Origin of the sequence: Aliarcobacter trophiarum LMG 25534, assembly GCF_003355515.1 — a bacterium.
In the GTDB taxonomy this organism is placed as follows: Bacteria; Campylobacterota; Campylobacteria; order Campylobacterales; family Arcobacteraceae; genus Aliarcobacter; species Aliarcobacter trophiarum.
In genome coordinates this window covers 1,095,756-1,211,098 of record NZ_CP031367.1, presented here as the reverse complement: position 1 = coordinate 1,211,098, position 115,343 = coordinate 1,095,756, and the positions used below count along the sequence as shown (strand labels likewise).

127 protein-coding genes and 1 tRNA gene (2 of these 128 cut by a window edge) are annotated in these 115,343 nt (G+C 26.8%); 78 read left to right on the top strand and 50 right to left on the bottom strand.

What is annotated here, in order from left to right:
- Window positions 1–1,020 (bottom strand): IS3 family transposase gene (locus ATR_RS06260; protein ID WP_115427962.1). Its coding sequence is split into 2 segments (ribosomal slippage): window positions 1–768 and window positions 768–1,020, totalling 1,170 coding nucleotides (it extends 149 nt beyond the left edge of the window); the frame shifts between segments, so codons are not numbered across the junction.
- A 395-nt stretch (window positions 1,021–1,415) separates the two neighbouring features.
- On the opposite strand from ATR_RS06260, the gene ATR_RS09975 reads away from it, so the two are divergent.
- The 4 genes from ATR_RS09975 (at window position 1,416) to ATR_RS06240 (ending at window position 5,116) form a co-directional block, all read left to right on the top strand.
- The gene (locus ATR_RS09975) at window positions 1,416–1,736 is read left to right on the top strand and encodes a hypothetical protein (RefSeq protein WP_228254204.1); all 321 of its coding nucleotides are present in this window, start codon (window positions 1,416–1,418) and stop codon (window positions 1,734–1,736) included.
- Between the two features lie 153 nt (window positions 1,737–1,889).
- Complete coding sequence (locus ATR_RS06250) at window positions 1,890–3,137, top strand: ferritin-like domain-containing protein (protein WP_115428618.1); 1,248 nt, start codon at window positions 1,890–1,892, stop codon at window positions 3,135–3,137.
- A gap of 10 nt (window positions 3,138–3,147) precedes the next feature.
- Window positions 3,148–4,275, top strand: coding sequence for an acyl-CoA dehydrogenase family protein (locus ATR_RS06245; RefSeq protein WP_115428617.1), 1,128 nt, complete (start codon window positions 3,148–3,150; stop codon window positions 4,273–4,275).
- Between the two features lie 10 nt (window positions 4,276–4,285).
- Entirely contained in the window at window positions 4,286–5,116 is an 831-nt protein-coding gene (locus ATR_RS06240; RefSeq protein WP_115428616.1) for a phosphate/phosphite/phosphonate ABC transporter substrate-binding protein, read from the top strand.
- 24 nt (window positions 5,117–5,140) lie between these two features.
- Here ATR_RS06240 and ATR_RS06235 read toward each other — a convergent pair whose 3' ends face one another.
- Complete coding sequence (locus ATR_RS06235) at window positions 5,141–6,166, bottom strand: YeiH family protein (RefSeq protein ID WP_115428615.1); 1,026 nt, start codon at window positions 6,164–6,166, stop codon at window positions 5,141–5,143.
- A gap of 99 nt (window positions 6,167–6,265) precedes the next feature.
- On the opposite strand from ATR_RS06235, the gene ATR_RS06230 reads away from it, so the two are divergent.
- Window positions 6,266–7,150: a LysR substrate-binding domain-containing protein gene (locus ATR_RS06230; RefSeq protein WP_115428614.1), complete on the top strand. Its 885-nt coding sequence runs from the start codon at window positions 6,266–6,268 to the stop codon at window positions 7,148–7,150.
- Here the strand turns inward: ATR_RS06230 and ATR_RS06225 are convergent.
- Together ATR_RS06225 and ATR_RS06220 are read right to left on the bottom strand one after the other, a co-directional pair.
- Window positions 7,138–7,665 carry a YbhB/YbcL family Raf kinase inhibitor-like protein gene (locus ATR_RS06225; protein ID WP_306457778.1) on the bottom strand — a complete coding sequence of 176 codons (528 nt, stop codon included), beginning with the start codon at window positions 7,663–7,665 and terminating at the stop codon, window positions 7,138–7,140. The genes ATR_RS06230 and ATR_RS06225 overlap by 13 nt on opposite strands.
- Before the next feature lie 112 nt (window positions 7,666–7,777).
- Window positions 7,778–8,659, bottom strand: coding sequence for a DMT family transporter (locus ATR_RS06220; RefSeq protein ID WP_115428613.1), 882 nt, complete (start codon window positions 8,657–8,659; stop codon window positions 7,778–7,780).
- 129 nt (window positions 8,660–8,788) lie between these two features.
- Here ATR_RS06220 and sugE point away from each other — a divergent pair, with 129 nt between their 5' ends.
- Entirely contained in the window at window positions 8,789–9,106 is a 318-nt protein-coding gene (gene sugE / locus ATR_RS06215) for a quaternary ammonium compound efflux SMR transporter SugE (RefSeq protein ID WP_115428612.1), read from the top strand.
- Here the strand turns inward: sugE and ATR_RS06210 are convergent.
- From ATR_RS06210 to ATR_RS06190, 5 genes are all read right to left on the bottom strand, one after another.
- Window positions 9,096–10,238 (bottom strand): sensor histidine kinase, encoded by a 1,143-nt coding sequence (locus tag ATR_RS06210; RefSeq protein ID WP_115428611.1) that lies wholly within the window; start codon window positions 10,236–10,238, stop codon window positions 9,096–9,098. The two genes, sugE and ATR_RS06210, sit on opposite strands and share 11 nt — an antisense overlap.
- Entirely contained in the window at window positions 10,228–10,887 is a 660-nt protein-coding gene (locus ATR_RS06205) for a response regulator transcription factor (RefSeq protein ID WP_115428610.1), read from the bottom strand. Before ATR_RS06205 ends, ATR_RS06210 begins: the two co-directional genes overlap by 11 nt.
- On the bottom strand, window positions 10,884–11,771 hold the full coding sequence (locus ATR_RS06200) for a cache domain-containing protein (RefSeq protein WP_228254203.1): 888 nt from the start codon (window positions 11,769–11,771) through the stop codon (window positions 10,884–10,886). Before ATR_RS06200 ends, ATR_RS06205 begins: the two co-directional genes overlap by 4 nt.
- Window positions 11,772–11,843: 72 nt before the next feature.
- On the bottom strand, window positions 11,844–12,842 hold the full coding sequence (locus ATR_RS06195; protein ID WP_115428608.1) for a c-type cytochrome: 999 nt from the start codon (window positions 12,840–12,842) through the stop codon (window positions 11,844–11,846).
- Between the two features lie 89 nt (window positions 12,843–12,931).
- Window positions 12,932–13,696 carry a M48 family metallopeptidase gene (locus ATR_RS06190; RefSeq protein WP_115428607.1) on the bottom strand — a complete coding sequence of 255 codons (765 nt, stop codon included), beginning with the start codon at window positions 13,694–13,696 and terminating at the stop codon, window positions 12,932–12,934.
- 247 nt (window positions 13,697–13,943) lie between these two features.
- Between ATR_RS06190 and ATR_RS06185 the strand changes: the two genes are divergently transcribed.
- The 11 genes from ATR_RS06185 to ATR_RS06140 all read left to right on the top strand — a co-directional run bounded on the left by ATR_RS06185 (window position 13,944) and on the right by ATR_RS06140 (window position 22,873).
- Complete coding sequence (locus ATR_RS06185; protein ID WP_115428606.1) at window positions 13,944–16,520, top strand: bifunctional aconitate hydratase 2/2-methylisocitrate dehydratase; 2,577 nt, start codon at window positions 13,944–13,946, stop codon at window positions 16,518–16,520.
- Between the two features lie 140 nt (window positions 16,521–16,660).
- Entirely contained in the window at window positions 16,661–17,110 is a 450-nt protein-coding gene (locus ATR_RS06180; RefSeq protein WP_164966695.1) for a phosphoribosyltransferase, read from the top strand.
- Window positions 17,107–17,499 carry a DUF423 domain-containing protein gene (locus ATR_RS06175; protein WP_115428604.1) on the top strand — a complete coding sequence of 131 codons (393 nt, stop codon included), beginning with the start codon at window positions 17,107–17,109 and terminating at the stop codon, window positions 17,497–17,499. Before ATR_RS06180 ends, ATR_RS06175 begins: the two co-directional genes overlap by 4 nt.
- Window positions 17,500–17,531: 32 nt before the next feature.
- Complete coding sequence (locus tag ATR_RS06170) at window positions 17,532–18,032, top strand: YajQ family cyclic di-GMP-binding protein (protein ID WP_115428603.1); 501 nt, start codon at window positions 17,532–17,534, stop codon at window positions 18,030–18,032.
- 16 nt (window positions 18,033–18,048) lie between these two features.
- Window positions 18,049–18,633: an NUDIX domain-containing protein gene (locus tag ATR_RS06165; RefSeq protein ID WP_115429435.1), complete on the top strand. Its 585-nt coding sequence runs from the start codon at window positions 18,049–18,051 to the stop codon at window positions 18,631–18,633.
- Window positions 18,630–19,055 (top strand): c-type cytochrome, encoded by a 426-nt coding sequence (locus tag ATR_RS06160; protein WP_115428602.1) that lies wholly within the window; start codon window positions 18,630–18,632, stop codon window positions 19,053–19,055. Before ATR_RS06165 ends, ATR_RS06160 begins: the two co-directional genes overlap by 4 nt.
- Window positions 19,056–19,127: 72 nt before the next feature.
- A complete protein-coding gene (locus ATR_RS06155; protein ID WP_115428601.1) occupies window positions 19,128–19,658 on the top strand; it encodes an LPP20 family lipoprotein in 531 nt (176 codons plus the stop codon).
- Window positions 19,659–19,666: 8 nt separating this feature from the next.
- Window positions 19,667–19,795 (top strand): hypothetical protein, encoded by a 129-nt coding sequence (locus tag ATR_RS09945; RefSeq protein ID WP_257110073.1) that lies wholly within the window; start codon window positions 19,667–19,669, stop codon window positions 19,793–19,795.
- On the top strand, window positions 19,792–20,796 hold the full coding sequence (locus ATR_RS06150) for a CsgG/HfaB family protein (protein ID WP_115428600.1): 1,005 nt from the start codon (window positions 19,792–19,794) through the stop codon (window positions 20,794–20,796). The genes ATR_RS09945 and ATR_RS06150 overlap by 4 nt, the downstream gene beginning before the upstream one ends.
- Entirely contained in the window at window positions 20,793–21,779 is a 987-nt protein-coding gene (locus ATR_RS06145) for an LPP20 family lipoprotein (protein WP_115428599.1), read from the top strand. The genes ATR_RS06150 and ATR_RS06145 overlap by 4 nt, the downstream gene beginning before the upstream one ends.
- A 62-nt stretch (window positions 21,780–21,841) precedes the next feature.
- Window positions 21,842–22,873 carry a bifunctional 3,4-dihydroxy-2-butanone 4-phosphate synthase/GTP cyclohydrolase II gene (locus tag ATR_RS06140; RefSeq protein ID WP_115428598.1) on the top strand — a complete coding sequence of 344 codons (1,032 nt, stop codon included), beginning with the start codon at window positions 21,842–21,844 and terminating at the stop codon, window positions 22,871–22,873.
- Between the two features lie 88 nt (window positions 22,874–22,961).
- Here the strand turns inward: ATR_RS06140 and ATR_RS06135 are convergent, their stop codons facing one another.
- Window positions 22,962–23,753 (bottom strand): shikimate dehydrogenase, encoded by a 792-nt coding sequence (locus tag ATR_RS06135; protein WP_115428597.1) that lies wholly within the window; start codon window positions 23,751–23,753, stop codon window positions 22,962–22,964.
- 2 nt (window positions 23,754–23,755) lie between these two features.
- Complete coding sequence (locus ATR_RS06130) at window positions 23,756–24,367, bottom strand: class I SAM-dependent DNA methyltransferase (RefSeq protein ID WP_115428596.1); 612 nt, start codon at window positions 24,365–24,367, stop codon at window positions 23,756–23,758.
- A 58-nt stretch (window positions 24,368–24,425) separates the two neighbouring features.
- On the opposite strand from ATR_RS06130, the gene pgeF reads away from it, so the two are divergent.
- From pgeF to brnQ, 5 genes are all read left to right on the top strand, one after another.
- Window positions 24,426–25,094 carry a peptidoglycan editing factor PgeF gene (gene pgeF / locus ATR_RS06125; protein WP_115428595.1) on the top strand — a complete coding sequence of 223 codons (669 nt, stop codon included), beginning with the start codon at window positions 24,426–24,428 and terminating at the stop codon, window positions 25,092–25,094.
- A gap of 68 nt (window positions 25,095–25,162) precedes the next feature.
- Complete coding sequence (locus ATR_RS06120; RefSeq protein WP_115428594.1) at window positions 25,163–26,422, top strand: malic enzyme-like NAD(P)-binding protein; 1,260 nt, start codon at window positions 25,163–25,165, stop codon at window positions 26,420–26,422.
- A gap of 42 nt (window positions 26,423–26,464) precedes the next feature.
- Window positions 26,465–27,298, top strand: a complete 834-nt coding sequence (gene purU / locus ATR_RS06115; protein WP_115428593.1) for a formyltetrahydrofolate deformylase — start codon at window positions 26,465–26,467, stop codon at window positions 27,296–27,298.
- Window positions 27,298–27,762: a tRNA (cytidine(34)-2'-O)-methyltransferase gene (locus tag ATR_RS06110; protein ID WP_115428592.1), complete on the top strand. Its 465-nt coding sequence runs from the start codon at window positions 27,298–27,300 to the stop codon at window positions 27,760–27,762. Before purU ends, ATR_RS06110 begins: the two co-directional genes overlap by 1 nt.
- Before the next feature lie 8 nt (window positions 27,763–27,770).
- A complete protein-coding gene (brnQ, locus tag ATR_RS06105; RefSeq protein WP_115428591.1) occupies window positions 27,771–29,066 on the top strand; it encodes a branched-chain amino acid transport system II carrier protein in 1,296 nt (431 codons plus the stop codon).
- On the opposite strand, the gene ATR_RS06100 is transcribed toward brnQ, so the two are convergent.
- Window positions 29,056–29,289 carry a hypothetical protein gene (locus ATR_RS06100; protein WP_115428590.1) on the bottom strand — a complete coding sequence of 78 codons (234 nt, stop codon included), beginning with the start codon at window positions 29,287–29,289 and terminating at the stop codon, window positions 29,056–29,058. The genes brnQ and ATR_RS06100 overlap by 11 nt on opposite strands.
- Entirely contained in the window at window positions 29,276–31,036 is a 1,761-nt protein-coding gene (locus tag ATR_RS06095; RefSeq protein ID WP_170126885.1) for a Na/Pi cotransporter family protein, read from the bottom strand. The genes ATR_RS06100 and ATR_RS06095 overlap by 14 nt, the downstream gene beginning before the upstream one ends.
- 116 nt (window positions 31,037–31,152) lie before the next feature.
- On the opposite strand from ATR_RS06095, the gene ATR_RS06090 reads away from it, so the two are divergent.
- From ATR_RS06090 to ATR_RS06065, 6 genes are read left to right on the top strand one after another with little or no spacing between them, the layout of a single operon-like run.
- Window positions 31,153–31,518, top strand: a complete 366-nt coding sequence (locus tag ATR_RS06090; protein ID WP_115428589.1) for a hypothetical protein — start codon at window positions 31,153–31,155, stop codon at window positions 31,516–31,518.
- An 11-nt stretch (window positions 31,519–31,529) separates the two neighbouring features.
- Entirely contained in the window at window positions 31,530–31,895 is a 366-nt protein-coding gene (locus tag ATR_RS06085; protein WP_115428588.1) for a hypothetical protein, read from the top strand.
- Window positions 31,888–32,553: a response regulator transcription factor gene (locus ATR_RS06080; protein ID WP_115428587.1), complete on the top strand. Its 666-nt coding sequence runs from the start codon at window positions 31,888–31,890 to the stop codon at window positions 32,551–32,553. Before ATR_RS06085 ends, ATR_RS06080 begins: the two co-directional genes overlap by 8 nt.
- Window positions 32,543–33,394 (top strand): sensor histidine kinase, encoded by an 852-nt coding sequence (locus tag ATR_RS06075; protein WP_115428586.1) that lies wholly within the window; start codon window positions 32,543–32,545, stop codon window positions 33,392–33,394. The genes ATR_RS06080 and ATR_RS06075 overlap by 11 nt, the downstream gene beginning before the upstream one ends.
- A 15-nt stretch (window positions 33,395–33,409) precedes the next feature.
- Window positions 33,410–34,339 carry an SPFH domain-containing protein gene (locus tag ATR_RS06070; RefSeq protein WP_115428585.1) on the top strand — a complete coding sequence of 310 codons (930 nt, stop codon included), beginning with the start codon at window positions 33,410–33,412 and terminating at the stop codon, window positions 34,337–34,339.
- Window positions 34,332–34,757 (top strand): NfeD family protein, encoded by a 426-nt coding sequence (locus tag ATR_RS06065; RefSeq protein WP_115428584.1) that lies wholly within the window; start codon window positions 34,332–34,334, stop codon window positions 34,755–34,757. The genes ATR_RS06070 and ATR_RS06065 overlap by 8 nt, the downstream gene beginning before the upstream one ends.
- A 10-nt stretch (window positions 34,758–34,767) precedes the next feature.
- On the opposite strand, the gene ATR_RS06060 is transcribed toward ATR_RS06065, so the two are convergent.
- A complete protein-coding gene (locus ATR_RS06060) occupies window positions 34,768–35,271 on the bottom strand; it encodes a ribonuclease HI (protein ID WP_115428583.1) in 504 nt (167 codons plus the stop codon).
- Between the two features lie 133 nt (window positions 35,272–35,404).
- Between ATR_RS06060 and ATR_RS06055 the strand changes: the two genes are divergently transcribed.
- Window positions 35,405–35,794: a hypothetical protein gene (locus ATR_RS06055; RefSeq protein ID WP_115428582.1), complete on the top strand. Its 390-nt coding sequence runs from the start codon at window positions 35,405–35,407 to the stop codon at window positions 35,792–35,794.
- Here ATR_RS06055 and ATR_RS06050 read toward each other — a convergent pair.
- The 14 genes from ATR_RS06050 to ATR_RS05985 are packed head-to-tail and all read right to left on the bottom strand — an operon-like array spanning window position 35,784 to window position 48,318.
- Window positions 35,784–36,611, bottom strand: a complete 828-nt coding sequence (locus ATR_RS06050) for a hypothetical protein (RefSeq protein WP_115428581.1) — start codon at window positions 36,609–36,611, stop codon at window positions 35,784–35,786. The genes ATR_RS06055 and ATR_RS06050 overlap by 11 nt on opposite strands.
- Entirely contained in the window at window positions 36,602–37,747 is a 1,146-nt protein-coding gene (locus ATR_RS06045; RefSeq protein ID WP_115428580.1) for a beta-ketoacyl synthase N-terminal-like domain-containing protein, read from the bottom strand. Before ATR_RS06045 ends, ATR_RS06050 begins: the two co-directional genes overlap by 10 nt.
- Window positions 37,740–37,994, bottom strand: a complete 255-nt coding sequence (locus tag ATR_RS06040; RefSeq protein WP_228254202.1) for an acyl carrier protein — start codon at window positions 37,992–37,994, stop codon at window positions 37,740–37,742. Before ATR_RS06040 ends, ATR_RS06045 begins: the two co-directional genes overlap by 8 nt.
- On the bottom strand, window positions 37,994–39,154 hold the full coding sequence (locus tag ATR_RS06035) for an ABC transporter permease (RefSeq protein WP_115428578.1): 1,161 nt from the start codon (window positions 39,152–39,154) through the stop codon (window positions 37,994–37,996). Before ATR_RS06035 ends, ATR_RS06040 begins: the two co-directional genes overlap by 1 nt.
- The gene (locus ATR_RS06030; RefSeq protein WP_115428577.1) at window positions 39,154–39,885 is read right to left on the bottom strand and encodes an ABC transporter ATP-binding protein; all 732 of its coding nucleotides are present in this window, start codon (window positions 39,883–39,885) and stop codon (window positions 39,154–39,156) included. Before ATR_RS06030 ends, ATR_RS06035 begins: the two co-directional genes overlap by 1 nt.
- A 1-nt stretch (window position 39,886) precedes the next feature.
- Entirely contained in the window at window positions 39,887–41,101 is a 1,215-nt protein-coding gene (locus ATR_RS06025) for an AMP-binding protein (RefSeq protein WP_115428576.1), read from the bottom strand.
- Window positions 41,082–43,214: an MMPL family transporter gene (locus ATR_RS06020; protein ID WP_115428575.1), complete on the bottom strand. Its 2,133-nt coding sequence runs from the start codon at window positions 43,212–43,214 to the stop codon at window positions 41,082–41,084. Before ATR_RS06020 ends, ATR_RS06025 begins: the two co-directional genes overlap by 20 nt.
- Complete coding sequence (locus ATR_RS06015) at window positions 43,201–43,677, bottom strand: hypothetical protein (RefSeq protein WP_115428574.1); 477 nt, start codon at window positions 43,675–43,677, stop codon at window positions 43,201–43,203. The genes ATR_RS06020 and ATR_RS06015 overlap by 14 nt, the downstream gene beginning before the upstream one ends.
- Window positions 43,670–44,206: a hypothetical protein gene (locus ATR_RS06010; protein ID WP_115428573.1), complete on the bottom strand. Its 537-nt coding sequence runs from the start codon at window positions 44,204–44,206 to the stop codon at window positions 43,670–43,672. Before ATR_RS06010 ends, ATR_RS06015 begins: the two co-directional genes overlap by 8 nt.
- Window positions 44,207–44,209: 3 nt before the next feature.
- The gene (locus ATR_RS06005; RefSeq protein ID WP_115428572.1) at window positions 44,210–44,908 is read right to left on the bottom strand and encodes an SDR family NAD(P)-dependent oxidoreductase; all 699 of its coding nucleotides are present in this window, start codon (window positions 44,906–44,908) and stop codon (window positions 44,210–44,212) included.
- Window positions 44,909–46,423 (bottom strand): HAL/PAL/TAL family ammonia-lyase, encoded by a 1,515-nt coding sequence (locus tag ATR_RS06000; RefSeq protein WP_115428571.1) that lies wholly within the window; start codon window positions 46,421–46,423, stop codon window positions 44,909–44,911.
- Window positions 46,420–47,286 (bottom strand): lysophospholipid acyltransferase family protein, encoded by an 867-nt coding sequence (locus tag ATR_RS05995; RefSeq protein ID WP_115428570.1) that lies wholly within the window; start codon window positions 47,284–47,286, stop codon window positions 46,420–46,422. Before ATR_RS05995 ends, ATR_RS06000 begins: the two co-directional genes overlap by 4 nt.
- A complete protein-coding gene (locus ATR_RS05990) occupies window positions 47,286–48,005 on the bottom strand; it encodes a glycosyltransferase family 2 protein (protein ID WP_115428569.1) in 720 nt (239 codons plus the stop codon). Before ATR_RS05990 ends, ATR_RS05995 begins: the two co-directional genes overlap by 1 nt.
- Window positions 47,995–48,318, bottom strand: coding sequence for a hypothetical protein (locus ATR_RS05985; RefSeq protein WP_115428568.1), 324 nt, complete (start codon window positions 48,316–48,318; stop codon window positions 47,995–47,997). Before ATR_RS05985 ends, ATR_RS05990 begins: the two co-directional genes overlap by 11 nt.
- A 128-nt stretch (window positions 48,319–48,446) precedes the next feature.
- Between ATR_RS05985 and ATR_RS05980 the strand changes: the two genes are divergently transcribed.
- The 16 genes from ATR_RS05980 (at window position 48,447) to ATR_RS05905 (ending at window position 64,191) form a co-directional block, all read left to right on the top strand.
- Window positions 48,447–48,704 carry a phosphopantetheine-binding protein gene (locus ATR_RS05980; RefSeq protein ID WP_115428567.1) on the top strand — a complete coding sequence of 86 codons (258 nt, stop codon included), beginning with the start codon at window positions 48,447–48,449 and terminating at the stop codon, window positions 48,702–48,704.
- Window positions 48,701–49,924 carry an NAD(P)/FAD-dependent oxidoreductase gene (locus tag ATR_RS05975; RefSeq protein WP_228254201.1) on the top strand — a complete coding sequence of 408 codons (1,224 nt, stop codon included), beginning with the start codon at window positions 48,701–48,703 and terminating at the stop codon, window positions 49,922–49,924. Before ATR_RS05980 ends, ATR_RS05975 begins: the two co-directional genes overlap by 4 nt.
- Window positions 49,925–49,926: 2 nt before the next feature.
- Window positions 49,927–51,039, top strand: a complete 1,113-nt coding sequence (locus ATR_RS05970; RefSeq protein ID WP_115428566.1) for a beta-ketoacyl-[acyl-carrier-protein] synthase family protein — start codon at window positions 49,927–49,929, stop codon at window positions 51,037–51,039.
- A complete protein-coding gene (locus tag ATR_RS05965) occupies window positions 51,029–51,670 on the top strand; it encodes a beta-ketoacyl synthase chain length factor (protein WP_115428565.1) in 642 nt (213 codons plus the stop codon). The genes ATR_RS05970 and ATR_RS05965 overlap by 11 nt, the downstream gene beginning before the upstream one ends.
- Window positions 51,667–52,017, top strand: coding sequence for a hypothetical protein (locus tag ATR_RS05960; protein WP_115428564.1), 351 nt, complete (start codon window positions 51,667–51,669; stop codon window positions 52,015–52,017). The genes ATR_RS05965 and ATR_RS05960 overlap by 4 nt, the downstream gene beginning before the upstream one ends.
- A complete protein-coding gene (locus ATR_RS05955; RefSeq protein ID WP_164966907.1) occupies window positions 51,998–53,332 on the top strand; it encodes an alpha/beta fold hydrolase in 1,335 nt (444 codons plus the stop codon). The genes ATR_RS05960 and ATR_RS05955 overlap by 20 nt, the downstream gene beginning before the upstream one ends.
- An 8-nt stretch (window positions 53,333–53,340) precedes the next feature.
- The gene (locus ATR_RS05950; protein ID WP_115428562.1) at window positions 53,341–54,405 is read left to right on the top strand and encodes a class I SAM-dependent methyltransferase; all 1,065 of its coding nucleotides are present in this window, start codon (window positions 53,341–53,343) and stop codon (window positions 54,403–54,405) included.
- 69 nt (window positions 54,406–54,474) lie between these two features.
- Window positions 54,475–54,876 (top strand): hypothetical protein, encoded by a 402-nt coding sequence (locus tag ATR_RS05945; RefSeq protein WP_115428561.1) that lies wholly within the window; start codon window positions 54,475–54,477, stop codon window positions 54,874–54,876.
- 61 nt (window positions 54,877–54,937) lie between these two features.
- Window positions 54,938–55,879: a hypothetical protein gene (locus ATR_RS05940; RefSeq protein WP_115428560.1), complete on the top strand. Its 942-nt coding sequence runs from the start codon at window positions 54,938–54,940 to the stop codon at window positions 55,877–55,879.
- Complete coding sequence (locus ATR_RS05935) at window positions 55,879–57,021, top strand: beta-ketoacyl-ACP synthase III (protein ID WP_206731632.1); 1,143 nt, start codon at window positions 55,879–55,881, stop codon at window positions 57,019–57,021. The genes ATR_RS05940 and ATR_RS05935 overlap by 1 nt, the downstream gene beginning before the upstream one ends.
- Window positions 57,021–57,416, top strand: a complete 396-nt coding sequence (locus tag ATR_RS05930) for a hypothetical protein (RefSeq protein ID WP_115428558.1) — start codon at window positions 57,021–57,023, stop codon at window positions 57,414–57,416. Before ATR_RS05935 ends, ATR_RS05930 begins: the two co-directional genes overlap by 1 nt.
- The gene (locus tag ATR_RS05925) at window positions 57,409–58,395 is read left to right on the top strand and encodes a BtrH N-terminal domain-containing protein (protein ID WP_115428557.1); all 987 of its coding nucleotides are present in this window, start codon (window positions 57,409–57,411) and stop codon (window positions 58,393–58,395) included. The genes ATR_RS05930 and ATR_RS05925 overlap by 8 nt, the downstream gene beginning before the upstream one ends.
- 201 nt (window positions 58,396–58,596) lie before the next feature.
- Window positions 58,597–59,790 (top strand): exonuclease SbcCD subunit D C-terminal domain-containing protein, encoded by a 1,194-nt coding sequence (locus tag ATR_RS05920; protein WP_115428556.1) that lies wholly within the window; start codon window positions 58,597–58,599, stop codon window positions 59,788–59,790.
- Entirely contained in the window at window positions 59,787–62,930 is a 3,144-nt protein-coding gene (locus ATR_RS05915) for an AAA family ATPase (RefSeq protein WP_115428555.1), read from the top strand. The genes ATR_RS05920 and ATR_RS05915 overlap by 4 nt, the downstream gene beginning before the upstream one ends.
- Before the next feature lie 16 nt (window positions 62,931–62,946).
- A complete protein-coding gene (locus tag ATR_RS05910) occupies window positions 62,947–63,150 on the top strand; it encodes a KTSC domain-containing protein (protein ID WP_115428554.1) in 204 nt (67 codons plus the stop codon).
- Between the two features lie 18 nt (window positions 63,151–63,168).
- On the top strand, window positions 63,169–64,191 hold the full coding sequence (locus tag ATR_RS05905; protein WP_115428553.1) for a hypothetical protein: 1,023 nt from the start codon (window positions 63,169–63,171) through the stop codon (window positions 64,189–64,191).
- A gap of 11 nt (window positions 64,192–64,202) precedes the next feature.
- Here ATR_RS05905 and ATR_RS05900 read toward each other — a convergent pair.
- Window positions 64,203–65,371 (bottom strand): IS3 family transposase gene (locus tag ATR_RS05900; protein WP_115427962.1). Its coding sequence is split into 2 segments (ribosomal slippage): window positions 64,203–65,119 and window positions 65,119–65,371, totalling 1,170 coding nucleotides; the frame shifts between segments, so codons are not numbered across the junction.
- 76 nt (window positions 65,372–65,447) lie between these two features.
- Here ATR_RS05900 and ATR_RS05895 point away from each other — a divergent pair.
- The 3 genes from ATR_RS05895 to ATR_RS05885 are packed head-to-tail and all read left to right on the top strand — an operon-like array spanning window position 65,448 to window position 67,526.
- Window positions 65,448–65,789, top strand: coding sequence for a hypothetical protein (locus ATR_RS05895; protein WP_115428552.1), 342 nt, complete (start codon window positions 65,448–65,450; stop codon window positions 65,787–65,789).
- Window position 65,790: 1 nt separating this feature from the next.
- Window positions 65,791–67,206 (top strand): lipase family protein, encoded by a 1,416-nt coding sequence (locus ATR_RS05890; RefSeq protein WP_115428551.1) that lies wholly within the window; start codon window positions 65,791–65,793, stop codon window positions 67,204–67,206.
- Entirely contained in the window at window positions 67,203–67,526 is a 324-nt protein-coding gene (locus ATR_RS05885) for a hypothetical protein (protein ID WP_115428550.1), read from the top strand. Before ATR_RS05890 ends, ATR_RS05885 begins: the two co-directional genes overlap by 4 nt.
- A 113-nt stretch (window positions 67,527–67,639) precedes the next feature.
- On the opposite strand, the gene ATR_RS05880 is transcribed toward ATR_RS05885, so the two are convergent.
- Both ATR_RS05880 and ATR_RS05875 read right to left on the bottom strand, forming a co-directional pair.
- Window positions 67,640–67,724, bottom strand: a tRNA-Leu gene (locus ATR_RS05880).
- A 44-nt stretch (window positions 67,725–67,768) separates the two neighbouring features.
- Window positions 67,769–68,269: a gamma carbonic anhydrase family protein gene (locus ATR_RS05875; RefSeq protein ID WP_115428549.1), complete on the bottom strand. Its 501-nt coding sequence runs from the start codon at window positions 68,267–68,269 to the stop codon at window positions 67,769–67,771.
- Window positions 68,270–68,410: 141 nt separating this feature from the next.
- On the opposite strand from ATR_RS05875, the gene ATR_RS05870 reads away from it, so the two are divergent.
- The 5 genes from ATR_RS05870 to ATR_RS05855 are packed head-to-tail and all read left to right on the top strand — an operon-like array spanning window position 68,411 to window position 72,487.
- Window positions 68,411–68,644, top strand: a complete 234-nt coding sequence (locus ATR_RS05870) for an acyl carrier protein (protein ID WP_115428548.1) — start codon at window positions 68,411–68,413, stop codon at window positions 68,642–68,644.
- On the top strand, window positions 68,637–69,764 hold the full coding sequence (locus ATR_RS05865; RefSeq protein WP_115428547.1) for a D-alanyl-lipoteichoic acid biosynthesis protein DltD: 1,128 nt from the start codon (window positions 68,637–68,639) through the stop codon (window positions 69,762–69,764). The genes ATR_RS05870 and ATR_RS05865 overlap by 8 nt, the downstream gene beginning before the upstream one ends.
- A gap of 9 nt (window positions 69,765–69,773) precedes the next feature.
- Window positions 69,774–69,914 (top strand): hypothetical protein, encoded by a 141-nt coding sequence (locus tag ATR_RS09860; RefSeq protein ID WP_164966909.1) that lies wholly within the window; start codon window positions 69,774–69,776, stop codon window positions 69,912–69,914.
- Window positions 69,915–71,054, top strand: a complete 1,140-nt coding sequence (locus ATR_RS05860; RefSeq protein WP_115428546.1) for an MBOAT family O-acyltransferase — start codon at window positions 69,915–69,917, stop codon at window positions 71,052–71,054.
- On the top strand, window positions 71,051–72,487 hold the full coding sequence (locus ATR_RS05855; protein ID WP_115428545.1) for an AMP-binding protein: 1,437 nt from the start codon (window positions 71,051–71,053) through the stop codon (window positions 72,485–72,487). The genes ATR_RS05860 and ATR_RS05855 overlap by 4 nt, the downstream gene beginning before the upstream one ends.
- 24 nt (window positions 72,488–72,511) lie before the next feature.
- On the opposite strand, the gene ATR_RS05850 is transcribed toward ATR_RS05855, so the two are convergent.
- The 4 genes from ATR_RS05850 to ATR_RS05835 all read right to left on the bottom strand — a co-directional run bounded on the left by ATR_RS05850 (window position 72,512) and on the right by ATR_RS05835 (window position 74,845).
- Complete coding sequence (locus tag ATR_RS05850; protein WP_115428544.1) at window positions 72,512–72,844, bottom strand: DUF2325 domain-containing protein; 333 nt, start codon at window positions 72,842–72,844, stop codon at window positions 72,512–72,514.
- A gap of 153 nt (window positions 72,845–72,997) precedes the next feature.
- Window positions 72,998–73,495, bottom strand: coding sequence for a transglycosylase SLT domain-containing protein (locus ATR_RS05845; protein ID WP_115428543.1), 498 nt, complete (start codon window positions 73,493–73,495; stop codon window positions 72,998–73,000).
- 115 nt (window positions 73,496–73,610) lie between these two features.
- Window positions 73,611–74,333 (bottom strand): carbon-nitrogen hydrolase family protein, encoded by a 723-nt coding sequence (locus ATR_RS05840; RefSeq protein ID WP_115428542.1) that lies wholly within the window; start codon window positions 74,331–74,333, stop codon window positions 73,611–73,613.
- A complete protein-coding gene (locus ATR_RS05835) occupies window positions 74,330–74,845 on the bottom strand; it encodes a methylated-DNA--[protein]-cysteine S-methyltransferase (RefSeq protein WP_115428541.1) in 516 nt (171 codons plus the stop codon). Before ATR_RS05835 ends, ATR_RS05840 begins: the two co-directional genes overlap by 4 nt.
- 115 nt (window positions 74,846–74,960) lie before the next feature.
- Between ATR_RS05835 and ATR_RS05830 the strand changes: the two genes are divergently transcribed.
- A complete protein-coding gene (locus tag ATR_RS05830; RefSeq protein WP_115428540.1) occupies window positions 74,961–75,578 on the top strand; it encodes a hypothetical protein in 618 nt (205 codons plus the stop codon).
- Between the two features lie 32 nt (window positions 75,579–75,610).
- Here the strand turns inward: ATR_RS05830 and ATR_RS05825 are convergent, their stop codons facing one another.
- Both ATR_RS05825 and ATR_RS05820 read right to left on the bottom strand, forming a co-directional pair.
- Complete coding sequence (locus ATR_RS05825) at window positions 75,611–77,494, bottom strand: glycoside hydrolase family 17 protein (protein ID WP_115428539.1); 1,884 nt, start codon at window positions 77,492–77,494, stop codon at window positions 75,611–75,613.
- Entirely contained in the window at window positions 77,494–78,729 is a 1,236-nt protein-coding gene (locus tag ATR_RS05820) for a glutamate-5-semialdehyde dehydrogenase (RefSeq protein ID WP_115428538.1), read from the bottom strand. The genes ATR_RS05825 and ATR_RS05820 overlap by 1 nt, the downstream gene beginning before the upstream one ends.
- Window positions 78,730–78,819: 90 nt before the next feature.
- On the opposite strand from ATR_RS05820, the gene ATR_RS05815 reads away from it, so the two are divergent.
- The 3 genes from ATR_RS05815 to ATR_RS05805 all read left to right on the top strand — a co-directional run bounded on the left by ATR_RS05815 (window position 78,820) and on the right by ATR_RS05805 (window position 80,244).
- Entirely contained in the window at window positions 78,820–79,134 is a 315-nt protein-coding gene (locus tag ATR_RS05815; protein ID WP_115428537.1) for a hypothetical protein, read from the top strand.
- Window positions 79,135–79,143: 9 nt separating this feature from the next.
- On the top strand, window positions 79,144–79,536 hold the full coding sequence (locus tag ATR_RS05810) for a hypothetical protein (RefSeq protein ID WP_115428536.1): 393 nt from the start codon (window positions 79,144–79,146) through the stop codon (window positions 79,534–79,536).
- A 123-nt stretch (window positions 79,537–79,659) separates the two neighbouring features.
- Window positions 79,660–80,244 (top strand): NUDIX domain-containing protein, encoded by a 585-nt coding sequence (locus tag ATR_RS05805; RefSeq protein ID WP_115428535.1) that lies wholly within the window; start codon window positions 79,660–79,662, stop codon window positions 80,242–80,244.
- Between the two features lie 4 nt (window positions 80,245–80,248).
- Here the strand turns inward: ATR_RS05805 and ATR_RS05800 are convergent, their stop codons facing one another.
- From ATR_RS05800 to ATR_RS05780, 5 genes are all read right to left on the bottom strand, one after another.
- Window positions 80,249–80,887: an HAD family hydrolase gene (locus ATR_RS05800; protein ID WP_115428534.1), complete on the bottom strand. Its 639-nt coding sequence runs from the start codon at window positions 80,885–80,887 to the stop codon at window positions 80,249–80,251.
- A 172-nt stretch (window positions 80,888–81,059) separates the two neighbouring features.
- The gene (locus ATR_RS05795; RefSeq protein WP_115428533.1) at window positions 81,060–81,623 is read right to left on the bottom strand and encodes an LOG family protein; all 564 of its coding nucleotides are present in this window, start codon (window positions 81,621–81,623) and stop codon (window positions 81,060–81,062) included.
- The gene (locus ATR_RS05790) at window positions 81,620–84,064 is read right to left on the bottom strand and encodes an efflux RND transporter permease subunit (protein WP_228254200.1); all 2,445 of its coding nucleotides are present in this window, start codon (window positions 84,062–84,064) and stop codon (window positions 81,620–81,622) included. Before ATR_RS05790 ends, ATR_RS05795 begins: the two co-directional genes overlap by 4 nt.
- A gap of 48 nt (window positions 84,065–84,112) precedes the next feature.
- Window positions 84,113–84,691 carry a Tgt2/MlaC family protein gene (locus tag ATR_RS05785; protein ID WP_115428531.1) on the bottom strand — a complete coding sequence of 193 codons (579 nt, stop codon included), beginning with the start codon at window positions 84,689–84,691 and terminating at the stop codon, window positions 84,113–84,115.
- A 1-nt stretch (window position 84,692) separates the two neighbouring features.
- Window positions 84,693–85,427, bottom strand: a complete 735-nt coding sequence (locus ATR_RS05780; protein ID WP_115428530.1) for an MlaA family lipoprotein — start codon at window positions 85,425–85,427, stop codon at window positions 84,693–84,695.
- Between the two features lie 149 nt (window positions 85,428–85,576).
- Here ATR_RS05780 and ATR_RS05775 point away from each other — a divergent pair, with 149 nt between their 5' ends.
- From ATR_RS05775 to ATR_RS05745, 7 genes are all read left to right on the top strand, one after another.
- Window positions 85,577–86,287 carry a YebC/PmpR family DNA-binding transcriptional regulator gene (locus ATR_RS05775; protein WP_115428529.1) on the top strand — a complete coding sequence of 237 codons (711 nt, stop codon included), beginning with the start codon at window positions 85,577–85,579 and terminating at the stop codon, window positions 86,285–86,287.
- 35 nt (window positions 86,288–86,322) lie between these two features.
- Window positions 86,323–88,572 carry an Eco57I restriction-modification methylase domain-containing protein gene (locus ATR_RS05770; protein WP_128997262.1) on the top strand — a complete coding sequence of 750 codons (2,250 nt, stop codon included), beginning with the start codon at window positions 86,323–86,325 and terminating at the stop codon, window positions 88,570–88,572.
- Window positions 88,573–88,596: 24 nt separating this feature from the next.
- Window positions 88,597–89,169, top strand: a complete 573-nt coding sequence (locus ATR_RS05765) for a TaqI-like C-terminal specificity domain-containing protein (RefSeq protein ID WP_115428527.1) — start codon at window positions 88,597–88,599, stop codon at window positions 89,167–89,169.
- 94 nt (window positions 89,170–89,263) lie between these two features.
- On the top strand, window positions 89,264–90,085 hold the full coding sequence (locus tag ATR_RS05760; protein ID WP_115428526.1) for an AbiTii domain-containing protein: 822 nt from the start codon (window positions 89,264–89,266) through the stop codon (window positions 90,083–90,085).
- A 21-nt stretch (window positions 90,086–90,106) separates the two neighbouring features.
- The gene (locus tag ATR_RS05755; RefSeq protein WP_115428525.1) at window positions 90,107–90,754 is read left to right on the top strand and encodes a hypothetical protein; all 648 of its coding nucleotides are present in this window, start codon (window positions 90,107–90,109) and stop codon (window positions 90,752–90,754) included.
- 195 nt (window positions 90,755–90,949) lie between these two features.
- Window positions 90,950–91,183, top strand: a complete 234-nt coding sequence (locus tag ATR_RS05750; RefSeq protein ID WP_066165006.1) for an addiction module protein — start codon at window positions 90,950–90,952, stop codon at window positions 91,181–91,183.
- Window positions 91,180–91,470, top strand: coding sequence for a type II toxin-antitoxin system RelE/ParE family toxin (locus ATR_RS05745; protein ID WP_115428524.1), 291 nt, complete (start codon window positions 91,180–91,182; stop codon window positions 91,468–91,470). The genes ATR_RS05750 and ATR_RS05745 overlap by 4 nt, the downstream gene beginning before the upstream one ends.
- A 168-nt stretch (window positions 91,471–91,638) precedes the next feature.
- Here ATR_RS05745 and ATR_RS05740 read toward each other — a convergent pair whose 3' ends face one another.
- Entirely contained in the window at window positions 91,639–92,385 is a 747-nt protein-coding gene (locus ATR_RS05740) for a polysaccharide deacetylase family protein (RefSeq protein ID WP_115428523.1), read from the bottom strand.
- A 72-nt stretch (window positions 92,386–92,457) separates the two neighbouring features.
- On the opposite strand from ATR_RS05740, the gene ATR_RS05735 reads away from it, so the two are divergent.
- The 8 genes from ATR_RS05735 (at window position 92,458) to ATR_RS05700 (ending at window position 98,477) form a co-directional block, all read left to right on the top strand.
- The gene (locus ATR_RS05735) at window positions 92,458–93,693 is read left to right on the top strand and encodes a BaiN/RdsA family NAD(P)/FAD-dependent oxidoreductase (RefSeq protein ID WP_115428522.1); all 1,236 of its coding nucleotides are present in this window, start codon (window positions 92,458–92,460) and stop codon (window positions 93,691–93,693) included.
- A gap of 14 nt (window positions 93,694–93,707) precedes the next feature.
- Window positions 93,708–94,550 (top strand): YitT family protein, encoded by an 843-nt coding sequence (locus tag ATR_RS05730; protein ID WP_115428521.1) that lies wholly within the window; start codon window positions 93,708–93,710, stop codon window positions 94,548–94,550.
- 83 nt (window positions 94,551–94,633) lie between these two features.
- Window positions 94,634–95,056 carry a TerB family tellurite resistance protein gene (locus ATR_RS05725; RefSeq protein WP_115428520.1) on the top strand — a complete coding sequence of 141 codons (423 nt, stop codon included), beginning with the start codon at window positions 94,634–94,636 and terminating at the stop codon, window positions 95,054–95,056.
- Window positions 95,057–95,070: 14 nt separating this feature from the next.
- A complete protein-coding gene (locus tag ATR_RS05720; protein ID WP_115428519.1) occupies window positions 95,071–95,268 on the top strand; it encodes a hypothetical protein in 198 nt (65 codons plus the stop codon).
- On the top strand, window positions 95,265–95,474 hold the full coding sequence (locus tag ATR_RS05715) for a hypothetical protein (protein WP_115428518.1): 210 nt from the start codon (window positions 95,265–95,267) through the stop codon (window positions 95,472–95,474). The genes ATR_RS05720 and ATR_RS05715 overlap by 4 nt, the downstream gene beginning before the upstream one ends.
- The gene (locus ATR_RS05710; RefSeq protein ID WP_115428517.1) at window positions 95,449–95,904 is read left to right on the top strand and encodes a hypothetical protein; all 456 of its coding nucleotides are present in this window, start codon (window positions 95,449–95,451) and stop codon (window positions 95,902–95,904) included. Before ATR_RS05715 ends, ATR_RS05710 begins: the two co-directional genes overlap by 26 nt.
- Window positions 95,901–97,748 (top strand): primosomal protein N', encoded by a 1,848-nt coding sequence (locus ATR_RS05705; protein WP_115428516.1) that lies wholly within the window; start codon window positions 95,901–95,903, stop codon window positions 97,746–97,748. The genes ATR_RS05710 and ATR_RS05705 overlap by 4 nt, the downstream gene beginning before the upstream one ends.
- A 36-nt stretch (window positions 97,749–97,784) precedes the next feature.
- On the top strand, window positions 97,785–98,477 hold the full coding sequence (locus ATR_RS05700; protein WP_115428515.1) for a tetrahydrodipicolinate N-succinyltransferase N-terminal domain-containing protein: 693 nt from the start codon (window positions 97,785–97,787) through the stop codon (window positions 98,475–98,477).
- Between the two features lie 17 nt (window positions 98,478–98,494).
- Here the strand turns inward: ATR_RS05700 and ATR_RS05695 are convergent, their stop codons facing one another.
- The 3 genes from ATR_RS05695 to ATR_RS05685 form a co-directional block, all read right to left on the bottom strand.
- A complete protein-coding gene (locus ATR_RS05695; RefSeq protein WP_115428514.1) occupies window positions 98,495–100,093 on the bottom strand; it encodes a YcaO-like family protein in 1,599 nt (532 codons plus the stop codon).
- Window positions 100,094–100,203: 110 nt separating this feature from the next.
- Window positions 100,204–102,183: a methyl-accepting chemotaxis protein gene (locus tag ATR_RS05690; protein ID WP_115428513.1), complete on the bottom strand. Its 1,980-nt coding sequence runs from the start codon at window positions 102,181–102,183 to the stop codon at window positions 100,204–100,206.
- The gene (locus ATR_RS05685) at window positions 102,167–102,376 is read right to left on the bottom strand and encodes a hypothetical protein (RefSeq protein ID WP_115428512.1); all 210 of its coding nucleotides are present in this window, start codon (window positions 102,374–102,376) and stop codon (window positions 102,167–102,169) included. Before ATR_RS05685 ends, ATR_RS05690 begins: the two co-directional genes overlap by 17 nt.
- Window positions 102,377–102,496: 120 nt before the next feature.
- On the opposite strand from ATR_RS05685, the gene ATR_RS05680 reads away from it, so the two are divergent.
- Window positions 102,497–103,576, top strand: a complete 1,080-nt coding sequence (locus ATR_RS05680) for a GIY-YIG nuclease family protein (RefSeq protein WP_115428511.1) — start codon at window positions 102,497–102,499, stop codon at window positions 103,574–103,576.
- A 61-nt stretch (window positions 103,577–103,637) separates the two neighbouring features.
- Here ATR_RS05680 and ATR_RS05675 read toward each other — a convergent pair whose 3' ends face one another.
- Window positions 103,638–106,055 carry a methyl-accepting chemotaxis protein gene (locus ATR_RS05675; protein ID WP_115428510.1) on the bottom strand — a complete coding sequence of 806 codons (2,418 nt, stop codon included), beginning with the start codon at window positions 106,053–106,055 and terminating at the stop codon, window positions 103,638–103,640.
- Between the two features lie 118 nt (window positions 106,056–106,173).
- Here ATR_RS05675 and uvrC point away from each other — a divergent pair, with 118 nt between their 5' ends.
- The 4 genes from uvrC to ATR_RS05655 all read left to right on the top strand — a co-directional run bounded on the left by uvrC (window position 106,174) and on the right by ATR_RS05655 (window position 112,445).
- On the top strand, window positions 106,174–108,015 hold the full coding sequence (gene uvrC / locus ATR_RS05670) for an excinuclease ABC subunit UvrC (protein ID WP_115428509.1): 1,842 nt from the start codon (window positions 106,174–106,176) through the stop codon (window positions 108,013–108,015).
- Window positions 108,008–109,039, top strand: a complete 1,032-nt coding sequence (locus ATR_RS05665) for an alanine racemase (protein ID WP_115428508.1) — start codon at window positions 108,008–108,010, stop codon at window positions 109,037–109,039. Before uvrC ends, ATR_RS05665 begins: the two co-directional genes overlap by 8 nt.
- A gap of 87 nt (window positions 109,040–109,126) precedes the next feature.
- Window positions 109,127–111,244 (top strand): methyl-accepting chemotaxis protein, encoded by a 2,118-nt coding sequence (locus ATR_RS05660; RefSeq protein WP_115428507.1) that lies wholly within the window; start codon window positions 109,127–109,129, stop codon window positions 111,242–111,244.
- A 40-nt stretch (window positions 111,245–111,284) separates the two neighbouring features.
- The gene (locus ATR_RS05655) at window positions 111,285–112,445 is read left to right on the top strand and encodes a MalY/PatB family protein (RefSeq protein ID WP_115428506.1); all 1,161 of its coding nucleotides are present in this window, start codon (window positions 111,285–111,287) and stop codon (window positions 112,443–112,445) included.
- 5 nt (window positions 112,446–112,450) lie between these two features.
- On the opposite strand, the gene ATR_RS05650 is transcribed toward ATR_RS05655, so the two are convergent.
- Window positions 112,451–112,894: a hypothetical protein gene (locus tag ATR_RS05650; protein WP_115428505.1), complete on the bottom strand. Its 444-nt coding sequence runs from the start codon at window positions 112,892–112,894 to the stop codon at window positions 112,451–112,453.
- Between the two features lie 18 nt (window positions 112,895–112,912).
- Entirely contained in the window at window positions 112,913–113,911 is a 999-nt protein-coding gene (locus tag ATR_RS05645) for an HD domain-containing phosphohydrolase (protein WP_115428504.1), read from the bottom strand.
- An 87-nt stretch (window positions 113,912–113,998) separates the two neighbouring features.
- On the opposite strand from ATR_RS05645, the gene ATR_RS05640 reads away from it, so the two are divergent.
- Window positions 113,999–114,916: an MBL fold metallo-hydrolase gene (locus ATR_RS05640; RefSeq protein WP_115428503.1), complete on the top strand. Its 918-nt coding sequence runs from the start codon at window positions 113,999–114,001 to the stop codon at window positions 114,914–114,916.
- 7 nt (window positions 114,917–114,923) lie between these two features.
- On the opposite strand, the gene ATR_RS05635 is transcribed toward ATR_RS05640, so the two are convergent.
- Window positions 114,924–115,343, bottom strand: the 3' portion of a protein-coding gene (locus ATR_RS05635; RefSeq protein ID WP_115428502.1) for an alpha/beta hydrolase. 357 nt of this gene lie beyond the right edge of the window; 420 of the gene's 777 nt are visible here — the last part of the coding sequence; its start codon lies off the right edge, out of view; its stop codon occupies window positions 114,924–114,926.

Sequence of the window (115,343 nt, the reverse complement as noted above, 5' to 3'; positions counted from 1 at the left end):
TTGTATGAAATATAGTTTTTCTAACTAATTCTTTTTTTAATGTCTTAAAAAAACTCTCTGCTACTGCATTATCATAACAATTACCTCTACGGCTCATACTTGGGATAATATTATGATGCTTTAAAAATGTTTGGTATTCATAAGAACTATATTGGCTACCTTGATCTGAATGAAGAATTACTTTATGATTTTTAATTCTGTGAGTTGTTTTTTTCAAAGCTTTAATAATTAAAGATGTTGATTGTCTATGTCCTGTTGCCCAACCAATTATTTTTCTTGAATAAAGATCTATAACTGTAGCTAAATATAACCATCCTTCATAAGTTCTGATATATGTGATATCACTAACCCAAGATTCATTTGGTTTATATGTTAAAAAACATTGTTTTAAATGATTTGGATGTGCTTTATGAATTGAACCAGCCTTATGCTTTGGTTTTCTTTTATAATTTCCTATTCCACAAAGTTTTGCTTCTTTCATTAATCTTGCAACTCTTTTCTTATTTACATGTATATTTGAAGCCTTTAAATCTTTATGAATATTTCTATATCCATATATCCCATTTGACTCTCTATATGCTTTTTTTATCTCTTGTAAAATTTGTTGATTTTCAATCTCTAAATTTGAAATAGGTTGTTTTAACCATTTATAATACCCACTAGGATGAACTTTCAATACAGTACACATTCTTCTGATTGTGTACTGTATTTGATACTCCTTTATAAATGCGTACTTTAATTTGGGTTGTTTGCAAAGTACGCTGCGGCCTTTTTTAAAATATCCCTCTCTTCTGTAACTCTCTTTAATTCTTTTTGCAATCTTTTTATTTCAGCTGTTGTATCTTGAGTTTTTTTTATTTCTACTTCAGCTTCTGGTGATTTGTATTTTTTTATCCAGTTTCTCAAAGAATCATAATGGACACCTAACCTCTCAGCTGTTTCAACAACCCCATATCCATTTTCTATAACTTGTTTTACAGCATCTCTTCTAAACTCTTCACTATATTCTCTTCTTGCCATTTTTAATTCCTTCAATTGTTTACAATTTTCTCTAAATTGTTATTTTAATTAACTGAATAAATTTCTGTCTACTTTTTTGGGGTCATTCCATTGTAAAGTATATAACAAAACCACAAAATAATAGTTTTATGTAATTTTATTATATACAAATTAATTACACATATAGGGCTTTTGTTCTTTTTTGTATGGGAGTTTATCTTTTAAGAAGCAATATAAAGCTTATATCATATATTACTTTGTTATATACCTTTTTAATTGTTATCTCTTTTTTTCCACAATATATTTTTAATATTGGTTTTTGGTTCTCTATAATTGCTGTTTTTTATATATATTTGTTTATTCAATATTTTAAAAGTTCAAATAAGATTTTACTCTATATCTTTTTTAATATATGGATGTTTTTAATCTTTAATCCAATAGTTCACTATTTCTTTGGTCAAACAGCATTAGAACAGTTTTACTCTATTCCTATTACAATACTCTTTACAATTTTTTATCCGCTTGAGATAGTTGCACATAGTTTTTATATTTCACACTATTTTGATACTTATTTGAAAATCTTTTTAGAAAATAAAATATATGTTTATGAAGTATTTACCCCAATATATTTTTTTATTTTATATATTTTATTCTCATTTTTATCTATTTGGAGTAAAAAAGCTTTTTTTGTATTAAATATTTTGATGATAGGATTTAATCTTTATCTCTATATTTAGTCTTCAAGTTATATTATTTGAAAACTAAATTTAAATTTTTATTTAATTCTTATTTTTATATGTTAAAATCTCATTCTTAGGTCTCAGGTTGAGATTTTCATCACTAAATTTAAAATTTATTGAATGATTCAAAATTAAATTATAATTTGGAATATTCATTTGAACCACTCTATCTCTATATTTACAGGTAATTTACCACCGTCAAAAGCACTGTTTTTAAGACTTGAAAATGCTTTTTTGCTCTGCAATACTTATGAAATAATTGAAGTTATTTCACAAAAAGAAAATATTGAAACTGAACTTCGTGGCTGGGCAAAATTAAGGGGGCATATCTATTTAGGAAGGGAAAGACTAAAACAACAATACTCGTATAAAATACAAAAGATAAAAAAAGATAGCTTTTTACAAAAAGCCTCTTGGGGCAAAAAAATGCAAGGCATAGACATAGGAAATCCAAAATTAAAAGATTTGAATTTAAGTGATGAAATATTATCTATTGCACCACAAAATAATGGACTTCTCACAAGAGGAATTGTAGTTGAAGAAAATAGCCCTATATATGACTTTGAACTATCACATAAAGAGCAAGTTTGGTCAAATCCAGTATCTATTCTTTATGAAGAGGGGAAAAGTCTTCAATGGAATGCAACAACTGATATAGCTTGGAATGAGATTCCTGATTTAAATCCTGTTTTAGAAAGAGCCATTTGTCAAATAATGACATATTTAGTTGAAAATGAGTTTTCAGCTTTGTATATTCCAGCAAAATTTATAAGTAAAATAAATCCATATTATATGGAGGTTCCTCTATTTTTATCCTCTTTAATGAATGATGAAGCAAGACATATAGAAGTGTTTACAAAAAGAGCAAATGCAAATGGAGGTGGTTTTCAATATTCAAGTGGAGTTACTCAAAGATCGCTTTTTTCACTATTTAAAGAGGATGATTATATTAAAAGTTCTTTTTTGCTTCATGTTATGGGAGAGGGAACTTTTGTTGATTTATTAAGCTTTTTAGAAAAATATATGCCTGATGAAGCAACAAAAAAGATTATAAGACTTGCAAAAAGAGATGAAATGCGACATGTTGCTTATGGAATAGAGCATGTAAAATCAGCAATTGAACAAAATCCAAATAGAATAAATGCTTTAAAAAATACTGCATTTAAAAGAAAAGAGTTTATGGATGAGATAAATGGAGAATCATCTATATTACTTGAAGCTTTGGCTATTTTAGCAGCAGGTAGTGATGAACCAAATGCTTATAAAAGAGGTTTTGATTTATTAGAAGAGTTAAAAGAGAAAATGAATGAAAATAGAGTAAAGAGGTTGGTAAATATAGGTATAGATGAAGATTTGGCAAATGATATTTCAAAAGCTCACACCCCAAATTTTATGTAAAAGGAAGAAAATGTCAGAATTATATAATGAAATGATAGAGTTTGCGAAAGAGAGTATTGCACCATATACACAAGATGTAGATTGTGAAGCAAAATTCCCAATTGAAAGTTTTAAATTTATAAAAGATAAAAAAATCACAGGTTTACTTGTACCAAAAGAGTATGGTGGAATGGGGCTTGGTTTTTATGAGCATACACAAACTATATTAGCTTTTGCAAACTATTGTGCAACAACAGCTCTATGTTACATGATGCATAATGTTGCTACAAATTGTTTAGTAACTTATGGTAGTGAAGAGTTAAAAAAAGAGTTTTTACCAAAAATTGCCAATGGTGAATTGATGTTGGCTCTTGCATATAGTGAAAGTGGTACGGGAACACATTTTTATATACCAGAGATAAAAGTTACAAAAGATGGACAAAATTTAAATATGAGTGGTAAAAAAAGTTTTGTAACATCTGCACAATATGCTGATTATTATTTAATAGATGCAAACTCATTTGATAGTGAAGGACTAGATAATTGGTTAGTTTCAAAAGATTTAGAAGGAATTACTTTTGAACATAGCGCTTGGAATGGTCTTGGGATGAGAGGAAATGCTTCTTGTCCAATGATTTTAGAGAATGTAAAAATTGATGAAAAATTTAGAATTGGAGCTTCTGGAAGTGGATTAGAACAAATTATGAATATAGTTGGACCATTTTTTATTATTGGATTAGCTGCAGTTTATAGTGGAGTTGCTTTAAATGCTTGTAATACTATTATTGAATACTCAATGAATAGAACATATAGCGATAATTCGACTCTTTGCAATATTCCAACAGTTCAAAATCATTTAGCAGATATTTATACAAAAGCTATAAGTGCAAAATTTTTAACTCTTAGTGCAGCAAAAAGTGTAGTTGATGCTGATCTAGCAGCTTTAGCAAATGTAATTGCTGCTAGATTAAATGCTTCAAATATGGCAGTTGATGTTTGTACAAAAGCTATGAAGATTGGTGGAGGTACTGCTTATGCAAAAAGATTACCAATAGAACGGCTTTTAAGAGATTCATTAGCTGCACAAGTTATGGCACCAAGTAGTGATGTACTTACAACTTGGCTTGGAAAAGCTTTAACAAATCAAGAAATATTATAAGGATGAAAGAATGACTAAACCAATTATTGTAGGATCTGTTGCTTATGATCCAAAAATAGTAACTATTTGGGATATTATAAGAGATTATTTTAATGAGAAAGGTGTAAGACTTGATTATATACTTTTTTCAAATTATGAAGCACAAATTGAGTATTTATTAAGCGGTAAAATTGATATTGCTTGGAACACAAATGTTGCGTGGGTTAGAACTTATGAACTAAGTAATCATAAGGCACAAGCACTTGTTATGAGAGATACAGATATTGATTTTAAGTCAGTATTTATATCAAAAACAAAAAGTGGTATAAAATCAATTCAAGATTTAAAAGGTAAAAAATTTGGACTTGGAAGTGCTGATTCAGCGCAAGCTGCAATTTTACCTCTAAAATATTTACAAAATGAGCTAGGAGAGAGTATTAAAGATGTTGAAATTATTAGATATAACTCTGATTTAGGTAAACATGGAGATACAGGAAGAAGTGAGTTTGATGTTTTAGAAGATATTAAAAACGATAAACTTGATGCTGGAGCTATTGGTATTAGTACATGGGTTAGAATTCTTGAAGAGAGTCTTTTTTCAGATGGAGAAATAGAGTCTTTTTATACAAGTGAGGGATATTGTCACTGTAATTTTACAGCTCTTGATAGCTTAGATAAGAGTATCAAAAAAAGATTTGTTGAGGTGCTTTTAAGTCAAGATCCAAATGACCCAATCATAAAAAAAATGATGCAAATGGAAGGACTTAATAGATGGGTTCTTACAACAAAAGAGGAGCTTAAAGGTTATGATGTTTTAACAGAAGCTATGAAAGAGCAAGATTTAATCAAAAATAATTGGTAAAATAGTGGGTATTTATCCCCACTATTAAACAAAAATCAAAACTAAAAAATATCCTATTATAGATAAATATAAAAATAATAAAAGAGTTAAATAAAAAGGCTTTAAGCCAACTTCTTTGAACTTTTTAATATTTGTATTTAATCCCAAAGCAAACATTGCCATTGTTAAAAATATCATATCTATATAATTTATTGTTGATAATATTTCTATATTTAAAAATTTAAAAGAGTTAAAAGCAACAACAAATATAAATATAACTGCAAACCAAGGAATTATAATTTTACTTTTAGTTTTACTATTTTGTGAACTTGGAAATTTAATTAAGAAATATGATAAAAGCAATAAAAATGGAACTAAAAACATAACTCTAATCATCTTTACAATTATTGCGCTATTTGTAGCTTCTTCACTTACCATATTACCAGCTGCAACTACATTTGCAACTTCGTGTAAAACTGCTCCAAAATAGACCCCAATTTGATTGTTATCTAGTGGTATTAAGCCAATTTTGTATAAAAAAGGCAATAAAAACATACCAATAGAACCAAAAATAACGACAAATGATACAGCAATTGCACTTTTATACGATTCATTTTTTACAACACTTGATGTAGCCATAACAGCAGCTGCTCCACAAATAGCCGCTCCTGAACTACATAAAATAGATATTTCACGATCAAGTTTTAAAATTTTAACTCCTATAAAATATCCTAAAATAAAAGTAGAAAAAATAATGAATAAAGCCACAAAAACTCCACCAAATCCTACTTCTGCAATATCTTGAAAACTAAGTCTAAATCCATATAAGATAATACCTATTCGTAAAAGTCTTTTTGCACTAAACTTTATAGCTTGATTATATTTTTCAAACAAGCTCTCTTTTACTGTATTTGCAAATAGTATTCCTAAAATAATACCAACAATTAGTGGGCTTATAGCCAAACTTGAAACTATAGTTAAATTTGAAATCAAAATTGATATTATTGAGAAAATAAATATGGCAAATACTCCTATTATTAGTAATTTTGTATCTTGATTATTTGTTTTCATAATAATACTCCTTTAATTTCTGAACTATATTCTTATTTAATTAATTTGTAAAATATATTATTTTTAATATAATAATAGATATTTCTAATAAGGAAAAATATGACACTAAAAGAGCTGAATTTTTTTTATAAACTTTGTGAAAATTCACAAGTTACACAAGTTGCAAATGAATTAGGTATTAGTCAATCTGCAATCTCTTTAGCTATAAAATCTTTAGAAAATAGTCTAAATGAACAGCTTTTTGATAGGGTTGGTAAAAAACTAATCTTAAACGAAAAAGGAAGATTATTTAAAGAAAAAACACTTTTTCATTACTTGTCTTTGATTGATGCTTCACATATCTTTGAGGAGAATAAACTAGCTGGTAATATAAAAATAGCTGCTAGTAAAACAATCTCAAACTATATTATGCCAAATATATATTTTGATTTTTTATCAAGATATAAAGATGTGAAACTAGATATTTCCACAATAAATTCTACAAATATTGTAGAAAAGATTTTAAAATCAGAGCTTGATATTGGACTTATTGAAGTTGATGTAGAAAATAGTAATTTAATAAAAGAGAAACTTGCAAATGATGAACTAATAGTTGTAACAAGTGATTTTAATTATTTTAAAAAAGCATTTATTGATAGCATAGATAAAAGATGGATTTTAAGAGAAAAAGGTAGTGGAACAAGAGAGATTTTTATAAATTATATTGGTGAAATTTCAAAAGAGTTAGATATATTTATGGAGTTACAAGAGTTTGAAGAGATAAAAACTATTGTTTTAGGAAATAAAAACTGTGTAACAGCTCTATCAAAAGTTGCAGTAAAAAAAGAGCTGGAAGAGAAAAAACTTTTCCAAATAGAGCTTAAAAATATAAAATTAAGTAGAGAGTTTTATCTAATTTATCATAAAGATAAGACAAAAAACCTACTTTTTAATACTTTTAAAGAGTTTATAAAAAGTAGGTTTAATGAAAATCATCTTTTATAATAAGAGATGATTGAAGCTTTTGAAATTGTATGAGAATTTATATAATATCCAACTGTTGCAGCATTTGTATTTTTATCTAAATCCAAAGATTCAACATCAAGTGCATGAATAGTAAAAATATATCTATGAGCTCTATTTCCAACAGGAGGACAAGCTCCACCAAAACCAGATTTACCATAGTCAGTTATACTTTGTATCGCATCTTTTGAGTCACTATTTCCAAATCCAGCTGGAATTGAAGCTCTATCTTTTGAAATATTAAAAATAATCCAATGCCACCAACCTGAACCTGTTGGTGCATCTGGATCATAAACTGTAATTGCAAATGATTTTGTACCATTTGGTGCATTTTCCCAAGATAATTGTGGTGAAATATTCTCTCCACTACAACCAAAACCATTAAACTCTTGCTTCTTTGTTAATTGCCCTTTTAAATCACTACTTTTTAAAGTAAAATTATCTGCAAATAGAAAACTTGCACAAAATACTAAGCTTAATAAAATTTTATTTATCATTTATTCTCCTTTTATTATAGATAAAAATATAGTTCTATTGTAAAATATTTAGTTTTGAAGTTTGCTTTTTTAAATCTCTTTCATATATTAATATCTATTTTTCTAATATTTATCACTTTTGTCTTAAAATAATAACTGTAGCAAAAGTAGATAATAAAATTCCACCTAAAACTCCTAAAGATATAGTCTCATTTTCAAATAAAAACATTATGATAGCGACCATTGCAGGGCTTAAATAAATATATGCCATAACTTTTTTTGCTCCTAAAACTAAAGTTGCTTTTTGATACAAAAATAGAGTTATTATAGTAGTTCCTATTACTAAATAGAGTAGATAATAGAAGTGATTTAAATTTAGTTTATTCCATTCATAAGGAATATTTAGTATTTGCATAGTTAAAGCCATCCAAACAATTCCGCCAATTAGTGTAGCAAAAACCAAAATAATCAACTCATCTTTTTTACTATATAGAAGTTTGATAAAAATTGGATACAAAGCCATAGAGAGAGAAGCTAGTAAAAATACAATATCACCTTTATTTAAAGATAGAGTTAAAAAGAGTTTTAAATCAGCATTAAATACAACTATACAAGTTGAAATTATTCCTAAAAGATATATAGATAGCTGTTTTAAAGGTATTTTTTCTTTAAAGAAAAATATACATAAAATAGCTGTCATTAAAGGAACTAAAGTATAAATTGCTCCTGTATTTAAAACAGTCGTATCTTCTAAAGCTTTTAGCATTCCTATAAAATATAAAGTATATACAAGGCTAACAATCATAGCTTTTGGAATAACTTTGAAAACTTTTTTTAGTTTATTTTTACTGAAAATAATTATAGGAGATAACAAAGTAAGAGCCAAAATAAATCTTAAAAGTGTTAAAGATATTGGGTCTATTACACTTGATAGTTTTTGTGAAGCTAAGAAAGAACCAGCTATTAAAATAGTTGCAATTAATATCATAATATGTGCTTTTACTACTTCATTCAAAGATAAATCCTTTTTAAAATTTATTTTTATTTTATCTAAAATATTATAAAATGGACTTCTTAAAAGCTAGGACGACCTAGCCTCTTTACTCATTAGAGGACGGCCTCAAATTTATAAAAAAGGACTTTTATGAGTTGGGGAATACTATTTTTAGCTGGATTATTTGAGATAGCTTGGGCTATTGGATTAAAATACAGTGAAGGTTTTACAAAATTAACTCCTAGTGTTTTTACTATTGTTACTATGATTATAAGTTTCTATCTTCTTAGTCTTGCATTAAAATCTCTTCCTTTGGGAACAGCTTATGCTGTTTGGGTAGGAATTGGAACTATTGGTACAGTTATTGCTGGAATATTTATGTTTGGCGAATCTATGAATTTAATTAGGATAGTAAGTATATTGTTTATTATTTTGGGAATTATTGGCTTAAAACTAACTACAAATTAAAAGTATAAATAAAAGTTGTTCCAAAATTTTCTTTGGAAACAACTTCTATTGATATATTATTCTTTTTGCATATATTTTTTACAATACTAAGTCCTATTCCAAAACCACCCGTTATATTATCTCCTCTAAAATATCTTTCAAAAATCGTACTTGTATCACTTATTCCAACTCCTTCATCCTTAAAAGTTAGTTTTATACTATTTTCATATTTTTGTAAACTTACATAGATATTTGAGTTGTTTTTTGAATATTTTATCGCATTTGAAAGATTATTATCAATAATTCTGTAAGCTTCAATTTCATTAAAAAGAATTTCAATATTTGGTTCTATATTTTTATAAAATTTTATATCTCTAGCAACGGCTAAGTCATTAAAAAACTCAACTCTTTTTTCTAAAAAGCTTGAAAAGTTTATATTTGTTTTTAGCTCTTTTACCTCATTTTGTTGCATATAATACTCTAAATCTTCATAGATAATAGTCATATTTTTAAGTGCGGATTTAACTCTTAAGATATTTTTATCATTTTTTAGCCTCATAGAAAGCATATCTGTATTTATTCTTGCCACTCCAATAGGAGTTTTTAGTTCATGCATAGCATCTTTTAAGAACTCATCAAGATAGATATTTAATTTTTTATATGGTTCTATACTCTGTTTTATAACAAAAAATGAGAGTAAAAATATAAAAAATGTTACCATTAAAAGAAGAATTAAAGCATTGTAGATAACTTCACTGTAATCGATATTTTTGCAAACAATCAAATATGAAGCATTCAAAATATTTGAAGATAGATATTTTTTATAGCAAAATTTATTGCTAAAACTTTTAAACTCTTCATCAAAAAAATCTAAACTAATATTTGAACTAAAAAGCTCTTTTTTGTTTTCATCAAAGATAGTTGAAAAAAATATATTTGATCTTGGGTAATAAAATATATTGCTATTTTGCTTCTCAAAATTCTCTATTTGTAAAACTATTTGATTAGAATAGTTTTGTAAATCAAGTCTATCTTTTATATCTTGATTTTTTATAGTTGCATCTATATAAAAATATATAGGAATAAAAGCAATTAAAAGTCCGATTATTACTTGAATTACAATATATTTTAGTTCGGATTTACTATTTATCAATTTTATATCCCAAAAATCTTTTTGTTTTTATAAAGTCTTTATCTGTTTTTTCTCTAACTCTTTTTATACACATTCTAATATCTGCATAGCTTATATCTTTATTTTCCCAAACATTTTCATGCAAAGATTCAATAGATACAAAAAAACCTCTATTTTGTACTAAAAAAGAGACTAATTCAAGCTCTTTTGAAGATAAATCTACTAAATTATTATCTTTATAAAGTAAAAATTCTTTTATATTATATTTAAAGTCAAGCTCAAGTTCTATACAATCATCATTTGCATTAAAGTGATTTTTTATAAGTGCTTCTATTCTAAATTTAAGCTCAATCATATCAAAAGGTTTTCTAATATAATCATTACAACCCAAAGTGTATCCACGGCTCAAATCTTTTATATCTGTTAGAGAAGTTAAGATAATTATAGGGGTATCAATATTTGCCTCTCTTACATATTTTACAAGTTCAAATCCATCCATTTTTGGGACTCTAATATCAAGTAAAAGTAGATCATATTTTTTATCAAAAATTGCATTTAGAGCATCTTCTCCATTATCAAAATCATCAACTGCAAAATCGAGCTCTTCTAAAAACTCTTTTATTGAAATTTTATATAAATAATCATCTTCAAGTAATAGTATTTTTATCATCTAATTATTATCTCTTTTTTTTGAACTTCTTTTAAATTCTTTCTATCCTCTTTTATATCTATATCTCCAAAATAGTCATACTTTGGTAAATATCGAAAGCTATTTAGATTTTTGTCAAAACTTATTATCAAAATTCCAACACTCTTATTTCCAAACTCTCCTAGAGGAATTTGAGTAAAAACTTTTTCATTTGTTTCATAATAGAAACTATTTTTTTTAAGATAATCTGGATTTTTTATTAAAGTATCAAGTAAACTCTTACTAAAACTACTTTGCAAAATTACATAATTTTCTAGTTTAGTATTATCAACATGATAAGTTGCAATATTTAAATAATCTTTTTCAAGTAAAATCATCGAATCAATACCTAAGCCTTTTAGCCTATTTATAAGTGGATTAAAATCAACTATTACTTCAATTGAGCCAACAAATAAATTTTTATTATTGTAAATAGGTGCTATAGCTTTAATATTAAATCTTTTACCTAATTCACTTGAGACATAAGGTTCATTTGAATTTTTTACCTTTACAAGACCTTCTCTAAAACTCTCTAGTTTTAGTCCAAAATCAATATCTTCCCAACTTCTAGTAAAAACTTCTAAATCTTTTGTGTGAATTTGTATATCAATACTATTTTTTGTATATGTTTTTATTATATTAAGTAGCTTTAGAAGCTCTTTTTTTAGTTCTACATTATTGTTGTTTTCTAAATTATTTATAATATCTTGATTTTTAGAAAACATTAAAGCTAAAGATAAAGCTTGATTTTTCTGATTTTCTAGTTCATTTTGTACAATTTGCACTTGATTTTGTACAAAAATATCTAAAGTTTTTTGATTTAAAATATTGTTATATTTAAATAAGAAATATAGTAAAGTAGCCATAAATATGCTAAATAAAATAAAAGTTTTTTTATAGCTTCTGATAAAAGGCAGTATCATAAAGATACTCCTTTTTTATTTATTAGTTTTGATAAATTGTCCAAATGGGCCATGTTGTCTTTCAATTGGGTCTTTTCCTTCAATATAAGTATCTGGAGCTTTTACATTTGCATCTGGGAAATCTTTCTCTCTATTTGCTTTTTCTGGTCTTTTATGATTGTTTGAATTCATATAAACAGCTACATTGTATGCCTCTTCATCTGTTAAAATAGGGTTCTCTTTTGTAGCACCAATAGGCATATTTGATTTTATAAAATCAGCTGCTTTTAGAGTTCTATACATTCCAGCACCTTTGTTATATGTATCATTACCCCAAAGTGGTGGGAAAGTATAACCATTTGCAAGACCTTCATTTTTAACACCTTCTCCATTTACTCCATGGCAAGAGGCACAGTGTACAGAATAAACCTCTTTTCCTTTAGCTTCATCTGCTTTTGTTGTTAGTATCATTTTTCTATTAATTTCAGATAAACTATTTCCTTCAACCTTAGCACCAACAGGTACTCCTTGACTTAACCAATAGATATATGCTTCAAAAGCTCTCATCTCTTTACTCTCAACAGGAAGAGGTTTACCATTCATACTTCTTTGCATACAACCATTTATTCTATCAGCCAATGTTCCTATTGTATTCTCTCTTGGTCTATATTGTGGAAATTGTCCATAAAGTCCAACAAATGGTGCTGCATAAGGTTTTGTTGCAGCTTCTAAGTGACAACTTTGACATGAAAGGTTATTACCTGAATATCTCATCTTTTTATCTTTAACCTCAGGACCTATATATTTATAAGTATGAACAGTAAGCTCTTTTCCATATTTAATTAAATCTCCAAATTGGTTATTTGGGATTGTACTTTCATCTGGAATTTTATACTCTAGCTTTTCACCATTATATTTATATCCAATATTGTTTCTTTCACCAATAAGTTTTTTATCAAACTTAACAACTTCACTAGCTAATAAAAAACCAGTAGATAATGCACCAAAAAGTGCAACAGTTATAATCTTTTTCATAAATAACTCCTCCTAATATTTATAATATGTAGAACTATATCTTTTAAACATAACTTGAATATAACAAATATTAGATTTACTAAAAATACCTATTTTGTTTCACTATTTATTTTGTTTATTGTTGTTTGTATATCTTTTACTCTATTTTGTGAGCTAGGGTGTGTAGAGAAAAAGTCACTTTCACTACTTTTACCTTCACTCATATTTCCCCAAAATTTAGTAGCTTCATTTATATTATATCCAGCTTTGTGCATTAGATAAATTCCTATTTCATCTGCTTCACTCTCTTGCATTCTTCCATAAGGAAGCATCACTCCTAAATTTGAACCTAAACCATAAGCTTGATTAAAAGCATTTTGGTATTGTGGTGCAGTTGCAGCAACAGCAACACTTCCAATTAGTCCAACACCTTGTTGTATCATTCCTTGAGTAACTCTTTCTGCTCCGTGCCTTGCAAGGGCATGTGCTATTTCATGAGAGATTACAGTTGCTAGTTGATCATCATTTTTGGCATATTTTAAGATACCTGTATAAACAACAACTTTTCCTCCTGGAAGACAAAAAGCATTTGCTTGATTATCATCAACTAAGTTAAATTCCCATTTGTAACTTGGTTGATTTGCAACCACTGCAATTCTTTGTCCAATAGTTTGAACTCTTTTTGCATCTGTTGTACCTGTTATTACCTTTACCTCACTTAATGACTCTTTATATGATTTTTCACCCAATGCCAACTCCTCTTGAGCTGACATAAGAATTAGTTGAGACCTATTTGTGTATGGAGTTTTATGTGTACAAGCAGAAAATAAAATAGCTATCAAAGTTGCAGATGAAATGATTTTTAAGTAACCCATTTTTCCTCTTTAAATTAAAATTTTGCTATTTTTACAAAAAAAAGTATAAAAATAGTTTAATCTAATATTGTACAGTTTTTGTACAGTATTACTATCATATAATTAACATTTACTAGAATATTAGCCGTAAGTGTAACTTTTATTTACATAATATAAATTTGTACAACTGTAAACAAAAATTGTACAAAGATATTTAGAACTTTGTGATATAATTTTCCCAAATTCTTAAAATTTAATAGGAGAAAAAATGAGTTTATTACAAGAGTATAAAGCACACGAAGCACAAAGACAAAGCGAAGGTGGATTACCAGGTCTTGCTCTTACAGCTGCTCAAACTGCTGATTTAGTGGAGCTTTTAAAAGTAAGTAAAGTGGAAGATGCAGAGTTTGCATTAAACCTATTTAAAAATAAAATCAATCCAGGTGTTGATGATGCTGCTTATGTAAAAGCTGCTTTTTTGAACGATGTTGTTCAAGGTAAGGTTTCATGTTCAGTTATTTCAAGAGTTGAAGCTATTGAGATTTTAGGAACAATGATGGGTGGATATAATGTACCACCATTAGTAGAAGCTCTAAAAATTGCAGATGTAGCTGATGCTGCTGCAAAAGAGTTAAAAAATACAATCTTAGTTTATAACTCATTTAATGATGTAAAATCTTTAATGGATGCAGGAAATGCAAAAGCAAAAGAAGTTATCGAATCTTGGGCAAATGCTGAGTGGTTTACAAATAAACCAGCATTAGAAGAAGAGATTACTTTAACAGTTTACAAAATCCCTGGTGAAACAAATACAGATGATTTATCTCCTGCAACTGTTGCATTTACAAGAGCAGATATTCCACTACATGCAACTGCAATGTTACAATCAAGAATGGAAAAACCTTTAGAAAAAATGGAAGAGTTAAAGAAAAAAGGTTATCCATTAGCTTATGTTGGAGATGTTGTAGGAACTGGAAGTTCAAGAAAATCAGGAATTAACTCTGTTCAATGGCATATGGGAAGAGATATCGCTGGTGTTCCAAATAAAAGAACAGGTGGAGTTGTAATTGGATCGATTATTGCACCAATTTTCTTTAATACAGCAGAAGATTCAGGATGTTTACCAATTGAAGCAAATGTTGATAGTATTGATACTGGTGATGTAATTACTTTAAAACCATATGCTGGTGAAATATTAAAAGATGGAAAAGTAGTATCTACTTTTAAATTAAGCCCAAATACATTAACAGATGAGATGAGAGCAGGTGGAAGAATTCCATTAATTATTGGAAAAGGCTTAACTGCAAAAGCTAGAGAAGCTTTAAAATTAGCTTCTAGTGATAAATTTATTGCTCCTGAGCAACCAGCAAATAATGGAAAAGGTTATACTCAAGCACAAAAAATGGTAGGAAGAGCTTGTGGTGTTGATGGTGTTAAACCAGGAATGTATGTTGAGCCAATCGCTACAACTGTAGGAAGCCAAGATACAACAGGACCAATGACAAGAGATGAGATTAAAGAGCTTGCAGCATTAAGTTTTGGTGCTGATATGGTTATGCAATCATTCTGTCACACAGCTGCTTATCCAAAACCAGCTGATATTAAATTAAGACACACTTTACCAGATTTCATTAATTCAAGAGGTGGAGTTACACTTAAGCCAGGTGATGGTGTTATTCACTCATGGTTAAATAGACTTTGTTTACCAGATACTGTAGGAACAGGTGGAGATTCACATACAAGATTCCCAATTGGTATCTCTTTCCCAGCAGGTTCAGGACTTATTGCATTTGCAGGAGTTACTGGAATGATGCCTCTAACAATGCCAGAGTCTGTTTTAGTTAAGTTTACAGGAAAAATGCAAGAGGGAATTACTCTTAGAGATCTTGTAAATGCTATTCCATATTATGCTATTAAACAAGGACTTTTAACTGTTCCTAAGAAAAACAAAAAGAATATTTTTGCTGGAACAATTGTTGAAATTCAAGGATTACCAGACTTAAAAGTTGAACAAGCTTTTGAATTATCAGATGCTTCAGCTGAGAGATCTGCTGCTGCTTGTAGTGTTCAATTAAACAAAGAGCCAATTATTGAATACCTATCTTCAAATATTGCTTTAATCGAAAAAATGATTGAAGAGGGATATGAAGATGCAAAAACTCTTCAAAGAAGAGCTGATAAGATGAAAGAGTGGATTAAAAATCCTCAATTATTAGAGCCAGATGCAGATGCTGAATATTTAGCAACAATTGAGATTAATCTTGATGATATTAAAGAGCCAATTTTAGCTTGTCCAAATGATCCAGATGATGTTGCAACTCTAAGTGAAATCTTAGCAGATGACTCAAGACCAAAAAATATTGATGAAGTATTTGTTGGATCTTGTATGACAAATATTGGACTATTTAGAGCTTTAGGAGAAGTTCTTAAAGGTGAGGGTGTAGCAAAAGCTAAACTATGGGTTGCACCACCAACAAAAATGGATGAAGCTCAATTAACAGAAGAGGGATACTATGCTGCATTTGCTGCTGCTGGTGCTAGAATAGAGATTCCTGGATGTTCATTATGTATGGGTAACCAAGCACAAGTTGGAGAAGGTTCAACTGTATTTAGTACAAGTACAAGAAACTTTGATAATAGACTTGGTAAAAACTCAAAAGTTTATTTAGGTTCAGCAGAAGTTGCAGCTGTTGCTGCTCTTTTAGGAAGACTTCCAACTGTAAAAGAGTATTTAGAAATAGTTGCTAAGAAAATAAATGAGAGCAATAAAGATGGAGTTTACAAATACCTAAACTTCCACCAAGTAAGTGCAGACCACTTAACTACACTTTTAACTTCAAGATAAGAAACTATAAAACTGTATAAAGAGATTTTCTCTTTATACAAACTAAACTTATAAAACCACAAAATAAGCAACAAATTGTTAGAATATATCTTTTAAAGACAGAGGATATTTTTTTGAATAAACTATATTATAGTTACGAAATGTGTAAAAATGATACTTTAAAACTTCTATATTTAGTAAAAGATTTTAAAGCAGATGCACTTTTAAGTATTGCAAGAGGTGGATTAACTCTATCCCATCTTATGGCTCAAGCTCTAAATAAAAGAGAGCTTTTTACAATAAATTCAATATCTTATGATAGAAAAAATCAAAAAGAGAGTGTTGAAATTTTTAATATTCCAGATTTAAGTTCTTATAAAAGAGTCTTGATAATTGATGATATAGTTGATAGTGGAAAAACTATGAAAACTATTTTGGAAATATTAAATAATAAATTCCCAAATACAAAGTTCAAATTAGCAACACTTTTTTATAAGCCAACTGCTTTAGTAAAACCTGATTTCTATGTGAAAGAGACAGATATCTGGATTGAATTTTTTTGGGAAGTTGATGTACAAATAGATGAAGAAAATAAAGAGGTAAAGATATGATTTATGATAGACGAGCTAGATTTTTTTTGGCAATAACTGCTCTTCTTATGGCAAGTGCAATAGCTTTTGGAGCTTTTGGAGCTCATGGATTGAAGAAAATTTTAACTCCTGAAATGTTAAAAGTATTTCATACAGGTGTTGAATATCAGTTTTATAATACTTTTGGACTTTTTTTTGCAACAGTTTTAACAATGTTAAGACCATACAATAATAAGTTAAAAGTTGTTCAATTACTAATTTTAGTTGGAACTTTAATTTTTAGTATATCTTTATATCTGCTCACAATTTTAAATATTCCAATTCTAGGAGCAATTACACCAATAGGTGGAACTTTACAGATTATTGCATATTTACTTTTGGCTTATGCAATTTTAAAAGATAACAAATAGTCTATGAATTATTAAAAAAGGAGAAAATAAAAATGGCAGCAAAAGAACACTCACTAGATATTTCAGCAAAACTTGATATGCAAGAGATGAAAAATGCAGTTATTCAAGCACAAAAAGAGATAGATAATCGTTATGATTTCAAAGGTATAAGTAAAGAGATAGATTTAAATATTGGAGCAAAAACTTTAACTCTTATCTCTTCAAGTGACAATAAAGTAGATGCTATGCTTGATATTATGATTTCAAAAATGAATAAAAGAGATATAAGTATAAACTCACTTGAAGAGTTAAAAAAAGAGGATAGTAGTGGTGGAAATAGAAAATATATTTATAAAATAATAGATAGTATAGAAAAAGATGAAGCAAAAAGAATACAAACAGAGATAAAAAACTTAAAATTAAAAGTAAGTGCTGTAAATCAAGGTGATAGTATAAGAGTTACTGGAAAAAATATAGATGATTTACAGATCATTATGAAGCATTTAAGAAGTTTGGATTTAAAAGCTCCATTGGTTTTTGATAACTTTAAATAAAAGAATAGTTGATTTAATGAATAATATTATTGAAGATTTAGAAATATCTCCACTAAAAGAGACAAATTATATAAAACCTATAAAAGTAAACTTTACTTTAAATGGATATAAGAAGAGTTGGGAAGCTGTAAGAAGCCACGATAGTGTATCTGTTTTGTTGTATCACAAAGAAAAAGATGCTTTTTTACTTGTAAAACAGTTTAGAGTTCCTGTTTATTTAAATGATAATAGTATTAAATATACCTATGAACTTTGTGCTGGTTTGGTTGATAAAGAGATGACTCTTGAAGAGATAGTTTGCGAAGAGATAGATGAAGAGTGTGGTTATAAAGTTTCAAAAAAAGATATAAAAAAAATCACCTCTTTTTTTACAAATGTTGGAATAAGTGGAGCTAGACAATATCTCTATTTTGCAACAATTTGTGAAAATCAGAAAATCCATAGTGGTGGTGGAATAAATGATGAGCAAATTGAACTCTTTTTTCTATCAAAAAATAGAATAGATGATTTTATTTTTGATGAGAGTAAGGCAAAAACACCAGGACTAATCTTTAGTCTATATTGGTTTTTACAAAATGAAAAAGATTTGGAATTAAAATGAGAGTTTTAGTTTTATCTATATTTATATTTTTAAACTCTTTTGCGGAAGAAAGTTTAAATAGTTCTGATATTAATAACTCTTTTATTACAAAATATGAGTATGGAAAAATGTTATATAATAATCCAAGGGGAATAGGGTGTAACAACTGTCATGGAGATGATGCAAGAGGCAAAAAACTTGTTGAGTTTAAACATACTCAAAATCAAGAGGAGTATTTTTGCTCTTTAATTGCTCCTGATATAAAATATATTGAGTATGATGTTTTTTCAAAAAAAGTTAATTTGAAAAAAAATGACAATCTTAAATTTGGGAAAGAGCAGGTTTGTGATAAATTAATCTACAAAGCAAATGTTATGCCTACATATTTTATGGTTGAAGAAGAGATTGAAGCAATTTATCACTATATTCAAAATATGAAGTAAAAATAGTAATAATTAACTATTTTTGCACAAATATGTATTAATATTTTAAAATTAAAAATTCTAAGGAAAAATATGTCTATTTTAAAAAAAACATCAACTATCTTTTTGATCTCTTTAGCTTCAATTTTTTTTGTATCTTGTAGCTCTAAAAATGAAAATATAAATGAAATAGCAGTTACAGAGTGTACAATTGCTGGAGCAAAAGCTCCTCTTTGGGCTTGTGGAAACTATAGTGAAGAGAGTAGATTTGTAGCAGTTGGGTCTGCACCTATGTCAAAACTGGGACATGATTTTACTAGAAGGGAAGCTTTAGCAAATGCTAGAACAAATTTAGTAAATGATATAGAACTTGAGGTTAAAAACAAAGTAGAAAGTTATATGAACTCAACAGGATTAAAAGAGAGTGAGAGCATAGAAAGAGTTGTAACTATGGTTTCAAGACAGACATCATCTAAGGTTTTAAAAGAGTCTAAACAGATAAGTTTTTGGGAAAATCCAAAGGATAATTTTTTATATATTCTTGTAGCAATTCCTAAAGTAAATATAGAAAAAGCAATAAATAGTGAAGTTGAAAAAGCTCTTAATTCGCTAGATAAAATATAGGAAAATTTATGAAAAAAATATCAATAGTTTTACTTATTTTTTCACTATTTTTTGTAGCCTGTTCTTCAAAAGATAGTACATTAATAGATACAAAAACTCAACAGCAAAATGCAAAAGAGGCTTTAAGAGGCTTATGAAAACAACTACACTTTTTATTTTGTTTGTCGCTTTTTTTATATCTGGTTGTAGTACAAAAGTACTTATAAATAGTACTAAACCAGCTATTATTGATAGAGCAGCAAATACAAAAAAAGTTGCAGTTTTAAAGTTTGAAAATGATAGTGTAGGTTTATCTTCAAAAATAGAGTCAGCTTTATATAGTGTAAAAGTTGATGATAAATCATATTTTACAGTTATTAGCAAAAATAGTAGAGAGGTTATACTAAATGAGCAAAAATTCCAATATTCAGGCTTATCAGATAGAAAAAATAGTGTAGAAATAGGTGAACTTTTAGGAGCTGAAGCACTAATTAGTGGAAAAATAGATAGCTCAAATATGCAAAAAGATAACTATTATGAGACAAGATATAGATGTGTTGATAAAAAGTGTATATATACAAAAGAGTATAGGGTATATTGTACAAATGCGAAGTATTCACTAATAGCGAATATTTCAATGATAGATGTCCAAAAAGGTGATGTAATCTATACAAATAACTATATCAAAAATAGAAGTTATAAAAAGTGCTCAGATGAGGGCGGAGGTTTACCTCAATCAAATGTTGTTTATGACCTCTTTGCAAAGAGTATTGTAGATGAGTTTTTACCATATATTGCTCCTACAAAGCAAAGTTATTATCTAGAGCTTTTTGATGACCCTGATATATCTTATACAAAAGAGCAAGAGATATTTTTAGAGAATGGCTTGGAGTATTTAAAGCTTGGGGAATTAGATAGAAGTATGGAGATTTTTAGTAAACTTTTAAATTCAACAAATGATAAATGCTATGTTGCCTCTTATAATTTAGGAGTTATAAAAGAGAGTTTAGGAGAGTATGAAAATGCAAAAGAGCTCTATACTTTGTCAGATAGATTAACACTAAAACCAAATAAAACAGTAATTGAAGCAATTAGTAGGATAAAACAGAGAATTGATGAGAAAGATAGGCTAAATTCTCAAATGGAAGGTGAAAAATGAGATATTTAGTTCCTCTTTTTATCTCAATATTTTTTTTAGGTTGTTTTGGAGCTTCAAAAGATGCAGTTATACAAAACAACTCTTTGAAATATCCAACTTGGTATTTAAATCCACCTTTAAATGATGAAAATCTACTCTATGGAGTAGGAGTTTCAAATACAAAACAAGAAGCTATTTTAAATGCTTTAGATGATCTCTCTTCAAGATTAATGTTAACATTAGAGTCAAATCAAGAGATAACTTCAAAATCTTTTAGGGATTATAGAGAGTATATTAGTAAAACTACAACTCTTAATATAAAAACAAAGAGTGAAAAATTAACATTTAAAGAATATAATATAGATGATTTTTATAGTTCTCAAAAAGAGATATACTATTTAATTAGCATAAAAAAGAGTGATTTAATAAGTAGTTTAGATAAGGAAATATCAACTCTTTATAATGAATATGAAGTTATAAAAAGAAGCTCTGATGATATTTTGAGTAAAAATATAAAACAAAAAAAGCTTTTAGAGAAATTTTATATAAACCTAAATAAAGCAGAGCTTTTGGAGAGTTTACAGAATAAAAAGAGAAGTGAAAATAGTTATATAAAAATAGTTCAAAAAATAGAAGAAGAGATAAAAAATAGTATTTCAAAGATTAGTTTTTCCATAAAAACTGATAATAATTCAGAAATTTTCAAAGAGTTTTTTAAAGAGAATTTAAACAAAAAATCATATAAAGTTATAGAGAAAAGAGATAATGTAAATAGTTATGAATTAGAGTTAAATTCAAATCAAAGTAAGGCTGTGCCATCAGGTTTTTTTATTATTGAAAATATATTAAATATTAAAATCAAAGATGAAAAAAACAGGCAAATATCAAGCAAAACTATTGAATTAAAAGGTGCATCATCAAATAGTTTTGAAGATGCAAAGATAAATTTAATTCAAAAATTAAAGAGATATGAAGAGCAAAATACTATTTTGCCATTTGATTAGTTAGCATACTCTCAAGGGCTTTTTTGATATAATCCATAAAAAATATAATTTAAAGAGAAAATATGAGTGCAATAAGAAGAGTAAAAGAGGCAATAGAAGAGATAAAAAAAGGTAATATGGTAATAATGTTGGATGATGAAGATAGAGAAAATGAAGGTGATTTAGTCTATTCAGCAGCTTTAAGTACTCCAGAACTTGTAAACTTTATGGTAACACATGCAAAAGGTTTAGTTTGTGTTAGTGTACCAAATGAAACTGCAAAAAGATTAGAACTTTTTCCAATGGTTTCAAATAATACTTCATCGTATGAAACAGCTTTTACAGTTTCAGTTGATGATGTAAATGCAGCAACTGGAATTAGTGCAATAGAAAGAGATAATACTATAAAAATTTTAGCAAATCCAATAGCAAAAGCAGTTGAGTTAGTACGTCCAGGACATATTTTTCCATTAATAGCAAAAGATGGAGGAGTTCTTGTAAGAACTGGTCATACAGAAGGTAGTGTTGATTTATGTAAACTTGCTGGTTTAAAAGGTGAAGCAGTTATTTGTGAAATCTTAAAAGAAGATGGGACAATGGCAAGACGGGATGATTTGGATATTTTTGCAGAGAAACACAATTTAAAGCAAATTTATATATCTGATCTAGTTGAGTACAGATTGTCAAATGAGACACTTGTAAGTGAAGTATCAAGTGAAAACTCTATCTTTTTTGGGAAAGAGGTTATAAAAAAAGAGTTTAAAGACCATTTAGAAAATATTCATACAGTAATGCTTTTTGGGAAAGAAGAAGATATAAATCATGTAAAATTTCATACTATAAGACCAGATATAAAACTATTTTTAAATGATCATAAACTAAGCTCTATGTTAAAAACTATCAACTTTTTACAAGCCAAAGGTGGAGTTTTAATATTTTTAAATAACTCAAACAAAAATCAGGAGCTAGAGAAAAATTACGGAATAGGGGCTCAAATACTAAACTCTTTGAAAATTAAAAAAATAAAACTAATGACTAGCGGTGGAAAACACTCATTTGTAGGACTTCAAGGTTTTGGTTTAGAGATTTTAGAAGAGATACAAATTGAAGATTAATACTCTTTTTTAGATACTTTATTATGAAAGTAAACAAAGCCTTCATTTTATAAAATAGGATTAGATATAAAGAGAGAATAGTATAAATCTATTTCTCTTTCAATCCTTCTCTCATAGCTTCAACTAAGCTATTATCGGCTTTCGTTGAAGTGAAAAGTTCAAAGGCAAGTACCCCTTGATATAAAAGCATATCCTCTCCATCTTTTATCTTATTTTCTAAACTTTTTGCTAAAGTTAAAAATGGTGTCTTTTTTCCATAAATACAATCAAATGCAAAAGAGCTATATTTTAAAATATTTTCTAATGTCTCTTTTGGAGCAGGAAGTTCTTCATCTTTTAATCCAGCACTTGTAGAGTTTACAACTAAGTCAAATTTTTCTATTTTGAAATTGTTAAAAGTAGATGCTTTTATCCCAAACTCTCTAAAAAATTCCAATCTATTTTCACTTCTATTTAAAATAGTCACATCAATATTTTGCTCTTTTAAAGCTAAGGCTATTGCTTTTGCTGTTCCACCAGCTCCTAGAACTAATACTTTATCTATTTTCCCAAAACTTTCTATAGCTTTTAAAAATCCAGGAGCATCTGTATTATATGCAACAACTTTTTCATCTTCTAAAATATATGTATTAACTGCTTCTATTTTTTGTGCAATTCCTTTTACAATATCTGCATTTTTAAATGCAAACTCTTTGTGTGGGACTGTAATATTTGCTCCACAAAAACTATTTTTAAGGAATTCTTTTTTTATTTTATCTCCATCTTCTAATAAGAATTTCTCATATGCTCCATCAAAATTTATATGTTTAAATCCAGCATTTTGCATTTGAGGAGATTTTGAGTGAACTACTGGGTTTCCAAATATTGCAAATTTTTTCATAATCAAACCTTTGTAGCATAGAAATTAAAAAGAGGAAAGCTCCCATAATCTCTTTCGTAAATAAAAACTCTCTCATATAAAAAGTTACTAAATCCTAAAGGTTTTGTCTTATTTATTAGCTCCTCTTTGCTAAAACCAAAGTGATAAACTCCAGCATTATTATGTTTTTTGTGAAAAGTTCCATCTTCTGTCTCTAAATCATTGATACATAAAATTCCACCAATTTTTAAGGCTTCATAACTTTTCTTAAAGAAAATATCAAGATTTTCTATATGGTGAAGTGACATTGAAATTACTATTAAATCAAAGCTATTTTCCTTAATCTCATCATTTATAATATCATGTTTAAAGGCTTTGATATTCTCTAAGTTTCTATCTTTTGCTTTTTTATTGAACTCTTCTATCATCCCACTAGAGCTATCAAGTCCTAAAACTTCATTTCTATTATTTATAAGATTAAAGGCGATAAGACCAGTTCCACAACCATAATCTAAAATATTTTTAAAGCTATCAAGATTTAAGTTTTTTCTCATGTTTTCTAAACAAGCTTCAGTTTTATCAAGACTTAGCTGTTTTTTATCCCAATCCTTCGCTCTCTCATCAAATCTACTCAAAATTTATCCTTAAAGACTTTTTGGCTAAATTATACCAAAAGCATATTAAGAAGAGAAAATGGGTATAAAATATTTTTTTAGCAATAGTTTTGATGGAAACTTAGCATTTCATGTAGAAGATGATAAAAATATAGTTATAAAAAATAGAAGAGATTTAGCAAAAAAACATAACTATAAAGATGAAGATTTGGTATATATGAATCAAATTCATACAGATAATATTGTAGTTGTGGATGAAAATAGTCCAAAATTAATAGATAATTGTGATGCAATTATTACAAAAAGTAAAAATATTCCACTTATGGTGATGGTTGCTGATTGTATTCCAATTTTAATGTATGATGAGAACAAAGGAGTGGTTGCAGCTATTCATGCTGGAAGAAATTCAACTTTTAAAGAGATAGCAAAAAAAACTGCACAAATATTTATAGATAAATTTTATAGTAATCCAAAAGAGATAAAGGTAATTTTAGGGCCTTCTATTCAAAAATGTTGCTATGAAGTTAGCCTTGATATGGCAAAAATAGTTGAAAACTCATTTGGAAAAAAGTTTGTAGAGAATAGAAATATAGATTTACAAAGTATAAACAAAAAACAGTTAAATGATTTATCAATTTTAGATATAGAAATTTCAAATATTTGTACAAAATGTGGAAATATGCCATATTTTTCATATAGAAAAGATGTAAAAACAGGAAGATTCGCAGGAGTTGTACAAGTTGATTAAAAACCTATTTTAAGGGCATGTATTGTATGGTTTCATAAATTTTTTATAATAAAATATAAGGAAAAACTATGAGTAATCCAACAATAAAAGAAGAGGCTTTGGAGTATCACAAATTTCCAAAAGCTGGAAAAATAGAGATAAGAACTACTAAAAGCTTTAAAAATAAAAAAGATTTAAGTTTAGCATATACTCCAGGAGTTGCATATGCCTGTGAAGAGATAAAAAACAATCCACAAGATGCATTTTTATATACAGCAAAGAGAAATCTTGTAGCAGTTATATCAAATGGAACTGCTGTTTTAGGACTTGGAAATATTGGAGCATTAGCTTCTAAACCTGTTATGGAAGGGAAAGCGGTACTTTTTAAAGAGTTTGCAAAAGTAGATGCTTTTGATATTGAAGTTAATGAGAATGATATTGATAGGTTTTGTGAAATTGTAAAAGCAATAAGTCCTACTTTTGGTGGAGTAAATCTTGAAGATATAAAGGCTCCTGAGTGTTTTGCTATTGAAGAGAGGCTTGCTGAAGAGCTTGATATTCCTGTTATGCATGATGACCAACATGGAACAGCAATTATTACAACAGCTGCACTTATAAATGCAAGTGAGATTTTAAATATAAAATTTGAAGATATGAAAATTGTAATAATTGGAGCTGGAGCTGCTGCAATTGCAAGTGCAAATATGTATAAAGAGTTAGGAGTTACAAATATTGTAATGTTTGATTCAAAAGGAGTTTTAAATAAAAAAAGAGATGATTTAAATAGATATAAAAAGGCTTTTATAAGTGATTTTCAAGATATGAATGAAGCATTTAAAGATGCAAATATGGTTTTAGGACTTTCAAAACCAAATAGCTTTACAAAAGAGCATTTAGCTTTAATGAGTGAAGAACCAATTGTATTTACTTTAGCAAATCCTACTCCTGAACTATTTCCAGAAGATGTAAAAAGTGTAAGACCAAATGCAATAATTGCTACTGGAAGGTCAGATTTTAATAATCAAGTAAATAATGTTTTAGGTTTCCCTTTTATCTTTAGAGGAGCTTTGGATGTTCAAGCTTTAAAAATAAATATGAGTATGAAACTAGCTGCTGCAAATGCAATTGCTACTTTGGCAAAAGAGCCAATTACAGATGAAATTAGAGAGATTTTTGGAGAATTAGAGTTTGGAAAAGAGTATATAATTCCAACTCCTTTTGATAAAAGATTGATGGTTGAAGTTTCAAGTGCTGTTGCAAAAAGTGCTTTTGAAAGTGGATTAACGAGAGTTAAAAACTACAATCATGAAGAGTACAAAGAGAGCTTAAGAAGAAGCATTAATATATAAAATGATACAATTTTTCCAAAGATATTGAAAAAATGGGGAAAAATGCAAGAGTATATATTAAAAATCTCTACAAAAGATGCAAAAGGGCTTATTTATAATATCTCAAAAGTCCTTTTTGCAAATAACTTAAATATTGAACAAAATGCCGAATATGTGGATCCAGAGACAAAAGAGTTTTTTATGAGAACTATAATTAGTGGAAAAGTTATGCAAACAATTTTACTAAAAGAGTTAAAAGAGGTTTTACCACTTGGATCAAATATAACATTAAACCAAAATAAAAGAAAAGATGTAGTTTTGTTGGCTACAAAAGAGAGCCATGTTTTAGGTGATTTGCTTATAAGATATAGTTCAAATGAGCTAAATGCAAATATTAAAGCAGTTATAGCAAATCATGAAGATTTAAGAAGTTTGGTTGAAAAATTTGATATTCCATTTTTTTGTATAAGTGCTACAAACTTAACTAAAGAAGAGCATGAAAAATTGGTTTCACAGAAAATAGATGAGTTTAATCCAGAGCTTATAGTTTTAGCAAAATATATGAGAATATTATCTTCAAGCTTTGTAGAGAAATATTGTGGAAAAGTTTTAAATATTCATCACTCTTTTTTACCAGCATTTATTGGAGCAAATCCATATAAACAAGCCTTTGAAAGAGGAGTTAAAATTATTGGAGCAACTGCACATTATGTAACAAATGATTTAGATGAGGGACCAATTATCTATCAAGATGTTGTAAGAGTTGATCACTCATATAGCTGGGAAGAGATGAGAAATGCTGGAAGAAATGTAGAAAAAGTGGTTCTTTCAAATGCTTTTGAGCTTCTTTTAAATGATAAAGTATTTATACATAGAAATAAAACGGTGATTTTATAGTGTTTAATATAGTACTTCATGAACCAAGAATGCCTGGAAATGTGGGAACAATAGGAAGAACGGCAGTTGCACTCAACTGTAAATTACACTTAATAAAACCTTATGGTTTTGGAGATATTACAGAAAAAGAGGTTCGTAGGGCTGGACTTGATTATTGGAAAGATTTAGAGCTTTTTGAGTATGAGAACATAGATGAATTTTGGGCAAAAAATCCATTTTCTAATAGACATTTTTTTGCTACAACAAAGACAAACAAAGCCTATTTCGATGCAAAATTTGAAGTAGGAGATTATATCTATTTTGGAAGAGAAGATGCAGGACTTCCTGAGTATATTTTAAATAAAAACAAAGAGTGTTGTATCACAATCCCAATGGTAAAAATAGCGAGAAGTTTAAATCTTTCAAATAGTGTTTCAATCATTTGTTATGAAGCACTAAGACAAAATTTTAACTTTTTTAAGTAGGAAAAAATATGAAGCAAAGCTCTATAATAAAAGATAGTTTAATTTTAGGATTTGCGATATTTTCTATGTATTTTGGTGCTGGAAATGTAATTTTTCCACCATATTTAGGACTTACTAGTTCAAGTGATTGGCAAATCTCATTTTTTGCATATTTTTTAGCTGATATTGGTTTTGCTACAGTTGCCATGTTTGCACTTCTTAAAATGGGTGGAAATGTTGAAGACTTAATGGGAAAAATAGGAAGAAAAAATGGAATGATATTAATGTCCATTATAATACTTTGTATTGGACCATTAATAGCCCTTCCTAGAACAGGAGCAGTTGCTTATGAGATGTTACTTGTACCTTATATGGGAAAAAGTATAACAAGCTCTATAGTTGCTTCTATTTTCTATTTTGGTTTAATAATGATTTTTACATTTAGACCAACTTCAATGCTTGAAATTTTAGGGAAAGTTTTATCTCCACTTCTATTTATTGCTTTATCTATTTTAATTATAAAAGGGATTTTTACTCCAATAGGAGAGATAAAAGAGAATTTAGATAATAACAATCTATTTTTTGATGGACTTTTATTGGGTTATCAAACTTTGGATGTTTTAGCAGCTCTTGCTTTTGGAATTATTATTGTAAAAATTTTAAGACAAAAAGGATATAAAGATGATAAGACTACATTTAAAATTGTAGCAATGGCATCTTTGATTGCAGCTTTTGTAATAATGTTAGTATATTATGGACTTACATATTTAGGAGCAACAGCTACTACTATTTTTGAAACAGATATAGAAAAAGTTACTCTTTTAAATAAGATTATCTATCTTCTTTTTGGAAGCTCTGGTGCTATTATTTTATCTTTTGTTGTATTTTTGGCCTGTTTTACAACAGGAGCTGCACTTGTTAGTGTTACAGCTGAATATTTCTCAAAAATAAGTATGGGAAGATTTTCTTATAAGAAGATTGTTGTTATTACATCTTTATTTGCAATTGTTGTTACTAATTTTGGTTTAGAAACTATTATAAATTTTGCTGCTCCAATTTTATTTTTGGTATATCCTGCTGCTATTGTTATAATTTTGCTAGCTTTTTTTGATAAATATATAAAAAATCAAAATATATATAAATTTGCTAGTTTTGGAACTATTCTTTACTCAGTTTTAGAGCTTTTATCAAATAGTTATTTTAAACTTCAGTTTATAGATAATATTCCTTTTTCAAAAGAGGGATTAGGTTGGATTTTACCAGCAATTATTTTTGCTTTTATAGGGTTTTTAATTAGAGATAAAAAGGGTTGTTCTAAAGAATAGAACGACTCTTTTTAAGAACTTTTGATACAGCATCATATTTCTTTTCTAGCTCAACTCTTTTTTTGATATTGGTTTTATCAATACTCTTTAGCTCAGCTTTTATTTTGCTTTTTTTTCTCTCTAGCTCTTCGATTATACTTAATATCTTTCTCTCTTGAGATGATTTTAACTCATCTCTTTTTAAGTACTTTTTTATTTTACTAACAATTTTATTTAGTTTCATTGCTTTCCCCTATTTGTTTTACTACATCGCTATTTAGAAATAGAATATTTGCTAACTCAACAAGTTTTTTCTGGATTGAATAACCTGTAGCACTATCATTTATAAAAGATGTTGCCATTGTAGCTTTTATCTTATCTTCTCTAATTAACATATCAATCTCTTCGCTACTTGCCATATCATTGTGAGCCAACTCCATTTTTATAACTTCAAGTTGTGTTAGTTGCTCTACATCACTTTGTAGTGTTGAAAGTGTGTTAATATCGATTAACATCTCTGCTAACTCTTTTCTTAAGATGTTGTATTCCTCTTTAATAAACTCATTTCTACTTTTTAAGTAGTAGTTTAGATTTTTTTGAATATCTCTTGTATCTTTTAAAACTTCTACAATAATTGCAGCCGCACGTTTAAGCTCACCAACTTCTTTATGTTGAAAATCTAGCATTTTTTCTTGTGCAAAAGATGAGAACTTTATAATATCGCTATATAGAGATTTTAGGTTTGTTTGATAAATCTCATCTATATTTGTATCTATTATTGAAAGCTCTTGATTTATTTGAATTTTTAAATTATCTTTTGTAAGCCCTGTTGTATGAAAATTGAGAGCATGTAATATAGCTTTTTGACAATTTTCATATAGATTTATTATCTCTTTTTTAATAGCAACTAAAGCAGCATCAGGGTTTTCTAAAACTATAGGAGATAGATATTTTGGTTTTGAAGCTGAAGATACTTTATGTGGAATAATTCTTTCCAAAAATCTTGATATTGCAGGGATAAAAGGAAAAAGTATAAAAATACCAACTAAGCTAAAAATAGTGTGAAATAGTGCTAGTTTCATTCCATTATTTGTTTCACTAATTCCCAAATAAGGAGCTAGATAATCAACAAAATCTTTAAACTGATATATGAAAATTGTAATTATGGCAGCTGTTACAAAGTTAAAGATTACATGCGAGCCAGCAACCCTTTTTGCATCTTGTGTTGATGTAAGAGAGGCCAAAACTGCTGTTAATACAGTTCCAACATTTGCACCAATTGCAAGTGCTAGAGCATTTATATATGTAATACTATCAACATTTAAAGCTGTAATAATAATAGCTAAAGTTGCCGCACTTGATTGAATAACAATAGTTATAACTAGACCAATTACAATATATAATAAAATACCACCATATCCATCCATAGCATAAGATGCTAAATCAATTTGATCTTTTATAACATCAAATCCATCTTTCATATAAGCAATCCCTAAAAAGATAAAACCAAGTCCTAAAAGAACATTTCCACTCCCTTTCATAGCATTTTTTTTGAAAAATCTTAAAACTACTCCAAATACTAGCATAGGAAATGCATAAGTTGAAATTTTTACATCTATACCTAAAGATGAAACTATCCAAGCTGTTGTTGTACTTCCTAGGTTTGAGCCAAAAATAACTCCAATTCCTTGAACTAAAGTAATTAATTCAGCTCCAACAAATGAGATTGTAAGAAGTGTTGTAATAGTTGAGCTTTGAACTATTGAAGTTGCTAAAAATCCTGTTAAAATAGCATAAATACTATTATTTGTAAATTTTTGTAAGAGCTTTTCTAAAAGCCCACCTGATAACTGTTTGAAACCATCTTGCATAAAAAACATACCAATTATAAAAATAGCAATACCACTTAAAATAACTGTAAAGTTTTCATTTGCAACAACAATATAGCCTAAAAAGATTAGAAAAAAAGGAATAGAAACACTTTTTAACAAACTAACTCTCCTTGTGAATTTAAGTTTCGATTATAGCCAAAACTCAATTAATGTTAATAAGCTAGATTTAGTTAAAATATTTTTTAAAAATGTATGTTTTAGGGAAATATTAAAAAATGTATGAAAGATATAAAAAAGAGTTAATACTTGCAAAAAATAAGCTTTTGACAATTGACTTCTTTTTGGAAAAAGATAGTGATTGTATTGCGACTTTTGGAAATGGAACTATATGGAAAATAGATTTAAATGGAAAGTGGTACGATAATTATAGTTATCTTAGTATAAGAAATGAGTCAAGCTCTGACGCTATTTTAGGAAAAAAAGGCTTTCCTCTTTGGATGCTTATGAAGATTTTTGGTTTATATTCAAAAGATTCAACACTAGAAGAGAAACTAGATTTTATAATAGAGCATAAAGATAAGATTTTTGATGAAACTTTTCAATACAAAAGAATATATGATAATATTAAAGAAAATATATAAAGGATAAAAATATGGTTGATACTACTTTTATTATTATATCAATTTTTATTTTATTGTTTATAATTAAGAAATTTAATGTATTAAAGGTTCTCTCTTATGGTGGAAGGATTGAGAGGGATTTTCAAGGTTGTTACATTATAAGTTACCCAAAAAGTGCAGAACTTCATAACAAAGGTGAAGCTTTTGATATAGATATTGATGAGTTTTTTGAATTAAATCCAAAATTAAAAGGTAAAATTCCTATTGAAAAGAGATTGGGAATACGAGACAATAACTCTTTATCTGTAGAAATAGAGTTAAAAGAGAGAAAAAAAATAGAGAAAAAATATTCAACTCCTATAAAGCAAAAAGGGAAGAAGAGAAGAGAAGATGTATAGTATTTTGCTTTTAGAAGATGATAATTTATTTGCTTCTAGTATTGAAGATTTTCTTCTTTGTGAGGGATTTTGTGTAGATATTGCAAAAGATGGAGAAGAGGTATTTGATTTTACCTTTAATAAAAACTATGATCTATATATTTTTGATATAAATGTTCCAAAAATAAATGGTTTAAAAACTCTTGAAGAGTTAAGGGCTAGTGAAGATAATACACCAACTATTTTTCTAACTTCATATAAAGATAAAGATACTCTAAAAGATGCTTTTTTAAAAGGTTGTGATGATTATTTAAAAAAGCCAGTTGATTTAGATGAGCTTATTTTGAGAATAAAAGCTATATTTAAAAGAGAGAATAAAGGTTTTTTAAATATAGTTTTGGAAGATAACTTAATTTATAATCAAAATGAAAAGAGAGTATGTAGAGGCGAGGAGGAGTTGAAACTTCCTGTAAAAGTTTTGGATTTATTGGAGCTTTTTATAGAAAATCAAAGAAAAGTTATATCAAAAGAGATGATAGTTGATAGATTATGGAGTAAATCAGAGATGCATAGTGAAGGTTCAATTAGAGTTTATATAAATAATTTAAAGAATATTTTTGAGAAAAAACAAAATGTTATAACAAATATAAAAGGAATAGGGTATAGATTTGAACTTTAAAAAGATATATTTTTATATTTCAAATTTCATTTTGGTCTTTTTTACAATACTGCTTGTACTTATTTTAAACTATTTTTTTGTTTCTAAGTTTAATATTATAGAAAATAGCTTAATTTTTATATTTATTATTACACTTTTTGGCTCTTTATTTTTTTTACTAATATCTACAAAAATATTAAAACCAATTTTCAAAAGCGAAGAGAATATAAAAAATAGTATTAAAAATAGAATTCATGAACTAAATATTCCAACCTCTACAATAAAGATAAATCTTCAACTTTTAAAAAAAGATATAACAGATATAAAGAGTTTAACAAGGCTTGAAAGAATAGAGAAAGCAAATGAGAATTTAAGTTACTTATATAATAATATGGAGTACGAATTTAAAAAAGAGTTTGAAAATATAGATTTAGAGGAGTTCTCTTTGATTGAATCTATAAATAACTCTTTAGAGAAGTTTGAAGATATAAAAAAAGATACAATTATTGAAGTTTTTGTTCCAAAAAATATAGTTTTATATAGTGATTATAACGGTTTTATAATAGTTTTAGATAATCTTATTTCAAATGCTATTAAATATAATAGTAAAGAGAACCCATATATAAAAATATCATTTGAAAATAGGGTATTATCTATATTTAATAGAGGATTAGGAATTGATACAAAAAATATTATGCTAGTTTTTGATAGATATTTCCAAGAAAACTCTCAAAATATTGGCTATGGAATAGGATTAGCTCTTGTAAAAGAGTTTTGTGATAAACATAGTATTGGTGTAAATATTGAGAGTTTTGAAGATGGAAATAGGATAAACTTAAACCTAAAAAGTGTTTTAATTTAAAAAAAAGGAGATTTTATGGAAGAGAGTATTGTTTTAGGAGTTGCTGTTGTAATTTTTGCTGTTTTGATTATATCAAAAGGTGTAAAAATAGTCTCTCAAGCTGATTTATATGTGATTGAAAGATTAGGAAAGTTTCATAAAGAGCTAGATGGTGGTTTTCATATAATTATTCCAATAATTGATAAAGTAAGAGCTGTATTAACATCAAGAGAGCAGTTGGTGGATATTGAAAAACAAGCAGTTATTACAAAAGATAATGTAAATATCTCAATAGATGGAATAGTTTTTTGTAAAGTTGAAGATGCTTCAATGGCAACTTATAATGTAATGAATTTTAAATATGCAATTGCAAATTTAGCAATGACAACTTTAAGAGCAGAAATTGGAGCTATGGTTTTGGATGATACATTATCAAATAGAGAGACTTTAAATGCAAAACTTCAAAGTGAGCTTGGAAGTGCAGCAACAAATTGGGGAATAAAAGTTACAAGGGTTGAAATAGCTGATATTTCAGTTCCACCTTCAATAGAAAAAGCTATGAATATGCAAATGGAAGCAGAAAGAGAAAAAAGAGCAATTCAAACAAAAGCTGAAGCACAAAAAGAGGCACAAATAAGAGAGGCTGAGGCATTTAAACAAAGTGAGATTTTAAAAGCAGAAGCAATTGAAAGAATGGCTGATGCAAAAAAATATGAACAAGAAAAAATAGCAGCAGGTCAGCAAGAGGCAATTAACCTTATAAACGAAGCTATGATGAAAAATGAAAAAGCAGCTGAATTTTTGCTTGCAAAAGATAGAGTTGCAGCTTTTAAAGCACTAGCAGAAAGCTCTAGCACAAATAAGATGATATTACCTTATGATGTTACACAAATGATTGGAAGTACTTCAGTTTTAGGCGATGCATTTTTCAAGGGAATTAGTGATACAAAGGTAAATAATGCTTAGTGCTATGGATTTTTATACTTTTATAGCTATAGGAGTAGTTTTAGTTGCATTGGAGGTTTTTTTATACTCTTTTATTACTATTTGGTTTGGTTTGGGATTTATTTTTGTTGGATTTATTTCAATATTTTATAATTTTCCAAACTTATATGCTCAATTAGGATTAATATCAGTTTTTTCCCTTCTTTTTTTGCTGTTTTTTAGGAAATTATTTTTAAAAAGATTTTCAAAATCACAAAAAGAGATTTCAGATAATTTTTTCAATAGTTCTGGAGTGGGTGAGTTTAAACAAGGAAAGGTATTTTATAAAGGAACTTTTTGGGAGCTTGACCCTAGTTTTGATAAAGAGGATTTTAAAACAGGCGAAAAAGTTAAAGTTTTAAAAATAGATAAAAATATAGCTTTTATTGAGAAAATATAGTTTATTTTAACTATTTTTCCTTAAGAAGTTCATCTCTTAATGCACTTCTTGAAGCTTTATCTACTAGATTAAAAATATTATCAATACTATCTTTGAGAGCTGTTTTTTTATGACCTTTTACTTTTATAAAACGGATATTTAATCTACTACTTTTATCAAAAAACTCTTTGTATAAATCACAATTTTTTATCTGTTTCCCTGTTTTTGATATGTAATTATTCTCTATAAGTTTAGATTCTCTATCTTTTAAAGTAATAATATTTTGACAATCTGTATAAACTTCAATTAAAATATTTGATAAATTATTATTCTCTTTTTCTAGCTCATCTATTGCCCAAAGTAGTGATTGAAGCTCAAGTTTTGTAGAGCTACTATTTTCAAACTTTTTTAATTTTATATTTTTCTTTAACTCTTCTAAGATAATATTTTTGCTATTTTTTACTAAAAATGCAGCAAAACCTATCTTACTTTGTGGATTTACACTTGAATCTGTAAAAAGCTCTATTTTATCCAATTTTTCTCTTTATAATTTTATTGTTTTTTACTAAAACTAATAAGCTTATCATAGTTTTACTATTAAAAAGCTCATCTATTGTTATAGTTTCTTATGCTAAAATAAATTCATAAAATGATAAAAAGGTGAATATGTGTCTATTTTTGCTTTACAATATTTAGCAGGTGGGTTTTTAGATGAAGATTTACAACATTTTAATAAAAAATTTGATGATTGGTGTGTCTCATTTGATAACTACGAAGATGCTATAAATCTTGCAAAAACTCTTCCAAACTCTACAAATATAGATATTGTAGAGATAACTCCTCTTAGTTATCCAAAATATTTTTTTCCAAATCTTCAAGGAACTATATATGCAACAAGGCAAGTTGAAGATAATATTGTTTGTGTAGTAGAGCCATTTATTGGTTCAAATTTTAGAATTGCTATATGTAATCTAAAAACAAAAAATGTAGAACTACTTAAAACACACTATAAAACTATTCCAAGTATTGAACAAGCTTTTGCAAATTTTAAACTGTAATAGATTGAAAAAATATGATATATCCCCTTTTTGTGCTATCTAAGCTTATAAAAATTTGCTTCTTAAAACCACTATCTAACAGATTTATAATATTTGAGGAAGTAGAAAAATTATCATAACTTAAAAGTAAAGAGTTATCTATATTTAGGTCATTTTTATATATATTTGCAAAATAGTTTAAAGCTACACTATCATATTTTTTTGTTTTTAAACAGCTATTTAACTCATCAAAAGATGAAAAATAGAGTATATCTTCTATTTTTGCTATTGAATTTTTACTACTATTTTCAAAATATATCCAAGAAGATATATCATTTGTAAGATTGTTTTGTATTTGTGATAAGTTTTTAGAGTAAGGTAAATCTTTTAAAGCGCTATCAACATCTCCTATTAAAAAACTACTATTAATTCCATTTTTATACTCTAAAAAGGCTGTGTATATAGCTTTTTCAAAAGATAAGAACTCTGAACTAATTGTATAGCTATTTCCTAAAAAATTTAAAGCTTTACTTAAATAAAAACCCATATTATTTGTATTTATATTTAAAAAATCAAAAGGCATAATTGGATTTTTGTTTTTTATCTCTTTTAAAACCTTAAATGTCTCATTTATACAAGCAAAATGTGAAGCGATATATAATGATAACTCTTTTTCATAATTTATATTTTTTAAACAAGAAGATGAACCATAAAGAGCTAGTAAATTTAATTTTGATAATTTTCTAGTATCAAGAGAGATTAACTCTTTTAACATAGATTTAAATTCTTTATCTGTTTTTTCTATATCTTCATAAGAAAAATAGCTTTTTATATACATTTATTATCCTCATTTGATAAAATCAGTGAGCTATTAGAACCACCAAAACCAACAAAATGAAATAAAATAGTCGCACTATTTATCTTTTTATCTTCTAAAAGTGGAGTAAAATCTATATTGCTATAAGGCTCTTTAAAATTTATTGTTTTTGGAAGAGTTCCATTTTTTATGCTTTCACATAAAAGTATTATCTCATTTGTTCCACAAGAGCCCAAAGTATGTCCAATATATGGTTTTAAGACAACAACATCACATTTTTTATTATGATATTTAAAAAGTTTATCTATAGCATTTACTTCAGATAAGTTTGAGTTTTCACTTCCTGTTGCATGAGCTTTTAAGCAAGTTATATTATTTAAATTTAAACTTGCACTATTTAAAGCTTCATTCATAGAGTTAAAAGTAGCTTTTGCATCAGGATTTGAGCTAGTTATTGAGAAATCATCAAAAGTTGTAGCAAAGCCTAAGATTTCAAAGTCATTATTTGATCTCTTTTTACTTTCTAAAATTACACAACTACAAGCTTCCCCTAAAATCAAACCATCACTATTTTTATCAAAGGGTTTATACTCTCCACTTTGACTAACAAGCATTAAGGAGCTAAACCCTTCATAAGTTGATTGGTTAAAAAACTCAAAACCAATTACCATAGCTCGTTTTATCTCACCATTTTTTATAAAATTTGTTGCTTTTATAATCGCATTTGCACTAGAAGTACAAGCTGTTTGGATAAATACGCTAGGATATTTTGTATTTAAGATTTTCTCTACAAACTCTGAAATTTCATCAAAACTAATAGCAGATAAAATATTTTGTTCTAAAAAATCCTCTTCCAATAGTGAAATATTCATAGATGTAGATGCAAAAAAAACATGTAACTCTTTTTTCTCTTCATCTTTTAAGTTTGCATCTAAAATGGCATCTTTTATAGTTTTTTCTAAAACTTTAAAAAACTTCTCTCTTTTTGAGTTAAATTTTTCTTTTATTCTATAGTAGTTTATCTCTTCAAAGTTGTTTTTTAGATACTCTTTATAGTTAAGATTTGAAATAGAGTGTAATTTTGAGATGGAACTTTTTTTATCTTCTCCTAATGCACAAACTATTGAAGAAGCAGTTATATATACTTTTTTATCCATTTTTTATTAGATACTCTTCCATTGTATTTATAGAGTACATTATTTTTCTTAACTCTTTGCTATCTGTTGTTTTTAGTCCATATTTTTTATTTATAGCCATAGATATTTGTAAAGCATCCATAGAGTCTAACTCTAAAACTGAATTTTCTCCAAAAAGTGCTTCGTCATCTTTTATATCTTCAATACTACAATCTTTTTCACACTCATCAATTATTAATTTTTTTAACTCATATTTTAAATCTTGCATTAATTCTCCTGTTTTTTTAGTAGTAAATTTGAAAAAAAGAGGCATATTGTACCAAAAACTATTAAGTAGAATAAATAGTGTTTTATATCATTGAAATCTCCACCTCTAACCATAATTTCAATAAAACTCTCTAATCCCCATGACATTGGTGAAAATTCACCTATTGTTTGCATAAATTGGGGCATAATAAATTTTGGTACCATAACTCCTGCAAGAGCTGCAAATATAATATTTATAAGCCCACCAATAGATGTTGCCTCTTCTGTTGTTTTACTAATATTTGCTATTAAAAGAGCAAAACAAATAGCTGCAAAAGAGATAGAAAAAGAGCATAAAAGTAGTAAAAAGATATTTATATCTAGACTTAAAGCTTCTATATTAAAAAGTGGGATAACAAATCTTCCAACCAAAAGCATAACAAATAGCTGTATTTGATTTATTATAAAGTAAGGCAAAATTTTTCCAAAAAGCGTTAAATATAGTGGAGTATTAATACTTTTTATTCTTTGAATTGTCCCAAAATTCTTCTCATTTATATATGTATTTGAGATTGGAATTAAGATAAAAAACATAGAAAAAACTAACCAAGCTGGAACACTTTGTTGAGTAGAGTTTAGTTTTATACTCTCTTTTTGATTTTTAAAAAGATACTCATTTTGAATTAAATTATCCAAATTATCAAGGTTTTTTGCATCTATTTTTGCTTCTATATAAAACTCTTTTGTAATACTTTTTGAGATGCTTTTTACTATTTCACTTTTTAAAATATAGTAAAATTCACTTTTTACCTCAGGTTTACTAAAAATTAAAATTGTAAAATTTTTATCATTTTTATCTATTTTTGTCTTAAAATCAGAGTCAATATTTACTACAAAGTCAAAATTATCTTCATAAATTAAAGCTTTAGAAGAGCTCTCTTTTCTTAAACTTATATCAAAATAAGGATTTTGGTTTAAAGTTTTCAAAAGTTCATCTATATCTTTGTTTTGTTCTGTAACAATAGCCACTTTTAGTTTAGTTTCTATTGTTTGAGAGTAGCTATTTTTTAGAGCTATTGACATAATTAAGATAAAAACCAAAGGCATTATAAATAGTACAAGTAGCGCATGAATATCTCTAAATATTAATTTGAACTCTTTTTTTAAAATATGGTAAAACATCAATCTTTTAAACTCTTTTTTGTAATATCTAAAAATAGCTCTTCTAGGCTTAAATTGCTACTTTTTTTTAAGTTTTCCACACTATTTCTTAAAACTATTTTTCTATTTTCCAAGATTGCTATATCATCGCACAAAAATTCAATTTCATCCATATAGTGAGAGGTATAAAATATAGTTGTAGCACTATTTTTATTTATCTCTTTTATTATCTCTAAGATATATCTTCTTGAGTGTGGGTCAATTCCAACTGTTGGTTCATCTAAATATAAAATCTTTGGTGAGTTTAAAAGTCCAATAGCTATATTTAATCTTCTTTTTACTCCACCACTAAAATTTAATGCTCTTTTATCTCTATATTTTTCTAATGCACAAGCATTTATTGAGCTTATTATTCTATTTTCTAAACTCTCTTTTTTTAAACCATATAAAGAGCCAAAAAACTCTAAATTTTCAAAAACTGTAAGGTTTGGATAAAAAGCATAGCTTTGTGGCACAAAAGATGAGATAGATTTTATTTGATTTACCTCTTTATCTAAATTGTAATCATATATTAAAACTTCTCCACTATCTTTTTTTAATAAGCTATTTAAAATAGAGAGTAAAGTTGTCTTTCCAGCACCATTACTTCCTAAAAGTCCGAAAATAGTACCACTTTTTATCTCTAAATTTAAATTCTCTAAAATTTCTATATTTTTATATGATTTATTTAGGTTTTTTATAACTATAGACATTTTATTGAATTGCCAATTTTTTACCAGTTGAAGATATTTTTATTTTATCAACCAGTTTTAAATTTATTGAAAACTTCAAATTTGAAAGCTCTTCTTTTAAAATATTTTGTATCTCTTTTACTGAAAACTCCCTTTTTGTCTCCAAGGTAATATCTAAAACTTCATCTTTTAAAGAGTTTTGATTACTATTTACTAAAACTAATGCCTTTGATATTTCATCTATTTTTTCTAAAATATTCTCTATTTGAATTGTAGAGTATCTTTTCCCAGCAATTTTTAATATTTGTGAGCTTCTTCCTATTAGCTTAAATCTATTATCAAAAAGCTCTACAAAATCAAAAGTTTGTATCTCTTTATTTGTATTTTTAAACTCTTTTTCATATAAAATCTCTGATACATAAGGAGATTTTACTCTTAAGCTATTTTCATTATTAACCATTAGTTCTACACTTTTTAAAGCACTCCAAATTTCATCATTGTTATATTTGTAAGCTATTCCACCTGTTTCAGTTGAACCAAATATTTGAATAATGTTTGAGTTAAACTTCTCTTTAAACTCTCTAGCATCTTCACCTAATAAAGGAGCAGTTGAGCTTATAAAGATAGATTTACTTAAATCTTTTGTAGAGCTTAATTTGTTTAATGCTTTTATATAAAGTGGAGTTGTAACTACTAAAGAGTAATCATCTATTAAATCGAGTAAATCATTTGGTAGAAAATGCTCTTTTAGTACAATATCAATACTATTTTTCAATGGGTAAAAAAGACCAAATAGTGAGCCATAAATATGAATAAAAGGTACAGTTACAATAACTCTTTTAATTTTATAACTGCTTAAAAGAGCAGTTAAATCTTCTACTTCACTACTAATATTCTCTTTTGTTTTTAAAGCAGCTGTTGGATAGCCTGTACTTCCTGAAGTGTAGTATAAAAAAGAGAAATCATATTTATCAAAAATATTTTCAACCTTTATAGAGGCTTTAAAGTCTGGAATATTTAAATCTTCTAACTCTTTTTGTAATATTTTATTTGAACTATCAAAAAGTATAGATTTTGCACCGCTAAAATAAGAGTAGAATATTTTAAGAGCATTTTGCTCTTTTGAGTTTGAAGCTATGTAAAAAACTCTATCTTTTAAGCTTTTATCAGAAAAATTCTCTTTTTTTATCTCATAATTAGTTGTAGTTTTATCATCATTATAAACTATTAGTTTCAATTTTTGACCTTCTTAAAAAAATTAGTAAAAATAAAATCGATAACACCCCAACACTAGAAGCTAATCCTATAGAAAAAAGTGCATTTATATTTGAAAAAATCAAAACTCCAAAACCTGCAAAGGTTGTAAGTATTGAGTAAACTATTGCTTTATTTGTATTTACATCTTTTTTGTATGAACTTATATAAATTCCATAATCAATAGAGATGGATAATATAATAAAAAGAATAAAAATATGTAAAACATTTAGCTCTATAAATAAAGTAAGTGATAAAATCATAGAGAATGGGAAAAATAGAAAAGATAAATAGATAAATAGATTTTTTCTATAGTTTATTAAGACTATTGAAACTATAAATAAAATAGCTAAAGAGCCATATAAAAAGAGCTCTTTTTTAATCTTATTTAGCTCATCTTCAAACATCGTTTTAAGGCTTAAATTAATTACAAAATCATAGTTGCTTAATTTTTCAACTTCATTTTTTGAGACATTTATATAACTTATGTACCAGTCGTTAGATTTTAAAACTTCGAAGCCCATATTTTGTAGTAAATCTAAACTATATTTTGGCTCTATTTGAGAAACTCTATATGAGTTTTCAAAAAAACCATCTTTAAATCCAAACTCTTTTGATAATTTCTTTATTTTTTCGTTTAAGTTATCTATATTTTTGCTATCCAAAATAGTTTTTGATTGAAAAAACTCATCTTTATATATTAGTTTATCTAATGGAATCATGCTATTTTTAAGTTCTATTTTAAGCTCTTTTGAGTTTTTTATTAGCTCATCTATACTTTTTGCTCTTATTAAAAAAGGGACTTTATCATTTGAAGCAATTTTTTGATTGAAAAACTCTTGTAAAGAGTTTAGCCTTTTATTCTCTACATCAAGATTTTTTAGATTAGAGTCAAATTTAAAACTAAAAATAGAGATAATAAGTATGAAAACTGTAAAGGCAAAAACTATTTTAGGTGATATTTTATCTATTGATTTTATATTAAATAGTTTGGAGTCTTTATATAAAAAGCCTATTTTCTGATATACAAAAGCAAATTGAAAATAAGAGAATAAAAGAGTAAAAACTGTAAATAGACTTAACTGTTTTATCAAAGAGAAAGAGACAAAAGAGAGTATAAGAAATGCTGTTATTGTTGTAAGCATTCCTAAAAATACATCTTTATTAAATCTAAAATCTCCTTCATATTCGCGATGTACATAGTGATGAAACATATAATCAATAGCAACGGTTGATATTGATATTCCAAAAACAACTACAAAAATACTAAGCTCTTTAAAGATAAATGAAGAGATAAAAAGAGCAAAAAGTATTGATGAACTTAGAGTAAAAACTACATTTAAAAGAAGTTTCAAGTCTCTTAAAATAATAAGATATAGAAGTATTAAAATAGTTGTTGCTATATAAATTATCTTATCTACATCATTTTTAATAATATTTTGATTCTCCACAAAATAAAAAAGAGATGAAAAAACCTCCACCTCTTTGCTGTTTTTTGTGATAGATAGAATATCATTATAAAGTTTTTCATATTGTAAAATAGAGTTTATTTCACTACTTATTGAGAAAATAGAGAAATAACCCATATCTTTTACAGCTAAATGAGAGTTTTTTATATAAAAATTTCCTTTAAATTCTTCATTTTTAAAAATTATAAATGGGTCATTTTCATTTGTAAAATATGTAAATTCAGAATTTAGAAGTTTCTCTTTTAATTTTTCTAACTCTTTGTTTATATCTATTTTTTCTAAACTATCTATATTTTTAATATTTTGATATAAAAAATACTCTTTTTCGTACTCTTTTAAAGTACTATTTTGTGTCTGTTTATCTAGAGTTAAAGAGCTATTTTTAATAAGTTGATCTTCAATATCTTTTATCTTTTTTAATGAATCATTATTTAAACCATCTACATACAAAAATAGTTTTTTACTTATTTTAAACTCATTAAATTTTTTTAAAAGCTCTTTTTGTTCACTATTTGCTAAAACACTCTCTAAATTTGTTGAAACTATAGAGAAAGAGTTAAATAGTAAAACAAAAGATAAAATAACTAAAAAAATAGCAAAAGAGATATAGTTTTTAATTTTGAACAATTTTTATATAATCCTCATTTTTAAAATAGATTTTTAAAAAAGCTAGTCTATCCCCGATTTTTTTATACTCAATTTTTTCTATTGAGTTTGCTAAATACTCATTTGGTAAGAGTATTGTCTCTTTTTCATTTTTTTCCACTTTAAAATACTCTTTTATATCTTCACTTTTGTTTTTATAAATTAGATTTAGTAATTTAGAAAATAGTGATAGTTCTACTTTCTCTTCATAAGAGAATTTTTGCTCATTCTCTTTATCTTTGATTAGTAAATAATCACTGTAAAAAAGATAGCTATTTGATAGGTTTTTATATGAAACCTTTATAAAATCACTGTTAAACTCTATTAAACCATCTTTATAAACACTAGTTTGTAAAGAGCTTACAAACTTCTCTTCTTTAAAACTTATAGAAGATGAGTATAGATTTAAAACAAAAATAGATAAAAGAGCATAAAGTTTAAGCATAATTTTCCTTTTTAAAAAATAGTTTTTTATGAATAATTTGTATGATTAATCCAAAGATAAAAACAAGATACCAAGCAAAACTAGAGTAAATAGCCCAAATTGTAATATCTCCATAATATAAAACAAAGATATGAATAATAAAATTTATAAAAGATACAAAAAACCAAAATAGTGTTGAATTTTGAAGATAAATCTTCTCTTCATTACTTAGGTTTTTTTTGAATTTTTCTATATAGTATATTACAAAACTACTCTTTGTAAAGTATGAATATAGAACAAACATTGATACCATAAATGCTAAAAAAGATGGAACAATTTTTAGAAAAAGTCCATTTGATATAAAATATGCAATAGTAGAAAATATCATATATAAAATAGAGAACATATACTCTTTAAACCCTTTTTTTAAATTTATTAAAAACCAAATAAAAGATAGTATAAAAACGAAAATAGCTACACTTTTTATCTCAAAGTTTTTAAAAAGTAATAAAACTATTGGTGCATAAAGTAGTGAGATTATTAGATTCATCTTTTATCTAATCATTCCACCACTAATATTTAAAACTTCTCCACTTACATAAGTAGCTTCAACTCCCATAAAATAAGCACAACGTGCAACTTCACTAGCTTTTCCAAATCTTCCTAGTGGAATAGTTTTTTTTAGTTCTTTTAAATTTGGAATATCTTTTGTCATCTCAGATTCAATTATTGCAGGAGCTAAAGCATTTACTCTTATATTATAACGACCAAGTTCTATTGCTAAAGTTTTTGTTAAAGCTATAACACCACCTTTACTTGCACTATAATTTGCTTGACCAGCATTTCCACAAACTCCTGAAATAGAGGCAATATTTACAATACTTCCACTTTTATTCATCATCATGTTTTTTGATATTAATTTTGTAATATAAAAATTACCATTTAGGTTTGTATTTATTACATCTTCCCAACTCTCATCACTCATAAAGAAAAAAAGATTATCTTTTATTATTCCAGCATTATTTACTAAAACATCAATTTCAAGGTTTTCTAAACTATTTTTAATAGAGTTTTTATCTGTGATGTCAAAAGAGATAAGTTCACCACTATTATTTATCTCTTTTAGTAAATTTTGAGCTTTTTCTTTGTTACTATTATAGTGGATATATACAAAAAATCCATTTTTTGCATACTCTTTTACAATCTCTTCTCCAATATTTCCTGTTGCACCAGTTACCAATACTTTTTTCATCTATATAAACTTTTTCATTTCAATTAGAGTGTAGATTTTTTCAATATCAAAATCCATTCTTCTATCTTCATATAGAGGTTTTGCCTCTTTTCTAATATCTTCATAAATATTTTTAAGATATGGTGAAACTAAATCTTTTCCTCTTATATCAATAGCTTGAGCCATTCCTATAAAAGCAATAGAGAGCATATTATATAAATCAGGAATCATTTTTGAAAAATCATTTGCAGCTGTTGTTCCCATAGAAACTTTATCTTGATTTAGAGATTCTGTTGGTCTTGAAAATATTGAAGCAGCAGTTGTATTTTTCATAACATCAGCACTAAGTGAACTAAGAGTTATTTGCATTGCTTTAAAACCATGAAAATAAGGTTTAGAAGACAGTTTTAAATTTTCACCTAAACCACGATTGAATTTATGGTCAACTAAAAGAGCAAACTCTTTATCAAGTAAATCAGCTAGATTTCCTGCACAAATTTTAAGTGTATCCATGGCATGAGCTACATAACCACCATAAAAGTTTCCAGAAGTGTATATTTTTTTATTTTCACCATCAATTAAAGGGTTGTCATTTACAGAGTTTATCTCTTGCTCTACCCAATTTTTAGAGATTTGAAGATTATCTCTTATTACTCCTAAAACTTGTGGAGCACATCTCATTGAGTAGTTATCTTGGATATTTAACTCATTATCTGCAAAAAATTTATCATATCTATCATCTCTTCCATGAGTTAATTTTGAACCTTCTATTTTTCTTTTTATATTTTTTGCACTCTCTATTTGTCCACTAAAAGGCTTTGAAAGATGTACAAAATCAGCAACAGGAGTATCATCTCCTAATAAAACCTCAAACATTCCTGCAACAAATGATTCCATTGAGTTTAAAATAGTTTCAAACTCTTCTATACTTGCTAATGCTATAGCACTCATTATTGTAGTTCCATTCATAATTGCTAGTGCTTCTTTTGGTTTAAAAGTATAAGGAGTAATATTTAGTTCTTTATAAACTTCCATTACATCTTTTATTTCACCTTTATAGTAAACTTCTCTCTCACCAGCAACAACACTAGCTATATATGAAAGTGGTGTTAAATCTCCACTTGCACCAACAGAACCTTGAGATGGAATAACTGGAATAATATCTTTGTTTATTAGCATCTCTAAGAATTTTAATAGCTCTATACTAACTCCTGAACGAGCTTTACTTAAAGAGATAGTTCTCATAATAACAGCATATTTACAAACTTTGTAAGATAGTTTTTTACCAACTCCGCATCCATGAAATCTAAAAAGATTTGTTTGTAAAATCTTACTATCTTCATAACTTACATAGTTTTTACCACTAGCTCCATATCCTGTTGTAATCCCATATATTGGCTTACCATCTTTTATCTCATTGATTAAAAAGTTATGAGTCTCATTAATATGATTTATAAAATTCTTATCATTTGAAATCTCAATTTCATTGCTATTTATTATCTCTTTTAGAGTTATATATCTACTGTCTATTATCAATCTATTGCCTTTTCCCAAAAATTATATAAGTTAAACCATTGACTTGGATACTGTTTTACAATATCTTCAAAACTTTTTACATACTCTTTTAAAGAGAGAGTAATGGCAGTTTTCTCATCTAAATCAAAATTCATATCTATTTTTTTTGATTTAATATGATAACTTTGTAAACCATTATTTATAACGAAAACCAAAGTTAAAGGAGTTTTTGTCTTATAGGCTACTTTAAAAGGGTTTGTATTAAAACTAGCTAACTCTCCTAAAAACTCTATTTTTTCTTCAAATCTATTATCTACTGCTCTATCTGCCATAAAAGCTATACACTCTTTGTTTGATATTGCATTTGCAATTTTTATTGAGACCTCTATTGGGTTTTGTGATTGATCTATCACTCTTATATTTTCAAGTGGTCTTTTTATTGAGTTTTCAATTTTTTTAATACTCTCCAAAATAACCTCTTTCATTACAACATTAATAATATTGTTAGATAGAGTTTTACAATTTGTAACAGACCAACCACCAAAATGAGAAAGTAATAAAATAGAGCCATTATCAACTCTTTGTTTTATAAAATCTCTATTTTCATAGCTAAAATTGTATGAGTTGCAATCAGCTTTTGAGATAAATCTATCAACCATACACATAGCAAACATAAAAAGGTGATTAAAATATCTTCTGTTTGTAAGCTTTATATCTAGCTTGTTGTAGTATATTCTTAGAGCTTTTTTTACATTTGAAGCAAATATAAAATAGAAAAATGTTACAGGAAACATTAAAAAATATGTAAATTTATAGCCAAAAATTTTATATAGAGTAAAAACTAATTTTATACTCCATCCACTTCCCCTTTGAATTGTTGCCATTAAGAGTTTTTACCTCTAAAAAGATTTAAAAACATATTTGTCCATTTTATTGGAAGCATTTGTACATGTACCCAAACTATTGCCATAGTATCTTCAAACTTTCTAAAATGACTAACTCTATCTTCTGCCTTTGGATAGTAGCACTCAATAACTGTTTCAATTATCTCATTTCCATCCCAAGCATGTCTTACTAAAACTTCCATTTCCCAGTCAAATTTTGAAGTTTTATAAGGAAAATTTAGTATAGAAGTAGGATAAATTCTAAAACCAGATAAAGAGTCAGTTATTTTGTATCCTGTATCCCAACAAGCCCAAAAATTACTAAACCATCTTCCAAATTTTGAACCATTTGGAACATTTGCAATATCAAAGTTTCTAGCTCCAATTATAATCTGATTATCTTTTGAAATAGAGTTTTGAAGTTTTATTATTTCACTTGCTTTGTGTTGAGCATCTCCATCTAAAGTTACAAAGTAGTTAAACCCTAACTCTTTTGCTTTTTTTGCTCCAGTTAAAATAGCTTCACCTTTGCCTTTGTTTATCTCATGTCTAACTATAGTCACATTGTCATTTTGTTTTAAAAAACTTGATACAGGATTTGTATATCCATCGTCAATTACAACCACTTTATATCCAAACGATAAAATATCATCTACAACACTTTGTATAGTTTTGTCATTATTTAAAGTTGGAATAACAGCAATAATATCATATTTCATAACTAAATTCACTAACCTTTTTTTCTTCTTTATTTTTTATAATAACTTTAAAATTGGAACTATCTTTTTGCTCTATAAAATACTTTAACTCATCATTTGGATAAATTATAGATAAAAATTTTGCTCTTTTTATTTTTTTGACTTTTTGTTTTAAAACATTTAAAACAATATCAATTTGTAAAAAACCAGCCAAAATCTCATTATTTTCAAAATGAGCTTTAAAAAATGGATGCTTTTTTGAAGACAATAAAATAGTAAGTTGTTTACTGTTTTCAAACTCTTTTAACTCTAAAATTTTATATAGATTTTCCAAAAAATGTACCTAGCATAATTTTGGCATGGATTATATAATAAAATTTCTTAATACTATTTTTTATAAAAAACTTAAGAGTAAAGTAGCTATAATCGTTCCTTAATTTTTGAATAAGGGAAATAGAAAATATGGCAATTTTAATAGATGATTTTAAAAAAGTCCTAATTGAAGGATTGAAACTAGAAGATATTACTACTGATGATATAGATAATAATTCAAGTTTATTTGGAGAGGATGGATTAGGACTTGATTCTGTTGATTCTATAGAGTTGGTTTTGATTATAGAAAAAGAGTATGGCGTAAAAATTAGCAATAGTGCTGATTATAAAACTATTTTTTCATCAGTACACTCTCTTTTTAACCATATAAATGAAAATATAAAATGATAGAAGAATTTTGTGACGTTGTAGTTATTGGAGCAGGACCTAGTGGCTCTGTAGCTGCTTGTAAACTCCTTGATGCTGGATTTAAAGTAATAATTTTAGAAAAACTAGAGTTTCCTAGATTTGTAATAGGAGAGTCGCTACTTCCTAAGTGTAATGCAATTTTAGAAGATATTGGAATTTTAGATTTAATAGAAAAACAAAATTATATGTTAAAACCAGGAGCTATTTTTATTGATGAGAATAAAAATGAGGAGTTGATTGACTTTAGAAACAATTTAGGGGAAGAACATAATACTAGTTTTCAAGTAAAAAGAGAGGAGTTTGACAATACTCTTTTAAATGCTGCAAAAAGTAAGGGAGCAGATATTAGGCACAAGTTTGAAGTTGTAGATTATGATAACTCTACAAACACTATCTTTGCTATTGATGAAAACGATAAAAGATATAGTTTTAAAGCTAGATTTGTATTAGATTCTTCTGGATATGGAAGAGTTTTACCAAAGCTTATGGATTTGGATATTCCATCTGATTTAAAACTAAGAAATGCTATTTTGATGAGAGTTACAGGCGAAAAACGAAGAGAAGAAGAGAAAGAGGGTTTTATTGATATTGTAATTCATGATGATAATAAAGCTTGGCTTTGGGGAATACCTTTTAGTGATGGAATAACTTCAATGGGTTTGGTTTGTGAAGAGTCATACTTTACAGATACAAAGTTATCAAAAGAGGATTTTTTAAAAAAAGTAATTAGTGAACATAAATATTTAAAAGAGAAATATAAAGATGCAAAACAGGTTGCTCCTGTACGAATAATAAATGGATATTCAGCAGCAATAAAAAGAATGTACGGAAAAGGCTTTGCTTTAAGTGGAAATGCTACAGAGTTTTTAGACCCAGTTTTTTCATCTGGAGTTACTTTAGCTTTAGAGTCTTCATCTAAAGTTGCATCTTTAATTATAAAAGAGTTAAATGGTGAAACTGTAGATTGGCAAAAAGATTATGAAGATTATATGATGATAGGTGTAAATGTTTTTAGAGAGTTTGTTTATGCTTGGTATAGTGGGAAACTAAGAAAAATATTTTATGCAAAAAATAAATCAAAACAGATAGAAAAATCTATAGCTTCAATTTTATCTGGCTATGTATGGGATGAGAGTAACTATTTTGTAAAAGATACAAAAAGAAAGATAGATGCTCTTGTTTCATTAATAGAAGAGTAGAGATGAAAAAAAGAGTATTTATAAACTACTTTGATACTATCTCTTGTGCAGGAGATAATCCAGATGAGCTTTTTTCTTCAATTTGTGAAAAAAAAGATACTATATCTTTGGATACAAATTATGTAAAAGATAGTGTTGTTGCTATTGGGAAGATTAAAAAAGAGATTCCTTTAAATGAACTTTTACTACAAAGAGTTAAAAAGCTTCAAAAGGAGCTATCACTAAAAGATTTCAGAAATACTCTTTTAGTAATTGGAAGTAGTGTTGGTGGGATGAGTGAAACGGAAAATGTATATTTTAAAGATAAAAACTATAAAAATATAGATTATAAAAAGCACCCTATAGATAGTATTGCTTATTTTTTAAAACAACACTTTAGTTTTTATGATGATATAAGTTTTTCAACTGCTTGTACATCTAGTGCAAATGCTTTAGGATATGCAAAAGAGGTAATAGAGAAAAATATTTATGAAAATGTTTTAGTTATTGGAATAGATGAGTTATCATATACAACTGTTTGTGGTTTTAGTGCTTTAAGTGTACTATCTTCAAAGCCTTGTACTCCTTTTGATAAAAATAGAGTTGGAATGAATGTGGCAGAAGGTTTTGGGATACTTTTTTTGGAAACTAAAAAAAATAGAAATAGTATAGAGCTTTTAGGAGTTGGCTATAGTTCAGATGCTCATCATATGACACAACCACATCCTATGGGTTTAGGAGCAGTAGCATCTATGCAAAATGCTCTAAAAGATGCAAATTTAAGTTCTATAGATATTGACTATATAAATGCACATGGAACAGGAACTTATGCAAATGATTTTAGTGAACTAACAGCAATTAAAGAGATTTTTAAGAGTAAGCCAAAGGTTAGCTCTACAAAATCAACTACTGGACACGCTTTGGGAGCTGCTGGTGCTATTGAAGCGATTATTTGTTGTATGGTTTTAAAGAATCAAACTATTGTGCCAAATAAAGAGCTAAATGTTATTGAAATAGATGGATTAAATTACTCATTCTCTACACAAAAACAAGAGATAAAATATACTCTTAGTAACTCCTTTGCCTTTGGTGGAAATAATACATCTTTAATTTTTGGAATATGTAATGAAGATTAATTTAGAAGTATTAGATGCTTATTATCTCTTTGATAAAGTAGAGATTGAAAATCTTAATACAAAAGAACTAGTACCACAAATGGTATTTAGAAGAAGATTAACAAAGGCTTCAAAACTTGTAGTTGAGGTTTTGTCAAAATTTGATTTAAAAAATAGTAGAATTATTTATGGAAGCTCTTTTGGGGAGTTACTATCATCAGCAAATATTTTAAAAGCTATTTTAGATGAAGATATGCTTTCTCCTACTGATTTTCAAAACTCTGTATATAATACAGCAGTTTCATATGCTTCTATTCTTTTTGAAAATAGAAATGAGATAGTTACAGTTTCAAGTGGAGATGAAACTTCATTAAAAGTTTTAAAAGCAGGTGCAATAAAAGCTTTAGATGGTGACGAGTTAGTACTTATTTGTAGTGAAACTTTAAATATTACTAATATAGAAGAGATAAACTCTTGTATAGACTTTTTAGAGAGTGTTGTAGCTTTGAAAGTAAAAGTAAGTAATAAAACTCCCTCTTTAGATATTAAAAACATAGAGCTAAAAGGTTTTCCTAGCTCAATAAAACATATTATGTACATTGCACAAAATTTTAGTAAAAATAGAGATAATATAGTAGAAGTAAATATATGAATAGGCTACCACACCAAAAACCAATTAGATTTGTAAATGAGATTTTAAAAAAAGAAGGAGATTTTATATATCTATCTTGTTCTTTTCCTTTTTATCCAACATTGGCTATGGTTTGTGAAGCAGCAGCTCAAAGTAGTGTAGCTTTTTCAAAAGAAGAGGGTAGTAAAATAGGTTTTTTGCTAAGTCTTAAAGATATAGAGCTTTTAAAAGAGTGCAATAATTTAGAGTTTGAAATCAGAATAAAAAAAGATACAAGTTTTGATAGTTTAAATGAGTTTAGTTTTGAACTTCTAAAAGGTAGTTTTATCTATGCAAAAGGAAGCTTTATTGTTAAACTTCAAGATTAAATCTCTTTTTATATCTATTTTATTACTCTCTTTTTTATATGCAGATGAGTATTATATACAAGAGCCTATTTTAAACTCTCAAGTTTACATAAATGTTGATGGCAATATTGAAAATGAACCAATAGTTTTTGTACATGGTTTAGGGGATGAAGCTTCAACTATTTGGCAAGAGAGTATTCTTAAGTTAAAAGATAACTATTATGTAATAAGTTTTGATTTACCAGGATTTGGTAAATCATCAAAAGAGAATGTTGAATATACTCCAGAAAAATATGCACAAATTTTAGATTTCTTAGTTTCAAAATTTTTAGAAAATAGAGAGTTCTATTTGGTTGGACACTCTATGGGTGGAGCTATTAGTTTAAAATATACAATGCTATATCAAGAGAGAGTAAAAAAGTTAATGCTCATTGATTCAGCTGGTGTTTTACATAAAGATGCTTATGGAGAGTTTATGATAAAAACTCAAGTTGGAAAAATGGTGGATAGTAATAAAAAAAGTGAATTAAATAGCCAAATTTCTAAATTAGCAACAGATATTACAAGTAGTTTAAGCTCAATTTTGCCAAAGGATTTAAGTAGTGTTGTAAGAGATGAGAGATATAGAGATAAGTTTTTAAACTCTCCTACATCAATTGCTGCTTTAGGGCTTATAACAGAAGATTGGTTTGATATATATAAGATTAAAACTCCTACATTTATTTTATGGGGAGAAAATGATGAGGTAACACCACTTAGAAGTGGATATGTTTTGAATTTTCTTTTGGATAATTCAGAGTTATATACTATAAAATATGCTGGACATGTACCAATTTTAAACAATAAAGAGGAATACTTTTCATATTTAGATGAGTTTTTTGTAAAAGAGTTAAAAAAAAGTGAATTAGAGTATAACAATAGTGAGCTTATTAGAGAAATTAGCAATAAAAAAGGTGAATTAAAAGATTGTAGTTATAAAAGTTTAAAGATAAAAAATTCAAATAATCTCACACTTTTTAACTGTAACATAGAAAAACTAATAGTTGAAAACTCAAATGTTAATATAATAAACTCAAATATTATCTCAAATGATAAAGCTTTAATAGTTAGTAATTCAAATATTGAGATAACTTCAAGTAATATAAAAGCCCAAATAGCAATAGAGAGTTTAAACTCTAAGCTTGATATTGCAGGAACAAAAATTGAAGGCTATAAAAGTGCAATAACTAGCTTAGGAGAAAATGAGATAATATTCTCATTAACTACAATCTTAAGCCCAAATACAAAGCAGATATTTCACAAAAAAGAGAGTATGAAGAATAATCAAAAATATTAGGAGAGAAGATGAACAATGGTTTTTTTAAAAATGCAGAAAAGCTAACAAGATTAGAAGCATTATATGAAGCTTCTAAAATAGCATTTGCACCGATTGTTTTTCAAGTTGCAAGAGCTCTTAGAGATTTGAAAATTTTAGAGATATTGATTGAAAATAGAGATGGTTTAACTATTGAAGAGTTAGCAAATAAATCAGAACTTTCCATTTATGCTATAAAAGTTTTAAGTGAAACAGCTATTAGTTCAAATATTTTATATGAAAAAGAGAATAAATTATATATCTCAAAAGTTGGAATTTTTATAAATAGTGATGAGATGACAAAAATAAATATGAACTATAATCACTATGTAAACTATTTGGGACTTTATAATTTAGAAGAGTCAATTAAAAATAAAAAGCCAGAAGGCTTAAAAGTATTTGGAGATTGGGAAACTATCTATCCAGCACTTTCAAGTTTACCAAAAAAGGTACAAGATAGTTGGTTTGAGTTTGACCATTTTTATTCTGATTCAGGATTTCCAACAGCAATAGAGTATTTGAAAAATTTAAATATAAAAACTATTTTGGATATTGGTGGAAATACTGGAAAATTTGCTATGGAGTTATCAAAAAAATATCCAAAAATAGATATAACAATAATGGATTTACCACAACAAATTAAACTAGCTAAAAAAAATATATATGAAAAAAATTTAACAAATATCTCTTTTTTAGAGGCTAATGTTTTACTTGATACTTTAAAAGATATAGCTAGTTTTGATACTATTTGGATGAGTCAATTTTTAGATTGTTTTGAAGATGAACAAATAGAGATGATTTTACAAAAGATTAAATCCTCAAAAAACAAAGATGCACAAATTTGTATAATGGAGCCTTTTTGGGATAGACAAAACAATGAAATAGCCTCATTTTGTGTAATTAATACAAGCCCATATTTTACAGCTATGGCAAATGGTTATAGTAAAATGTTTAGATATAGTGATTTTGAAAAGATTCTAAAAAAACTTAATTTTGAGATTTTAGAAGTTGTTGATAATATTGGTTTATGCCAATCAATTATTAGAATAAAATAATATTTAAGAACTAAACTTTAAAGTTTTTTTTGTTATTATGCAAGCCAAATTATTTTAAGGGAGAATAAAATGAAAACAATATTAAAGTTATTGTTAGTGTCGATTTTGGGACTTTTTGTACTAACAGGATGTAGAACAGCAACTGTTTACAATGTACAAGAAAATCATGTAGAAGTAAAAAAAGGAACAAGTGAAGACCAAGTTTTTAAAGCTATTAAAACAGCTGGATCAAACTTAGGATGGATTATTACTAAATCTAAACCAGGACTTGCACAAGGGCAATTAAATATAAGAGGAAATATGGCTATGGTTGATATTCCATACAATACAAAGTCTTACTCTATTACTTATAAAAATAGTAATGGTTTAAAATATGATGCAAGTAAACAAACAATTCATCAAAATTATAATGGTTGGATTCAAAATTTAGATAATGCAATTAGAATTCAATTAAACAATCTAGCTGATTAAAAAATATTAAATAGCACTTTTTGTGCTATTTAATACTAAATATCTTTTAAAAAGAAGTAATTTGAAAAAAAAAATCTTAATAGTATCATACTCACAAACTGGACAGTTAAATAATTTAGTTGAAAATTTTACAAATCCACTACTAAATGATGAAAATTTTGAACTAATATTTAAAAATATAAAACCAAAAAAAGAGTACCCTTTTCCTTGGGATATCTTTAGTTTTATGCAGATTTTTCCTGAATCTGCTCATATGATTCCTTGTGAAATTGAAGAAATAGAAGATGATGAAAATGAGTATGATTTAATAATTTTGGCATATACAGTTTGGTTTTTATCACCATCAATTCCTATTAGCTCTTTTTTACAAAGCTCTTATGCAAAAAAGAAGTTTAAAAATAGACCAGTAGTTACACTAATCGCTTGTAGAAATATGTGGATAATGGCTCAAGAGAAAGTAAAAACTATTTTAAAAGAGCTTAATGCAAAGCTTATAGATAATGTTGTTTTTATAGATAAAGGAAATTCACTTGAAACTTTTATAACAACTCCTAGATGGATGTTAAGTGGAAAAAAAGATAGTTTTTTTGGACTTAGTAGTGCTGGAATTGATGAAAATGAGATTAAAAAATCAGCAAGGTTTGGAAGAGCTTTAAAAGTTGCTTTAAAAAATGATAAAGAGAAAGAGCAAAAGAGCCTTTTATTTGGTTTAAATGCTTTGAGTGTTGATGAGAAGCTTATAAAAAGTGAAAAAATAGGGAATAAAAGCTTTTTAATTTGGGGTTCTTTAATAAGAAAAACAAAACAGAACACAGTAAGTAGAAAAATATTAGTAATGATCTATTTAGTTTTTCTTTTACTTATGATTTTAACAGTTGTACCAATAAATATGATAGTTCAAACAGTAGTTAGAAGATTAAATAAAAACTCTATTTTAAAGCAAAAAGAGTTTTATGAATTACCTAGTGGAAGTGATGATTATAGAATGAAGGAATTTTTATAGTGAATGATGTTTTTATAAATAAAATAGAAAAATTTATGCCAAATGAACCAGTATTTAATGATGAAATAGAGGATTATTTGGGATATATTGGTGGTAAAAAATCAAAAGCAAGAAAGATAGTTTTAAAAAGTAATGGAATTAAAAGAAGATTTTATGTGTTAGAAAAAGATACACAAAAACAGCTTTTTTTGAATTCACAACTTTGTGCAAAGGCTATTAATAAATTAGAAGATAAAGATTTTAGATTAGAAAACTTAGAAGTACTAGCTTGTGGTACAACTTCTCCTGATCAATTAATGCCAGGACATAGCTTAATGGTTCAAGGTGAATTGAAATTAAAACCTATAGAGACAATATCTGCATCTGGAATATGTTTAAGTGGAGTAAATGCACTAAAGTATATCTATTTAGGTATAAAATCAGGTGAGTTTAAAAATGGTATTTCAACAGGTTCTGAGGCATCTTCTCCAATTTTAAGTGCAAAAAACTTTCAAGAAGAGTCAAAAAATCTTGAAGAACTTGAATTAAATCCCAATATCGCATTCGAAAAAGATTTTTTAAGATGGATGTTGTCAGATGGTGCTGGAGCTATGCTTTTGGAAGATAAACCAAATAAACACTCTATCTCTTTAAAAATTGAGTTTATAGATATTTTATCTTATGCAGGAGAGATGGAAGTTTGTATGTATAGTGGGCTTGAAGTTAAAGAGGATAAAAACATAAGAGCTTGGAGAGATTTTGAACAAAAAGAGCTTATGGAAAAATCCATTTTAAGTGTACAACAAAATGTAAAGCTACTAAATGAAAATATAGTTAAATATACTGTTGTAAAACCTTTAAAAGAGATTATAAAAAAGAGAGCTCTAAAAGCTAGTTTGTATAACTATTTTTTACCACACTACTCATCTTTATATTTTAGAGATAAACTTTATGAGGGATTAAAAGAAGCAGACTTTGAAATACCTTATGAAAAATGGTTTACAAATCTTGAAAACTTTGGAAATACAGGGAGTGCTTCTATTTACATAATTCTTGAAGAGCTCTTTAATAGTAAAAAGCTCAAAAAAGGTGAAAAAATTCTTTGTTATATTCCTGAAAGTGGAAGATTTTCAACTGCATTTTTCTCTTTAGAAGTTGTATAATGGCTAGTTTTGTACCAAATGAGTCAAATAGCACTTTAAATGGGCAACAAAAAGTTATGTATGCAAAAAATAGTAGTGGAGAGTTTAATAGAGTAAACTATGGAAGTAGTGCTGAAGAGTTTGCTACATTAAATGCAGTAAATGAATATAAAGAGCTAGAAAATGAGGCTTTAATTGAGATTAAAAACAGTATAAGCTCACCTATTAAATATTTTATGTATAAAAACCGTATGGATTTGCCAACACTTTGTGGCTTTGTAAATATGTTTGGTTTTAGAGTAAAAAGGCATTTGAAGATGAAATATTTTTTAAAATTAGATGATAAAATCTTAGAAAAATATGCAAAAGCCTTTGATATTACTCTTTTAGAACTAAAGAGTTTTAAGAATGATTAACGATTTTAAACACTCACAATATGCTCACTGTGAAAGTGGTGTAGTATCTTCAATGCTTACAAACTCTGGATTAAAAATTAGTGAACCTATGGCATTTGGACTTACTAGCACTTTGTCTTTTGCATTTTTTCCTATAGTAAAAGTAAATGGAATGCCACTAATCGCATATAGGGCAATACCTAAAAATATTATAAATAAGATAGAAAAATCTTTAAAGATTAAGTTATTTAAAAAGAGTTTTAGAAATATGCTTGAGGCAAATTTAGAACTAGATAAAGCTTTAGAAAATGGTAAACTAGTAGGTCTTCAAACTTCAGTTTTTTATCTTCCTTATATGCCTTCTGATATGAGATTTCACTTTAATGCTCATAATCTTTTAGTTTATGGAAAGATTGAAAAAAACTATCAAATATCTGACCCTGTTTTTGAAAATATTGTAGAGTGTTCACAAAAAGATTTAATAAAAGCAAGATTTGCAAAAGGTGTTTTTTCTCCAAAGGGTTTTATGTACTATGTAGATAAGCTACCAAAAAATATAGAGTTTGAGACTATTTTGAAAAAAGCGATAAGAAAAAATGCAAAATCTATGCTTACCGTTTTCCCATATGCTGGAGTTAGGGGTATGAGAAAATTAGTTTCACATATAGAAAAACTTCAAGAAAAAGATGAGAGATATATAAAAAACTATTTAACTCATATTGTACGAATGCAAGAAGAGATAGGTACAGGTGGTGGTGGTTTTAGATACCTTTATGCTGCTTTTTTAAAAGAAGCTATAAAATATAATCTGGATGTTGATAAATTAAATAAAGCTAGTGAGCTTTTAACTTTAAGTGGAGATACTCTTAGAAATTTTGCTTTAAAATGTGTAGAGAGTGCAAAAAAAATAGAGAGATTTAATCCCAAAGAGATATCAGATATTTTAATTGAAGCTTCAAATTATGAAGAGAAAGCTTTCAAAATATTAAAAAGTATTTAGTTTAAACTAAATACTTTTTTAACTAAAATCTATTTTGTAGCCTGCCTATTAATTTAGATTGATACAAAAATATCAAAAAGTGTATAGAAAAATTATATGGTATTTCCCCCAATAATAGAAATAAAATAAAAAATTAAATGTGACAAAAATGTGACATAATTTATATATAATATATGTAAATTTATTAAATAAGAATTTATAATGAAAATTTTACACACATCAGATTGGCATCTTGGTCAAAATTTTATGGGAAAAAGTAGGGTAGATGAGCATGAAGCTTTTTTATCATGGCTTTTAAAAATAATAGAAAAAAAACAAATTGAAGTATTACTAGTGTCTGGAGATATCTTTGATACAGGAACTCCACCAAATTATGCTTTAGAACTTTATTATAATTTTTTAAAAAAACTATCAAATATAAAATCTTTAATCACTACTATTATAACTGCTGGAAATCATGATTCAGTTTCAACTCTAAAAGCTCCAAAACAACTTTTAGAAGTTTTAAATGTTCATGTTATAACAACTGGTAATGAAGATGAAAATATAATTATTCCTATAAATAAAAATAATGATTTAATATCTATTGTTTGTGCCGTTCCATTTTTAAGAGATAGTGTGATTAGAGAATCATTAAGTGGAATAACAATAAGCGAAAAAGAAAAACTAGCAAATAATGGTATTAAAGCTTATTATGAAAATTGTTACAAAAAAGCACTTGAACTAAAAAAAGATAAAAATATCCCAATAATTGCAATGGGACACTTAACAACTGTTGGAAGTAGAAGTTCTCAAAGTGAAAGAGATATTTATATTGGTGGAACTATTGATATTGGTGGAGATTATTTAGCTAGTATGTTTGATTATGTTGCTTTAGGGCATCTTCATATAAATCAAGTTGTTGGAAATAATGAACATGTTAGATATTCAGGTTCTCCAATACCTCTTAGTTTTTCTGAATCTAAAAACACTCAAAAAGTAAATCTTGTATCTTTTACTCAAAATGAAATGAGTATAGAAGAAATAGAAGTTCCACTTTTTAGAAAACTTGTTGTTATAAAAGGAAATCTTGAGACTATTAATAATGAACTTACTAAAATTGAAGATAAAAATTCTTGGATAGAAGTTCATATAAAAGATGATAATGCAATGTATGCAAATAATGAAATCAGACAATTAGCCTCAAAACTTGAACTAACACTACTTGCAGTAAAAATAGATAAAAGTGAAAAACAATTAAAAGCTAATGAATTAAAAGTTATAAGTTTAGATGAATTATCAGTTGAACAAGTATTTGAAAAAAGATTAGAACTTGAAAACCTAGAAGATAAAGAGTTTGAAAAAGAGCTACTTTTAAATTTTAAAGAAGTAATTTCAAAGGTGCAAAGCCTATGAAAATATTAAAAATAAAATCATTAAATATTAACTCACTAAAAGGTGAGTTTGAAGTAGACTTTGATAAGTTTTTAAAAGATGAATCTTTATTTGCTATTACTGGACCAACTGGTGCTGGGAAAAGTACTATTTTAGATGTAATTACTTGTGCTTTATATGGAAGAACTGCAAGACTTACAAATCCAAATGAGCTAATGAGTAGACATACAGGGGAATGTTTATGTGAAGTTGAATTTGAAGTAAAAGGAAAAGTTTATAGAAGTTCTTGGAGTCAAAAAAGAGCTAGGAAAAGTTCTGATGGAGCTTTTCAAAGTGCTAAGATGGAAATTAGTGAAGTTGAAACAGGAAAAGTTTTAGAATCATATCTTTCTAAAGTTCCAAAATATATAGAAGATTTAAGTGGGCTTGATTTTGATAGATTTATTCAATCTATGATGTTGGCTCAAGGAAGCTTTGATGCTTTTTTAAAAGCAAAGGAAAATGAGCGTTCAAGTTTACTAGAAAAGATTACTGGAACACAAATCTATAAGCAAATATCACAAGAAATATATCAAACATATACTAGAAAAAATGATGAGATTAAATTAGATGAAAGTTTATTAGGTAATATTGAACTGTTGTCTAATGAAGTTATTGGTGAAAAAACTTTAATTTTAAACAGTTCAAAAACTCATAAACTAGAACTAGATTCTAAAGGAAATGAGCTAAAAAAAGTAATAAATTGGCTTGAAAACTTACAAAAACTAGAAGCTGCTAATATTAAGTATATACAAGAGTTTGAACAAGTTACTCTTGAAAAAGAGAATAAAAAAGAAGATTTTATCAGATTAGATTTTGCAAATAAAGCTTTAAATGTTCAACCAATTTATCAAGAAAAAAACTCTTTAACTCAAATAATAAATCAAGATAAAGAAAAGCTAGAAAAACTTCAAAAAGAGTTAGAAGATTTAAAACAACTCTTAGAATCAACAACAAATGAATCATTAAAATCAAAAGATGAATTAGATAAAGAAAAAATTTCATTTGATACGAACTCTAAAAAACTTCAAGAAGTAAGAACACTACAAACTCAAATAAATAGTAAAGTAGATACACAAAAAGAGAAAAATAGAAAGATTTTAAATCAAAAACAAGAGTTAGCAACTCTTTTTAAAATAGATTTTCAAGATATGATTGAAGATGAAGAACTAATTTCTCAAAATTATATAGCACAAAAAAATAAAATAAAAAATATTGAGAGTGATTTAGAAACTATTTTAGGTGAGTTTACAAAAATAGAAGAAAAAACTTTAAATTTAAATGAACAAGAAAATAACTTAAGAAAAGAACTTAAACTTACAGAAGAACTTCTAAAAAACATAGAACAATATGAAAAACTATCTATAAATATTCAAAATGAGAAAAAACTTATCGATGAATTAGAACAACAAATCAAAAGCCAAAATAGCATAAATATAGAAAAAGTAAAACTAATTACTCAAATAGAAGAAAATCTACAAATCCTAAAAGATAAGAAAGAGAAAGAACTATTAATAAAAAACTATGAAGAGGATAGGAAAAAACTACAAAGTGGGAAAGAGTGTTTTTTATGTGGTTCAAAAGAGCATCCATATATAACACACTCTTTAAATATAGATATAAATATAACAACTATAAAACTAAAAGAACAAGAAGATTTAAAAGATAAAGAGAGTAATGAATTAAAACAATCTGAAATAAATATTGCAAAATTTACTTCAAAAATCGAATCATCTAATCTTGAAATACAAAAGTTAGAAGCTCAACAAACAGCTAACCAAGAGTTTTTTGTTAGTTGTAACTTCCAAATCAAAGAAGATTCAAAAACAACACTACAAGAACAAAGAATATCTTGTGAACAGGAGTTGAATGAACTAATAGAACTAAGAGATGAAAAAGATAAGATTTCTAGACAAAAAGAGCTTATACAAGCAAATCTAAATCAAAAAATCCAAGAACAAATAAAAACTGATAATCTAATCAATACTATGAATGAAATCAAAAATGAGCTAGTAATTTTAAATCAAGATATTCAAACACTTCAAATAAAAAGTAAAGCTATTTTAGATGTAGTTGATTTAAATATCTTTGAAAAAGAGATAACAAGTAAATTTAACATTATCAATGAAAAATATAACTCTTTATCAAAAGAGTTAGTAAATCTAAATTCAAAAAATGAGTCATTAAATACTCAAATAATAGAGCTAAATCAAAAACAAATCAATTATAATACAAAACTAGAAGAGACAAAACAAAACTTTACGAAGGCTCTTGTAGAAAATAGTTTTACTTCAAAAGAAGAGTTTGAAAAAGCACTTTTATCAAAAGAGTTAAGAGAAGAATTAAATTTGATGTGTAAGGAACTAGATGAAAAATACAATCAAATCCAAACTCTAAAAAATGACACAATAAAAAAACTACAAGAACAAAAAGAGTTAAACCTAACAGATAAAGAACTTCAAACTTTAAATGATGAATCAAAAGAGTTACAAACTGTTATTGATGAACTTCAAAAATCAATAGGAAGTTTAGAAAAAGAGCTTGAAATCAATGCTTCAAATATGAAAAAACATGAAGATAAAATTAATGATTTAGAAAAGAAAAAAGAAGCCTTTAAAGTATGGATAAAACTAAATGAAATGGTAGGTTCAGCAAGTGGTGATAAATTTGCCAAATTTGCACAAGGTATAACACTAGACCAGTTAATCTATCTAGCAAATAAACATCTACAAATACTAAGTCCTAGATATGAACTTAAAAGAAGTAGTGACTCAAGTAAGCTATTAGAAATAGAAATAATTGATGGTTTCCAAGGTGATGTAGTAAGACCTGTAAGTACACTTTCAGGAGGGGAAAGTTTTATAGTAAGTCTCTCACTTGCCCTTGGTCTTTCAGCACTTGCAAGTCAAAGGATAAGTATAGATTCACTTTTCTTGGATGAGGGATTTGGAACACTAGATAGTGATAGTTTAGAACTAGCACTAAATGCACTAAATCAACTACAAAGTTCAGGAAAGATGGTAGGTGTGATTTCCCATGTGGAAGCACTAAAAGAGCGAATTCCATTACAGATTAGGGTTATGCCTAAGGGTGATGGGACGAGTATTTTGGATTTAAATTAAATAAAAAGGATAGAAAATGGAAATGATACCTGTTAGTTCAAGTGCAATTAGTCATATTGGATATGATAAAAATACTAAACAAATGAAGATAACTTTTAAAGGAAGTGGAACTTACGATTACTGTAATGTACCAGAAAGTGTTTTTGAAGCATTTAAAAATGCATTGTCAATTGGTACTCATTATAGTAAATATATTAAAGATAAATATAATTGTTTTTAGAACTTAAAAGGAAAATAAATGCAAGAGTTAAATGTAAATTTTGAAAATTGTTATGGTATTAATAAGTTAGATATAAAATTTGACTTTCGTAACTCAAAAATTAAAAATATTTATGCGCCAAATGGATTTATGAAATCTTCATTTGCAAAAGTTTTCATTGATTTAAGTAAAAATAGATTACCAAAAGATGAAATATATCCAGATAGAGAACCTGTTTGTAATGTCAAAGATGAGAATGAAAATGAATTAATTCCAGATAATATATTTGTTATAGAGTCATATAGTGATACCTTTAAATCATCTAAGATTTCAACTTTATTAGTTAATGAAGACCTAAAAAGAGAATATGATGAAATATATTCTATTTTAGAAGAAAAAAACAAAGTAATAATAACTAATTTAAGTAGAAATAGTGGCATTTCTAAAATTAATATTGAAAAAGAAATTTTATCTTTACAAATTAATAGTGCACAAACGATTCTAGACTTTTTTGAGTTTATTAAAACTGACATAGAGGCTATGAGTAGTCCATTCATTGAAGATGTTAAATACAGTATTATTTTTAATGATAAAGTAGAAAAATTCTTTGAAGATCCTAATATGAAAGATAATTTACAAGAGTATATAGACAAATATAATAATCTTATAGAAGAGTCTGAATATTTACAAAGAAATTTTACTCATAACAATGTATCTACAATTTCTAATACTTTAACTAAAAATGGTTTTTTTAGTGTTCTTAATAAACTTAAATTAAAAAAGAATAGTGGAGATTATATTGAAATTGCTACAGAAGAAGAATTACAAGACTTAATAAATATTGAGAAAGAACAGATATTAACTAATCCAGAGTTGAAATCAATATTTGAAAAGATTGATGTTGCATTAGAAAAAAATGCTGAGCTAAGAAATTTTAGAAAATTAATTGAAAATAAACCAGAATTAATTGTAAGACTTAATAATTTTAGACTTTTGAAAATAGATTTATGGATGTCTTATTTAAAAGAAACTGAAGGATTAATTGGAATGACCCCAAGTTAGTAGACACTTTTTTAATCAGTTAACACCTTGGGTTGAGTAACACTATCATTGTATCTTTTCTCAAATTCATTTGGACTTATAAAATCTAAAAAACTATGTCGTCTTTTTGCGTTATAAAACATTTCTATATATTCAAATATTTTATCTCTAGCTTCTGCTCTTGTATGAAATATAGTTTTTCTAACTAATTCTTTTTTTAATGTCTTAAAAAAACTCTCTGCTACTGCATTATCATAACAATTACCTCTACGGCTCATACTTGGGATAATATTATGATGCTTTAAAAATGTTTGGTATTCATAAGAACTATATTGGCTACCTTGATCTGAATGAAGAATTACTTTATGATTTTTAATTCTGTGAGTTGTTTTTTTCAAAGCTTTAATAATTAAAGATGTTGATTGTCTATGTCCTGTTGCCCAACCAATTATTTTTCTTGAATAAAGATCTATAACTGTAGCTAAATATAACCATCCTTCATAAGTTCTGATATATGTGATATCACTAACCCAAGATTCATTTGGTTTATATGTTAAAAAACATTGTTTTAAATGATTTGGATGTGCTTTATGAATTGAACCAGCCTTATGCTTTGGTTTTCTTTTATAATTTCCTATTCCACAAAGTTTTGCTTCTTTCATTAATCTTGCAACTCTTTTCTTATTTACATGTATATTTGAAGCCTTTAAATCTTTATGAATATTTCTATATCCATATATCCCATTTGACTCTCTATATGCTTTTTTTATCTCTTGTAAAATTTGTTGATTTTCAATCTCTAAATTTGAAATAGGTTGTTTTAACCATTTATAATACCCACTAGGATGAACTTTCAATACAGTACACATTCTTCTGATTGTGTACTGTATTTGATACTCCTTTATAAATGCGTACTTTAATTTGGGTTGTTTGCAAAGTACGCTGCGGCCTTTTTTAAAATATCCCTCTCTTCTGTAACTCTCTTTAATTCTTTTTGCAATCTTTTTATTTCAGCTGTTGTATCTTGAGTTTTTTTTATTTCTACTTCAGCTTCTGGTGATTTGTATTTTTTTATCCAGTTTCTCAAAGAATCATAATGGACACCTAACCTCTCAGCTGTTTCAACAACCCCATATCCATTTTCTATAACTTGTTTTACAGCATCTCTTCTAAACTCTTCACTATATTCTCTTCTTGCCATTTTTAATTCCTTCAATTGTTTACAATTTTCTCTAAATTGTTATTTTAATTAACTGAATAAATTTCTGTCTACTTTTTTGGGGTCATTCCACCCTGATACTAAATTATATAAACATAAAAGACATATTGGAATTATAAATTTAGCTACAGATGAGAAAAGAGTTTTATCATCTAATCTTGATCAATATAAACATACTCCAATAGGTGGTGGGGGGATTAGAACTACATATAATTTGAATAGTAGATATATTATCTGGCAATTTTACTCTAATTTTTATATTTTTGATATAAAAGAGATGAAAATAGTTCAAGAGTTAAAAGTAAGTTCAATGCCATATACCGTAAGTAAAGATTTTAAAAAAGTCGCATTTATTAAAAATTATAAAGTTTATATCTATAATATAGTTGAAGGAGAATAATATGAGTTTGAGTTTTCTTGATATTGCAAAGTTTGCAAATGATACTTACAAACATAATCCTAATTTAGATTTATTTACAAATAAAGAATTTATAAATTTAAAGGTATCTTTTGATGATTCTACAGGATTTCATGCAACATCTTACTATAATCCTAATACTAAAGAAGTTGTTATAGCATATACAGGAACAAATGGTATAAGTGATGTTAATGATGATGGAAAGTTAGCTCTAAGACTTTCTACTGAACAAACTCCTGAGGCTATAAAATTTTTAGAAACTACTAATACTGAAATAAAAAATACTTATGGATTAGAATTAAGAAATACTAATGTTACTATTACTGGGCACTCTTTAGGTGGATATTTAGCTCAAAAGGTAATTCAAGATGTTTTGTCAAAAGGAACTATAAATAAAGAAAATTTAGTTGCAGTAATCTTTAATTCTCCTGGAACAGGTGAAAAAGTTGAACATAGCAAGAATATTGTTTCAATATCTGATAACAATGATTCTGTTAATGCTGTTGGTGGAAGTAAAATTACTGATAATATTATGGAAGTTAATAGTGGAACTAATGATTTTTATGTATCTCATAAAATGGATACAATGATTAAATATTTAGAAGAACACCCATCTATTGGGCTTTTTACTGTGAAATATTTGAATGAATTAACAGATAATGAGAAACAACAATTTTTAAATAACCCAGAAGATTTTATACTTAATTATGAAGATAGTGATTCAAAAGTTGGTAAATTAATTAGAGAAGCTGTAAAAGATTATGCTAAATTAGAAACAGAACTTAATAATCAAAAAGCAGTTAATGCTATTAAAGATTTTAATGATGGAAAAATAAATTTAGATAAAGTAATTGATGCTGTATCTTTATCTCCAAAAGCTATATCAGATTTTAGTAATATTTTAAAAAATAAAGGAAATAGTAACTTACTTAATTTCCTTAAAGATGTTGAAAGTTTTAAAACAGCACCAGAAGAGATAAAAAGAAGAATAATATTAGAATCAGAAGAAGGAAATCAAGCTTCAACACAATTAGGTACATCTATTGGTGGAAGTATAGGAAGCTTGGTAGTAGCAAATAATGATTTTTCAAATATAGAGAAGATAGCTATTTCAACTTCAACAACAGTTGTAGGGCAAAATGTAGGAGAATATCTAGGTGGTAAATCTGATGCTTTTGATAATATTGATAAAGATTTAGGAAATACACTACAAGGAGCAGTGGTATCCTTTGCTCTTTCATCATTCTTTGCTAAAAATGATACTTTAGGTGATATTTTAGGAATGGATGGAACATTTGTAGGAGATTTTGCAGATGTTACAATAAGTGCAAGTCTTGGATATGCTACTGGAATGTACATTGCAAGTAATTTTAATACTGCTATATCTTGGGCAAAATGACAAAGTTTGATTATTCAGAAATAAAAAGTAGTATAAAAGATAATCAAATAAGAAGTAATAAAATTAAAATAAGAAAATATATTTTGATAATTTTACTTTTATTTGTAAGCTTAAATATTTATACCTATTTTTCTGAGTATAAAAGATATGTTGTCAATACTCCAGATAGATTACAAGAGGCAAGAGAAGAGTTTACAAAAGCATATATGTTTCACTTTGTTTTAAATAGTATGGGAGAAAATTGCCCAAGTGGTTCATTAGTGTATGAAAAAATATTAGAAATAAAAAAGGAGACAAATAATGTCAATTATATTAAATGAATTTATAGGAAAAGCTTTAAATAATGTTTCAAGAGTTATCTTAACAAAATTTTAAAAGTGAGAAAACTTAATTGCTGTTTTGTTTTGGTAAATATTTATAAATCTTTTTTTTATGGTGCGGATGGCGAGATTTGAACTCGCACACACGTAATGCACTACCACCTCAAGGTAGCGTGTCTACCGTTCCACCACATCCGCATAGAAAAAATAGACCGCATTATATCTATTTTTTCTTAAAAATATTATCTATATTCGTTTTTATACTCTACATAGTGCATAGCATGGTCAATTAAACCTTTAACTTCATCATCACTAAGTTCTCGTACAACTTTTGCAGGACTCCCCATAATTAGACTTTTTGGTGGAAAAATCTTCCCATATGTTACAAGTGAATTTGCTCCTACAATGCTTCCTTCTCCAATAACTGCATTATCCAAAATTGTGGCACTCATTCCAATTAGGCAGTTATTTTCAATAATACAGCCATGAAGCATAACTTTATGCCCAACTGTTACATTATCTCCAATAATTGTTTTTGAGTTTGTATCTGTATGAATACAAGATAAATCTTGAATATTTGTATTTTTACCAATTCTCACTTCATTTACATCAGAACGAATAACACATCCAAACCAAATAGAACTATCTTCACCAATTTCAATATTTCCTATTAAATCAGCACTAGGTGCTATCCAAGCAGATGGGGCTATTTTTGGGTAAAACTCTTTAAATTTTAGTATCATAATTTTCTCCTAAATATAAAGCTATATTCTATTCAAAAAAAGTAGCAATAAAATTACAAATATTTTTTATTTTTTTGCTCAAAATTTTAAAATATTTAATATAATTCCATTTATTTTAGATAAAAATTTTAGGATATTAAAATGGATATTGCAAGTAGGGTTAAACTTTTGGTTGAAGAGATTGCTTTTAGAAGTGTTGAAATAGACGAACCACTATATACATCAAACTTAATTGATAGCATGGGAACAGTAGATTTAGCAATGATGTTAGAAGATGAGTTTGGTATCAAAATTGATACAAGAGATATTATTGAAAGCAATTTTGATAGTATTAATAAATTGGTGAACTACATAAAAAGTAGAATTGGTGAATAATCGTTTTATTTTAAATATTTCTGCACTATTTTTAGCATTTCTTGTAGTTTTAACTACACTCTTTTTTACAAAAAATAAATTATTTGACTACTATTTTACTTATTTAGACTCTCTTAAAAAAACAGTTGAATTACAAAGTGATTTAGAAAGTGGAAAGATTGTGCTATTTGGCTCTTCTGAACTTGTAGTTTATCCTAATCAAAAATTCTTACCTCAAAATTTTTTTAATAATGAGTTAAAAATACCTTTACGAGTTCAAGGTAATGAAGGTCATCAATCCTTTGTAATTTTGTCACAATTAGCAGCTTTTGATAATAAAAAAGTGAGAGAAAATGCAAAAATTGTAGTTTTATTATCTCCTAGTTGGTTTACAGGAAGTAGTGACAACGGTCTTACTATGGCAAAATTTTTAGAATTTATGAATCTAGGAATGATGAATAAGCTCTATTTCGAGGGGCAAACCCAAGATAAATATAAATTTTTAATAAGTGATTATATTCAAAACAATATTTCATATATAAAAGATCCAACTTTTATATATGAAACACCTTTTAAAGATATAAAAGATGAATATATAGATAATAAATTTAAAAAATTTATAATAGAGAAATTTGATGAAAAGTATGTAAAAACACAAGATATTAGTTATTTAAAGCAAAATATCAATTTTGATAATTTAAAAAATGAAGCAAAGATTATAGAGTCTTCATCTTCAAATAATAAGTTTGGAATTCAAAATGAATACTATTTTAAATATATTAAGCCAGAAATTGCAAAGAATAACTTTCCTTTTGAAATAGTAATACCGCCATCCTTGGAAAAAAATGAAGAGTACCAAGATTTTTTAGACTTACTTGATTTTTTAGATAGTTATAAAATAAAACCACTTTTTATAATGCAAGATTTACACCCTTATATTTTTATAAAAAATAGAGAAAATGCAAATTTACTTATGGAAACAATAAAATCAAAAGTTTTAGAGCATAACTTTGAGTATATGGATATGTGGACATACAAAAAAGAGGATTATGAGATTGGAACTTTGATAGATATTGTTCATTTTGGTGAGTTAGGTTGGCTTAGAGCTAATCAAAAAATAGTTGATTATTTTGTTAAATAAGGAAATCTATTGAGATACTTTTTTAAATTCTTCTTTATATATCTGTTTTTAATAGTTGGTCTTTTATATATTTTAGCTGATGAAAATATAAATGATTTAAGTGGGAATGATGTTGATTCAACTGTTGAATTTGTTTATGAGGAGTTTTAAATGCATGATTTATTTCCTTTTTCTGGAGTGGGATTTTTTATAATAAGTTTTGCATTTACTCTTTTTTTACATCTATTTAAAAACATTTTAAGTAAATTTATTTCATATAAAATGGTTATTTTTATAGCTGTTATTGCTTATATATCTTTTGCTATTCCTGAATCTTATGAGCTTTTTTTACTTCTAATTTACACTTATATTGTTTACTATATTTTTGTTAAAAATGAGTATAAAGAGACTATTTTCCCAATGATTGTAATTGCTTTTCCTATGATACTACATAAAATTGATTTAGAAAATCCTATGTTTAAAATTATTGGTATTTCATATATTACATTTAGAACTATTCAAGCAATAGTTGATAGTCATAATTATGGAAAACTATCATTTTTTGAGTTTGCATCCTTTTTACTATTTCCAACAACACTTCTTGCAGGTCCAATAGATAGATCATATAGATTTCAAGAAGATTTACAAAAAGGTTATACAAATTTAACTTTTAAAAATATTTTGAAAGGTTGGGAGATTTTAGTTATTGGAGTTTTATTTAAATTTGTTTTTGCAAAACTTGTTACTATGTTTTGGCTTGGAAAAATAGATGAAAATAGTACAAATTTATTTGAGATGATAAATAGTGCCTATGCATATACAACTTATCTCTTTTTTGATTTTGCAGGTTATAGTGCAATGGCTGTTGGGCTTAGTATTATGATTGGTATTTTTATTCCAATGAACTTTAATCACCCTTATCTTGCACCAAATCCACAAGATTTTTGGAGAAGATTTCACATAACTTTGGGAAGTTGGCTAACTGATTACTTCTTTAAACCATTATATAAATATCTTCATAATTTTAATCTTCTAAAAAGTAGAAAACTACTTATTCAAAATATTGCAATAACATGTACTTTTTTACTTATGGGAGTTTGGAATGGTTTGACTTGGTATTTTATATTTAGTGGTTTTTTATTTGGAATTTATTCAAGTATTCATAACTCTTATGTTTTGTATATAAAAAAAGGAGGATATGACTATTTTTCATTTTTTCCACAAGTTATAAGTATAAATTTGAAGAGATTTTTAATGATAAATGCGGCAGTTTTTGCTCTATATTTTTTTAGTGGGAGGGTTCCTTTATGAGATTTGATTTTAAGCTTTTAGATTTTGTTGAGTGTGAAAAAGATTTTGATAAATTGGCTGTTTGTGGAAGTAACAAAGATTTAACTTGGAGAGAATTAAAGAATGAAGTAGATATTTTTAAAAAGAAACTTCAAAATTATAATCTTCCAAAAGGACATCCAGTTGTTATTTATGGGCATAAAGAGGTTGAATTTATAGTAAGTATTCTAAGCTGTATAAATTTAGGATTTCCATATATTCCAATAGATACAATCTATCCAAAAGATAGGCTTGATAAAATAGTAAATATTGTGAAATCTTCTATTACAATAAATACAATAGATAAGCAAATTACTTTTAACGAAAATAATTTATCTACAACATATCTATTAGATGACCCAATAATCTATATCATTTTTACATCAGGAAGCACAGGTGAGCCAAAAGGTGTACAAATTACACAAAACTCTATTTTAGACTTCCAAAAGTGGTTAAATAGTGATTTTGGGCTATCAAAAGATAGTGTGTTTATGAATCAAGCACCATTTAGTTTTGATCTATCTGTTTATGAACTAGTTGGGTTTTTATCTTTAGGTGCAACTATTGTTTTAAATAGTAAAGATATTATAGAGAATCATCTTTTATATTTTGAAAGATTAAAAAAATACTCTTGTAATACTTGGGTTTCAACTCCATCATTTATTAGTAAACTTCTATTGTCATTTGAGTTTGTAGAGGATAACTTAAAAGATTTAAGAACTTTTCTTTTTTGTGGAGAGGTTTTACCATCAAATAGTGTAAAAAGAATAAAAAATAGCTTTCCATCTTCTATAGTTTTAAATAGTTATGGACCAACAGAAGCTACTGTTGCTACAACTTTGATAGAGATTACTTCTGATATTTTAGAAAAATATTCAAAAAATTTACCAGTTGGTTATGTAAAAGAGAGTTCAAAGATAAATTTATTAGATATAGATGAACAAAATATTGGGGAGATAGAGATAGTTGGTGATAATGTATCTATTGGATATTTTAAAAATGAAGAGCTAAATAAGCAGAAATTTGAAAAGAAGTATGAAAAACGAAGCTTTAGAACAGGAGATTTTGGTTATTTTGAAGATAATTTACTCTTCTTTGCAAATAGAAAAGATGAGCTTATAAAACTTCATGGATTTAGAATAGAGTTAGGAGAGATAGATAAAGAGATAATGAGTGATAAAAATATAAGTGAAGCTATTACTATTGCCTTAAAAAGAGGAAATGAGGTTGCAAAGATTATCTCTTTTATTGTTGGCTTGAAATCTTTAGATATAGAATTTCTAAAAGAGAATATTTCAAAAAATCTTCCATATTATATGGTTCCAGCAGATATTGTTATTCTGGATAAATTCCCATATAATTCAAATCATAAAATAGATAAAAATGAGTTGATAAATTTCTATAAAAATATGTAAGATAAAGAGAAGTTTCTCTTTATCTTACATCGTCGTATTAGCACAGTTTGCATAACATTGACTACAATCTTTTATCCCCATAATCTTTACATACTCATCATAGACACAAGATATAGACCTTTTTGTACAAATAAAAGGGATATTTTTCTTTTTTGCTTCATTTTTATATTTTAGCATTGTATTGTGGTTTAAAAACGATGTTATCATAACTATACAATCTATTTGTTGTGGTAACTTTTTTTTAGGTGCAGATGATTTCTTTCTTGCATCCCAATGGTTTATACTTTTTACTCCAAGTTGTGTTAGCATAGAAGATATTTGAGATATTTGGTCTCCACCAATAATTAAAACGCTCATTATATTTCCTTTGTATTGATAATTAATATCAAAATATTAGCAAAATAAACTTTTGTTTTTATTAAATTATGATAACTGTTATCAAAAATGTAGGATTTTTTTATCTATTTTGAGAGGTAAAATAACAACTAGTTAATTCTAGTTGTCAATTTTTTATACATTGAACTTTTTAAGTTCTTTTATAATTAGAGCAATCTCTTTTGAATACTCTCTTGCTTGTTTACTATTGAATTTATAACCAGCATTGTAGCTTCCCCAAACCTTTGTCCAATCGTTTTTATGGATTTTTTGCCAAAAAGTAAGCTCTTCTATAGCATTTTTAGTTGCAAATTGGAAATCAGAAACCAATTTTGATGCAAAAACATTTCTATTCCAAGTTGTATCTTTTATATTTTGCCTACTTAAAACAGTTTTTATATTTGCTTGATAAAGACCAAAATCTTTTGTATCAAGATTTACCATATATTGACCCAGTTTTGATTCTTTAATTGCTATTGCCATTAAAGTATAACTAAGACCTGTATCCTCTCCATGTTTTTTAATCTCTTTTAGTGTTTCAAGTTGTTCTTGTGTTAAGTTCTTTATATCTATGTTAGATGCAAAAACATTAGAAATAAATAATAAAATCATTAATAAGAATTTAAATTTCAATGTTTTCTCCTTTTTTGAATTTTTTCTAAATAAGTAAAGATGATATTTTAAAATTGTGTAATAATCGTATAAATTTTTTTTTGTATAAGTAGAGGTCTATTAAGTTGCTAAGTATTTATAAAGTAGTTAATCCTATATCTATATATTTTCTAACCTTTATAATTTCATCTTTATCAAATTTTGTTTCCAAAACTATTTTGTTGTCATCTTTTGTAAGGTTTCCAAAAGGCGATATTATGGCACTTCCTCTTGCCATATTTGAGTTTGCACTATTACTTGCAACTACAAAAGCTTGATTTACAAGAGCTAAAGATTTGCTAATAGTTTCATAGTGATCTTTTCTTTTTATTCCCCACATAGAAGGATTTAATATAATATCAGCACCTTTTATCTGTTCCCAAAGAGCAGGAAATCTAAGTTCAAAACATATTAAAGTTGCTATTTTTAAACCATTTATTTCTATTATTTTTATATTATTTTCTTTTGAAGGTGTAAAATATATATCCTCATCACCTAAAGGAAAAAGTTTTATTTTATCTTGAGTGTGAACAATATTTTTATTAAATATTATAAATAGTCTATTATAAAATTTCTCATTCTCTTTTACAATTGTTGTAATTGCTATAATTTTATTTTCTGAAAGCTCTTTTATCTCATTAATTGCTTTGATTGAGAAGAGACTAGCTTCTTCCATTTTATTGTATGCAAAGCCAACCAGAGCCAGTTCAGGAGCAACTATTAAAGAGTTTTCTTTAGATGATATTATCAAACTTTTAAAGTTTTCAAGATTCTTATCAAAATCTTCAAGAGTTTCTATTTGAAGTGAAATTAAGTTCATTTTTCCCCTTTTTCTAAATTTAACAGATACTCTTTAATCCAAACTCCACCAGTATAACCACCAATTTTTCCATTATTTGCTATTACTCTATGGCAAGGTACAATTATACTAAAATTGTTTTTCCCATTTGCATTTGCGACTGCTCTAAAAGCTTTCTCATTTCCTATTTCTTTGGCTTCATCTTTGTAGCTAATAGTTTCTCCATAGGGAATTTCTTGTAAAACTTCCCAACATTTTATTTGAAAAGGAGTTCCTATAAACTTTAATTTAATTGAGAAATCTTCTCTTTTATGGTTAAAATACTCATCTATTTCAAGCTTTAATTTATCAAATTTAGACTCATCCTCTACAACATTTGAGGCTTTTAATAGTTTTTGAAAACTCTTTAACTTATTGTTGCAATACTCTTTTTCAAATGGCACAAAGAGAATAAGCTCATTTTTAAAACTAGCAGCAAACATAATTAATTTTGGAGTTTTTATGATTGTTGTATAGATAGTATTGCTTTTCATTTAAAAATTTTAGCATAAGAGATATAAAAGTTAAAGTTTATGTAAAGTTACCAATATGTAGTAAATTTATCTGTATACATGTATAATTTCACCAATTTTTAATAAAGGAAAATATATGAAAAAATTTGTTATTTCAGTTTTATTGCTTAGTGCTTGTAGTTTATTCGCTCAAAACAATAGATATGATATAAAATCTGGGATAGTAGAATATGATATTTTGGGTGTTACAAATTCAAAAGATCACACTTTTAGTGGAAGTAGCACTTTATATTTTAAAGATTTTGGAAATATAGAGCTATTTGATGAAATTATTATTCAAAAAAGAGGCTCTATGGTTGAAGAAGAGAGAAATACTTATAAAATTTCAAAAGGCAAAATCTATACAGCTGATTTTAATGATGAGATAATCTATTCGCAAGAGTTAAGTGTTGATGATGAAAATCCTATAGCAAATACAAAAAATAGAGAAGCTTTTAAAGAGATGGGTGCAAAGTTTTTAGGAAATGAGAATGTTTTAGGATATAAGTGCGATATTTGGGAATTAGGAGAGTATAAAATTTGGGTTTACAATAGTGTTATGTTAAAACAAATTAGTAAATCTTTGGGTATTGAACAGATACAAATTGCAAAAAATGCAAACTTTAATATTGATATAAAAGATAATAAATTTAAATTACCAAATTTTCCAGTAAAAGCTATAGATGTTATTATAGGAGAGGGTGAGGAGGATTAAAATAGATTGAAGAAAACTTCAATCTACTTTTTTTAGTTTAATACTTTTTTATCTTTTGTAATAGTATAAAGCACAATAATAAATGCAATAGCTCCTAAAAATGTATTTGTAAGCATTGATGCTAAAATACTTAAGAATAGTGCAGTTAAAACAAATGGTTTTTTTGCTACTAAAATAGCAAATAGTGAAGCAATAATAGCGGCAATTCCAATATAGTTAAAATACAACATATACCAAACATAGCCAATAATTGAGCATAAAAAACCACCACTTATTTTACAAGACATATCAATATCTCTATTCATAACAAAGCCATGTTTAAAAAGAAGTATAGCAACACAAATAGATACAATATATATAATTGGTTTTTTTAGCTCTATTAAACTACTATTTTTAAAAGCACCTAAACATAAAATTGCTACAAATACAAAATTTATAAGAGCAAAAATATTGCTAAAAATATTTAAAGTTGTTTCGTTGTAAATCATTACAAATGTGTTTAAAAGTAAAACAATAGCAAACAATCTTTCAAAATTTCCAAATTTTAATCTATTAAATTTACCAAAATATGACCATAAAAAAGAAACAGCAAGTATTATTAGTCCATAAATCTCAAAGTTCTCATATCTTCCATTATAAGCTATATTTACAGTCATAATAAATATAAAAATCATACTAAAGTAGAATGCAACTTTAGAGATTATCTCATAACTATTTTTAGAAACTATATGTTTTAGAAGTTCATAATAAACATAAAGTTGTAATCCTAAAAGTAAAATAGCCCATGTAGCTTCCAAATAATTTCTTGAAATCACTAAATACTGTTCAACTTGAAGCATAAATAGTGAGGCAAAGATTGTATTTACAATACTAAAAGTTATAAATTTAATTGTTGATGTTTTTTCATTTTTAAATCTAAGAAAAAATCCAAATATTAATAATAAAGAACCAAATGCCAAAGATAGGTAGTTTGGAAAGTTTGAAACGTCTCCATTAAATACATTTTTATCTGCTCTATCTTTATCGAAAATTCCCCAAAAACCACCAACAGCACCTTCACTTTTTCTTTTCCATGGTTGGTCTATTGCTTCAATTATATTGTATTGCCAGTTGTGTTCATTTGCAAGTTTTACAAAATCTCTTATATAAATTGCTTGATTGATTTTGCTAGGTGCTGCATCAACTCTTACTCTTCCTTCACTAGGCCATCCTGTTTCACCGATTAAAATATTTGAAGTTCCTAGCTCTTTTTCTACTTCCATTCTTACATTTTTTACATGTTCAATAGAGTCATGAATATTTTTTGGTTCATCTTCCCAATATGGCAAAATATGAATTGTTACAAAGTCTGTAAGCTCTTTTATTTTTGGATATTTAAGCCAAAATTCCCAAACATCAGCATAAGTTACAGGATACTGTGGAAGAGCATTTTTTACCTCTTTTATATATTTTGATAAATTCTCTTCTGTTTGGTCACCTCTTAAAAGAACCTCATTTCCTACAATAATTGCTTTTATAACCTCAGGATATAGTTTTGCTAACTCTTTTAATGTAGCAATCTCAGCAACTGCTTGTTTCTCCTCTTTACCTATCCAAATACCCATTAAAACTTGCATTCCTAACTCTTTTGCAACTTTTGGAACAAGTTCTTGACCAACAGTTGAATAAGTTCTTACACAAGAGGTATATTTTGAAAGAAGTTCCATATCTTTTCTTATATTCTCTTCTTTTAAAACCATTCCTTTATCAAAGAAAAAAGGAGACTCGTCTTTTCCATACGGTGCATAAGATACACACTGAAGTTTATCAAAGCTATTTGAATTATCTTTTAAGATTGCTTTTTCACCTAAATAGTGCCAAAAAAATAGTGTTGCTATAACACTACAAAATATTAAAAAAAGTCTATTTGTTCTCATTAGTTTCTAACTTGTCCTTGTCCATAAATTTTATATTTAAATGTTGTTAAATCATTTATCCCCATAGGTCCTCTTGAGTGAAGTTTATTTGTAGAAATTCCAACTTCAGCTCCTAAACCAAACTCTCCACCATCTGTAAATCTTGTACTTGCATTTGCATATACACAAGCTGCATCTATCTCATTTAGAAATCTATTAATTGCAGTATAGTTTTCACTTAAAATTGCTTCAGAGTGCCCAGAACCGTGTTTTTGTATATGCTCTATTGCTTCATTTAGATTCTCTACAACTTTGATATTTAAAATATTTTCTAAATACTCAATATCAAAATCCTCCTCTTTTAATGGTGCAATTTTTATATATTCTAAAGTTTTTGGACAACCTTTTAAAATTGTTCCATAAGCACTAAGCTCTTCTTGAAGTCCTGTAAGTATATATGGAGCTATATCTTCATGAACTAAAAGAGTTTCCAAAGAGTTACAAGCACTAGGTCTTTGACATTTTGCATTTATTACAATGTTTATAGCTTTTGAAGCATTTGCATCTTTATCTATAAAAGTATGACAAACTCCTTTGTCATGTTTTATTACAGGAATACTAGAGTTTTGAGTGATAAATTTTATAAGTGCTTCACCACCTCTTGGAACTATTAAATCTACATATTTATCCTCAACAATTAGTTTAGCAACTCCTTCACGACTACTATCAGGAAGTAGTGAAACTATCTCTCTTGGAAGATTGTTTTTTTCTAAAACATCTTGGATTATTTTTGCGATTGCTCTATTTGAGTTTTCAGCCTCTTTCCCACCTTTTAAAACACAAACATTTCCACTTTTAAAGCAAAGAGCTGCTGTATCACTTGTAACATTTGGACGGCTTTCATATATAATTGCAATTACTCCAATAGGAATAGATACTTTTTGAATATTTAAGTTGTCTTTTGTAAGCCAACCATCTAAAATACGACCAACAGGCTCTGTTTGAGAAGCAATTTGTCGTATAGCGTTTGCCATATCTTCAATTCTTTTATCATTTAAATATAATCTATCTTGCATTGCAGAGCTTAAATTAAGCTCTCGTGCTAGTTTCATATCTTTTAAATTCTCTTCAATAATAAAAAAAGAGTTATCTTCGAGTGCCGTAGCAAACTGTAGAAGAGTTTGATTTTTTATAGCTGTGCTAAGAGTTGCTACAACACGGCTACTTTGTTTTGCTTTTTCTAAAAAATCTCTCATAGTTTTTCCTAAAAATTTTATAGAAATATACAAAAATTTGGCTTTGTATCGGCTTTTATGGTAAGATTTTGAAAAAAATAGGATTAGAATATGGGTATAAAAGATATATTAAAATTAAAATCAAAAGAGCTTGTAAATGTAGCAAGTGAGAGCACAACAAAACTTTTTGATTACCCAAAAATAAAAAGTCAACAATTAAAAGATATGATAAATCTAAAAATTAGAGAAAAAGCGATAATAGCAACAAAGGCAAGATTGATTGAAAATGGGAAGAGTATAAATGATTTTAGTGATGAAGATTTAGAGATAATTATTGCTGATGAAGAGAGAAAAATAGTTGATGATTTGAAAACAAAATCCCTAGTGGTTGCCCTTGCAGCCTTAGGTATAAACTTTTTTGTATAAGGCTTAAAAGTGTTTAAACAAGTTAAATCGGCTTTTTTCTGGTACTATTTATATAAATTTAGAAAGAGAGCTATTTTTATCTTTTTCCTTCTTTTAGTTGCACTTTTTTCTGGATTTATATATGGTGATATTGTTGAATATTTAAAACTTACAGAAAAGATTGAGTATTTAAAATATATACTTTTTGCAAAATGGTTTATAATAATTTTTAACTTTTTATTGTCAATTTATCTTATTTTAACACTTTTTAAAAATAATATAAAAGATGATAAACAAGATATAAAGCAAAATTTAAAAAAAGATAAGCCAGAAGAGAAGAGTAGCTTTACTGCGAGAGAAAAAGAGCTTTTATATAAGAAAAAACTTACAAATAAAGCAGATAGTTTAATAAAAAAAGGTTAGAAAAATAGTATCAGTAGATTTAGAAATAAATTATTTTAAAGTTAAATTAATTTTAATTTGTCACAATATAAAAAATTATCTTTTAATCTTAGAATCTATAAAGTTTAAAGAAATGAGTAGAAAATGAGAGTAGTTGTAGGACTAATAAGTGATGGCAAAAAAATATTATTAATGAAAAAAAATAGTCCAGATTGGCAAAAGGGATTATATAATGGAATTGGTGGAAAAGTTGAATTAAATGCAACTCCACTTGAAACAATAATAAAAAATTGCGAAAAAGAGCTAGGTGTAACTATTTCAAATTGGAGAGAGTTAGATAGTGAAATATTACCAAATAGAGTAGAGATTTTCTATTTTTTGACTATTTTGGCTGAAAATGAGATAAATAGTCTGGAGAGTCAAACTAATGAGAGAGGAGAGCTTTTTTTTATAGATAACCTTCCTAAAAACATACTTCAAGATTTAAAATTTCAAATTGAGAGAGAATTTTTAAATACAGAAAAAAGAGTAAATATAAGGATAAATAAAAGAACGAAGATACTTATCTATATTTTTACCTTTATATCTATTATTTTAATCTCTTTAATGTTAGTTGGAAAGGCTCAAACAGGAGACTTTTTATATTATTTAACAAATAAAAAAGAGAAAGAAGAGAAAGATAAAAAAATTGAGTTTATAAAAAGTTTTAATACAAAGCTATTTGGCTGATAGTTTATAGTACATTTTCAAGCTCATCTAGGCTATTTATAAATATATCTGCTTTTCTAAAATCTTGATTTAGTGTAAACTCATTTTTTACAACAATGCAATCAATATCTGCTCTTTTTGCACTTTCTAAACCTCTTTGTGAGTCTTCAACTACAATAGTTTCAAATGATTTTGCATTAAACATCTCCAAACCTTTTAAATATGGATCTGGATGTGGTTTTGCTCTTTTATAATCCTCTACACAAAGTACAAAATCCATAAAATCAACTACACCTCTATTTTTATGGATTAGTTCAAAATCTACTCTTCTTGAAGTTGTAACTATTGCCATTTTATATCTTCTTGATAGATTTTTTAGAGTATCTTTTACTTTAGGAATAGTTATATCCTTTGTTCTTAAGAACTCTTGATAAAAGTTATCTCTTATACCTCTATGCTTTTCTATAATATTTTTTTCTATATTGTGAAGCTCTGCTAATTCAAAAGCACTTCCACCTTTTATCATAATATTTTGATAAAAATCCATTTCAAGATTTAAACCTAAAAGAGAAAGAGATTTTCTATTTGCTTCAAAATACCACTTTTCAGTTTCAACTAAAACACCATCATTATCAAAAAGAATATATTTTTTTAAATTTTTCATCTGTAACCTTTAAAAAAGAGAATAAAAAAAAGGAAGCTTTTAAAAAGCTTCCTTTTATTTTATAGGAGGAGAAAAAGTTAAAATAAATTAACTTACAAAAGAATTATAAGAATTCTTAATTAACCTCTAATAAATGTAAAATTAATAAATAGTAAATAAGATAAAATTTATCTCATTTATCCCATTTTGCCTTTGGAGCTTCATAATTTTTTATTTTTTCTATTATTTCATCTATATTATCACTAACAATCAACATATCTACAAATCTTTTATCCATAAAACCACTATTTGAACAAGAGTAGAAAAACTCTATTAATTTATCATAATAGCCATTTATATTTATAAAAGCACACGGTTTTTTGTGATAACCAATTTGTGAAGAGGCTATAACATCAATAATCTCTTCAAAAGTTCCATAGCCACCAGGAAGAGCTATAAAGGCATCGCTTAACTCTTCCATTTTAGCTTTTCTCTCTTTCATACTATCTACTTTATAGATTTTTGAGATTTTTGTATTTTCAAGCTCTTTACCTACTAAATCAAAAGTAATAACACCTGTAACTTTGTTTCCCAAATTCAAAGATGTATTTGAGATAACTCCCATTAATCCTTGTTTTGAGCCACCATAAACAATATTTATATCATTTTTATATAATTTTTCTGCAAGTTCTATAGTTTTCTCTTCAAATATTTTGCTATTTCCCAAAGCAGAACCGCAATAAATTGCTACATTCATAAGCTTTTCTCCCCTTTTTTTGTTTTAAATGGTTTAAATATAACTAGCAACCTTGGAAGTAAAAGAAGATTTGCTATTAAAACACTAATCATTACAACTGCTGTTAAAAATCCAAAATAGATTGTTGGAACTAGATTTGATAGCATTAATATAGAAAAACCAATAACAACAATAATAGTTGTATGATACATAGGATGACCTACTGTATTGATTGCTTTAGTTATTGCTATTTCATAGTTTCCATGGCTTTGTTTATACTCAAAATCAAATCTATGCATAAAGTGAATAGTATCATCAACTGCAATTCCTAATGCAATAGCAGCAATTGTAATAGTCATAATATCTAGAGGAATAAAAAGCCATCCCATAATCCCAAAAACCAAAGAGATAGGAATTAAATTTGTGATTAGTGCAATTGCTACCATTTTTATATTTCTAAATAGTATCAAAAACATAATTCCCAAAACAATAATAGAAGCCCCAGCAGTTGAAATTTGTGACTCAAATAGTGATTGAAGCATATTATTGTATAAAATCATAAGATTTGTAAGTCTAAAAGAGGTATCTTTATTTGTGATAATCTCATTTAAATCACTATTTATTTTTTTAATAAGTTCATTTCTTCTTAACTCATCATTTGAGTCAATTATTCTCATATTAATTCTAGCTTCAGAAGCTTTGATATTTACAAATGGGCTTAGAATTAACTTTTTATAATCCTCTGGAAGTTGATTGTATATTAAAGCTAGTGTTATTCCATCTAACTCTTTATTATCATTTAAAGTCTTTCCAATTTTAAGTAAAGTTGCCAAAGATTGAACTTTTCCAACCTCAGGGATATTATCTAAGTAGTCATGTATTTTTGTGATTAACTCCATTTTATCTTGAGAAAACCAATATTGTTTATCATCATTTTTTAATACAAATTCATTTTCAAAATCATCAAAATCACTACTACTATTTGATTGTTTTATATTTTTATCTTCTTTAAATTTTATAATAACATCAAGTGGAGTAGTTCCTCCTAGATTCTCATCTATTACTTTCATACCTTTGTAAATCTCTGTATTTGATTTAAAATAGTTTATAAATGAGTTTTCAACAAAAATTTTAGAGCTTCCAACAATAGAAAAAATTGTAGTTAAAATTGCTACAAAAACGATTGTTTTTCCACGATTGATTATTATGTTTGGCAGTTTTGGTATAAAAGAGAGTGGTTTTCTTTTTTTATCAATCTCAGTTTTTTTACCAATAAGTATTAGAAATATTGGAAAATATATAAAAGTTAAAACCAAAGATACTAAAATTCCAACACTCATCATAAGACCTAGATTTATAACAGGCTCAATATTTGATAAAACTAAAGATGAGAAACCAACAACTGTTGTAATAATTGCAAAGAAAGATGGTATTAGTTTCGATAAAACAGTATTTATTGTAAGTTTATATTGACTTGCATTTTTATATTTAAAATATAACTCTTTGTATCTCTCAACCAAATGAACAACCATGGACATGGTAATAATTAGTTGTAAAGCTACAAAATTTGAGGATATTACTGTAACTTCCCAGTTAAATATTCCTAAAATCCCAGCAGTGCTTAAAATAGAGATAAAACAGATAAATAAAATCACAAAAACCCATCTTATGCTTTTAAAGATATAGTATAAAACAAAAATAAAGATAAAAATAAGGCTAACTCCATAAATCATTAAATCATTTTTTACAAAGTGAACAGCATCACTAGCAATCATACTAACTCCGCCTAAGAATATCTTAGCCTCTCCTTCATAATTTTTGATAATAGCTCTAATCTCTTCAATATTTTTACTATCTTTTTCTCTTGAAAGTTCTCTATACTCTTTGAACTCTAAACTATTTTTCTCAAGTTCGTTTTTTTCATCTTTACTTAAATCTTCAATATTTTGTTTGTTTAAAAGTTTCTCTCTTTTTTCAATAAAATCAAAATATTTTTTATCATCTTTTAGATGAAGGATTAAAGCAGTTGTCTTAAAATCAGAGCTAACAAGAGCATTTTTATATAAAGGAGAGTTTAAAAACTCTTTTTCTACTAAAGATTTATCAAACTCTTTTGAGCTTAAACTATCAACTCCTGCAACTAAATCTGAAATAGGTCTTATTGGTGATTGAAGTAGGGGAACGGTTAAAATACTATCAACTTTTGCTATATTTTTTACTTTTATAAAATCATCAGATATCTTTTTTATTAGCTCTAAAGTCTCATCATCTAAAAGATTTCTCTTTGGACTAAATGTAACTATCAAAAAATTTGAGTTTTCATATTTTTTGAAACTCTCTCTAAAAAACTTTAAATCTTCGTCATCTTCTAAAAGTAAGGTTTCAGCACTTGCATCAATTTGCATATTTTTTGCATTGTAAGATAAGTAGCCCACAAAAAGTGAAGCTACTATTAGAAACAAAAAGGGATACTTAAAAATTAAAGTATCGTAGATCTTTTTATACATAAATTATTGGTTTTTAAATTGTGTAAACATCTCATTAAAAGATTTCTCTTTTAGAAGACCAGCAAACTGTTGTCTATATGTTTGTATAATACTAACACCTATTAAATCAATATCATAAATAAGCCACTCACCATTTTTTTCATAAAAATTATAGTTTATAGAATAGTTTCCCTCTTTACCAACAAGTTCAGTTTTTAGTTGTAATCTTGTATTGTTATAAGGCTCTAATCCTAATATCTTTACTTTTTGGTTATTGTAAAGCTCCAGTTTATCTGTATAAGATTTTTTCAACTTCTCTTCAAATACTTCACTAAACTCTTTTTGTTTTTCAATATCTAATGAATTCCAAGCTTCTGAGCCTAGAGCGATTCTAGCCATAAGCTTAAAATCAAAAGTATCATTTACAATATTTATAATCTCTTTTTTCTTATCTTCCATAGCGATGTTACTATCTTTTAATATCAATAAAACACTATCTATCTTTTTTGCCATCTCTTCTTTTATCTCATCTTTTTGAAGAGCATGACTGCTTGAAAATATCACTAATAAAAGTAATAAAAGTTTTAATAAACTATTTTTCATACTATTCCTCTATCTCTTTTTCTCTTTTTTGGTTGTAAGCATCTCTTAAATATGGGTATAAATCAATTGCATCTTTTTTAACAATTTCATACATATCTGGATGAAAAGAGTAATCGTTTACTATATATAAAGTATCCATTCCTATTGCTTGTAGGTCATTTTGAGGTATTTTATATGGTAATACATTATGTGCTAATTGACTTGTTGGAGCTAAAATTAAATCTCCTGTTATTCCTACTATATCTCTTAAGTTAGATGGTCCTAAAAATGGTAAAACTACATGGAAACCTTCACCAACTCCCCAGTAGCCTAAAGTTTGTCCAAAATCTTCTTTATATCTTTCCATACCCAAAGTATTTGTGGCTTGATCCATAAAACCACCAAAACCCCAAATAGTATTTACTAGAAATCTTCCCATCTCTTTTCCAGCTCTTTCAAATTTTAGTTGTAGAAGGTTGTTTACAAATCTTACAGGGAAAAATAGGTTTATAAAGAAGTTGTTTATTCCAGTTCGTGCAACTTCTGGCACAACATATGCATAACCTTTAGCAGTTGGGCTTAAAACATATGTAATAAAACCATCATTAAAAGATGTCATAACTCTATTATAACCGCTAAGTGGATCAAAAACTACACTATTTGTTGGTTTAAATTCGCTTTCAATATCTTCTGGGAAGTTCCCTTCATTTGCGAAGCTAAATGCCGAAAATAGCATTATAAAAATAATATTTTTCATTTGATACCTTTTAATTAAAACCGTTATTATATATTAACTTTATACAAAATATCTTTAATCTAAAATTTAATATATAGTAGTTTTAACTCAATATTAGTTCTACTTGCTATAATATCGACCGAAATTTATTAAAAAAATTGGAGTTTTTTATGGGAAGAGCCTTTGAATATAGAAAAGCAGCAAAGATGAAAAGATGGGGAAATATGAGTAGAGTATTTCCAAAATTAGCACGTGCTATTGAAGTTGCAGCAAAAAGTGGAGTGCCTGATCCTGAAATGAACTCAGCTTTAAGAACTGCAATTTTAAATGCAAAAGCTGAAAATATGCCAAAAACAAATATAGATGCTGCAATAAAAAGAGCCACAGGAAAAGATGCAGCAAATTTTAGTGAAGTAAATTTTGAAGGAAAAGGACCTCATGGGGTTTTAATATTTGTTGAAACAGCAACAGACAACAACACAAGAACAGTTGCAAATATCAAAATGTATTTTAATAAAACAGGTGGACAAGTAGTACCTACAGGTTCTTTAGAGTTTTTCTTTGATAGAAAAGCAATTTTTGAGTTTCCAAAACCAGCTAACTTTGATTTAGAAGAGCTTGAAATGGAACTAATAGATGCTGGTTTAGAAGAGCTTGAAGAGGAAGATGGAATATGTTTAGCATATGCAGACTATACAGATTTTGGAAATATGAATAATAAGTTTGAAGAGTTAAAAATAGAACTTACAAAAGCAGAGTTAAAAAGAATTCCAAATAATCCTCAAGAGTTTAGTGAAGCACAACAAGAAGATATTGGAAAGCTTATAGAGAAATTAGAAGATGATGACGATGTACAAGCGGTTTATACAAATATAGCTTAAATATTAACTTTTTTACTAGGGGATGTAAATTGAGTATGTTTCAAAAAAGTGTTTTGAAAACTTTCAAAGATGATGAAAAATTAGTAGCTCTTAGATGGGCAGCTTTTCAAAACTATAAAGCAAAAGTGGAAGCTATAAAAGATTTCAAAGAGGAAGAGTATCAAGATGGTTTTCTAAAAGATATTTTTGAAAACTGTTTGGGATATACTCTAAAAGTTACAAACCCAAGCTCTTTTAACCTTGAAAGAGAGAAGAAAAATGAAACGGATAGTAAAAAAGCAGATGCTGTTATATATAAAAACGGTAAAATTGTAGGAGTAGTAGAGCTAAAAGCTCAAGATACAAAAAACCTAGACCGTGTTCAGCAACAAGCATTTTACTATCTATCTCAACACCAAACAGCTAAATATGTAATAATCTCAAATTTTGATGAAATAAGGTTTTATATTGAAAAATCTACATCTTATGAGAGTTTTTCTCTTTTTAATCTAACTTATGAAGAGTTCTCAAAACTCCATCTAATATTATCTTATGAAAATATCAAAGATGAGATAGCTTTAAAAATCAAAGATAAATCAAATCTTTTTGAACAAAATATCTCAAAAAAACTATATAAAGATTTTTCAAATTTTAGAACACTTCTTTTTGATAATCTTGTAAAAAACAATAAAACTCTTGATAAACAGACACTTCTTCGTTTGACACAAAAACTTTGTGACCGAATTATCTTTATACTATTTGCAGAAGATAGAGCTTTGCTTCGTACAAATACAATAAAAGAGATAAGAGAGGAGTTTATAAATCAAAAGTTTACAAACTATACTTTGTATGATATTTATAAATTTTACTTTGAAGCGATAAACAAAGGAAACGATAAACTACAAATTCCTCAATACAACGGTGGACTTTTTGCTGTTGATGAGCTTCTTGATAGTTTGATTATAGATGATTTTATTTTAGATGAAAATGTACAGATACTTTCAAACTACGATTTTGCAAGTGAAATATCTGTAAATATTTTGGGACATATTTTTGAGCAAAGCTTAACAGACCTTGAAGAGCTTCAAGCAAATATAGATAATGTAAACTTTGATAAAACAAAATCAAAAAGAAAAAAAGATGGTGTATTTTATACACCTGAATATATCACAAGATATATAGTTGAAAATACTTTGGGTAAAATGTGTAGTGAGAAAAGAGAAGAACTTCTTATAGGAAATGGGATTTTAATCCCATCTAACCCAAAAAAACTAACAAAACAAGAACAACAAACAAAAGATAACCTGCAAGAGTATAAAAAGTGGCTTCTAAATCTAAAAATCCTAGACCCAGCTTGTGGAAGCGGAGCATTTCTAAATCAAGCTTTGGAATACTTAATATCTGAACACAAAAATCTACAAAATGATTTGGCTTTGATGGGAGATTTGTTTGCTTCATATATGGTAGAAGAGGAGATTTTGGAAAACAATCTTTATGGAGTGGATATAAATGAAGATGCCGTGGAGATAGCAAAGCTAAGTTTGTGGCTACGAACTGCAAAAAGAGGGCGACCACTTACGAAACTAGCAGACAAAATAGTTTGTGCAAACTCACTTTTAGAAATGCCATTTAGTGAAAATAGTTTTGATGTAGTTATTGGAAATCCTCCTTATGGTGCAAAAACTTCAAAAGATGAACAAGCAAAATTTAGAAAAATTTATAAAACAGCATTATTTAAAATGGATACTTACTCTTTATTTATTGAAAGAGCTTTCCATTATTTAAAAGAAAATGGTTATTTCTCTTATATCGTTCCTTATACTTGGATGACTATTGGACAACATTTTGAATTAAGAAAATTTCTTTTAGAAAGAAATCTTTATGAAATTGTTGATTTACCAACAAAAATTTTTGATGATGCAGATTTGGATACTACAATATTATTTGTACAAAATTTGAATAAAGTTGAAAAAGTAATAAATATATCAAAAATAAATGAAGAACAATTTAAAATTGTTAATAAAATTAGTATTGATGATATATTAAACAACAAAGAATTAATAATAAATTTAACATTATCAAATCAAGATAATAAAATTCTACTAAAAATTGATAAGTCTTCTATAAAACTAGATAGCATATTTGAAGTTTCTCAAGGATATATACCTTATAGAAGAAGTGATTTAATAAAAAATTATGGTGAAGAAGAAGGAAATAAAATAGTAGATAAAAGGCTTTGGCATTCTGATTATAAAAAAACTCCAGAATTTAAACAAGAAATACAAGGTAAAGATATAAATAGATAAGAATTTACAGAAAGTTTCCAATATATAAAATATGGAAAATGGTTAGCAGGTTATGTTTTAGAAAAATTTTTTACATCCCCAAGAATTTTAGTTATGGAAATTACAAGAGGAAATTTTTATAAAATAAAATCTGCATATATTGAAAAAGAACTTTATAATACTCCATCTATAATAAATATTATTCATCCAAATAATGATAAAAACTATTTGAAATTTATTTTATCTTGTATTAATTCAAAACTTTATAGTTGGTATCACTTAAAAAGACATTCAAAAGCAAATGCTGAAACTTCTATACCAAAGATTTTGGTAAAAGATATTAGAAATTTACCAATTCCAAAAATAGATGAAGAATCACAAAAACCATTTATAAAACTTGTAGATGAGATTTTGAAAGCTAAACAAAAAATTAAAGATTATAAAGTTTTACTAGATGAAGCTATTAAAACAAATAGTTTTGATAGAGAAATCACACTAAAAAAAGAGCTTGAAAATTTAGAAAACATCTGTTCAACAAATGAAAAAACAATCGACCAAATGGTTTATAAACTCTATGATTTAATTCCTGATGAGATTAAAATTGTAGAAAATATTTAAAAAATATTGCAATTTGTAATATTTGTTTTGAAATTGATGAATTTATGATAGTATCTTACTAGAATTTTAAATAACTTAATTGTTAAAGGGAAATATGTCAATTATTCTTAAATTACAAAAAAAATGTTTAGATAAAAATGAAAGTTTACAAGATTTACTCAGAGAGGCATTAGTTATTAGCACAAAATTAAAATTGGATGATTTTAAGGAGTGGATTAATTCTGAATTAAAAGGTTATAAAGCGGACAATATTCCTAGTTATAGGGTAGTTAATGTAAATTTAAAATTTTTAAATCCTTATCATGGTTGGATAGATGCTGTTATAGACGATAAATTTGAAGAAATATTAAGAAAAACAAATATTATACAACCTATAAGCGAAATAGAAAAAATAATTAGTGATTATCAACCAAATAAAATCATACAAGTAGATTTAAAGGGAACTAATATACGCAGACTTCAGAAATTATATAATACAGATTTTAAACCTGCTCAATTTATTAATTATATTCAAATAGCTGGAATAATAGATATGGTTAAAACTTTATTATTAGAATGGACTTTAAGGTTAGAAGAAGATGGAATTATTGGAAATGATGATTTAATATTTACAGCAAAGGAAAAAGAAATGGCAAAAAATATAAATATTCAAAATTTTAGTGGTACTTTAGGTAATATTTTAAATAATGGCAATTTGTCAATAGAAAATAATTCTACAAATATATATAATGAAAATATTAACAAATTAATAGATGAAATAAAAAAATTAAATCTAAAAGATGAAAAACAAGTCATTTCAGATTTGGAAGCTTCAAAAACAGATAAAAGTAAGCTAAATACTATTTTAGGTAATTTATTGAGTAGATTTTCAGAAGTAGCAACGATTACTTCATTAGTAAAAGAACTTTTAATATAGTTAAAAATATATGGATAATTAGTGAAAAAAGAAGAAATGACTTTAAAAGAAAAAACAAGAAAAGAATTTGATAAATTTTTTGCTCAACTTTATTTAGGCAATTCAACAATAATAATTACAGTTTGTTGGATGATTACCTCTTTTCATTTAACAATGTTATATAAGTTTGAAAATTGTGTAAACTATTGTGATGATAAAGATACATTTTATTATATTACTTATATATCAATAATAATTATATTTAGCACATTTGTACCAATTATTATTTATTTTTATAAGAATAAAAATAAAATTGGTATAGAAAAAGATCCATTAATAGAAGAAAGAGGTATGTCTTTTAGTTTCTCAAATCCTAATCCAAGAGTAGTAATTTTACCTATGTATTTGTTGTGGATTTTTTCATTATCTAAGTTAATTGTTATTTTTTATAATAAAGATTTTATAGAAGATTTTATTATTAAAATTACTATATTATTAATAATTTTTATATGTTCTTTTATAGCTTGGTTTAAATTTAAAAAAACATCAAGTAATACTTGGAGTCTTTGGACAACTGTTTTTGCTGTAAGTTATGTTTTTATAAATATATTTTGGGAATATTTTTTACCATATTTGCAGTCATATTTATTAGCTATAAATTGTATTTTTAAAACAATAATTACAATTTGAAAATAAAATCTTTGGCAAATAAAAAACAAATTATCAATAAAATATAAAAAAAGAGAATCAAAATGAATTATATTGAAAAATTTTTAGCAAACGACACAAAAGGATTTTAAGCTAGAAAAGAGCTATTTTAAAAAGCTTAAAATATAAAAATCAAATATGATATAATCATTAACTTAAATTAAAAAAGGATTTAAAATGTTGGCATTAAATCAAAAACAACTATTAGATGAAGTAGAACTTTTACCAATAGATATAAAAACAAAAATTGTTGATAAGATATTATCTAGCTTAAATCCAACAGATAAAACAATAACTGATTTATGGATAAAAGAGGCAAAAGAACGAAAAAATCAAATTGAATTAAATCAAACAGAGCTTATAAATGGAGATGAAGTTTTTAGAAAAATTGCTAAAAAGTTTGATAAATGAAATACTCTTTTCATTTTGAAGCAGAAATAGAGTTAAATAGCTATATAGATTATTATGAAGAATTTAAAATCGGCTTAGGTTTAGAGTTTGCAAATGAAGTTTATAAAACTATACAAAGAATAATAAACTTCCCAAATGCTTGGCAAATTTTAACTGATGATTTAAGAAGAAGCTTGACAAATAGATTCCCCTTTGGTGTGATTTATTATATGAAAAATGATGAAATAATTATCTTGGCTATTATGCATCTTAGAAAAAAACCAGATTATTTTTTGAAAAGAAAGTGATAAAAAATTGTTAGTATTTTTGTAAGTAAACCTTAACTACAAAAATCTTTAAAATATAAAAATTAAATTTAGTAGTTTACAATGATACAGAGTTGGAGCTTAAAGTTTCGGTTGATAGTGAAACAATTAGGCTAGAAGTGTGAAAATAAAATATTATATAATTAAACTCTAGTAGTTTTCAATATTTTCAAAACTCCAACCACCATTTTTAAGTAACTGAATTAGAGTTCTTAAGTTCTCTTTCCCATCAAAATTGTTGCTAAACATAAAATCGTGCATTAGAAGAACTACCTTATTTTCTTTACTTGAGAGCTTTTTTTGATAGATTTTTTCCATATCGTTATATATCTCTTGGGGAGTTAGTATTGGTTTTCCATCTTTTTCAGAAGCCCACTCTATATCCCAACCATAAATATAGTATCCCTCTTTATAAATATCATCATAACCTACAATCTCTTTCTCTCTTTGCACTTCATCTATCATATTGTCATTTTTTGTGATTGTTGGAAGTCTAAAAACATTTCTCCCTGCAAGTCGTACTGGTAAATAAAGAGAAGATGTATTTGAAACATTATCAAGACCCACTATTTCATTTGCTTTTTTTATATCCTCTACAACCAAAGTAGGGTTGCTATAAAACTTTCTATATTTATTATTTGCATGAGAATATGTATGGTTTGCTATTAAGATATTTGGATAACTTATAGCATCTTTATAGATATTTTGAAAAACTTCAATTTGACAACCAACAAAAAACATAGTAACAGGGATATCCTCTTCTCTTACTACTTCTATAATATTTTTTGTAGATATTATTGGACCATCATCAAAGGTTAAAAGTGCTATTTTATTATCTGTATTTCCAAATGTGTATAGTGATAAAATTGTAAAAATAGATAAAACTCTATCAAGCATAAATACAAAATCCCCTAAATGCTTAAATTTAATAGAGTATAATACAAAAAACTCAATAAAAGAAGAGAAAAATTGAATAAGATATATGATTTGATAGTAGTTGGTGCAGGACCCGCTGGAATAATGGCAAGTATAAGTGCTGCAAAGAGTTCAAAAAAAGTGCTTTTAATAGAAAAAATGCCACAAATTGCTTTGAAGTTAAAAGCAACAGGTGGAGGAAAATGTAATCTTACAAATACACTTAGTGCTGATGTTTTTTGTGAAAAATTTGGTAAAAGTGGAAGATTTATAAAAGATGCTTTAGATAGTTTTACAAGAGATGATTTAGTAAGTTTTTTTGCTTCAATTGGAGTTCCTACAGTTGCAAGAGATGGATTTAGAATATTTCCAATAAATCATAGCTCAACTATAATTTTGGAAGCTTTACAAAATGAGCTTGAAAGATTGTGTGTAGAGGTAAAAACAGATATAAATATTGAAAAAATAGAGAAAAAAGATGATATTTTTGAAGTTTTTGAAAAAGATAGAGTTTTTAAGAGTAAAAATTTAGTTTTGGCAACTGGTGGTTTAGGATACTCAACTTTGGGTGCAACTGGAGATGGATATATTTTTTCTAAATTTTTTGGACATAAAATAACACAAACTTCTCCTGCTATGATGCCACTTTTTACAAAAGAGAAAAACTTTGCTTCTTGCAAAGCAGATACAATAGCAAAGGCAATATTAAAAGTAAATATTCCAAAATATAAAAACTTAAAGATGGAAGGTGATTTGATTTTTACTCAAAAAGGATTAAGAGGTCCAGTTATTTTAGATTTTGCAAGAGAAATCACTCCAATTTTAGAAAAATATAGCGAAGTTCCACTTCTAATAAGTTTTTTAAAAGGTAAAAATGAAGAGGAAATTTTCCAACACTTAAAAAATGAGATATCCAAAAACCCTACAAATAATATTTTGCAAAACCTTGAAACTTTACTTGCAAGTAGTGTCTCTAAAGAGATATTAAATATTTGTGAAGTTGATGAGAATTTGAGATTTAAACAAATTGATGGAATTAAAAGAGAGAAACTAATTAAAACTTTAACTTGGACACCTTTTACAGTTATTGGTCACGATGGCTTTAAACATGCGATGATAACAAGAGGTGGAGTATCTCTTAAAGAGATAGAACAAAAAACTATGCAAAGTCGTATTGTAAAGGGTTTATATTTTTGTGGAGAAGTTGTAGATATTGATGGACCATGTGGTGGATACAATCTTCAATGGTCATTTTCAAGTGGCTTTTTAGCTGGAAAATTATTAGATTAGAATATAGGATAAATATGAAAAAAATTAATTTAGAACACTATATATTTATAGTATTAGGTTCATTATCAATGGCATTTGGTACGGTATGTTTTTTATCTCCAAATCAGATTATTACAGGTGGTGGAGTGGGAATTTCTTTGCTTTTACATGCACTTTTCCCACAAGTTACTTTGGGTATTTTTATGGCAATGGTTAGTGTTCCATTTTTAATATTATCTTATATATATTTTGGGAAACACTACTTATTTAAAACATTTATTGTAGTTGTTCTTTTATCAACTTTTACAGATATTTTAAAAGAAGTTTTAAAAGTAAGTGCCTTGACAAACGATATTTTACTAGCTGCAATTTTTGGTGGGATTTTTATAGGCTTAGGTGTAGGATTAGTTATAAAAGGAAGATCTTCTACAGGAAGTACATCAGTTGTTGGAGAAATAGTTGCAAAAAAGACAAAATATAAAGCAGCAGAGGTTTTGTTGGTAATAGATGCAGCTATTATGTTTGCTTCTGTTTTTGTTTATAATGATATAGAAAAATCACTATATAGTATGATTAGTGTTTATATAGGAATTAGAGTGCTAGATATTATTCTTACAGGACGACCATCTAAAAAAATAGTAAATATAATATCAACTAATGTTGAAGTCTTAAAAGAGCAAATAAGAGAGAGAATAGAAGAGCACGGTACAATTTTAACAGGAGTTGGGCTACATCAAGGGCAAAATAAAACTGTTATATATGTTGCAGTTGATGCTGGAAAGATAGATTTATTAAAAAATTTAATAACTAAATATGACCCAGATGCTTTTATGATAATCACAGAAGCTTCAGAGTTTTTGGGTAGAGGTTTAAAATAGTTTAAATATTAATTTAGTTGTAACTTAAAAGAAATATACTATAATATACAACTAATTACAAAATATAAATAGGAATATAAAATATGTTATTGATGAAACTAGAAGCGCGAGAAAAATTTGCTTTTTTACAACTAGCACACTATTTAGCAAGAGTTGATAGTAATTTTGGAAATGAAGAAGAAGAGTTTATTTTAGAATATTGTGATGAAATGGGAATTGAAAATATAGATAATTTTGATATAGAAAATTTTAATTTAGAAGCAACTTTGAATAACTTCAAAAGCCAAAGAAGTAAAAAAATTGTTCTTTTAGAGCTTATGATTTTAGTTCATATTGATAATATTTTTAATATAAAAGAGCAGATTTTAGTAGAAAAAATCTCTCAAATTTTTGGAATAGGGAGTAAAGATTTAGATGATTTTTCATCTTGGGGAAAGAGTGTTGCAAAACTTTACGAAATTGCAAAAGTTTATATGAACGATAATTACGAAGAGTTGATATCTTAATTGTGGGTAAAAGTATGCAAATTATTAAGCTTTTAAATGAGAGAATTGATAATTTATTAGAAGAACATGCAAAAATCAAATTAGAGAAAATAGCACTTGAACAAAAAATAAGTGAACTAATAGATGAAAATGATAAACTTGAAAGAAACAATCAAGATATGATTTTAAAAATCGATAGTACATTAACTTTGGTAAAGGCAAATACAAAATGATTAAAGATTTAACATTTCATATAAATAACAAAGCTTATACAATTTCTGTTGATGAAGAGCTTGAAAAAGAGCTTTGTAAGTATTTAGATCTTGACAAAAACAATGAAACAAAATCACTTCTTTTGGCATATTTGAAGCTAAATCAAGAGTATAGGACTTTTAGAAAAGAGGTTGAGGATATTGCAAATAAAATCGCTGGGTTTTAGAAAAAAAGCATTTTCTACCCTTGAAATAGTGATTTTTATAGTAGTTCTTGCTACTATTTTGTCTTTTTTTATTCCAAAATTTAATTCTTTTTTGGAAAATAGTAATTTAACTAAATTAAAATCAGATATAGCTCTTATAAAAAATGGAATACAAAAAGATAGAGCAAAAAGAGTATTGGCTCAAAACTTCGAATACATAAAAAGCTTAGATAGTGCACAAATAGATGTTGAAAATGAGAAACTATTTGAATATATTTTTGATTTTCCATCTATATCAACTTCAACAAATATCTCTAAAAATGGATATTGGGCAAAAATATCAAATAATAGATATGTCTTTTTTACAGGAAAAATAAAATATGAGTTTGCACTAGAAAATGGTGAGTTTTTATGCTTGAATAGTAAAGATTTATGTGAGGATTTGTTGTGAATTATTACGAAGTTGCTATTTTAAAATCCCCTTTACAAAACTTAACTTATCAAAGTGAAGAGATTATTGAAAATGGCTCTTTGGTTGAAGTTCTTTTAGCAAATAGAAAGAGTTATAATTTAGCAGTTGTTTTAAAAAAAGTTGATAAACCAGATTTTAAGTGTAGTACAATTTTATCTATAAAAGATGAATTTTATAGTAGCTTTATGCTAGAAATTGCTGATTTTGTAAGTAAATATTATATTTGTTCTATGGGATTTGCTTTGAGTCTATTTCAAGCTTTTGATAAAAATATCTCTTATAAAAATTTAGAGATTGAGTATAACAAAGAGATAAACTTATCATCTTTTCAAGAAGAGGCAAAAAGTTTTTTAGATAGTAAAAAACAAGCTTTACTTTTTGCAAAAACTGGTGCTGGAAAGACTGAAATATATATAAAAACAGTAAAAGAGATTTTAAAACAAGGCAAACAAGCAGTTTTTTTAATGCCAGAAATATCTCTTACTCCTCAAATGGAAAAAAGACTAAAGGAAGTTTTTTCTACAAATGTTGCAATTTGGCACTCAAAAGTAACAGCAAAGAGAAAAAAAGAGATTTTAGAAAAGCTTCAAAATGGAGAGATAAAATTAATAGCAGGAGCTAGGTCAGCTCTTTTCTTGCCATATAGAGATTTGGGTTTGATTATTGTAGATGAAGAGCATGATAGCTCATATAAAAGTGATACAACTCCACGATACAATGCAAAAGATTTAGCAATCTTTATAGCAAAAAAGTTTGACTTAAGACTTATTTTGGGAAGTGCAACACCATCTTTAAATAGTTTTTATAAAATTCCATATTTTGAACTTGACAAGACCTTTTATGAGACTAAAAAGAGCTATATCTTTGAAAATAGTAGTCAAAATATTTCAGAAAAAACTATACAGCTGATACAAAAAAGTATTGAAAATAAAAATCAGACAATAGTATTTTTACCTACAAGAGCAAATTTTAAGCATCAAATATGTTTTGATTGTGGAAAAAGTGTTGAGTGTCCATTTTGTAGTGTCTCTATGAGTTTACATAAAAATGATTTGGCCTTAAAATGTCACTATTGCGGATTTGCACAAAAAATTCCAGATTTTTGTCCCTCTTGTAAAACTGGAATAGTAAGAAATCATAGAGTTGGAACTGCACAAATAGAGGAGATTTTAAAAGAGAAGTTTCCATCTAGTGTTATAAAAAGATTTGATAAAGATAGTGTAAAGAGTGAAAAATCTCTTAAAAATATACTTGAAGAGTTTAATGAAAATAAAATAGATGTTTTAGTTGGTACTCAAATGCTTTCAAAAGGGCATGACTATCACAATGTAAAACTTGCAGTTGTTTTGGGAATGGATAGTTTACTAAATATGAACTCATATAAAGCAAGAGAAAATGCTTTGAGTTTACTTTTACAAATTGCTGGAAGAAGTGGAAGAAACGGTTTTGGAGAGGTTGTAATTGAGACAAAAAATGAAGAGTTTTTTAAATATTATCTTGAAGATGGTAGTTATAAAGAGTTTTTAAATAGTGAGTTAGAGTTTAGAAAAGAGTTATATCCACCTTTTGTAAAACTTGCACGTGTTGTTTTGTCTTCAACAAATGGCTTAAAAGTAAAAGATGAGTTAAGTTTAGTTGTAAAAGAGCTAAAAAATAGTAAAGATATAGAGATTGTAGGCTTTGGTGAGTGTGCAATTTTTAAAATTGCAAATAAATATAGATATGAAATTCTTATTCGTTCAAAAGAGGTAAAGCCTCTTTTAAAAGCTTTGCATCACTTAAAATCAACTAATATTTCAATAGATATGGATACAATTTATTAAAAATTGAGTAAAATCAAAATTAAAAAGGAAGAGAAAATGATAAATACAAAAGATGATTTTAAAGCTCTTGTAGAGAGTATTATTAAAGAGAGTTGGTATAAACAACCTTTAGGATTTGGAATTGCAAGAGTTAGTAGAGGAGTTTTAAATCCTAACTTGGTTTTAGAAGCTACATATCCAGTTGTAAATTGGAATGAGAATGATAAAAGTGCAGCAATATTTTTAGCAGCTTTAAAACAAAGTGGTGAGAATGTTGATTGTACAAAAAGTGAAGCTGTATTTAAGCTAAAAGATGGATTTTTGGGATATTGTGTAGAAGCTTTTAAACCATTTTATGAGGAAAAAGAGCTTCATAAGAATCTTCAAGTAATTTCTACTTTGGCAACACTACCACTAGATAGTGGTTTAAGTGGTGATGATTTTAGAGTTGTATTTATCTTTAAAGATGAAAAACCACAAAGTGTTGAAGCTACATATTTGAAATTGTATGCAAAATATAGTAAAAAAGTTGATGAAACAAATCTTGATGGGATAGAGGATTTACTTACAAATTGTGCTTGGATAGATGCTGTTCCTGTAGAGCTTGATTGGTTAAGACAAAATGAGATTTTATTAAAAGTTGGAGCAAAATATCCAAAGGTTGATTATGTAGGAAAATATTCGAGATTTTTAAGACATATTATTCCAGCAAATGATGAAACTTCTTGTAAAGCAAGTTTACTAAAATAGATAGCAAGATTATTTTGCTATCTGTTTTTTTTGTCAAACATATCTAAAATATTTAGGTATTCATCTGCAAACTTTAAGTTTATCAAAGAGCTTTTCTCTTCAATAATATCTATAGCTCTTTTGATATTTTTCTCTTCAAAAATATCAAAAAGAGGCTCTTTAAACTCTTCAAGGCTCAAATTATCTTGATAAACTCTTAAAACTTGTGCCAAGATATATTTAAATTTTTTATTTGATAATTCAAGGTGAAAAATAGCCTCTTCATACTCTTTTAATTTAATCAAGAGATCAGCTTTGAACTCACCTAAAGAGAAATCTTCTTTAAAAATAACACCAATAAATGCTCCCATATTTATAGAGTCATCAAAGCTATTTAACTCTTCTAAAATCTCTTCGTACTCATAGTTTTCTTTATTTAAGATAAAATCTCGGATTAGTTTTCCTTGATTCTTGTTGTTATAAATCATATCTTCAAGTGGATAAATTTCTGAAAAATTTGGAACTATCATATGACAAGAGTAAAAGCCTAAATAGTCATATTCTCTAAGATAAATTGTTTTATCCTCTTTTTCTAAAATCTCTTTTAAAATGATAAGTTGATTGCTACTTTTTTCTAAATTAAACTTCCAAGGAGTATAAGTAAATGATTTTTTAGAGCTTAAAAATTGTAAGCCAACTTTTGCATTTGAATCAACAAAATGAGACTCCAAATTTGAACTTGAAGAGATCTCCTCCATATCAAAAGTTGGTTTTTCAAAGCTATTACGTTCATCTATCTCTCTTCCTTGTAAAAGCTCTGTTAATGTTCTTTCGATTGAAACTTCTAAAATAGGATGACTTCCAAAAGATAAAAAAAGAGTATTATTTTTTGGATTTATAAAAGATATTGCAGTAACTGGATAAACTCCACCTAAAGATGCATCATAAATATTTAGTTTGAAACCATGTTCCTCTAAAGTTTTTATATCTTCATTTATCTTAGTAAAAGAGTTTAAAACCTCTTTTGGAAATAGTGGAAGGGCTAAACCCTCTTTTATTACTTTTAGTTTTACATATCGTTCAAAAATCTCACATAAGGCTTGAACTTGTGCTTCTTCTTTTGTATTTCCTGTTGATAAACCATTACTTGCATAGAGATTTGATAGTATATTTATAGGGAAAAAAATCTCTTTTTTATTAGTTTGATTTATAAATGGAATTGAGACAATTTTAGAAAAATGGTCTGAATTAAAATCTAAAAAATCATCTTTTTCAATACCTTTTAAAGTATAATATTTTTTTATCTCTTTATCTAAAAAGTCACTATTTTTTTCAAACTCTTTTTGGTCGTAAAAAAATTTTCTATCTTGTAGATAAAAATCATTAAAATATAGGTTTGTCTGCAATCTCTCTATAAATTCACCATAAGCACTAGCTAAAGATGCGTCAGAGATTGAACCTTTTCCATTTGAAAAGATGTAGTTATTTGCACCTTCAAAACTTAAATTTACTGAAAAACTATTTTTTACAGGATTTTTCTCTTTTGATAGTTTTATTTTAAAATTTAAATCATCTATTATTTTCCTCATCTTTAAAATAGAGAGTTCTAGTGGAGCATCTTTTGATATTAATTTCATATTTTTTCTTTTTTGATTTGTTAATCTTGTTGAATTTGGAAAAGTAGTCTATCTAAAAAAGTATCAAAGCTTAGTAAAACTATATACTAAGCTTTGAAATAGAGGATTTTTTAAAAATTTTCCCACTCATCACTATTAGAGTTATCTTTAATCTCTTTTACTTTAGAAGTGTTTGTATTTTGATTTGCTTTTACTGTCTTTTTAGCTGTAGAGTTTATTATATGCTCTTTTACCTCTTTCTTTAATCCTATCTCTTTAGCTTTTACCTCACTCTTACCTACAAACTCTTTTTGATTAGCATCTTCTACTATTAGTTTTGCTATCTCATCTGTACTTAGAGCAATATCATGTGATTGACTAGCTATCATAGCATTTTGTTGAGTTTGTTGGTCTAATTGATTTACTGCATCATTTATCTGTTCAATCCCTAATAGTTGCTCTTTTGAAGCATTCTCTATATCAGAGATTAAATTCATTGTTGAAGAGATATTTGTATTTAAGTTTTTATATCCATCTATCATATTTGTAGCAATAGTTTTTCCTTCATTAGCTTTTACTGTTGCTCTTTCTACTATCTCTTTTATCTCTTTTGCAGCTTCTGCACTTCTTGTTGCTAGATTTCTTACCTCTTGTGCAACAACTGCAAACCCTTTTCCTGCTTCCCCTGCTGTTGCTGCTTCTACTGCTGCATTTAGTGAAAGAATATTTGTTTGAAATGCTATATTATCAATTACTCCTATTGCCTCATTTACAAGATTTACTTGTGTATTTATCTCATCCATTGCAGTTGTTGTCTGATTTGCCATAGCTTGACCTTCATTTACTGCTTTTGTAACACCATTTGAAAGATGTGACATCTTTGCAATACTCTCTGTATTATTTCTTATATTTGAAGTTATCTCTTCTAATGCTGCTGCTGTCTCTTCTAGTGATGCTGCTGCTTCATTTGAACTTAAGTTTAATTTATCAACATTTGATAGAAGAATTTTTGAACTATCTTCTAGTGTTAAACCATTTGCCTTATTTTCACAAAGCATTGAAGTAATAGAATCTCCTAAAGAATTTATTCCATTAGCCAAACCTAAAAGTTGCTCTTTTAAACCTTTTGTTGAAACTCTACCTACATAGTTATATGAAGAGTATTTCTCAAGAACATCTAAAATATTTTCAATATTTTTCTCTAAAACATCCCCCATACCATTTATCACTGTTGAAAGTTGCATTAAAGCTGGATTTTCTACTTTTGTATCTAATCTTTTACATAAATCACCTTGCTCAAACTCTCCTAAAACCTCTATAGTTTCACTAATTAATTTTCTATCCTCTTCTATACCTTTTTTAGTCTTTATAATATTCTCATTTACAACTTTTGACATCTGTCCAAACTCATCTTTTGAACTATCATCTAAAAGCTCACTATCTTTTTCCTCTCTATTTAAGTATGCAAAAAAACCTAAAAGTCCATCTTTAAATCTATTTATTGAGTTTACTATGGAATTTGATATTAATATTGATATTATGATGAATATTATTATAGTTACAACTGCTAGAAGAATTAAGTCGGTATCTAAGGTAATGTATGCTTCATCCCGTAATTCTATAGCTCCTTTATTTATCTCAAATATTTTTTCTTCTAATTCTAAACCTATATTTACCATTTTAGAAATTCTATTTTTTATCTCATCAGATTCTATCGTTATTCCATTTTCAAGATTATAAATTTTATCTTTTGAAAGTGAGTTAAACTCTAAGATATACTCGTTCAAAAAGTTTAAAATTTCATCACTTAAATTTTTGTTCTTTTCCTCAAATAAAATAATCTTCAAATTATGATTATCTTTTTTTAGCTCTTCAAAATGATTTAATACATTTTGTTTACTATCTTCAGAAGAATTTCTTAAAAATTGGTAAACAGAAATTCTTCCTTTTAAGTTTTGTTGAACAAGTTCCTCAGTTATAATTGCAATATTGTTTCTTTCATTAGCAATATTACTAAAATATTTGTATACAATCCCTGACCCAAATACTATTAAAACAAATAAAATTGGGAATAAAAATAGTTTTATTCTTGTACTAAAATTCTTTAACATCCATTTGCTCCTTATGTAAATTATATTTTTGAACTAGTATTCTTACTTCATGTACTTTATTAATAATATCTTTTAAAAAGATTCTTTTAGAAATATCATTAAAGTCATGTTTATGTGACAAATATTCATTTTCAACATACTCTAGTAATTCCATGGTTAGAGTATAAATTTCTGAGTTTTTTTTGTCTAACATTTTCTTCTCCTTAAAATAGATTTTCATCTTATCTTATCTTATCTTTCAATTATAAAACCAAAGTTTTTTTATTAAATTTGATTAAATTTTTTAATTTAATATTTGGGTAGAATTGTTTTTATGAAGAATATTTCGTTTTATTTAATTATGAATAAACTATATGCTATGAGTTTAAATAAATATATTAAATATATAAAAGAACAAGTATTAAATACTGAATGGTTCAAGAAGGCTTGTAAAGAAAAAAAAGTTATTGTAAAGTATTTTTCAAAAGATTTTTTTGGAACAATATTATCAAATAGTTATTTTAAGTATGAAGATACAAAATATTGTTTTTATAAACTTTTGTTGATTAAATTTGATTATCAAGAGAAATTAGAAAATGATAACCATTTAAAACTTATGAACATTAATATAGTAAATGAAACTAGGTTTAATATAATAAAACTTTTAATATTTTTACAAAAAGATTTTTTAAATACAAACCATTTTTTTAATATGAAAATTATTGATAGAGAAGAGTTTATAATTAGATATATAAAAGTTTATGATAAATATATTGATAGTTCAGTTTTATCAAAAGTACTAACTCATACCTATTTTTTATTTAATAGATGCATTCATAAATTAGATTATTTAATGCCTAGAAAAAGGTTTATTTATTCAATATACATAAAAGATATTATTAATAGTAATATGAATAGTTTAAGAAGTGATGAACAAATATCAATCTTATTATACGAAAAATACAATATAAAACTATCAAGAAGGGTTATATGTGATATTAGAAATAAGTATTTAATTTCAAAGGTTAATAAAAAAGATGATATAGATTCGAGTTTATTAATTACAAATTTCTTTTCAAATAAAAGAGAGTTAAATAAAAAAAACATATCTTATTTACCAAATAATATAAAAGGAGTTTATGAATTGTCTTCTAGTAAAATTGAAATATATCCATTTTTGACAAATAAAGTTATTTATATAGGCTCATCAAAAGATATAAAAAAAAGATTAAGAACATATATTACAAAATATGCACATATATCAGAGATTAAAAATTTAATTAATAATGGAGATAGACTTTATTTTAGATTTGTTAAAATTCTGGAATATAGAGATTTTGAAAGGAAAATTATTAATCATTTTATATACTTACATGGTGAATTACCAAAATTAAATACCCAAAGAGTCTTTTAATTTCTAACATTTAGATTATTTATTTTATGGCACTCATAGTTTTTGCTATAAGTGCTTAAATTTAAAAATTTTCCCACTCATCACTATTAGAGTTATCTTTAATCTCTTTTACTTTAGAAGTGTTTGTATTTTGATTTGCTTTTACTGTCTTTTTAGCTGTAGAGTTTATTATATGCTCTTTTACCTCTTTCTTTAATCCTATCTCTTTAGCTTTTACCTCACTCTTACCTACAAACTCTTTTTGATTAGCATCTTCTACTATTAGTTTTGCTATCTCATCTGTACTTAGAGCAATATCATGTGATTGACTAGCTATCATAGCATTTTGTTGAGTTTGTTGGTCTAATTGATTTACTGCATCATTTATCTGTTCAATCCCTAATAGTTGCTCTTTTGAAGCATTCTCTATATCAGATATTAAATTCATTGTTGAAGAGATATTTGTATTTAAGTTTTTATATCCATCTATCATATTTGTAGCAATAGTTTTTCCTTCATTAGCTTTTACTGTTGCTCTTTCTACTATCTCTTTTATCTCTTTTGCAGCTTCTGCACTTCTTGTTGCTAGATTTCTTACCTCTTGTGCAACAACTGCAAACCCTTTCCCTGCTTCCCCTGCTGTTGCTGCTTCTACTGCTGCATTTAGTGAAAGAATATTTGTTTGAAATGCTATATTATCAATTACTCCTATTGCCTCATTTACAAGATTTACTTGTGTATTTATCTCATCCATTGCAGTTGTTGTCTGATTTGCCATAGCTTGTCCTTCATTTACTGCTTTTGTAACACCATTTGAAAGATGTGACATCTTTGCAATGCTCTCTGTATTATTTCTTATATTTGAAGTTATCTCTTCTAATGCTGCTGCTGTCTCTTCTAGTGATGCTGCTGCTTCATTTGAACTTAAGTTTAATTTATTTACATTTGATAATAGAAGATGTGAACTCTCTTCTAGTGTTAAACCATTTGATTTGTTCTCAGCTAACATTTGATTTATAATTGTTGATAGTTGATTTATACCACTTGCAACTTTTCCATTGTCATTTTCTATCTTCTTTGTAAAGTTTAGTTTTGCAAAGTTATCAAGAACATCAACAACTCTATTTATATCAGAACAAACATTTCTTTTTGTAACTTCAAGCATCTCATTGAAGCTACTTTTTAACTCTTCTAGCTCTTCATTTATAGTTGATTTTTCTATTTTTGAATCTAAATTCCCAGATTTTACCTCATTTACAACTCTTTTTACATCTTCTATTAAAGCATTGTCTTGAGTTATTAAATCTTGTGTTTTTACAATGTTTTGGTTTATTACTTTTGTCATAGTTCCAAACTCATCTGTACTATTAAGATTTATTAGCTCAACTTTTGTGCTCTCTTTATTTGAAAAAGCAAAAAAACTTAGAAGACCATTACTTATAAGAGTTAAATTTCTACTTAGTGTTTTCATACTGTACATTACTATTGCTATGATTAATCCTGTTACTATTAAAGCAAAAATTAAAGAGAAGTTTCGTACTGCATTTATCTCTTTCATAAACTCTTCAACAGGAACAGAACAAGCCATCATCCAATATTGTTTTGTATCTCCAAACTCATAAGGGTAAGAGTATGTATATGATTCTCTCCCATCTCTTAAAGCTTTAGATATATAGTCATAATCTTTACCTTTTACTCCATCTTCAACAATTCTCAGAATAATAGGATTTGTTGTTAAATCTGAAAAAGGTTTACCAATACTTTCAGTTTTAGGATGAGATACAACTATCCCATTTGTTTCATATAAAGATAGATACCCTGTTTCAAATAAAACTAATTCAGAGATTTTTTTATTTAAAGTTTCCAAAGAGAAATCAACACCAACAACACCAATAATTTTCTCATTTACAAAAATTGGAGCTGAAATAGATACCATTAAAACTTTTTTTCCATTTGCCATCTCATAAGTGTATGGCTCTGTTATAGCAACTTTTCCAGTTTCTATAGCATGTTTTAAATATATATCATTTTTATTAAATTCAGGAAGATACTCTACATCATATTTTCCATTACCAATTGATGTAACTAAAGGCTGAAAAATCCCTTTTGGTGTGTAGTATGGATTTTTGTCACTACCATCATATCTATCAAATAAATAAGAATCATCAGAAAAGCCAATCCAAGCTGAAAATAAAAAATCGTTATTTTTCAATATATTTTTTTCAAATTCGACCATACCAGCTTTTGTAAGTTTTTCATCTGTTTTTATACCTGTTTCAATTCTATTAACCATAGAAAAAACTACATCTATTGTACTATCTAAAATAGTTTTTTGTTCATTTGCATAAGATTTAACAGTAACCTTTATATACTCTTTTGCTTGATTTTCTGCATTTTCATATTGTTTCTTTGTTGTAAAAAAAATCATAGTTCCAAGTGATAGTACAACACTTGCTACTAAGAGCAATAATAATTTTGTACCAAAATTCAAATTTTTCATCTTCTAATATCCCCTATTTAAGTTAGATTCATTGTTTTGGGCGGTATTATATAATTCATTACTAGCAACAAAATAGCTTATAAAGTCAATAAAAAGAGTTTTTAGATACTATTGCAAAATGAATTTAGAAGATAAAATAAAAGAGTTACCAAAGGATGCTGGAGTTTATCAATATTTTGATAATAATGGGCATCTTTTATATATTGGAAAAGCAAAGATTCTAAGAAACAGAGTAAAATCTTATTTTAAATTCACTCCAAAACTTCTACCTGCTGATAAACTAAGTCCAAGAATATATAAAATGATTAGTGAAACTACTTTTTTGGAGTGGATTATTGTTCCAAATGAAAATGAGGCACTAATTCTTGAAAACTCTTTAATAAAGCAACTTAAACCAAAATACAATGTACTTTTAAGAGATGATAAGACCTATCCATATATTTTTGTAGATTTAAATGAAGATTTCCCGAGACTTGAAATTACAAGAAAGATAGAAAAAGGAAAAAATATAAAGTATTTTGGACCATACTCAAGTGGAGCAAAAGATATGCTAGATAGCATATATGAGATAGTTCCATTGGTTCAAAAAAAGTCTTGCATAAAAGGTAAAAGTGCTTGTCTTTTTTATCAAATAGAAAAATGTAAAGCTCCATGTGAGGGTAAAATAAGTAAAGAAGAGTATAAAAAACTTTTAGATGAAGCCTTAACTTATATTTATAATAAATCAAAACTTATAGCTAGACTAAAAGAGAAGATGAAAGAGTATTCAGATAATTTTCGTTTTGAAGAGGCTTTGAATTTAAGAGATAGGATAAAAACTATAGAAAAATCACAAATTAAGTCAGCTATTGATTTGGCAACAAATGAAGATTTAGATATTTTTGCTATAAAAAGTATTGAAAAAAGAGCTGTTCTTGTACGTATGTTTATAAGAGATGGAAAACTTGCCTCTTCAAACTATGATTTCATAAAAATAAATGATATTTTAGAATTTGATATTGAAGAAGCTTACAAAAGAGCTATAATAAACTACTATTCAAACGAAATTTTGATAACTCCAAAAGAGATTATTATTGCAGATGATATATTAGAGTTAGATGATGTTGAAGAGTTTTTATATAGTAAATTTAATAAAAAGATTAGAATAACAAATCCAAAGATAGATAAAAAAGCGACTATTGTAAAAATTGCTTTAAGTAATTGTGATGAACTTCTAAGAGTTGAAGCTTCAAAAATAGAGACTACAATTTATGAAGAGATAAAAGAGTTGTTTTCTCTTCAAACAACTCCTAACTTAATAGAGAGTTTTGATAATTCCCATTTAATGGGACAAGCAACAGTTGGAGCAATGGTTGTTTGGAGTGAAGAGTTAAACTCTTTTGATAAAAAAGCTTTTAGGCACTATAATCTTGAAAGTTTAGATGAATATTCTCAAATGCGAGAGATGTTAATTAGAAGAGTTGATAGCTTTTTGAAAAATCCAGCTCCTGATTTGTGGATTATAGATGGTGGAGAGACTTTGCTAAAACTAGCTTTTGATATTGTACAAAGTATTGGGGTAAATTTGGATATTATTGCAATTTCAAAACAAAAAGTAGATGCCAAAGCATATAGAGCCAAAGGAAATGCAAAAGATATAGTTCATTTTAGAGAAGATGGAAAATATAAGAGTATAAACCTTTTACCTAGTGATAAAAGATTACAATTTATTCAAAGACAAAGAGATGAAGCTCATAGATTTGCTATTAGTTTTCATAAAAAACAGAAGATAAAAGAGGATAAAAAGGTTTCACTACTGCAAATAGGTGGAATAGGAGAGGCAAAAATTAAAAAACTCTTACTATATTTTGGGGAGTTTGAAAAGATTAAAAGTGCAAGTTTAGAAGAGTTAAAAGCTGTTTTAAATGAAGCTGATTCAAAGAAAATAGTTGATTATTTTAAAAAGGAAGAGTATGTCTAGAATATTATTAAATAAAGATAATCTTTTTTATAATTTAGAACTTATAAGTAAAAAAGCAACAAGTAAAGATAAAGTTGCTGTAGTTTTAAAGGATAATGCATATGGTCATGGGATAATTGAAGTTGCAAAATTATCAAAAGAGTTTGGTATTAAAAAAGCAGTTGTAAAAAGTGTAGAAGATGCAAAAAAAATAAAGGATTATTTTCCTTATATTTTAATCCTAGCTCCAAATGATTTCAACAACTATTCACATACTTTTCACATAGCATTAAACACTCTTGAAAATATAGAAAAGATTCCACAAAATAGTAATGTACATATCAAAATAGATACAGGTATGCATCGTAATGGAATAGCAATAGATGATATAGAAGAGGCTATTTTAGGGCTTTCTAAGCGAAAAGTCAATATTACTGGGGTTTTCACACACCATAAAGGTGCAGATGAATTATCAACAAGTTTTTTCTTCCAAAAAGAACTTTTTTCCAAAGCAAAATATAAGGTAAAAGAGGTATGTGAAAAACTTTTTTTACCAATCCCAGCTTTTCACTCTTGTAACTCAAGTGCACTTTTTAGAGAAAAGAATTTTGAAGAACTAAATGAAGATTTTGCAAGAGTAGGAATTGCTACTTATGGATATTTAGAAGATGATTTACCATTTGATTTTCCAAAACTAAAACCTGTAATGAGCCTTTGGGCTTCAAAAATGGCAACTAGAGAGTTAAAAAAAGCTCAAAGTGTAGGTTATGGTGGGAAATTTACTGCTAATGAAAATATGATAGTTTCAACTTATGATATAGGTTATGGAGATGGTTTTTTAAGACTTAATGAAAATCACAACTACACAACACCAAAAGGATTTCGAGTTTTAGGTCGTGTTTCTATGGATAATTTATCCATAAATAGTGACGAAAAAGAAGTTTGTCTTTTTGATGATGTAAGAGAACTAGCAAAAATTCATAATACAATCACATATGAGATAACTTGTAGCCTAAAAGAGAGTATAAAAAGAGAGATAGTTTAAAAAACATATTTTATTCTAAAATAATAGTTATTTTTTTCATATTATGGTAAAATTTTATTTACCATAATATGAATATAGGAAAACTAGATGAATTTTATACAAAAATCAATTACTGCCAAGGTAATAGTGGCTTCTGTTCTAGCAGTGATTATCTCAATGACTGTTTTATCTTTTTTTGTAATAAACAACACTTTTAGCACAATGAAAAAAAATCATGAAGAGTTCTTAAATAAAGAGACAAATCTTATTTTAGAGAATATCTCAACTTTTAATACAGTTGCAATCTTGGGAGCAAATAGTATTGGAGATCTTTTTGATAGTATGCTTTTAGGAATAGATGTTGATTATAATACAACTATACAAATAGGTGAAAACAAAACTCCGCTTTTACATATAAATAATAAAGCAATCAATCTGAACTATGATATAGTCGATTATTTCCAAAAAGTTTCAAATGGTTCTGTAGCAACAATTTTTGTAAAATCAGGAGATGATTTTATAAGAGTTTCTACAAATGTAAAAAAAGAGGATGGAAGCAGGGCAATAGGTACAAAACTAGATAAAACTCATCCTAGCTACAAAAACTTGATAAAAGGAGAGTCTTTTACTGGAAAAGCTTTACTATTTGGCAAAGAGTATATGTCAAAATATATTCCAATAAAAAAAGATGGAAAAATTATTGCGGTTTCATATATTGGATTTGATATTACAAATGATATGCAAGAGTTTAAGAAATCTATTGAGAGCAAAACGATTGCAAAAAGTGGTTACTATAAAATATTAAATATAGAGGATAATTTTGAGATTGAAAATAGTGAAGATTATCTAATTATTTCAAAGAGTTATGATGCTTGGAATTGGAAAATTGTTTCAGTTGTAAAGTATAAAGAGATTTTGGAAAGTGCTTATAAAACAATGTATATGATAATATTTGTATCTATTATTGCTACAATTTTACTTAGCTTTGCAATATTCTTTACTCTAAAACTGGCTCTAAAATCGCTAAAAGATATTCAAAATTCATTAGGGTCATTTTTTAACTATTTAAATAAAAAATCAAATAGTGTGGAACTAATTAATATCTCAACAGTAGATGAATTTGGTGAAATAGCAAGACAGATAAATGATAATATAAAACTTGTGGAAATTTCTCTAAAAGAGGATAAAGAGTTTATAGATGAGGCAATTTTGGTTTTAAATGAGTTCTCAAATGGAGATTTTAATCAAAGATTAAAGATAAATATAAGTAATCCAGCGCTAAATAATCTAAAAAATGTTTTAAATAGTATGGCTACTAATTTAGAGAAGAATATAGTAAATATTTTAGAAGTTTTAAAAGAGTATTCAAAATATGACTACACAAAAGAGATTGAAAATAGAGATTATAAAGCACACCTTTTAAATTTAGTTGATGGAATAAATAGCCTTTCAAGCTCGATAAAATCTATGTTAAATGAGAGTAAAAATATGGGACTTGAATTAGAAAAAAGCTCAAAAACTCTTTTAGAAAATGTAGATAATTTAAATCTTAGTGCAAATACAACTGCTACTTCTTTGGAAGAGACATCAGCTTCAATTGAAGAGATTACTTCAAATATAAGAAACAGTAATCTTGCCATCTCAAATATTGCAAATATTTCAAAAGAGCTTCAAGATAAGACAAAAAAGGGCGAAGATATGGCAAATAAAACATCAAGTGCAATGCAAGAGATAAATAGCTCTGTTTTAACTATTAATGATGCCATAGGAGTAATAGATCAAATTGCTTTCCAAACAAATATTCTTTCACTAAATGCAGCAGTAGAAGCAGCAACAGCAGGAGAGGCTGGAAAAGGTTTTGCAGTTGTTGCACAAGAGGTGAGAAATTTAGCAAATAGAAGTGCAGAAGCTGCAAATGAGATAAAAGATATAGTGCAAAGAGCGACATCTTTGGCAAATAGTGGAAAAGATATAGCTCAAGCTATGATAAATGATTATCAAAATTTAAGTAGCAATATAGAGAGTTCTACAAATCTAATTTTAGATATAGAGCACTCAAGTAAAGAGCAACTTTTGGGAGTGGAGCAGATAAATAGCACGATTGATAAGTTAGATAGTCAAACTCAACAAAATGCTATAGTATCTTCAAGGACAAAAGAGATAGCCTTAGATACTGAGAAAAAAGCTAAAGAGCTTGTACAAAATAGCTTAAGAATGAAGTTTTAGAGCTTTTTTACTATACTTTAGTTTTAAAAAGGTAATAAATATGAGATACAATTTTGATAAAATTATAAATAGAAAAGATACAAACTGCTCAAAATGGGATACAACAAAAGAAGAAGTTCTTCCTATGTGGGTTGCTGATATGGATTTTGAAGTTCCTCCAAAGATAACAAAAGCTTTAAACAATAGAGTAAATCATGCAGTTTTTGGTTATCCAGTTATTCCTAATGCTTACTTTGATGCAGAGATAAACTGGTGGAAAAGAAGATATGGTTTTGATATAAAAAAAGAGTGGATTGAGCCAACTATAGGTGTTGTTCCAGCTTTGAGTACAATAGTTCAAGCTTTTTGCCAAAAAGGTGATAAGGTTTTAATACAATCTCCTGTATATCAGATGTTTAATGTAGTTATAGAGAGAAATGAGATAGAAATCATATCAAACAATCTAATATATGAAAACAACTTTTATAAAATAGATTTTAAAGATTTTGAAGAGAAAGTAAAAGATGAAAAAGTAAAGCTTTTTATTCTTTGTAACCCACACAATCCAGTAGGAAGAGTTTGGAGTAATGAAGAGTTAAAGAAAATGGGTGAACTTTGTATTAAACACAATGTTGTAGTTTTAAGTGATGAAATTCATAGAGATTTAGTCTTTAAAAACTATAAATATACTCCATTTGCACAAATTTCAGAAGAGTTTTTACAAAACTCTATTACTTGTACAGCTCCTAGTAAAACTTTTAATATTGCAGGACTTAAAGCTTCAAATATTATTGTTGCAAAACAAGAGTATAGAGTAAAAATAAGTAAAATTTTAAATCAAAACTTTACAAATAGTATAAATATTTTTGGGATAGAAGCTTTTATAACTGCTTATGAGTCTTGTGAAGATTGGCTTGATGAACTTTTAGTATATCTTGAAGAGAACAAAGATTTTTTAATTGATTATATAAACAAAAATATCCCTAAAATAAAAGTAGTAGTTCCTGAATCTACCTATCTTTTATGGTTAGATATTTCAAACTTAAATATAGGTTCAAAACAACTATCTAAAAAGCTTGAAGATTTTGGAAAATTAAGAGTAATCTCTGGTATAACTTATGGAGAAAATGGTGATAACTTTTTAAGAATAAATATTGCTTGTCCCAAAGAAATATTAAAAGATGGCTTACAAAGACTTGGAAAAACTATTTATAGTTTGTAGTTTTTTTAAACTACAAACATAAATTTTGCCAAAATTACTATAAAAAATCCCAAAATCAAAACGACTTTATGAAAATGATTTTGCATAAATGGATGCTTTGCTCTTTTTGTAAACTTTATAAAAAGATTATATAAAACTCCTAAAGCTATTATTGAAGCTAAAACTACCTTTATGATTAAAAGTTGTTGTAGAGGTGTTTCAAAGAAACCACTATTTGAGTTTATATATTTTGAAATCATCATTCCTCCAGTTAAAATAATAACTAATAGTGAGATAGGAAATATTCTAAATGTTTTTTCTTGCAGAAATTTAGTTATTTTCTTTTTATCCTCATCGTTAATTTTCTCTTTTAATTTAGAGATTAAAATTATATCTGTAAATACATATCCTAAAAAAACTATTGCTAAAACAAGGTGGATTAAGTTTGCATATGGGTAAATTACTTCCATTTTTTTCCTTTTAAATTATTATTTTATATCTTCTTCAAAAACTTTTGAGAAAATCTCAACTAAACTCTCATCTATTTTTCCACTATCTACCATTTTTCTAATAGCTTCTATAGTCTGTTCATGAGTGTACTCTTTTTTATATGGTTTTGGTTCTTTAAAATAACTATAAAGATTTAGACAAATTATTAATCTATCTTTAAAGCTTAAATCTTTTGAAGAGAGAGCAAAAACTCCACTTCCATCTAATCTCTCTTGAGATTTACTAGCTAAGTTTGAAATATCACTAAAGCCCAAAATATCATCTAATATAATTTTTGTATGATATGAGTAGAACATTCCTAGGTCTCTTCTCTCATCTTCATTTTGCTTAGTATTTTTGATAAATAGTTTTCCAATATTTATTAAAGAACAAGCAATTTTGAAAATCTCTTTATCTTTATGTTCAAACTCAAAAAAATCTGCTAAAACTTCTGCTCTTTGTACTATTTTTGACTCTTTTTCAATATATAAATTAAACTCATTTGTCATTTGTAAAATCTTTTCAAACTCCAAAGCTTTTGTAAAATCATCTAAATTTTTATATATAAATAGAGTTATAGTTTCATCATATAAAAGTTCTAAATAGAATAATTTTTTTGAAAATAGGGTGATTAAAATAGTTTTAAACTCCTCTTTTAAACTCTCTTTCTCTATAAAATCTTTAATCTTATCTTCTAAATCTTTTTTAAATATAGAGAAATCAAAATTGTAAGCTAGTTTTTGAGAGATATTTGAGATTTCTAAAAAAAGCTCATCATTTAAGTTTGCCTTATCTAAAAAGTCAAAATTTTCTAAGGCTTTAACTCCTAAAGGATAAGCTAGATTAAAAGAGCAAATATCAGCTAGTTTTTCATTTGAAAAGTTTAGCTCTTTTGCAATATTTAAAGCTATAAAAGTTGCTTTTTTTGTATTAAAGGCCTTACTAAAGGCTAATAAAAAGTTATTTAAATTAAATACTATTTGTCGTTTTTTGTCCATTTATTCCTCATTTAATAAATATCAATAATATAAAAGCGATATTAATATATAATAAAAAATTATAATAAAAACTAGGAGATCAGAAATATGTTTAAAAAAATTTCACTATCACTTATTTTATCAATATATGCTTTTGGATTTAATTATAACTTAAATCCACAAAAAGTAAGTGAAGATGTATGGTGTTTTTTTGGAAAGGCAGAAGTTCCTTCAAAAGAAAATGGTGGTTTTATGGCAAACTCTTGCTATATAGATGCAAAAGATAGTTATGTTTTAATTGATAGTGGAACTAGCTATAAATTTGCAAAACAAGCTTATGAAGCTATGCAAAAGATTAAAAATCTTCCTGTTAGTACAATAGTTGTAACTCACGAGCATGATGACCATTGGATGGGAAATAGTTTCTATAAAAGTACTTTTAATGCAAAAATTTATGCCCCAAAATCTATAAATGAGAATTATGATGAAAATTCAAAACCTAGAATTTTTGAGATTTTAGATGCAAAAGATATGGAAAATACAAAAGTAATCAAAGCAGATGAGATTGTAAGCGATAATGCAAATGTAAAAGTTGGAAATAAAGAGATAAGAATATTAAGAATTAAAGAGAAAGCGCATACAAGTGATGATTTAATAGTATATTTACCAAATGAAAAAGTGCTTTTTTCAGGTGATATCGTAATGAATGAAAGAATTACTTCAAATAGAGATGGTTCAGTTATTGGTACTTTAAAGGCTTTGGATACTATAGAGAGCTTTGATTATAATAGTTTAGTTGCAGGTCATGGAACACTTACAGGAAAAAATGCAACTGAGCATACAAAAAACTACTTTACACTTTTAAAGACAAGAGTTTTAGAGGCTATTGAAGCTGGAATAACTGCAGATGAGATAACAAAAGTTGTAACTATGGATGATTTTAAAGATATTGCTATGTTTGATGAGCTAAATAGTAGAAATGTTTTTGATGCTTTTAGAGAGTTAGAGTTTTATGATGAAGAGTAGAAAAATTCTACTCTTCAACTAATTCAACAATAGCATTTTTTACTTCTGTTGTCATGTCTAAATCAATATGAACACCATCTTTTACTTCTATAAGTTTAACATCTAAGCCTTTTTGTTTTGCAAGATTATAAAAGTCAATTGTCGTTTGTGGAGTTGAAATATCATCAAGAGTTCCATAAGCTAGTACAATTTTACTGTTTTTCGATATTTTATCAACTACATCAACTGCTGAGATTAGTTTTTTATCATCACTTTTTTTGTGAATATCATAAACTCCACCAACACAAACTAAATTATTAACTAAATCAGGCTTTACTCCTAGAAGTGTTGCACTCATCATACAACCAGCACTATGTCCTATCAAAGTTATTTTTGAAGGGTTATATTTTGTTTTAAAAGATTCAACTAAAGTAGCCAAAAACTCTAC

Bases quoted from the DNA above. Each gene is read 5' to 3' on its own strand.
- ATR_RS09975 (WP_228254204.1), top strand. From the start codon at position 1,416: ATGTTTTTAATCTTTAATCCAATAGTTCACTATTTCTTTGGTCAAACA.
- ATR_RS06245 (WP_115428617.1), top strand. From the start codon at position 3,148: ATGTCAGAATTATATAATGAAATGATAGAGTTTGCGAAAGAGAGTATT.
- ATR_RS06240 (WP_115428616.1), top strand. From the start codon at position 4,286: ATGACTAAACCAATTATTGTAGGATCTGTTGCTTATGATCCAAAAATA.
- ATR_RS06235 (WP_115428615.1), bottom strand. From the start codon at position 6,166: ATGAAAACAAATAATCAAGATACAAAATTACTAATAATAGGAGTATTT.
- ATR_RS06230 (WP_115428614.1), top strand. From the start codon at position 6,266: ATGACACTAAAAGAGCTGAATTTTTTTTATAAACTTTGTGAAAATTCA.
- ATR_RS06225 (WP_306457778.1), bottom strand. From the start codon at position 7,665: ATGATAAATAAAATTTTATTAAGCTTAGTATTTTGTGCAAGTTTTCTA.
- sugE (WP_115428612.1), top strand. From the start codon at position 8,789: ATGAGTTGGGGAATACTATTTTTAGCTGGATTATTTGAGATAGCTTGG.
- ATR_RS06205 (WP_115428610.1), bottom strand. From the start codon at position 10,887: ATGATAAAAATACTATTACTTGAAGATGATTATTTATATAAAATTTCA.
- ATR_RS06200 (WP_228254203.1), bottom strand. From the start codon at position 11,771: ATGGCTACTTTACTATATTTCTTATTTAAATATAACAATATTTTAAAT.
- ATR_RS06195 (WP_115428608.1), bottom strand. From the start codon at position 12,842: ATGAAAAAGATTATAACTGTTGCACTTTTTGGTGCATTATCTACTGGT.
- ATR_RS06190 (WP_115428607.1), bottom strand. From the start codon at position 13,696: ATGGGTTACTTAAAAATCATTTCATCTGCAACTTTGATAGCTATTTTA.
- ATR_RS06185 (WP_115428606.1), top strand. From the start codon at position 13,944: ATGAGTTTATTACAAGAGTATAAAGCACACGAAGCACAAAGACAAAGC.
- ATR_RS06180 (WP_164966695.1), top strand. From the start codon at position 16,661: ATGTGTAAAAATGATACTTTAAAACTTCTATATTTAGTAAAAGATTTT.
- ATR_RS06175 (WP_115428604.1), top strand. From the start codon at position 17,107: ATGATTTATGATAGACGAGCTAGATTTTTTTTGGCAATAACTGCTCTT.
- ATR_RS06170 (WP_115428603.1), top strand. From the start codon at position 17,532: ATGGCAGCAAAAGAACACTCACTAGATATTTCAGCAAAACTTGATATG.
- ATR_RS06165 (WP_115429435.1), top strand. From the start codon at position 18,049: ATGAATAATATTATTGAAGATTTAGAAATATCTCCACTAAAAGAGACA.
- ATR_RS06160 (WP_115428602.1), top strand. From the start codon at position 18,630: ATGAGAGTTTTAGTTTTATCTATATTTATATTTTTAAACTCTTTTGCG.
- ATR_RS06155 (WP_115428601.1), top strand. From the start codon at position 19,128: ATGTCTATTTTAAAAAAAACATCAACTATCTTTTTGATCTCTTTAGCT.
- ATR_RS09945 (WP_257110073.1), top strand. From the start codon at position 19,667: ATGAAAAAAATATCAATAGTTTTACTTATTTTTTCACTATTTTTTGTA.
- ATR_RS06150 (WP_115428600.1), top strand. From the start codon at position 19,792: ATGAAAACAACTACACTTTTTATTTTGTTTGTCGCTTTTTTTATATCT.
- ATR_RS06145 (WP_115428599.1), top strand. From the start codon at position 20,793: ATGAGATATTTAGTTCCTCTTTTTATCTCAATATTTTTTTTAGGTTGT.
- ATR_RS06140 (WP_115428598.1), top strand. From the start codon at position 21,842: ATGAGTGCAATAAGAAGAGTAAAAGAGGCAATAGAAGAGATAAAAAAA.
- ATR_RS06135 (WP_115428597.1), bottom strand. From the start codon at position 23,753: ATGAAAAAATTTGCAATATTTGGAAACCCAGTAGTTCACTCAAAATCT.
- pgeF (WP_115428595.1), top strand. From the start codon at position 24,426: ATGGGTATAAAATATTTTTTTAGCAATAGTTTTGATGGAAACTTAGCA.
- ATR_RS06120 (WP_115428594.1), top strand. From the start codon at position 25,163: ATGAGTAATCCAACAATAAAAGAAGAGGCTTTGGAGTATCACAAATTT.
- purU (WP_115428593.1), top strand. From the start codon at position 26,465: ATGCAAGAGTATATATTAAAAATCTCTACAAAAGATGCAAAAGGGCTT.
- brnQ (WP_115428591.1), top strand. From the start codon at position 27,771: ATGAAGCAAAGCTCTATAATAAAAGATAGTTTAATTTTAGGATTTGCG.
- ATR_RS06100 (WP_115428590.1), bottom strand. From the start codon at position 29,289: ATGAAACTAAATAAAATTGTTAGTAAAATAAAAAAGTACTTAAAAAGA.
- ATR_RS06090 (WP_115428589.1), top strand. From the start codon at position 31,153: ATGTATGAAAGATATAAAAAAGAGTTAATACTTGCAAAAAATAAGCTT.
- ATR_RS06085 (WP_115428588.1), top strand. From the start codon at position 31,530: ATGGTTGATACTACTTTTATTATTATATCAATTTTTATTTTATTGTTT.
- ATR_RS06080 (WP_115428587.1), top strand. From the start codon at position 31,888: ATGTATAGTATTTTGCTTTTAGAAGATGATAATTTATTTGCTTCTAGT.
- ATR_RS06070 (WP_115428585.1), top strand. From the start codon at position 33,410: ATGGAAGAGAGTATTGTTTTAGGAGTTGCTGTTGTAATTTTTGCTGTT.
- ATR_RS06065 (WP_115428584.1), top strand. From the start codon at position 34,332: ATGCTTAGTGCTATGGATTTTTATACTTTTATAGCTATAGGAGTAGTT.
- ATR_RS06050 (WP_115428581.1), bottom strand. From the start codon at position 36,611: ATGTATATAAAAAGCTATTTTTCTTATGAAGATATAGAAAAAACAGAT.
- ATR_RS06045 (WP_115428580.1), bottom strand. From the start codon at position 37,747: ATGGATAAAAAAGTATATATAACTGCTTCTTCAATAGTTTGTGCATTA.
- ATR_RS06040 (WP_228254202.1), bottom strand. From the start codon at position 37,994: ATGCAAGATTTAAAATATGAGTTAAAAAAATTAATAATTGATGAGTGT.
- ATR_RS06035 (WP_115428578.1), bottom strand. From the start codon at position 39,154: ATGTTTTACCATATTTTAAAAAAAGAGTTCAAATTAATATTTAGAGAT.
- ATR_RS06030 (WP_115428577.1), bottom strand. From the start codon at position 39,885: ATGTCTATAGTTATAAAAAACCTAAATAAATCATATAAAAATATAGAA.
- ATR_RS06015 (WP_115428574.1), bottom strand. From the start codon at position 43,677: ATGCTTAAACTTTATGCTCTTTTATCTATTTTTGTTTTAAATCTATAC.
- ATR_RS06010 (WP_115428573.1), bottom strand. From the start codon at position 44,206: ATGAATCTAATAATCTCACTACTTTATGCACCAATAGTTTTATTACTT.
- ATR_RS06005 (WP_115428572.1), bottom strand. From the start codon at position 44,908: ATGAAAAAAGTATTGGTAACTGGTGCAACAGGAAATATTGGAGAAGAG.
- ATR_RS05995 (WP_115428570.1), bottom strand. From the start codon at position 47,286: ATGGCAACAATTCAAAGGGGAAGTGGATGGAGTATAAAATTAGTTTTT.
- ATR_RS05990 (WP_115428569.1), bottom strand. From the start codon at position 48,005: ATGAAATATGATATTATTGCTGTTATTCCAACTTTAAATAATGACAAA.
- ATR_RS05980 (WP_115428567.1), top strand. From the start codon at position 48,447: ATGGCAATTTTAATAGATGATTTTAAAAAAGTCCTAATTGAAGGATTG.
- ATR_RS05975 (WP_228254201.1), top strand. From the start codon at position 48,701: ATGATAGAAGAATTTTGTGACGTTGTAGTTATTGGAGCAGGACCTAGT.
- ATR_RS05970 (WP_115428566.1), top strand. From the start codon at position 49,927: ATGAAAAAAAGAGTATTTATAAACTACTTTGATACTATCTCTTGTGCA.
- ATR_RS05965 (WP_115428565.1), top strand. From the start codon at position 51,029: ATGAAGATTAATTTAGAAGTATTAGATGCTTATTATCTCTTTGATAAA.
- ATR_RS05960 (WP_115428564.1), top strand. From the start codon at position 51,667: ATGAATAGGCTACCACACCAAAAACCAATTAGATTTGTAAATGAGATT.
- ATR_RS05950 (WP_115428562.1), top strand. From the start codon at position 53,341: ATGAACAATGGTTTTTTTAAAAATGCAGAAAAGCTAACAAGATTAGAA.
- ATR_RS05945 (WP_115428561.1), top strand. From the start codon at position 54,475: ATGAAAACAATATTAAAGTTATTGTTAGTGTCGATTTTGGGACTTTTT.
- ATR_RS05930 (WP_115428558.1), top strand. From the start codon at position 57,021: ATGGCTAGTTTTGTACCAAATGAGTCAAATAGCACTTTAAATGGGCAA.
- ATR_RS05925 (WP_115428557.1), top strand. From the start codon at position 57,409: ATGATTAACGATTTTAAACACTCACAATATGCTCACTGTGAAAGTGGT.
- ATR_RS05920 (WP_115428556.1), top strand. From the start codon at position 58,597: ATGAAAATTTTACACACATCAGATTGGCATCTTGGTCAAAATTTTATG.
- ATR_RS05915 (WP_115428555.1), top strand. From the start codon at position 59,787: ATGAAAATATTAAAAATAAAATCATTAAATATTAACTCACTAAAAGGT.
- ATR_RS05910 (WP_115428554.1), top strand. From the start codon at position 62,947: ATGGAAATGATACCTGTTAGTTCAAGTGCAATTAGTCATATTGGATAT.
- ATR_RS05905 (WP_115428553.1), top strand. From the start codon at position 63,169: ATGCAAGAGTTAAATGTAAATTTTGAAAATTGTTATGGTATTAATAAG.
- ATR_RS05890 (WP_115428551.1), top strand. From the start codon at position 65,791: ATGAGTTTGAGTTTTCTTGATATTGCAAAGTTTGCAAATGATACTTAC.
- ATR_RS05885 (WP_115428550.1), top strand. From the start codon at position 67,203: ATGACAAAGTTTGATTATTCAGAAATAAAAAGTAGTATAAAAGATAAT.
- ATR_RS05875 (WP_115428549.1), bottom strand. From the start codon at position 68,269: ATGATACTAAAATTTAAAGAGTTTTACCCAAAAATAGCCCCATCTGCT.
- ATR_RS05870 (WP_115428548.1), top strand. From the start codon at position 68,411: ATGGATATTGCAAGTAGGGTTAAACTTTTGGTTGAAGAGATTGCTTTT.
- ATR_RS05860 (WP_115428546.1), top strand. From the start codon at position 69,915: ATGCATGATTTATTTCCTTTTTCTGGAGTGGGATTTTTTATAATAAGT.
- ATR_RS05855 (WP_115428545.1), top strand. From the start codon at position 71,051: ATGAGATTTGATTTTAAGCTTTTAGATTTTGTTGAGTGTGAAAAAGAT.
- ATR_RS05850 (WP_115428544.1), bottom strand. From the start codon at position 72,844: ATGAGCGTTTTAATTATTGGTGGAGACCAAATATCTCAAATATCTTCT.
- ATR_RS05840 (WP_115428542.1), bottom strand. From the start codon at position 74,333: ATGAACTTAATTTCACTTCAAATAGAAACTCTTGAAGATTTTGATAAG.
- ATR_RS05835 (WP_115428541.1), bottom strand. From the start codon at position 74,845: ATGAAAAGCAATACTATCTATACAACAATCATAAAAACTCCAAAATTA.
- ATR_RS05830 (WP_115428540.1), top strand. From the start codon at position 74,961: ATGAAAAAATTTGTTATTTCAGTTTTATTGCTTAGTGCTTGTAGTTTA.
- ATR_RS05825 (WP_115428539.1), bottom strand. From the start codon at position 77,494: ATGAGAACAAATAGACTTTTTTTAATATTTTGTAGTGTTATAGCAACA.
- ATR_RS05820 (WP_115428538.1), bottom strand. From the start codon at position 78,729: ATGAGAGATTTTTTAGAAAAAGCAAAACAAAGTAGCCGTGTTGTAGCA.
- ATR_RS05815 (WP_115428537.1), top strand. From the start codon at position 78,820: ATGGGTATAAAAGATATATTAAAATTAAAATCAAAAGAGCTTGTAAAT.
- ATR_RS05805 (WP_115428535.1), top strand. From the start codon at position 79,660: ATGAGAGTAGTTGTAGGACTAATAAGTGATGGCAAAAAAATATTATTA.
- ATR_RS05800 (WP_115428534.1), bottom strand. From the start codon at position 80,887: ATGAAAAATTTAAAAAAATATATTCTTTTTGATAATGATGGTGTTTTA.
- ATR_RS05795 (WP_115428533.1), bottom strand. From the start codon at position 81,623: ATGAATGTAGCAATTTATTGCGGTTCTGCTTTGGGAAATAGCAAAATA.
- ATR_RS05785 (WP_115428531.1), bottom strand. From the start codon at position 84,691: ATGAAAAATAGTTTATTAAAACTTTTATTACTTTTATTAGTGATATTT.
- ATR_RS05780 (WP_115428530.1), bottom strand. From the start codon at position 85,427: ATGAAAAATATTATTTTTATAATGCTATTTTCGGCATTTAGCTTCGCA.
- ATR_RS05775 (WP_115428529.1), top strand. From the start codon at position 85,577: ATGGGAAGAGCCTTTGAATATAGAAAAGCAGCAAAGATGAAAAGATGG.
- ATR_RS05770 (WP_128997262.1), top strand. From the start codon at position 86,323: ATGTTTCAAAAAAGTGTTTTGAAAACTTTCAAAGATGATGAAAAATTA.
- ATR_RS05760 (WP_115428526.1), top strand. From the start codon at position 89,264: ATGTCAATTATTCTTAAATTACAAAAAAAATGTTTAGATAAAAATGAA.
- ATR_RS05750 (WP_066165006.1), top strand. From the start codon at position 90,950: ATGTTGGCATTAAATCAAAAACAACTATTAGATGAAGTAGAACTTTTA.
- ATR_RS05745 (WP_115428524.1), top strand. From the start codon at position 91,180: ATGAAATACTCTTTTCATTTTGAAGCAGAAATAGAGTTAAATAGCTAT.
- ATR_RS05740 (WP_115428523.1), bottom strand. From the start codon at position 92,385: ATGCTTGATAGAGTTTTATCTATTTTTACAATTTTATCACTATACACA.
- ATR_RS05730 (WP_115428521.1), top strand. From the start codon at position 93,708: ATGAAAAAAATTAATTTAGAACACTATATATTTATAGTATTAGGTTCA.
- ATR_RS05725 (WP_115428520.1), top strand. From the start codon at position 94,634: ATGTTATTGATGAAACTAGAAGCGCGAGAAAAATTTGCTTTTTTACAA.
- ATR_RS05720 (WP_115428519.1), top strand. From the start codon at position 95,071: ATGCAAATTATTAAGCTTTTAAATGAGAGAATTGATAATTTATTAGAA.
- ATR_RS05715 (WP_115428518.1), top strand. From the start codon at position 95,265: ATGATTAAAGATTTAACATTTCATATAAATAACAAAGCTTATACAATT.
- ATR_RS05700 (WP_115428515.1), top strand. From the start codon at position 97,785: ATGATAAATACAAAAGATGATTTTAAAGCTCTTGTAGAGAGTATTATT.
- ATR_RS05695 (WP_115428514.1), bottom strand. From the start codon at position 100,093: ATGAAATTAATATCAAAAGATGCTCCACTAGAACTCTCTATTTTAAAG.
- ATR_RS05690 (WP_115428513.1), bottom strand. From the start codon at position 102,183: ATGTTAAAGAATTTTAGTACAAGAATAAAACTATTTTTATTCCCAATT.
- ATR_RS05685 (WP_115428512.1), bottom strand. From the start codon at position 102,376: ATGTTAGACAAAAAAAACTCAGAAATTTATACTCTAACCATGGAATTA.
- ATR_RS05680 (WP_115428511.1), top strand. From the start codon at position 102,497: ATGAAGAATATTTCGTTTTATTTAATTATGAATAAACTATATGCTATG.
- ATR_RS05675 (WP_115428510.1), bottom strand. From the start codon at position 106,055: ATGAAAAATTTGAATTTTGGTACAAAATTATTATTGCTCTTAGTAGCA.
- uvrC (WP_115428509.1), top strand. From the start codon at position 106,174: ATGAATTTAGAAGATAAAATAAAAGAGTTACCAAAGGATGCTGGAGTT.
- ATR_RS05665 (WP_115428508.1), top strand. From the start codon at position 108,008: ATGTCTAGAATATTATTAAATAAAGATAATCTTTTTTATAATTTAGAA.
- ATR_RS05660 (WP_115428507.1), top strand. From the start codon at position 109,127: ATGAATTTTATACAAAAATCAATTACTGCCAAGGTAATAGTGGCTTCT.
- ATR_RS05655 (WP_115428506.1), top strand. From the start codon at position 111,285: ATGAGATACAATTTTGATAAAATTATAAATAGAAAAGATACAAACTGC.
- ATR_RS05650 (WP_115428505.1), bottom strand. From the start codon at position 112,894: ATGGAAGTAATTTACCCATATGCAAACTTAATCCACCTTGTTTTAGCA.
- ATR_RS05645 (WP_115428504.1), bottom strand. From the start codon at position 113,911: ATGGACAAAAAACGACAAATAGTATTTAATTTAAATAACTTTTTATTA.
- ATR_RS05640 (WP_115428503.1), top strand. From the start codon at position 113,999: ATGTTTAAAAAAATTTCACTATCACTTATTTTATCAATATATGCTTTT.